The organism is Mogibacterium diversum, assembly GCF_938028775.1.
Taxonomy (GTDB): Bacteria; Bacillota; Clostridia; order Peptostreptococcales; family Anaerovoracaceae; genus Mogibacterium; species Mogibacterium diversum_A.
In genome coordinates, this window is record NZ_CALIZG010000017.1 from 1 (window position 1) to 115,343 (window position 115,343).

102 protein-coding genes, 1 tRNA gene and 2 pseudogenes (1 of these 105 running past the window's edge) are annotated in these 115,343 nt (G+C 41.4%); 82 read left to right on the top strand and 23 right to left on the bottom strand.

Annotated elements, in window-relative coordinates; genetic code table 11:
* Positions 1 to 7 precede the first annotated feature (7 nt).
* From Q7O90_RS08230 to Q7O90_RS03815, 5 genes are all read left to right on the top strand, one after another.
* Entirely contained in the window at positions 8 to 118 is a 111-nt protein-coding gene (locus Q7O90_RS08230; RefSeq protein WP_304127942.1) for an HPr family phosphocarrier protein, read from the top strand.
* Between the two features lie 137 nt (positions 119 to 255).
* The gene (locus Q7O90_RS03800) at positions 256 to 3,861 is read left to right on the top strand and encodes a DNA polymerase III subunit alpha (protein ID WP_304127708.1); all 3,606 of its coding nucleotides are present in this window, start codon (positions 256 to 258) and stop codon (positions 3,859 to 3,861) included.
* 23 nt (positions 3,862 to 3,884) lie between these two features.
* Positions 3,885 to 4,427, top strand: coding sequence for a flavodoxin domain-containing protein (locus Q7O90_RS03805; protein ID WP_304127711.1), 543 nt, complete (start codon positions 3,885 to 3,887; stop codon positions 4,425 to 4,427).
* A 126-nt stretch (positions 4,428 to 4,553) separates the two neighbouring features.
* A complete protein-coding gene (locus Q7O90_RS03810; protein WP_304127714.1) occupies positions 4,554 to 4,703 on the top strand; it encodes a hypothetical protein in 150 nt (49 codons plus the stop codon).
* A 29-nt stretch (positions 4,704 to 4,732) separates the two neighbouring features.
* Positions 4,733 to 5,179, top strand: coding sequence for a hypothetical protein (locus Q7O90_RS03815; RefSeq protein WP_304127716.1), 447 nt, complete (start codon positions 4,733 to 4,735; stop codon positions 5,177 to 5,179).
* A gap of 89 nt (positions 5,180 to 5,268) precedes the next feature.
* On the opposite strand, the gene Q7O90_RS03825 is transcribed toward Q7O90_RS03815, so the two are convergent.
* Positions 5,269 to 6,651: a chorismate synthase gene (locus Q7O90_RS03825; RefSeq protein WP_330667041.1), complete on the bottom strand. Its 1,383-nt coding sequence runs from the start codon at positions 6,649 to 6,651 to the stop codon at positions 5,269 to 5,271.
* Positions 6,652 to 6,696: 45 nt separating this feature from the next.
* Positions 6,697 to 9,033, bottom strand: coding sequence for a 3-dehydroquinate synthase (aroB, locus tag Q7O90_RS03830; protein WP_304127718.1), 2,337 nt, complete (start codon positions 9,031 to 9,033; stop codon positions 6,697 to 6,699).
* A gap of 274 nt (positions 9,034 to 9,307) precedes the next feature.
* On the opposite strand from aroB, the gene Q7O90_RS03835 reads away from it, so the two are divergent.
* The 3 genes from Q7O90_RS03835 to Q7O90_RS03845 all read left to right on the top strand — a co-directional run bounded on the left by Q7O90_RS03835 (position 9,308) and on the right by Q7O90_RS03845 (position 12,416).
* A complete protein-coding gene (locus Q7O90_RS03835) occupies positions 9,308 to 10,498 on the top strand; it encodes a pyridoxal phosphate-dependent aminotransferase (RefSeq protein WP_304127721.1) in 1,191 nt (396 codons plus the stop codon).
* A gap of 96 nt (positions 10,499 to 10,594) precedes the next feature.
* On the top strand, positions 10,595 to 11,512 hold the full coding sequence (locus Q7O90_RS03840) for a LysR family transcriptional regulator (RefSeq protein WP_304127723.1): 918 nt from the start codon (positions 10,595 to 10,597) through the stop codon (positions 11,510 to 11,512).
* Positions 11,513 to 11,552: 40 nt separating this feature from the next.
* Positions 11,553 to 12,416: a YitT family protein gene (locus Q7O90_RS03845; protein WP_304127726.1), complete on the top strand. Its 864-nt coding sequence runs from the start codon at positions 11,553 to 11,555 to the stop codon at positions 12,414 to 12,416.
* A 175-nt stretch (positions 12,417 to 12,591) separates the two neighbouring features.
* On the opposite strand, the gene rpsT is transcribed toward Q7O90_RS03845, so the two are convergent.
* Positions 12,592 to 12,864: a 30S ribosomal protein S20 gene (rpsT, locus tag Q7O90_RS03850; RefSeq protein WP_298573471.1), complete on the bottom strand. Its 273-nt coding sequence runs from the start codon at positions 12,862 to 12,864 to the stop codon at positions 12,592 to 12,594.
* Positions 12,865 to 12,975: 111 nt separating this feature from the next.
* Positions 12,976 to 13,659, bottom strand: coding sequence for an SGNH/GDSL hydrolase family protein (locus Q7O90_RS03855; RefSeq protein WP_304127730.1), 684 nt, complete (start codon positions 13,657 to 13,659; stop codon positions 12,976 to 12,978).
* Between the two features lie 219 nt (positions 13,660 to 13,878).
* On the opposite strand from Q7O90_RS03855, the gene Q7O90_RS03860 reads away from it, so the two are divergent.
* From Q7O90_RS03860 to Q7O90_RS03880, 5 genes are all read left to right on the top strand, one after another.
* The gene (locus tag Q7O90_RS03860) at positions 13,879 to 14,400 is read left to right on the top strand and encodes a DUF1836 domain-containing protein (RefSeq protein ID WP_304127732.1); all 522 of its coding nucleotides are present in this window, start codon (positions 13,879 to 13,881) and stop codon (positions 14,398 to 14,400) included.
* A gap of 30 nt (positions 14,401 to 14,430) precedes the next feature.
* The gene (gene lepA / locus Q7O90_RS03865; protein WP_304127734.1) at positions 14,431 to 16,239 is read left to right on the top strand and encodes a translation elongation factor 4; all 1,809 of its coding nucleotides are present in this window, start codon (positions 14,431 to 14,433) and stop codon (positions 16,237 to 16,239) included.
* Entirely contained in the window at positions 16,226 to 17,383 is a 1,158-nt protein-coding gene (hemW, locus tag Q7O90_RS03870; RefSeq protein ID WP_304127737.1) for a radical SAM family heme chaperone HemW, read from the top strand. Before lepA ends, hemW begins: the two co-directional genes overlap by 14 nt.
* Positions 17,384 to 17,401: 18 nt before the next feature.
* Positions 17,402 to 18,904 (top strand): glycerol kinase GlpK, encoded by a 1,503-nt coding sequence (gene glpK, locus Q7O90_RS03875; protein ID WP_304127739.1) that lies wholly within the window; start codon positions 17,402 to 17,404, stop codon positions 18,902 to 18,904.
* 94 nt (positions 18,905 to 18,998) lie between these two features.
* The gene (locus Q7O90_RS03880) at positions 18,999 to 20,942 is read left to right on the top strand and encodes a hypothetical protein (protein ID WP_304127741.1); all 1,944 of its coding nucleotides are present in this window, start codon (positions 18,999 to 19,001) and stop codon (positions 20,940 to 20,942) included.
* 184 nt (positions 20,943 to 21,126) lie between these two features.
* On the opposite strand, the gene Q7O90_RS03885 is transcribed toward Q7O90_RS03880, so the two are convergent.
* The 4 genes from Q7O90_RS03885 to Q7O90_RS03900 form a co-directional block, all read right to left on the bottom strand.
* The gene (locus Q7O90_RS03885) at positions 21,127 to 21,276 is read right to left on the bottom strand and encodes a hypothetical protein (protein WP_304127743.1); all 150 of its coding nucleotides are present in this window, start codon (positions 21,274 to 21,276) and stop codon (positions 21,127 to 21,129) included.
* A 160-nt stretch (positions 21,277 to 21,436) separates the two neighbouring features.
* Positions 21,437 to 22,741 carry a nitrogenase component 1 gene (locus Q7O90_RS03890; protein ID WP_304127746.1) on the bottom strand — a complete coding sequence of 435 codons (1,305 nt, stop codon included), beginning with the start codon at positions 22,739 to 22,741 and terminating at the stop codon, positions 21,437 to 21,439.
* On the bottom strand, positions 22,738 to 24,063 hold the full coding sequence (locus Q7O90_RS03895; RefSeq protein ID WP_304127748.1) for a nitrogenase component 1: 1,326 nt from the start codon (positions 24,061 to 24,063) through the stop codon (positions 22,738 to 22,740). The genes Q7O90_RS03890 and Q7O90_RS03895 overlap by 4 nt, the downstream gene beginning before the upstream one ends.
* A gap of 1 nt (position 24,064) precedes the next feature.
* A complete protein-coding gene (locus Q7O90_RS03900) occupies positions 24,065 to 24,814 on the bottom strand; it encodes an AAA family ATPase (RefSeq protein ID WP_304127749.1) in 750 nt (249 codons plus the stop codon).
* A gap of 274 nt (positions 24,815 to 25,088) precedes the next feature.
* Here Q7O90_RS03900 and Q7O90_RS03905 point away from each other — a divergent pair, with 274 nt between their 5' ends.
* From Q7O90_RS03905 to guaA, 25 genes are all read left to right on the top strand, one after another.
* Positions 25,089 to 25,841 carry a nitrogenase iron protein NifH gene (locus Q7O90_RS03905; protein WP_273067885.1) on the top strand — a complete coding sequence of 251 codons (753 nt, stop codon included), beginning with the start codon at positions 25,089 to 25,091 and terminating at the stop codon, positions 25,839 to 25,841.
* The gene (locus tag Q7O90_RS03910) at positions 25,841 to 27,130 is read left to right on the top strand and encodes a nitrogenase component 1 (protein WP_304127752.1); all 1,290 of its coding nucleotides are present in this window, start codon (positions 25,841 to 25,843) and stop codon (positions 27,128 to 27,130) included. The genes Q7O90_RS03905 and Q7O90_RS03910 overlap by 1 nt, the downstream gene beginning before the upstream one ends.
* Entirely contained in the window at positions 27,117 to 28,331 is a 1,215-nt protein-coding gene (locus tag Q7O90_RS03915) for a nitrogenase component 1 (protein WP_304127754.1), read from the top strand. Before Q7O90_RS03910 ends, Q7O90_RS03915 begins: the two co-directional genes overlap by 14 nt.
* Before the next feature lie 33 nt (positions 28,332 to 28,364).
* Positions 28,365 to 30,863, top strand: a complete 2,499-nt coding sequence (locus tag Q7O90_RS03920; RefSeq protein ID WP_304127756.1) for a carbamoyltransferase HypF — start codon at positions 28,365 to 28,367, stop codon at positions 30,861 to 30,863.
* A gap of 69 nt (positions 30,864 to 30,932) precedes the next feature.
* Positions 30,933 to 31,148: a HypC/HybG/HupF family hydrogenase formation chaperone gene (locus Q7O90_RS03925; RefSeq protein WP_273280320.1), complete on the top strand. Its 216-nt coding sequence runs from the start codon at positions 30,933 to 30,935 to the stop codon at positions 31,146 to 31,148.
* Complete coding sequence (hypD, locus tag Q7O90_RS03930; protein WP_330667042.1) at positions 31,138 to 32,208, top strand: hydrogenase formation protein HypD; 1,071 nt, start codon at positions 31,138 to 31,140, stop codon at positions 32,206 to 32,208. The genes Q7O90_RS03925 and hypD overlap by 11 nt, the downstream gene beginning before the upstream one ends.
* Positions 32,193 to 33,197 (top strand): hydrogenase expression/formation protein HypE, encoded by a 1,005-nt coding sequence (gene hypE / locus Q7O90_RS03935; RefSeq protein ID WP_304127761.1) that lies wholly within the window; start codon positions 32,193 to 32,195, stop codon positions 33,195 to 33,197. The genes hypD and hypE overlap by 16 nt, the downstream gene beginning before the upstream one ends.
* Positions 33,198 to 33,310: 113 nt before the next feature.
* Positions 33,311 to 33,385 (top strand) — tRNA-Glu (locus Q7O90_RS03940).
* A gap of 256 nt (positions 33,386 to 33,641) precedes the next feature.
* Entirely contained in the window at positions 33,642 to 34,052 is a 411-nt protein-coding gene (locus tag Q7O90_RS03945) for a hypothetical protein (protein ID WP_304127763.1), read from the top strand.
* A gap of 142 nt (positions 34,053 to 34,194) precedes the next feature.
* Positions 34,195 to 34,374, top strand: a complete 180-nt coding sequence (locus Q7O90_RS03950) for a helix-turn-helix domain-containing protein (RefSeq protein ID WP_273280600.1) — start codon at positions 34,195 to 34,197, stop codon at positions 34,372 to 34,374.
* Positions 34,375 to 34,460: 86 nt separating this feature from the next.
* Positions 34,461 to 36,386 (top strand): DUF2207 domain-containing protein, encoded by a 1,926-nt coding sequence (locus Q7O90_RS03955; protein ID WP_304127768.1) that lies wholly within the window; start codon positions 34,461 to 34,463, stop codon positions 36,384 to 36,386.
* Between the two features lie 111 nt (positions 36,387 to 36,497).
* Positions 36,498 to 37,244: a 16S rRNA (uracil(1498)-N(3))-methyltransferase gene (locus Q7O90_RS03960; protein ID WP_304127771.1), complete on the top strand. Its 747-nt coding sequence runs from the start codon at positions 36,498 to 36,500 to the stop codon at positions 37,242 to 37,244.
* 291 nt (positions 37,245 to 37,535) lie between these two features.
* On the top strand, positions 37,536 to 40,721 hold the full coding sequence (gene carB, locus Q7O90_RS03965) for a carbamoyl-phosphate synthase large subunit (RefSeq protein ID WP_304127773.1): 3,186 nt from the start codon (positions 37,536 to 37,538) through the stop codon (positions 40,719 to 40,721).
* Positions 40,722 to 40,759: 38 nt separating this feature from the next.
* Entirely contained in the window at positions 40,760 to 41,446 is a 687-nt protein-coding gene (locus tag Q7O90_RS03970) for a nitroreductase family protein (RefSeq protein ID WP_304127777.1), read from the top strand.
* A gap of 1 nt (position 41,447) precedes the next feature.
* Positions 41,448 to 42,152, top strand: coding sequence for a tRNA (N6-threonylcarbamoyladenosine(37)-N6)-methyltransferase TrmO (tsaA, locus tag Q7O90_RS03975; RefSeq protein ID WP_304127780.1), 705 nt, complete (start codon positions 41,448 to 41,450; stop codon positions 42,150 to 42,152).
* 64 nt (positions 42,153 to 42,216) lie between these two features.
* Positions 42,217 to 42,984 carry a YlmH family RNA-binding protein gene (locus tag Q7O90_RS03980; RefSeq protein ID WP_304127782.1) on the top strand — a complete coding sequence of 256 codons (768 nt, stop codon included), beginning with the start codon at positions 42,217 to 42,219 and terminating at the stop codon, positions 42,982 to 42,984.
* Between the two features lie 203 nt (positions 42,985 to 43,187).
* A complete protein-coding gene (locus tag Q7O90_RS03985) occupies positions 43,188 to 43,562 on the top strand; it encodes a Rid family detoxifying hydrolase (protein WP_273068341.1) in 375 nt (124 codons plus the stop codon).
* Between the two features lie 261 nt (positions 43,563 to 43,823).
* Positions 43,824 to 44,672 carry a DNA-3-methyladenine glycosylase family protein gene (locus tag Q7O90_RS03990; RefSeq protein WP_304127785.1) on the top strand — a complete coding sequence of 283 codons (849 nt, stop codon included), beginning with the start codon at positions 43,824 to 43,826 and terminating at the stop codon, positions 44,670 to 44,672.
* 142 nt (positions 44,673 to 44,814) lie between these two features.
* On the top strand, positions 44,815 to 45,087 hold the full coding sequence (locus tag Q7O90_RS03995; RefSeq protein ID WP_094234772.1) for a co-chaperone GroES: 273 nt from the start codon (positions 44,815 to 44,817) through the stop codon (positions 45,085 to 45,087).
* Between the two features lie 133 nt (positions 45,088 to 45,220).
* Positions 45,221 to 46,849, top strand: a complete 1,629-nt coding sequence (gene groL / locus Q7O90_RS04000) for a chaperonin GroEL (RefSeq protein ID WP_304127787.1) — start codon at positions 45,221 to 45,223, stop codon at positions 46,847 to 46,849.
* Between the two features lie 12 nt (positions 46,850 to 46,861).
* Entirely contained in the window at positions 46,862 to 47,572 is a 711-nt protein-coding gene (locus Q7O90_RS04005; RefSeq protein ID WP_298573444.1) for a Crp/Fnr family transcriptional regulator, read from the top strand.
* Between the two features lie 187 nt (positions 47,573 to 47,759).
* A complete protein-coding gene (gene hcp / locus Q7O90_RS04010; RefSeq protein ID WP_304127791.1) occupies positions 47,760 to 49,403 on the top strand; it encodes a hydroxylamine reductase in 1,644 nt (547 codons plus the stop codon).
* 9 nt (positions 49,404 to 49,412) lie between these two features.
* Positions 49,413 to 50,009 (top strand): hypothetical protein, encoded by a 597-nt coding sequence (locus tag Q7O90_RS04015; protein ID WP_298573442.1) that lies wholly within the window; start codon positions 49,413 to 49,415, stop codon positions 50,007 to 50,009.
* A gap of 186 nt (positions 50,010 to 50,195) precedes the next feature.
* A complete protein-coding gene (locus Q7O90_RS04020; RefSeq protein WP_304127794.1) occupies positions 50,196 to 51,707 on the top strand; it encodes an IMP dehydrogenase in 1,512 nt (503 codons plus the stop codon).
* Positions 51,708 to 51,715: 8 nt separating this feature from the next.
* Positions 51,716 to 53,257, top strand: coding sequence for a glutamine-hydrolyzing GMP synthase (gene guaA / locus Q7O90_RS04025; protein WP_304127797.1), 1,542 nt, complete (start codon positions 51,716 to 51,718; stop codon positions 53,255 to 53,257).
* Positions 53,258 to 53,344: 87 nt separating this feature from the next.
* Here the strand turns inward: guaA and Q7O90_RS04030 are convergent.
* Positions 53,345 to 54,339: pseudogene (locus Q7O90_RS04030) on the bottom strand (IS30 family transposase).
* A gap of 95 nt (positions 54,340 to 54,434) precedes the next feature.
* Between Q7O90_RS04030 and Q7O90_RS04035 the strand changes: the two are divergent.
* Genes Q7O90_RS04035 through Q7O90_RS04050 form a run of 5 tightly spaced genes read left to right on the top strand, consistent with a single transcriptional unit; the run spans position 54,435 to position 59,450 of the window.
* On the top strand, positions 54,435 to 54,701 hold the full coding sequence (locus Q7O90_RS04035; protein ID WP_304127954.1) for a DNA cytosine methyltransferase: 267 nt from the start codon (positions 54,435 to 54,437) through the stop codon (positions 54,699 to 54,701).
* Positions 54,685 to 54,783: a HaeIII family restriction endonuclease gene (locus Q7O90_RS08235; RefSeq protein ID WP_442929241.1), complete on the top strand. Its 99-nt coding sequence runs from the start codon at positions 54,685 to 54,687 to the stop codon at positions 54,781 to 54,783. Before Q7O90_RS04035 ends, Q7O90_RS08235 begins: the two co-directional genes overlap by 17 nt.
* A 54-nt stretch (positions 54,784 to 54,837) precedes the next feature.
* Entirely contained in the window at positions 54,838 to 57,024 is a 2,187-nt protein-coding gene (locus Q7O90_RS04040) for a sensor histidine kinase (protein ID WP_304127800.1), read from the top strand.
* Entirely contained in the window at positions 57,017 to 58,165 is a 1,149-nt protein-coding gene (locus Q7O90_RS04045) for a hypothetical protein (protein ID WP_304127802.1), read from the top strand. The genes Q7O90_RS04040 and Q7O90_RS04045 overlap by 8 nt, the downstream gene beginning before the upstream one ends.
* Before the next feature lie 28 nt (positions 58,166 to 58,193).
* The gene (locus Q7O90_RS04050) at positions 58,194 to 59,450 is read left to right on the top strand and encodes a DNA cytosine methyltransferase (RefSeq protein ID WP_304127805.1); all 1,257 of its coding nucleotides are present in this window, start codon (positions 58,194 to 58,196) and stop codon (positions 59,448 to 59,450) included.
* Between the two features lie 375 nt (positions 59,451 to 59,825).
* Here the strand turns inward: Q7O90_RS04050 and Q7O90_RS08240 are convergent, their stop codons facing one another.
* Both Q7O90_RS08240 and Q7O90_RS08245 read right to left on the bottom strand, forming a co-directional pair.
* A complete protein-coding gene (locus Q7O90_RS08240) occupies positions 59,826 to 60,005 on the bottom strand; it encodes a transposase (RefSeq protein WP_442929242.1) in 180 nt (59 codons plus the stop codon).
* 412 nt (positions 60,006 to 60,417) lie between these two features.
* A complete protein-coding gene (locus Q7O90_RS08245) occupies positions 60,418 to 60,669 on the bottom strand; it encodes a transposase (protein ID WP_442929243.1) in 252 nt (83 codons plus the stop codon).
* A 227-nt stretch (positions 60,670 to 60,896) separates the two neighbouring features.
* Here Q7O90_RS08245 and Q7O90_RS04060 point away from each other — a divergent pair, with 227 nt between their 5' ends.
* The 7 genes from Q7O90_RS04060 (at position 60,897) to Q7O90_RS04090 (ending at position 68,705) form a co-directional block, all read left to right on the top strand.
* A complete protein-coding gene (locus tag Q7O90_RS04060) occupies positions 60,897 to 61,268 on the top strand; it encodes an SdpI family protein (protein WP_304127808.1) in 372 nt (123 codons plus the stop codon).
* Positions 61,269 to 61,492: 224 nt separating this feature from the next.
* Complete coding sequence (locus Q7O90_RS04065) at positions 61,493 to 62,077, top strand: DUF4274 domain-containing protein (RefSeq protein ID WP_304127809.1); 585 nt, start codon at positions 61,493 to 61,495, stop codon at positions 62,075 to 62,077.
* Between the two features lie 174 nt (positions 62,078 to 62,251).
* Entirely contained in the window at positions 62,252 to 63,343 is a 1,092-nt protein-coding gene (locus Q7O90_RS04070) for an ankyrin repeat domain-containing protein (RefSeq protein ID WP_304127812.1), read from the top strand.
* Between the two features lie 85 nt (positions 63,344 to 63,428).
* A complete protein-coding gene (locus Q7O90_RS04075) occupies positions 63,429 to 65,261 on the top strand; it encodes an AAA family ATPase (RefSeq protein ID WP_304127814.1) in 1,833 nt (610 codons plus the stop codon).
* Complete coding sequence (locus Q7O90_RS04080) at positions 65,242 to 66,564, top strand: 5-methylcytosine restriction system specificity protein McrC (protein WP_304127816.1); 1,323 nt, start codon at positions 65,242 to 65,244, stop codon at positions 66,562 to 66,564. Before Q7O90_RS04075 ends, Q7O90_RS04080 begins: the two co-directional genes overlap by 20 nt.
* 79 nt (positions 66,565 to 66,643) lie before the next feature.
* Positions 66,644 to 68,176, top strand: a complete 1,533-nt coding sequence (locus tag Q7O90_RS04085; RefSeq protein ID WP_304127817.1) for a type I restriction-modification system subunit M — start codon at positions 66,644 to 66,646, stop codon at positions 68,174 to 68,176.
* A complete protein-coding gene (locus tag Q7O90_RS04090) occupies positions 68,166 to 68,705 on the top strand; it encodes a restriction endonuclease subunit S (RefSeq protein ID WP_304127818.1) in 540 nt (179 codons plus the stop codon). Before Q7O90_RS04085 ends, Q7O90_RS04090 begins: the two co-directional genes overlap by 11 nt.
* Here the strand turns inward: Q7O90_RS04090 and Q7O90_RS04095 are convergent.
* Positions 68,702 to 69,319 (bottom strand): restriction endonuclease subunit S, encoded by a 618-nt coding sequence (locus Q7O90_RS04095; RefSeq protein ID WP_304127820.1) that lies wholly within the window; start codon positions 69,317 to 69,319, stop codon positions 68,702 to 68,704. The genes Q7O90_RS04090 and Q7O90_RS04095 overlap by 4 nt on opposite strands.
* A 96-nt stretch (positions 69,320 to 69,415) precedes the next feature.
* Between Q7O90_RS04095 and xerA the strand changes: the two genes are divergently transcribed.
* From xerA to Q7O90_RS04125, 6 genes are all read left to right on the top strand, one after another.
* Entirely contained in the window at positions 69,416 to 70,399 is a 984-nt protein-coding gene (gene xerA / locus Q7O90_RS04100; protein WP_304127822.1) for a site-specific tyrosine recombinase/integron integrase, read from the top strand.
* Between the two features lie 14 nt (positions 70,400 to 70,413).
* Positions 70,414 to 71,550 carry a restriction endonuclease subunit S gene (locus tag Q7O90_RS04105; protein ID WP_304127825.1) on the top strand — a complete coding sequence of 379 codons (1,137 nt, stop codon included), beginning with the start codon at positions 70,414 to 70,416 and terminating at the stop codon, positions 71,548 to 71,550.
* 35 nt (positions 71,551 to 71,585) lie between these two features.
* Positions 71,586 to 71,789 (top strand): hypothetical protein, encoded by a 204-nt coding sequence (locus tag Q7O90_RS04110; RefSeq protein ID WP_304127827.1) that lies wholly within the window; start codon positions 71,586 to 71,588, stop codon positions 71,787 to 71,789.
* 36 nt (positions 71,790 to 71,825) lie between these two features.
* Positions 71,826 to 72,083 carry a hypothetical protein gene (locus Q7O90_RS04115; RefSeq protein WP_304127829.1) on the top strand — a complete coding sequence of 86 codons (258 nt, stop codon included), beginning with the start codon at positions 71,826 to 71,828 and terminating at the stop codon, positions 72,081 to 72,083.
* On the top strand, positions 72,084 to 75,221 hold the full coding sequence (locus tag Q7O90_RS04120; RefSeq protein WP_304127831.1) for a type I restriction endonuclease subunit R: 3,138 nt from the start codon (positions 72,084 to 72,086) through the stop codon (positions 75,219 to 75,221). It begins immediately after the preceding gene.
* Positions 75,222 to 75,324: 103 nt separating this feature from the next.
* Entirely contained in the window at positions 75,325 to 75,945 is a 621-nt protein-coding gene (locus Q7O90_RS04125) for a hypothetical protein (RefSeq protein ID WP_304127834.1), read from the top strand.
* Positions 75,946 to 76,119: 174 nt separating this feature from the next.
* Here Q7O90_RS04125 and Q7O90_RS04130 read toward each other — a convergent pair whose 3' ends face one another.
* Together Q7O90_RS04130 and Q7O90_RS04135 are read right to left on the bottom strand one after the other, a co-directional pair.
* On the bottom strand, positions 76,120 to 77,406 hold the full coding sequence (locus tag Q7O90_RS04130; protein ID WP_304127835.1) for a DUF6161 domain-containing protein: 1,287 nt from the start codon (positions 77,404 to 77,406) through the stop codon (positions 76,120 to 76,122).
* Between the two features lie 106 nt (positions 77,407 to 77,512).
* Positions 77,513 to 77,911, bottom strand: a complete 399-nt coding sequence (locus Q7O90_RS04135; RefSeq protein ID WP_304127838.1) for a hypothetical protein — start codon at positions 77,909 to 77,911, stop codon at positions 77,513 to 77,515.
* Between the two features lie 288 nt (positions 77,912 to 78,199).
* On the opposite strand from Q7O90_RS04135, the gene Q7O90_RS04140 reads away from it, so the two are divergent.
* From Q7O90_RS04140 to Q7O90_RS04160, 5 genes are all read left to right on the top strand, one after another.
* The gene (locus Q7O90_RS04140) at positions 78,200 to 79,033 is read left to right on the top strand and encodes a hypothetical protein (protein WP_304127841.1); all 834 of its coding nucleotides are present in this window, start codon (positions 78,200 to 78,202) and stop codon (positions 79,031 to 79,033) included.
* A 160-nt stretch (positions 79,034 to 79,193) separates the two neighbouring features.
* On the top strand, positions 79,194 to 80,102 hold the full coding sequence (locus Q7O90_RS04145; protein WP_304127843.1) for a DMT family transporter: 909 nt from the start codon (positions 79,194 to 79,196) through the stop codon (positions 80,100 to 80,102).
* Between the two features lie 197 nt (positions 80,103 to 80,299).
* Complete coding sequence (locus Q7O90_RS04150; RefSeq protein ID WP_304127845.1) at positions 80,300 to 81,067, top strand: hypothetical protein; 768 nt, start codon at positions 80,300 to 80,302, stop codon at positions 81,065 to 81,067.
* A gap of 255 nt (positions 81,068 to 81,322) precedes the next feature.
* Complete coding sequence (locus Q7O90_RS04155) at positions 81,323 to 84,232, top strand: FMN-binding protein (protein WP_304127847.1); 2,910 nt, start codon at positions 81,323 to 81,325, stop codon at positions 84,230 to 84,232.
* The gene (locus Q7O90_RS04160) at positions 84,229 to 84,921 is read left to right on the top strand and encodes a hypothetical protein (protein ID WP_304127850.1); all 693 of its coding nucleotides are present in this window, start codon (positions 84,229 to 84,231) and stop codon (positions 84,919 to 84,921) included. The genes Q7O90_RS04155 and Q7O90_RS04160 overlap by 4 nt, the downstream gene beginning before the upstream one ends.
* An 89-nt stretch (positions 84,922 to 85,010) precedes the next feature.
* Here the strand turns inward: Q7O90_RS04160 and Q7O90_RS04165 are convergent, their stop codons facing one another.
* Positions 85,011 to 86,036, bottom strand: a complete 1,026-nt coding sequence (locus tag Q7O90_RS04165) for a sugar-transfer associated ATP-grasp domain-containing protein (RefSeq protein WP_304127853.1) — start codon at positions 86,034 to 86,036, stop codon at positions 85,011 to 85,013.
* 304 nt (positions 86,037 to 86,340) lie between these two features.
* Here Q7O90_RS04165 and Q7O90_RS04170 point away from each other — a divergent pair, with 304 nt between their 5' ends.
* From Q7O90_RS04170 to Q7O90_RS04185, 4 genes are read left to right on the top strand one after another with little or no spacing between them, the layout of a single operon-like run.
* On the top strand, positions 86,341 to 87,036 hold the full coding sequence (locus Q7O90_RS04170; protein WP_304127855.1) for a hypothetical protein: 696 nt from the start codon (positions 86,341 to 86,343) through the stop codon (positions 87,034 to 87,036).
* Between the two features lie 12 nt (positions 87,037 to 87,048).
* Entirely contained in the window at positions 87,049 to 87,570 is a 522-nt protein-coding gene (locus tag Q7O90_RS04175; RefSeq protein ID WP_330667043.1) for a methylated-DNA--[protein]-cysteine S-methyltransferase, read from the top strand.
* Positions 87,571 to 87,621: 51 nt separating this feature from the next.
* A complete protein-coding gene (locus Q7O90_RS04180) occupies positions 87,622 to 88,227 on the top strand; it encodes a type IV toxin-antitoxin system AbiEi family antitoxin domain-containing protein (RefSeq protein ID WP_304127857.1) in 606 nt (201 codons plus the stop codon).
* Positions 88,211 to 89,080 carry a nucleotidyl transferase AbiEii/AbiGii toxin family protein gene (locus tag Q7O90_RS04185; protein WP_304127860.1) on the top strand — a complete coding sequence of 290 codons (870 nt, stop codon included), beginning with the start codon at positions 88,211 to 88,213 and terminating at the stop codon, positions 89,078 to 89,080. The genes Q7O90_RS04180 and Q7O90_RS04185 overlap by 17 nt, the downstream gene beginning before the upstream one ends.
* Positions 89,081 to 89,196: 116 nt before the next feature.
* Here the strand turns inward: Q7O90_RS04185 and Q7O90_RS04190 are convergent, their stop codons facing one another.
* The 3 genes from Q7O90_RS04190 to Q7O90_RS04200 are packed head-to-tail and all read right to left on the bottom strand — an operon-like array spanning position 89,197 to position 90,838.
* Complete coding sequence (locus Q7O90_RS04190; protein WP_304127862.1) at positions 89,197 to 90,081, bottom strand: 4Fe-4S binding protein; 885 nt, start codon at positions 90,079 to 90,081, stop codon at positions 89,197 to 89,199.
* 8 nt (positions 90,082 to 90,089) lie between these two features.
* A complete protein-coding gene (locus Q7O90_RS04195; protein WP_304127865.1) occupies positions 90,090 to 90,236 on the bottom strand; it encodes a CD1871A family CXXC motif-containing protein in 147 nt (48 codons plus the stop codon).
* Between the two features lie 23 nt (positions 90,237 to 90,259).
* A complete protein-coding gene (locus Q7O90_RS04200) occupies positions 90,260 to 90,838 on the bottom strand; it encodes a TlpA family protein disulfide reductase (RefSeq protein ID WP_304127869.1) in 579 nt (192 codons plus the stop codon).
* Positions 90,839 to 91,056: 218 nt separating this feature from the next.
* Between Q7O90_RS04200 and Q7O90_RS04205 the strand changes: the two genes are divergently transcribed.
* The 4 genes from Q7O90_RS04205 to Q7O90_RS04220 all read left to right on the top strand — a co-directional run bounded on the left by Q7O90_RS04205 (position 91,057) and on the right by Q7O90_RS04220 (position 95,124).
* The gene (locus tag Q7O90_RS04205) at positions 91,057 to 91,593 is read left to right on the top strand and encodes a TIGR00730 family Rossman fold protein (protein WP_304127872.1); all 537 of its coding nucleotides are present in this window, start codon (positions 91,057 to 91,059) and stop codon (positions 91,591 to 91,593) included.
* Between the two features lie 221 nt (positions 91,594 to 91,814).
* Positions 91,815 to 93,758 (top strand): hypothetical protein, encoded by a 1,944-nt coding sequence (locus Q7O90_RS04210; protein WP_304127875.1) that lies wholly within the window; start codon positions 91,815 to 91,817, stop codon positions 93,756 to 93,758.
* A 23-nt stretch (positions 93,759 to 93,781) separates the two neighbouring features.
* Positions 93,782 to 94,558 carry a hypothetical protein gene (locus Q7O90_RS04215; protein WP_304127878.1) on the top strand — a complete coding sequence of 259 codons (777 nt, stop codon included), beginning with the start codon at positions 93,782 to 93,784 and terminating at the stop codon, positions 94,556 to 94,558.
* Between the two features lie 110 nt (positions 94,559 to 94,668).
* Complete coding sequence (locus tag Q7O90_RS04220; RefSeq protein ID WP_304127881.1) at positions 94,669 to 95,124, top strand: rhodanese-like domain-containing protein; 456 nt, start codon at positions 94,669 to 94,671, stop codon at positions 95,122 to 95,124.
* 129 nt (positions 95,125 to 95,253) lie between these two features.
* On the opposite strand, the gene Q7O90_RS04225 is transcribed toward Q7O90_RS04220, so the two are convergent.
* Complete coding sequence (locus Q7O90_RS04225) at positions 95,254 to 95,754, bottom strand: hypothetical protein (protein WP_304127885.1); 501 nt, start codon at positions 95,752 to 95,754, stop codon at positions 95,254 to 95,256.
* 122 nt (positions 95,755 to 95,876) lie between these two features.
* Positions 95,877 to 96,953: pseudogene (locus tag Q7O90_RS04230) on the bottom strand (YeeE/YedE family protein).
* A 313-nt stretch (positions 96,954 to 97,266) separates the two neighbouring features.
* Between Q7O90_RS04230 and Q7O90_RS04235 the strand changes: the two are divergent.
* Genes Q7O90_RS04235 through Q7O90_RS04250 form a run of 4 tightly spaced genes read left to right on the top strand, consistent with a single transcriptional unit; the run spans position 97,267 to position 102,437 of the window.
* Positions 97,267 to 97,767 (top strand): MarR family winged helix-turn-helix transcriptional regulator, encoded by a 501-nt coding sequence (locus tag Q7O90_RS04235; RefSeq protein ID WP_304127888.1) that lies wholly within the window; start codon positions 97,267 to 97,269, stop codon positions 97,765 to 97,767.
* A 25-nt stretch (positions 97,768 to 97,792) separates the two neighbouring features.
* The gene (locus Q7O90_RS04240; protein WP_304127890.1) at positions 97,793 to 100,096 is read left to right on the top strand and encodes an ABC transporter ATP-binding protein; all 2,304 of its coding nucleotides are present in this window, start codon (positions 97,793 to 97,795) and stop codon (positions 100,094 to 100,096) included.
* Complete coding sequence (locus Q7O90_RS04245) at positions 100,096 to 101,952, top strand: ABC transporter ATP-binding protein (RefSeq protein WP_304127892.1); 1,857 nt, start codon at positions 100,096 to 100,098, stop codon at positions 101,950 to 101,952. The genes Q7O90_RS04240 and Q7O90_RS04245 overlap by 1 nt, the downstream gene beginning before the upstream one ends.
* Positions 101,952 to 102,437, top strand: a complete 486-nt coding sequence (locus tag Q7O90_RS04250) for an NUDIX hydrolase (protein ID WP_304127894.1) — start codon at positions 101,952 to 101,954, stop codon at positions 102,435 to 102,437. Before Q7O90_RS04245 ends, Q7O90_RS04250 begins: the two co-directional genes overlap by 1 nt.
* Positions 102,438 to 102,525: 88 nt before the next feature.
* Here Q7O90_RS04250 and Q7O90_RS04255 read toward each other — a convergent pair whose 3' ends face one another.
* Entirely contained in the window at positions 102,526 to 103,392 is an 867-nt protein-coding gene (locus Q7O90_RS04255) for a nitroreductase family protein (RefSeq protein WP_304127896.1), read from the bottom strand.
* Between the two features lie 89 nt (positions 103,393 to 103,481).
* Positions 103,482 to 104,453: an aldo/keto reductase gene (locus Q7O90_RS04260; protein ID WP_304127898.1), complete on the bottom strand. Its 972-nt coding sequence runs from the start codon at positions 104,451 to 104,453 to the stop codon at positions 103,482 to 103,484.
* 99 nt (positions 104,454 to 104,552) lie between these two features.
* Here Q7O90_RS04260 and Q7O90_RS04265 point away from each other — a divergent pair, with 99 nt between their 5' ends.
* From Q7O90_RS04265 to Q7O90_RS04275, 3 genes are all read left to right on the top strand, one after another.
* Positions 104,553 to 106,874: a SulP family inorganic anion transporter gene (locus Q7O90_RS04265; RefSeq protein ID WP_304127901.1), complete on the top strand. Its 2,322-nt coding sequence runs from the start codon at positions 104,553 to 104,555 to the stop codon at positions 106,872 to 106,874.
* A gap of 101 nt (positions 106,875 to 106,975) precedes the next feature.
* Positions 106,976 to 107,584: a histidine phosphatase family protein gene (locus tag Q7O90_RS04270; protein ID WP_304127904.1), complete on the top strand. Its 609-nt coding sequence runs from the start codon at positions 106,976 to 106,978 to the stop codon at positions 107,582 to 107,584.
* Positions 107,585 to 107,613: 29 nt separating this feature from the next.
* Complete coding sequence (locus Q7O90_RS04275; protein WP_304127907.1) at positions 107,614 to 108,444, top strand: patatin-like phospholipase family protein; 831 nt, start codon at positions 107,614 to 107,616, stop codon at positions 108,442 to 108,444.
* A 158-nt stretch (positions 108,445 to 108,602) separates the two neighbouring features.
* On the opposite strand, the gene Q7O90_RS04280 is transcribed toward Q7O90_RS04275, so the two are convergent.
* Positions 108,603 to 109,037 carry a MarR family winged helix-turn-helix transcriptional regulator gene (locus tag Q7O90_RS04280; RefSeq protein WP_330603816.1) on the bottom strand — a complete coding sequence of 145 codons (435 nt, stop codon included), beginning with the start codon at positions 109,035 to 109,037 and terminating at the stop codon, positions 108,603 to 108,605.
* Between the two features lie 197 nt (positions 109,038 to 109,234).
* Between Q7O90_RS04280 and hydE the strand changes: the two genes are divergently transcribed.
* The 6 genes from hydE to Q7O90_RS04310 form a co-directional block, all read left to right on the top strand.
* Positions 109,235 to 110,293: a [FeFe] hydrogenase H-cluster radical SAM maturase HydE gene (gene hydE, locus Q7O90_RS04285; RefSeq protein WP_304127909.1), complete on the top strand. Its 1,059-nt coding sequence runs from the start codon at positions 109,235 to 109,237 to the stop codon at positions 110,291 to 110,293.
* Positions 110,294 to 110,414: 121 nt separating this feature from the next.
* Positions 110,415 to 111,527 carry an Ldh family oxidoreductase gene (locus tag Q7O90_RS04290; RefSeq protein WP_304127912.1) on the top strand — a complete coding sequence of 371 codons (1,113 nt, stop codon included), beginning with the start codon at positions 110,415 to 110,417 and terminating at the stop codon, positions 111,525 to 111,527.
* Between the two features lie 38 nt (positions 111,528 to 111,565).
* Entirely contained in the window at positions 111,566 to 112,579 is a 1,014-nt protein-coding gene (gene gap, locus Q7O90_RS04295) for a type I glyceraldehyde-3-phosphate dehydrogenase (protein WP_304127914.1), read from the top strand.
* A 31-nt stretch (positions 112,580 to 112,610) separates the two neighbouring features.
* Positions 112,611 to 114,041 carry an acetate--CoA ligase family protein gene (locus tag Q7O90_RS04300; RefSeq protein WP_304127917.1) on the top strand — a complete coding sequence of 477 codons (1,431 nt, stop codon included), beginning with the start codon at positions 112,611 to 112,613 and terminating at the stop codon, positions 114,039 to 114,041.
* Positions 114,042 to 114,132: 91 nt separating this feature from the next.
* The gene (locus tag Q7O90_RS04305; RefSeq protein ID WP_304127920.1) at positions 114,133 to 115,227 is read left to right on the top strand and encodes a hypothetical protein; all 1,095 of its coding nucleotides are present in this window, start codon (positions 114,133 to 114,135) and stop codon (positions 115,225 to 115,227) included.
* Between the two features lie 106 nt (positions 115,228 to 115,333).
* Positions 115,334 to 115,343 carry the start of a universal stress protein gene (locus tag Q7O90_RS04310; RefSeq protein ID WP_304127922.1) on the top strand. Its footprint extends 1,406 nt past the window's final position, so the window shows 10 of its 1,416 coding nt (coding positions 1–10); it begins with the start codon at positions 115,334 to 115,336; its stop codon lies off the right edge, out of view.

Here is a 115,343-nt window from a genome sequence, read left to right on the forward strand (position 1 = left end):
GGGTATGATGGCATTGGGCTTGAACAATGGTACGGAACTTTATGTTTCTGCAGAAGGGGAAGACGAAGAAGCAGCCATTACGGCCATCAGCGACTATCTTTTGGGAGAAGCAATATAGAGAACAGGCTCTTGTGAAAGAAGGGGCTTTCGGGTAATGTATTCCGAAAGTCCTTTATTTTTGTATGTACAGCTTTTCTTTGTATATTAGGAAAGAGAATCCTGTGTTTTAAGCTAAGAAGGAGAACAGAGAGAAAAATGGCATTTACACACTTACATGTTCACTCAGAGTACAGTTTGCTAGACGGAATGTCCAAGATTAACAAAGCACCTGAATACGTGAAGAGTTTAGGAATGGACTCCTTGGCTATAACCGATCATGGTGTTATGTTCGGTATTATTGACTTTTATAAATCCTGCAAAAAATCAGGTATTAAGCCAATTATCGGCTGTGAAGTTTATGTTGCTCCGAGAACTCGCTTTGATAAGGACCCTGATCGTGACAGGAATATGAATCATCTCATACTGTTGGCGGAGAACATGATTGGATATAAAAATCTAACTAAACTCGTGTCAGCTGCATTTACAGAGGGATTTTATTTTAAGCCTAGAGTAGATAAGGAGTTGCTGCGCGAGCATAGCGAGGGAATAATTTGTCTTTCCGCTTGTCTAGCTGGTGTAATTCCAAGAAAGATATTAAATGGTGATTACTCTGGTGCGAAGGCAGAGGCACTTGAGTTACGCGATATATTTGGAAAAGATAATTTCTATTTGGAGATACAAAATCACTTTCTAGATGATGATAAGCCAGCTACTCAGGGACTCGTTAAGCTTTCAGATGAGATCGGCGCGCCTCTGGTTGCTACTAATGATGCACATTATATAAAGAGGAGCGATGCTAAGGCGCACGATGTGCTTCTTGCAATCCAGACAGGATCAACGGTTGACGATGAAAATCGAATGAGATTTGCGAACGATGAATTTTATCTTAAGAGCGAGTCCGAGATGATGAAACTTTTTCCAGATTACCCGGAAGCTATAGAAAATTCACACAAGATTGCGGAGCGCTGCAATGTAGAGTTTGAGTTCGGCGAATATCACCTGCCAGAATTCGTACCACCAGAGGGAATGACTAACAAAGATTATCTCAGGAATCTTTGTTACGATGGGCTTGAGAGAAGATATGGTAGCGAAGCTCTTCAGGATGAATCCATATATCGTACCAGGCTAGAAAGTGAGCTCGAGGTAATCGAGAAGATGGGGTATGTCGAGTACTTTCTAATCGTATGGGACTTTATTCATTATGCCAAGAGCAATGATATCCCTGTTGGACCTGGCAGAGGCTCAGCGGCGGGAAGCATAGTGGCATACAGCCTGGCAATCACCGAGATAGAACCTATTAAGTATAATCTAATCTTTGAGAGATTCTTAAATCCTGAGCGAGTAAGCATGCCCGACATAGACGTCGACTTCTGCATCGATAGAAGACAGGAGGTCATTGACTATGTTGTTCAAAAGTATGGGAAAGACAAGGTATCGCAGATTATCACTTTTGGAACGCTTAAGGCGAAGGCTGCCGTGCGTGATGTAGGTAGGGCGCTCAATGCGAGCTATGCGGAGGCTGATTCAATTGCGAAAGCGATTCCGGCAGAACTAGGTATGACTATAAGCAAGGCTCTCGATATCAATCGCGATCTCAGGGCGAGATACGAAACTGAGCCTCTTGTAAAAAATATCCTCGACATGTCGATGGCAGTTGAGGGTATGCCACGCCATTCCTCGACCCATGCCGCAGGAATTGTAATCAGCAAGATGCCTCTCGATGAATATGTTCCGCTATATATGTCGGATAAGGGTCTAGCTACTCAGTTTAACATGACTACGATTGAGGAGCTGGGGCTTCTGAAGATGGATTTCCTTGGACTTAGAAACCTTACCATGATTAATGAAGCTATTCAGCTAATCAAGGAGAATCATGGTGTAGAGATTGATTTCAGTAAGATGGATTACGATGATCCAGCTGTGTATGAGATGATTTCAAAGGGCAACACACAGGGAATATTCCAGCTTGAAAGTGCTGGTATGACCGAGTTTATGAAGAACCTAAACCCATCTTGCTTTGAAGATATAGTAGCCGGAATCTCACTATATAGACCGGGTCCGATGGACTCGATTCCAAAGTATATAGAAAATAAAAAGAATCCAGAGAAAGTCAAGTATGTTGATCCTCACTTGGAGCCAATTCTTAACGTGACTTATGGATGCATGGTTTATCAAGAACAAGTAATGCAGATTGTACGTGAACTTGGAGGATATTCATTTGGTAGATCTGACCTCGTGCGTCGTGCTATGTCCAAAAAGAAGATGAGTGTCATGCTGGAGGAGAAGAAATACTTTATCCATGGCAAGGACGATTCCGACGGAACACCGGCAATTGCTGGTTGTGTGGCAAACGGTATACCTGAGAGGGCAGCAGAGGCTATATTTGACGATATGGTTAGCTTTGCCGAATATGCTTTTAATAAATCCCATGCGGCAGCTTATGCTGTTATATCTTATGAGACCGCTTACCTCAAGGCGCACTATCCTGTAGAATTTATGGCGGCTCTTATGTCAAGTGTGATGGGAGAGCCTCGGCACATCGCGGCGTACATCAGGAACTGCAAAGAGCTTGGAATCGAAGTGCTGCCTCCTTCAGTCCTGCATAGCAGGAGAAAATTTATCGCCAAGGATGGCAAGATCAGATTTGGACTATTAGCTATTAAGAACGTTGGAAGCAGTATAGTTGATGCGATAGTTGAAGGAAGAAGAGGGCGTGATATAGATAATTTATACGATTTTATCAAGTCTATTGAACCATCAGAGCTGAATAAAAAGGCTATAGAGTGCCTTATCAAGGCTGGCGCGATGGATGAATTTACGCAAAATAGAGCCGCGCTTCTCGCTATAAGTGACGATGCCGTCGGAGCAGCCCAGAGTAGTGCTCGCAGAGTTTCTAAGGATCAGATTTCTCTGTTCCAGCTCGATTCCGATATCATGGAAGACGTCAAGACTGCACCAGAGCTTCCTAATATACAGAATTTCGATAAAGCACATCTTCTCGCCATGGAGAAGGAGATGATGGGCGTATACCTGTCTGGACATCCACTCGACAAGTATCGTGATTTGATAGATGAGAATATAACTGCGAATACCGCAGAAATATTTGATTCCAATCTTAGCGGTGATGTTGAGAATGAGTCTGAGTTCATAGAGGAGAGATCATCTGGAAGTAATCGCTTTAATGACGGGGACACAGTTATAATGGCGGGTATGGTTGGGGATTTACGCCGCATGATAACAAAGTCTAATCAGGAGATGGCTAGACTTACTATCGAAGATTATTACGGTGTAATAACTGCGATTGTATTCCCTAGAGATTATGCGAAGGCAAAATACGTGTTAGAAAACGATGCTATCGTCGCTATCAAAGGCACGCTTAGCTTCAAAGAGGATTCAGACCCAGAGATCTTAGTAAATAAAGTGACTGAAATTGAGCGCATCAGTGAGTTCAAGGAGCAAGGCGGAGCAGGCTATGAAAGAGCAAGCATGAGGGATTATTCACGAAGCAATGTGAACGCACAGAAACCACGTGAGAAGAAATACCTCAAGCTCAGAGTGAGCCAAGAACTGTCTGATATGCTCGGAAACGATGAGATTCAGCACAGAATTCTCGGGGCAGCTTCAGCGCATAGGGGAGATACGGAAATGCTCATTTATTTGCCAGGGCAGAAACCACTTAAGTCTGCAAATGGTGTTAGCATTGATGAGAATCTTATGATTGAACTTGAACAGCTTCTCGGAAAAGAGAACGTAAAGCACTAAAAAAAGATTTGTGAGGAATAGTTTTGAGTAAAAAAGCAATAGTAATATACAATTCAAAACGTGGCTCGACTAAGCAGTATGCAGAGTGGATTGCCGGAGATCTAGAGTGCATCGCAGTCCCTCTTCAGAACTTCGACTACGGATCACTTAGTCAGTTTGACGTCGTGATATTTGGTAGCTGGCTTCGTGGAAGTGGAATAGTTGGATTTGACAAGTTCAGAAAGCAGATTGCAGATTATGCTGACAAGCTTATAATTTTTGTAACGGGAATTTCCGAGTACAATCCACAGAACTATCAGCAGATATGTGAGATCAACTTCAAAGACGGAATAAACATGCAGAACACGCTCCTATATTTTTGCCCAGGCAGATATGTGCCGAGCGAAGTTAAGGGGCTCGACAAGTTTCTGATGGCGATATCGAAGAAGGTGCTTCTATCTGGAACTACAGATAGAGAATCAGCAGCAGCGGCAAATACGATGGTAAATGCCATCGTAAATGGCGTAGATAATGTGGATAGACGATATACCGAGCAGGTGCTAAGGGCAGCACGAAAAAGATTATAAGTTGGCGCTGAGAATGTAGATGGAACTTCAAGTCATGGGAAGAATCTGAATAAGGTTCCTAAAAAGGTCAGGGAAAAAGTTAGAAATTCGAAAGATTATAAAAAAGGTAAGAGCGACTTAAAGAAAATGCAAAAAGCAAAGGCTGAAATAAAAAGAGGGGGCCTTAATCTTATAAATGCAAAAGATTTAATAATAGCAGCGGGGATATTTGTTGCTATTATAGGAGTAGCTTTTTTTGCTCCCGAGGCACTCCCTGGAGCATTAGCATTGATTTAGCTAATGTTAATACTAATGCGGAGGTGGTCATGGATATAAAATTAATAGTTGATAGCAACATACCATTCAGTCTTCATGATAGTAGAATCATCAAAATAAGCGTAGAAGCAGAGCGTCTTACTCTGACGCTTGACAAAGTGTATGAGTATAAGGGTGACAAGGAGAAAAGCTACCCAGCTACTATGCTGTTTGAGGACATTGATTATGAAGAGTGCGATGTCATAGTTTTTGATTCTGAACTTGGATATGGATCATTCACTGGAACAAGATACAGAATGAGAGAGTTTGTAGATAAGTTCCCGAATGGGATTTTTGAGATTATAACAGAGACATACAGTGGGTATGATACGGTTTTTCAAGGATACATATATAAGAACGGCTATGTATATGGCTCTGGAATAATAAGCATATGGACAATGGGAGATGTCATATTGAGTACGAATTATGCAAGCAATAAGAAAGACGACAGAATTTAAAAAAACTCGTATTAATAGCACAAAAAATAAGTGAAGCTTAGCTTGCATCGTAGATAGGATGAGTCTTAAGACTCATCCTATTTTATTTTCTAATTATTAATAATTTTATCTTGATGCTTGCAACTTGCAGAGATTATCGCCCGATATATATATTCGTTAAGCTCCGCTAAATCATCGCTTGAGAGGGAACGCACCCTGTCAAGCAACGCGGACTCCCTTGTGGAATCAACTATTTCGAGTTTATTTTCAATCTTGTATGCTGCTACTGACTCGGCAATCCTAAGCCTCTTTTCTATTAACTGGAGGAGCTGACCATCTAGCTCATCGATTGATGCTCTAAGAGATGAAATATCCGCTAGTTCTTTATTATGAGAGGTTAGGGGGTCCATAGTTTCTAATTCGAGTAACTCAGCTGAATTTCTTGCCTCGCTATCACCTGTCAAAACAATATCTGCAATTACCAGCGCAGCCGCAGCTTCCACACAAGGAACAGCTCTAGGAACTATGCACGGATCATGTCTACCATGAATCTCTATTTCAGTTTCTTCAGTGCTGTCGTAGACTATAGTATGCTGTGGCCTGGCAATCGAAGGGGTTGGCTTGACTGCGACGTGAAAATCTATGTCCATGCCATCGCTGATACCACCAAGTATACCGCCGCAGTTGTTTGTGCGTGTACGAACGATGCCATGTTCATCATAGTAGAATTGGTCGTTATTCTCGCTTCCATACATATTTGCTGATTTAAAGCCTGCGCCAAATTCTACTCCCTTGACCGCAGGTATTGCATACAAAGCCTCTGCAATTCGTCCTTCAAGACCTTCAAATAAAGGACCGCCATATCCTGCAGGTAATCCGCTAATCGTGCATGAAATCGTTCCACCGACGGAATCTCGGAGCACCTGTGCTTTTTTTATCTCAGAAAGTGGCTCGTCGTTATTTCCATGGATATCATGTATAGATGCTTTTATATAGATGCCCTTATCCTCTAGGAGTTGCTTGCAAATGCCACCAGCTATACATAATGGAGCCGTCATGCGTCCTGAAAAAGCTCCGCCGCCTCTTGAATCTGCTTTTCCTCCGTATTTGACATGTGCCGTGTAATCAGCATGCCCTGGTCTAGGTGTGTTTGCCAACTTGGAATAATCAGAGGATTGGACATCTTTGTTGTAGATTATAGCTTTAATCTCTGCTCCGTCAGTCATCAAGCTTTGTGAACTAGCAGACATAGCGCTTTCAACTTCACATACTTGAATTCCGACAAATCCGCTCACGAACTCTGGCTGATCAGGCTCTTTGCGGCTAGTCGACAGGGCGCTATTTCCGGGAGCTCTCCTGGCCATGAAATCATAGAGCTTTGGAATATCAACGACTGTGCCAGTAGGAAGTCCGCTTAATGTCATTCCAACTGATGGGCCGTGAGACGTGCCAAATATTGATAATGTAAGGGTTTTACCTTTATAAATAGACATTTGTCCTCCTATAGCATGAGGTGATTAATACACGAGAAGGTGATATTACACGAGTTCGAGATTGTCATCGAACCCTAGTAGTTTAATAACTTCAAAGAAGTTTGGGTATGATTTTGCAACTGCCGAAGCCTCGTGGATTCTAATAATACCATCTGATATGAGTGAAGAGACTGCAATCATCATTATGATTCTATGGTCGCCACATCCATCTCCTTCGTAAGAACCGCGGAGTGTATCTACTCCTTCAATGATGAGTCCGTCTTCTGTTTCAGAGATGTCAGCACCCAGAGATCTGAGAACTTTACAAGTAGCGGTCAATCTATCGCTTTCCTTGTATCTGAGTCTTTCAGCATTTCTGATAACAGTCTTGCCGCTCGCAACGCATGCTATTAGTGCCAAGATTGGGACGAGGTCAGGAAATCCTGAAGCGTCGATGCTATTGATGGCACTTAACTCCTTGCAAGGGAATATATCTACACAGCCAGCATTAACGTCTAATATATCCGAATAGCGATTTACTGTTACACCAAATTCCTCAAGCAAATCGAGTATCTTGATATCACCCTGCTTCGATGGAAGCGGGAGGTTATTTATTCTAAGCGGAGCTTTTCCGAACACCCCTAGAGCTAGCAAAAAAGCCGCATTTGACCAATCACCCTCGGGACTAATATCTGTGAAGGTATAGGTTTGATTGCCAGGTATGTTAAATACCCATTCTTTATTTGTATGTGAATAATCCACTTTTATACCGTATTTCCCAAGCACATCGAGCGTTATAAGTACATATGAATAGGACTCAAGGTTGTTGTGTACGCGGATAACACTGTCACCGTTCAGCAGTGGTAGGGCAAATAGCAGTCCGCTTATGTACTGCGATGATTCAGGGTTTGTAAAATTAAACTCGCCAGGTGTTATGTGGCTAGAGCTAGCAGATATTGAAATGCTTCCTGAGTCACTTAGCGTTATGCTTGCACCATGCTCTTCTAACTGACTGATTAGCTGCTGCATAGGGCGTTCTCTTAGTCTGCCTGCAAGTCTGAATTCAGCATCTAGACCGAGTACTGCGACTACTGGGAGCAGAAATCTGAGTGTAGAGCCACTTTCTTTACATTCAAGTATGAGTTTGTCATCTGCTGAAACTATTCTAGACTCAAGGACCCTCAATGCTGAGTAATTAGCATGATTTGAAATAATCTTTACCGCTTCATATGTCGCAATTATATCCTCAGAAGCCTCTTGAGCATCTAACTCTAATTCATGACCAGACAGCATCGCCGCAATTATCTCTCTGTGAAGATACGATTTCGAAGGTGGGGCAGAGACTTCTTGTAGCGGTGCAAAAAGTGGTGCGCCACCATGAACTATCTCCGAGGTGCCGGGGAACATTTCGCTGTATGTAGCCAGAATTTTTCCTAGCTTAGTTAAGGAGATTAGCTTGATTTCAGCCTGCCCAACATCTCTATTTATAATAAATTTAATACTGTCACCAGACCTCTTCTTATCACTTGCCATCGCATTGGCAACGTCGCTAGGTGAGAATCCAATCGACAGATCATACCCAAACTTCTCGAGTAAAGCATGTATGCGGTCCCTGCAGTCGATACTGCACCAACCTAAGTCATATGAGAGACTTGCTGTAAATGCAATTCCTTTTGCAACAGCATGACCGTGACCAATCTCATAGCTGCTCAGCTTCTCGAGCGCATGTGCAAGCGTATGACCGTAGTTCAGCATATGCCTAATTCCAGAATCATTTTCATCTTTTTCGACGTAGTAGGTTTTAACTGCAACACAGTCGTCAATTATCTCTTGTATATCGAAGTTCCCCGACTCAAGTTTCTTGAACAAATCATCACTTCTAGAGATACAGGCAGTTTTGATAATTTCTGCGTAACCATCCATCAAGACGTAGTCATCTTCGGAAGCGAGTAGCGCCGTGTCTTGAAGTACGAATTTTGCCTTGTGAAAAGCGCCGACTAAGTTCTTGCCAAAACAAGTATTAATTGCCGATTTTCCTCCTACCGATGAGTCTACGGCAGCAAGAAGGGTTGTTGGAACTTGGTAGAAATTGATTCCCCGCATATACGTTGCAGCCACAAAGCCAGCTATATCTCCAACCATGCCGCCTCCGAGTGCAACTATTCCGTCTGTTCTCGTGAGTGAAATACGAGATGCATATTCGATAATTTTGATATAAGTTTCAAAAGACTTTGATTCCTCCCCAGAGGGGATAGTGTAGCTATCACAAGCTAGTCCACATGATTCGATACTCGAAATAGCCTCGTTCAAGTAGAGAGGGGCAACGTTAGTGTCCGTAATTATGAGTACGGTTCCGCGTGCTTGATATTTACATATAAGTTCTCCAAGTCTGGATAATTTCATCTCTCACTCCAAAATTTATAAAAAAATTACAATATGATATATTATTTTATGGTGAACTAAATCACATAAACCTAATAAACTAAAAGGTAATATATTGTCTTACAGTAATTGTAACAGTTACAGACGGAAGGGGCAAATATCACAATAATTAAAGTGTATGTTTATTTTTAATTATACCCGCTGAGTCTATCATGTATAATTGCATGTGATATAATACAATTATAAATACGATGTTAATCGCATATGGCTAATCGAATTAGAAAGGAGTTAATTTATGGTTAACGAAAAATATCATGGACTCGGGACTGCCCCATCCGTAATCAGAGAGCTTTTTGCGTACGGCCTGCAGCAGGCAAAGGTAGTTGGTAAGGAGAATGTGTTTGATTACTCACTTGGTAACCCAAGCATCCCAGCACCTGCTAAGGTTAACGAGACAATTAAGAAGCTCATTGATACTACTGATTCCATTCAGCTTCACGGATATTCAATGGCTCCTGGATTTGAGAACGTGCGTCAGGCAATTGCTGACAACCTCAATGCTAGATTTAACTGCAATGCAAAGGCAAGTGAGCTATTCATGACTTGTGGATGCGCTCCTGCTCTAGTATCTGTTGCTCACGCACTGACAACTTCCCCAGAAGATGAATTCATCGCTATCGCACCATTCTTCCCTGAGTACAATGTATTCTTTACATGTGCAGGTGCTAAGCTAGCGGTAGTTCCAGCTGATACTGTTCACTTCCAGATTGATATTGATGCACTCGAGAAGACAATAAATGAACACTCGGTCGCAGTAGTAATCAACTCGCCTAACAACCCTTCAGGCGTTGTTTATACAGAGGAGACTCTAAAGAAAATCGCTGAGCTTCTTGAAAGAAAGAGCAAGGAGTATGGACACCCTATTTACATCGTTGCTGACGAGCCATACAGAGAGCTCGTATACGATGGAGTTAAGGTTACATTTATCCCTAACGTATACGACAACACCATCGTGTGCTATTCCTGGTCGAAGTCACTTTCTCTACCAGGAGAGAGAATCGGATATGTATACGTTCCTGAAAAGTGTGCAGATGCTAAGGCTGTATATGACACAGTTTCAGGTGCAGCTCGTGAAATCGGTTCAGTTTGCCCTCCAACACTCACTCAGAAGGTTATCGGAGAGTGTGTTGGCGAGATGCCAGACCTTGCAGCTTACGAAGAGAACAGAAACCTTCTCTACAACTCACTAACAGAGTATGGATATGAGTGTGCTAAGCCAGATGGCGCTTTCTACCTATTTGTAAAAGCTCCAAACGGTGATGCTGTCGCATATTCTGAGAAGGCTAAGCTAGATCACAACCTACTCGTAGTTCCTGGAGACGGATTTGCTTGCCCAGGATACTTCAGACTTTCGTACTGTGTAAGCAATGATATGATTAAGAGATCGCTGCCTGCTTTCAAGGCTATGATTGAGTCTTACAAGTAAGTCAAGCGAGCTTCGGTTACAAATCAATATTTAGATTTTACGGTGATGGGTGGGACTTTTGTCTCGCCTACACCTTTTTGTAGAGGAAATATTCTCATGGAAGCTAAGACTATAGTAACTTTTATTAAAGCGGCGGAGCTTGGTAGCTTCTCGCGCACAGCAAATGTACTAGGTTATTCACAGGCTGCTGTAACGGTGCAGATTAAACAGCTTGAGGATGAACTTGGCACGAAACTGTTTGATAGAATGGGAAAGGGAATTCAGCTCACATCAAGTGGAGAGCGGTTTCTTCCTTATGCGCAGCAAATTCTTAAAGCCAATGAGCAGGCTCGCAAGTTTATGCAGCAGGACGACGAGATACGTGGAACCATAAGAATAGGTACAACCTCATCTATGGCGAATGCTTATTTTCCTACGCTCCTACGTGAGTTTAGCGAGACATATCCTCATATTAAGCTTATGCTCAAGACATCGGATTACTTTGATAACCTATATGAAAAGCTTAAGCAAAACGAGATAGACTTTGCGCTATTTATCGATAGAAAGATGGTCTATAAAGACTGCAACACTGTAGTCGATCATCCAGAAGATATGATTTTTATCGCTTCGCCAGATAATGAGCTTGCAGGACAAAAGGATATTCCAATCAGAGAGGTTGTAAAGAGTGGATTTATCACCTCTGATCAAGAGGTAAGCTATCCTAGATTCCTCGACGATTACTGCAAGGACAACGGTATAGATTATGACCCAATTATGGAGGTCAGTTCAATCATCGCGATAAGTGAAATCGTTGCAAGTAGCAACTCAGTATCGTTCATCCCTAAATCATCAATAGTTAGAGCGCTAGAGCAGGGAAGAGTGGTTGCCCTCGATGTTGAGAAAGATTTCAAATGTAGAATGTACTCTCAGATCGTATATAGGAGAGAGAAGTGGATTGAGCCGCACCTCGGACTATTCATGGAATTCGTGAGAAATAGAATTAAACGAATCTATGATGAAGATATCGATGAGTAGAGATTTAATATATTGGAGTTAGATAGTAATAGAGATGAAGATGAGTAAAACCGGTATTATAGATTTTATTTTAATCACGATTGGTACGATAATTTGCGGCATAGCGACGTATTTCTTTATGGTGCCGAGCAACCTCGCGATTGCCAGCGTCTCTGGTGTCGCTATCCTAATTGGTAAATTTGTGCCTTTATCAAAAGCTATGCTAATACTCATATTGAACTTAGTACTCCTCGTCATATCATGGTTCTTCGTAGGACGTGAGTTTACTATCAAGTCCATATATCCTTCGGTCGGACTACCTGTGGTTATGATGATTCTCGGGTACTTTACTCCGAATTATCATGGGGTGATGAATGATCAATTCTTAGACATGATTTGCTACTTGTTCCTCTGCGACCTTGGAATAGCACTCATGGTCGTGCGAAACGCATCATCTGGGGGGTTAGATGTTCTCTACAAGATGGCTAACAAGTATCTGAACATAGATTTTGGTGTTGCGACATCGGTAATCGGTTTGTTTATATCAGCGCCTGCAATATTCATCTATGACCCGAAGACTGGAGTTCTCAGTATCCTTGGTACTTACGTAACTGGAATCATTATAGATCACTATGTGTTCGGCATGACCACTAAACTGAAGGTATGCATACTGTCCAAGAAGAATGACGAGATTTGCAAATACATCATCGATGAGCTACACAGCGGAGTTACAAGGTATGAGGCATTAGGTGGTTTTACAGGAGACAAGTTTGACGAGATAAATGTAATCGTAAATAGAAACGAGTACGCAAAGCTGATGAAACACCTGCGTGAAGTAGATCCAGATGCGTTTGCGACTGTTACCAATATTCACGATGTTATGTATAGACCAAAGCGAATTGCTAAGCAGCACAATTCAAAATAGAAATAGTGTCAATATGGATGTTACCTATATGAGATGGTGGCATCCATTTTTGTTTAATCGGCTGACTCATTAAGTCTAACGAGAATAAAAAAAGAACGAAGGGAGACACTCCTTCGTTCTGGCGTATTTTTAACTTATACGCTGCACGTTTATGTGCTGTGGGGACGGGTGAGATTTACTTACTCTCCTTGAGATCGTTAAGTCTCTTTGCGAGTCTCGAAACTGTTCTCGAAACGGTATTCTTGTGGAAAGTACCCTTAGCAGCAGCCTGCATAAACTTCTTTTCAGCGTGCTTAAATGCCTTCTCTGCCTCTGCAACGTCACCAGCCTTAACAGCAGCTAGGAAAGCCTTCTCAGCTTCACTAACGTGATTCTTAACTCTGATGTTACGAGCAGTCTTCTTCTCGATAGTTCTGATTCTCTTCTTTGCGGATTTAATGTTTGCCATTTAATTTACCCCACTTTTCTTTTAAATAGTTATAATTCGCCTAGATATTATATCTCAATAGCTTTGAAATTTCAAGATATGTGTGCGGTTTATTAATGAGTACACGAACCATTACTCGAGAGTAGCCAGCTCTTCACGCAGATACTTTGCAATAAGCTTATGCCCCTCAGCATTAGGATGCATACCGTCAGTACATATATAGTCGCCATAGTCATTGAGCTCAAGGAACGGCTTTCGGATGTCGAAGATCTGGATACCATACTCATCAGCTAATTCGAGAATCATCTCGTTGTATGAGCTATGCCAATTCTCTATGAAAATAGTGCTTCCGCCCATGTACTTCATGATATTATCCTTATTAAGATCTCGCGATACCCACTCGAAGAATCTGTTCCTCTCAAGTGGCGGTAATGTGAGCAGGATAGGGCGACTACCTGCATACATAGTCTTTTCTATTATGTTCTCGTAGCTTTCTTTGAATTCGGATAGCGGAGTCTTGGCGAGATGCTCCGCATTAGGCGTAACTGAGATCTGCTCCCAGTTGAAGTTGCAATCGTTTCCGCCAAATTCAATCAAAGTGTATTTATGTGACTTAATACTTGAGTAGCGTTCTTCAAATATCCTTAGCCCTTTCGTAATAGTCGCTCCAAATGAAGCGAAGTTCTTTATCTTAGTGCCGAACTCCTTCTGTAGCAAAGAGATAAAGTTGTCGTTAAGCACTGCATATCTCTCTTTTAAATCATCAAAAACTATTCCCTTAGAGATGGAATCTCCCAATACGCATATATCTGTCACTTTGGTCACCTCCATGTGATTACAATACCAATAGCTATATCATTGTCTAGATATACTTGAGTAATATGATAAGCATTACGCCTTAATGTAGTATTTAATATTATATTAAACAATTATAAAAATTGCAATATATCAATATGAAGATTTTCTGAATGAAAGCTGTTATTTGTGTATGTGATTAAGTATAATAGAATGTATAAATTTGAGAGAGGTGTACACATGTCAGAACGAATTAACGAACTCGTCTCAAGACTTGAGAATTCCAGGCCGGAGAGCTGGGATAAGATTCCGGATATCGACCTATATATGGACCAAGTCATCGGATACATGAAGAGGCAGCACATAGGGCTTGAGTGTGAAGGTGAGGAAACTCTCACGCCAGCCATGATTAACAACTACATGAAGAGTTCGCTCCTACCGAGAGCGCATGGCAAGAAGTACGACCGTGAGCATATAGGGTATCTGACAGCCATTTGCTTGTTCAAGCAGGTCATGAGTGTCAAGGAAGCTGGTCTTTTGCTCGGTTCGGAAATGGAGCACATGGATGTAGAGCATTTCTATGATGAGTACTGCAGGACTATAGATGATGAATACTTGCGAGTAGCGGATAAAATTAAAGGCTGCAAAGACAAAGAAACTGCTACGAAGCTAGCACTTGAACTGGCTGTGACAGGGTATGCGAATATGCTCGCTTGTAAGGAGCTCATAGCCTCTATTGCAGAGACGGATGAAATTAAATAAGAATTAATATAAATTGAGATAAGGACGAATATGGATTACTTAAAGAAAATTAGAAATTTCAGCATCATCGCTCACATCGACCACGGTAAGTCGACTCTGGCTGACAGGCTGATTGAAAAAACTGGACTCGTCGCGTCAAGGGATATGAAAGAGCAGTTCCTCGACAATATGGATATCGAGAGAGAACGAGGCATTACCATAAAGCTGCAGACGACGAGGCTCTCATACAAGGCGAAGGATGGAGAGGAGTACGTACTAAACCTGATCGACACTCCTGGACACGTAGACTTCAACTATGAGGTATCGCGTTCTTTGGCTGCCTGCGATGGTGCCGTACTGGTAGTGGATGCCACTCAGGGCGTAGAGGCGCAGACGCTCGGCAACGTATATCTGGCTCTAGATGAAGACCTCGAGATACTTCCAGTTCTCAACAAGATGGATTTGGACAGTGCAAGGCCTGAGGAGGCAAAGGCTGAAATAGAGGAGATTATTGGAATTGATGCTGAAGAGGCACCACAGATTTCTGCCAAAACAGGTCTCGGCATAGACGAGATGCTCGAGAAGCTCGTTGAGGTTATTCCGCCGCCAGAGGGGAATCCTGATGAGCGACTCAAGGGGCTAATCTTCGACTCATACTATGATAGCTATAAGGGCGTAGTTATATATACGAGAATTTTTGACGGCAGAGTCAAGAAGGGTGATTTCATCCGCATGATGAACACCGGTAAGGACTACGAAGTGACTGAGGTAGGATACTGTATTCCTAGCATGGTTCCATCCAAGGAGTTAAAGGCAGGAGAGGTAGGATATATCTGCGCCAGTATCAAGCAGGTTGCCGATGCTAGAGTCGGAGATACGATTACGCTTACTAAAGCACCTACAGAACATCCGCTCAAAGGATACAAGAAGGCGCAGTCCATGGTTTACTGCGGAGTGTATCCAGCAGAGGGAGAGAAATATGAGAACGTAAAGGACGCACTTGAGAAGCTGCAGGTAAATGATGCGGCGTTCAATTTTGAGTCTGAAAATTCAGCTGCACTCGGATTCGGTTATCGCTGCGGATTCCTCGGGCTACTCCACATGGACGTAATAATCGAGAGACTCGAGAGAGAATTTGACCTTAATGTAATTACGACTTTGCCAAGCGTTATTTACAAGGTAGTGATGAAGGATGGTTCAGAAATTATGGTCCAAAATCCTTCGAATCTACCAGATCCGACTGATATTCAGCATATTGAGGAGCCAATCGTTTCGGCTGAAATCATGACACCTAAGGATTACGTCGGAACTATCATGACACTGTGCCAGAGTAGGCGTGGAAATATGGTGCACATGGAGTATCTGACTGAGACGAGAGTGCAGCTGCATTATGAGATTCCGCTCAACGAGGTAATCTATGATTTCTTTGATGCGCTCAAGTCCAAGACGAAGGGATATGCATCACTCGACTATGAATTTAAGGAGTATAGAGCTGCTAAGCTCGTTAAACTCGATATACTGCTCAACAAGGAACTAATAGACGCATTTAGCACTATAGTTCCTGAAGAGGCTGCATATGCAAAGGGCCGCACAATCTGTTCGAAGCTCAAGAAGCTCATCCCTATGCATCAGTTTGAGGTTCCAATTCAGGCTGCAATCGGACAGAAGGTAATTGCGCGTGAGACCGTAAGAGCTTACCGTAAGGACGTAATTGCGAAGTGCTACGGCGGAGACATCTCGCGTAAGAAGAAGCTGCTCGAGAAGCAGAAGGAAGGTAAGAAGCGCATGAGGCAGTTCGGAAGAGTTGAGGTGCCTCAGGAGGCATTCACAGAGGTTCTGAAGTTCGATGACGACAAATAAGAATCCTGGTATATACGTTCATATTCCGTTCTGTGTGAGGAAGTGCAACTACTGTGCGTTTCTATCTGGAGCTTCGGATGAAGCCCTGAGAGAACGCTACGTGAAGGCGCTGTGCGAAGAGATTCGCATCAGAGCAAGGCTTATGAGTGACCATGCACATGGAGTCTTCGATACCATCTTCTTTGGCGGTGGAACTCCATCGCTGCTAAGTAGCGACCAGATTGCAAGGATAATTAGTGAGCTAAAGGCGAATTTCAACATAGATGATGAAGCGGAGATCACCCTTGAATCTAATCCTGCTACACTGTCCATGGAAAGCCTGAGAGGTTACAGGCAGTCTGGCGTTAACCGCCTATCGATGGGCGTTCAGAGTATGAACGATGAGATACTAAAGAGGCTTGGCAGGATTCATACAGCTGGTGATGTAATCACAGATGTGCAAAATGCGAGAGCAGCGGGATTTGATAATATAAATCTCGACCTCATGTTCGCTGTGCCAGATAGCTCGCTAGACACTACTATCTCCGACATAGAGGCGGTAATGAGTCTAGGACCAGAGCACATATCTTTTTACAGTTTGCAGCTTGAGGAAGGAACGACTTTCTTTAAGGAATTTGAAAGAGGAGAGCTCAAGGAAGTTCCTGATGAAATCGATAGGGAGACTTACCACGCAGGTGCTAAAATCCTTAGAGATAAGGGATATGAGCACTATGAGATTTCTAACTTCGCTAAGCGTGGCTATGAATCTAGACATAATCTCAAGTACTGGGAGATGGCTCCTTATATGGGGCTTGGTCTCGGTGCATCTTCGTTCATCGATAACAGCAGGGTTATGAATGTCTGCTCGCTCGATGAATATTTTAACCTCACTGGTAAAGGTCTTGCGCTTTCCGCTGAAGTACACGAGAACTCGGAGCATGACAACGTGGCGGAGGCTGTTTTTACAGGGCTTAGGAAGGTAGAAGGAATTAGATACGAGGATGTGCTGGGTAGTTACGAGAAATTCTGGAAATATTACAGTGATGTCTTTGAAGAAGCTCGCGAATATGAGAGAGAAGGAAAAATCGCAATTGATGAAGATGGCATGAGACTTACGGACGAAGGTATAGATATAAGCAACAGTATTATGGCGCTATTTGTATAGCATAGATAGGAGGCTGTGATGGGCGAATACATCATGACACTCGACGAAGGTACGACGAGTGCGAGGTGCATAATATACGATAGAGCAGGCAAGGCGATAAGTGTTGGACAGAGGGAATTTAAACAGATTTTTCCTCATGACGGATGGGTTGAGCATGATGCGATGGAGATATATTCCACGCAGATGGCGGTTGCTCAGGAGGCGCTGCTCAAGGCGAGTCTTACCTATAGGGATATCGACTCTATCGGCATAACCAATCAGCGTGAGACCACTATTGTCTGGGACAAAGAGACCGGAAGGCCGATTTACAATGCGATTGTGTGGCAATGCAGAAGGACTGCAGACACCGCTGAATGGCTTAGAGATCAGGGATATTCCGACATGATCAGAGAGAAGACTGGTCTTATCATAGATGCGTATTTCAGTGCTACTAAGCTAAAGTGGATTCTCGACCACGTAGATGGGGCGAGGGAAAAAGCAGAGCGTGGTGAGCTGCTGTTCGGAACGGTTGAGACCTGGCTAATCTGGAAGATGACTGGTGGCGCTAAGCATCTCACTGACTATTCGAATGCAGCAAGAACCATGATGTTCAATATCAATACGCTTGACTGGGATGATGAGATCCTATCTATCCTAGATATACCACGTGTGATGCTTCCGAAGCCAGTGCCATGTGCTGGTGACTTTGGAGAGACTATTTTCGAATTATTTGGCGGTAAGCTACCTATCACTGGAGCGGCAGGAGATCAGCAGGCTGCACTCTTTGGTGAGGCTTGCTTTAACGAAGGCGAGATTAAGAGCACGTATGGAACGGGAAATTTCCTACTTCTGAACACTGGTAATAAGCCCGTATATAGCAGCAGTGGCCTCCTCACGACTATCGCTTGGGGGCTAAATGGTGAGGTTAAGTATGCACTCGAAGGCTCCGTATTCGTGTGTGGTGCTGCTATTCAGTGGCTACGCGATAACCTGCAGATGATTAAGAAATCGAGTATCTCGGAAAACTTCGCGAGCAAGGTTCCAGATAGTGATGGAGTAGTCGTTGTGCCTGCATTTACAGGACTTGGAGCACCTTACTGGGAACCAGATGCGAGGGGAGCGATTCTCGGTATAAAGAGGTCTACAAAGAAGGAGCACATAGTTAGGGCGACACTTGAGTCAATTGCTTTTCAGAGTGATGATCTGATCAAGGCTATGGAGAAGGATCTAGGCAGAAAGATCACTGATCTCAAAGTAGATGGAGGTGCTTCGCTTAACAATTTCCTAATGCAGAACCAAGCGGATATCTCAGATATCCATATAGTCCGCCATAAGTCAATTGAGTCGACATCACTTGGCGCTGCATATCTAGCAGGACTTGCTTCAGGATATTATAAGTCGATTGATGATATCATAGAGATTAAAGATATTGACAAGGAATTCTATCCAGCGATTGAAGATGAGGAGAGGCAGCGTGCTAAGGCTAAGTGGCATAGGGCTGTTGAGGCTGTGCTTGCGCTGGCAGAGGATGAGGAATTCTAGGTTAAATAAACGATAAAAAGGTATAGGACAGAGTAACGCTAAATCAATTGGAATTTATTAATTATAATTCAATTAATAAAAGGAGTTAAACTGTATGGAAAATCAAAATTCATTAATTGGCACTGCAATGTTATCTACTATATGGGAAAAAGAAAAAAAAGACACCTTAGAATTAGTTATTCCGTTTATAAAGTATTCTATAGGACAATTAATATCTATTGATGAAAGAGTAGAACTTGGTTCCGTTGTCGACTATCTTTCGACTAATTTTGGGTTTTATGATATGCCTTATTCGGTTTTACAAAAAGCGTTTAAACGACTTACTAAAAAGAAAGTGCTGAAAAAAGAAAATGGACAATATTATTTACGCATAGATTTATCTAAAGAGTGTAGAAATGTTAGTGCTCAATTAAATAATATGAGAAAAAACTCTGCAGATGTGATTGACAACTTAAATGTCTATTTAAATAAAAAGCATGATAGTATATTTAAAAAGCAGATAAGTAAAGAAGAAGTAAGTGCATACTTTGTGAAATTTCTTGAGTCAAATGGTTATTTTATATATTCAAAGATAGAAAAATTACAAGAAGTCTCACCTGTTGATAATAAAGTGTTTTATTACATAGCACAATTTATTCTTGAAGAGTATGAAGGTAAAACATTAATATTTTCGTATATAGAGAATATCGTTAAGGGGTTTCTTCTCTCTCATATTATTTATGGATATGTAGATACTGATTATAATGAAAAGTTTAAAGATGTTTATTTTTACCTAGATACAACGCTACTATTATGTATATTTGGCTTAAAAAGTGATGAACAAAACAAAGGTGCAACACAGTTGTTAGATCTTATTAGGAAGAGCAATATCCGTGCTAGATGCTTTGAACATACATATGCTGAAATAATAAGCATTATTGAGGCTTATAAACATAATATTTCAAGAGGAGCAAGTAAAAGTATACATACTATAGAGTTCTTTGATAATTTGCAGTACTCTAGATCTGATGTTGAAAGATACCTTCTAAAATTAGAAGATATTTTTAAAAAAAATAATATTGAGATAACTCAAGTTCCATATTTAAGTAGTGATGATTCTTGTATAGTAAGAACAGAAGATTATAGCAAGTCAATAGGAGAAAAGGAATTAAAAAAATTCTTATCAATTAAATTAAATTATAAAAAAGATGAAGCCTTAGATAATGATGTTAAATCTATTTCTGCGATCAGTACAATGCGCAATTCCAAATCGTTTACTAAAATAGAGGAGTGTAAGGCAATTTTTGTAACTACTAATACTCCTTTAGTGTATTGCGTTAAAGAATACACTGGTGATAATGACAATTGTGCCCCTTTACTAATTAGTGATATGGATTTGACAACACTTTTATGGCTTAAAAACTATAAAAGATTCTCTGATTATCCAAAGCTAAAATTAATTGAAAATGCAAGGATATCAATGGAACCTACAGAGAATATCAAAAATGAATTTAAGAAAAAAATTGAACAATTACAAGCTGAAGGGGTTGTTAATGAAGAACAAGCAGTAGCTTATAATCAATTAATCTTTAGAAAAAAGGAAAAAATAATGGAGTTAATTAATGCGGATCCTGATAATATCTCCAATATTGATGAGTGTGATTTAGAAAAAATTACTAGAGATTATTATAATACCGCTCTAAATGCTGAAAATACAGAGTTAAAAAAACAATCAAAACAAGATAACGAATTAATAAATAGTATGCGAAGAGCAACAAATGAGAGAATAGAGCAAAACGGAAAGATAATTTATATAGTTTTACATGTAATTTTAATAATATTGATTTCCCTAATGCTTGTAATTCCTATGTATCGCTTAAAACCACAATCTGACAGATGTGGTTTTGGTGATATTATTAGTTTTGTTCTAGGTATACTTGGACTCCTCGATTTAATTGCTCCTAGATTTAGAAAATGCAATTGTTTAATTAGAAAGATAGTGAACAAGTACGAAATGCACGCTAAAAAACAAGAGCATATGAGGATTAACAAGAATTAGAATATTATTGATAATAGGTAAGTAATAAATTTATGGTGAATAGATATGCTTGCATTAACCGAAAAGGAAAAGACTTTATTAATTAATAATATACAATATGTTTACTTATCGAATTAAATAGGTAATGGCGATAAATTATAAAACGTAGCATTCAATTTCGATTGCTACGTTTTTTAACATATAACTAATGATTCCGTTCATACACGAACACGCCCCTAGGTTCAAATTCGCGGGTGATACGCATATTCTTCTTATCAATCTTGAACTGTATTGTAGAGCCAGCTGGCAGTAAATCATTAGCACCTTCAACTACAGATTTTGAGTATGAATCCATTGATTCAAGCGCTGCGGTACATTGCCATATGCCGATTATATCTTTATTTGCAAGTCCTACTTTTTTTCTCAGACTTACCGCACCCAGCAATTGACAGTGATAATACCACAGCAAGTGCAATCAAAAGTCTTTTTTTCATATTACTTTGTTTCCCTAATATTTATCCCTTTTTGTATGGCACATTTATCCGCATTATGTCGTTGATACCGATTGAATCCTCATCAGCATTGAGCTTGGAAGCTAGCCACTCCGTGAAGCCTGCTCCGATGAAGGTCGGGATATGACTCCTGTACATCCTGCCCGAATAGGCTTCGTGAGGAATATTTATGAAGTGCGGTAAATTACCATTTTCATCTCTCGTCAGAATTCGTCTATAGATAGGGTCTGCGATTACGCATTTTGCATCCTTTAGCACCTTCTCTATGTCAGCTTCGTCTCGCACCATAACATCGCCCTCTCTAAGCATATGAGCATCTACCTGAGTAGGGCATAGTATGTGAACTTCAGTAATTTCAAGGTCGTGCTCCAGCACATAGCGTATGCCTGCTGCATTAATCGCCTCACCGATAATCCAGGTGCCACCCTTGGCTCTATCTCTAAGTGTGAAGTTAGACTTTGCGTGTTCAAGTGGGGGGATGCAGGTTATCTCATCGGCTGAGCCGAGCAGACGTGATTTACCGTCAGATGCCGACTGCTTAATAAGCTGTTCGAGCTCACAGCAAGCAGTCTTTCCCATAGGTAGTCCCAGAACTGCAGGTGTTCCGTACTTATCATTGAGTATTCTCGCACCGTCAAGTGCCAGAGATGAGCAGACGACATTGACATCAGCTTTATAAGCCTCTGCCATTTCAGAAATAGTGCAGCCCATCGTCATGCAGCAATTGACCTCGATACCGCAATCTTTAAAATACTCCTTTAGAGCCTCAACGTTTCCGACTATCGAGAAATCAAGCGGAGTTACGCCGAGGAGATTTACGGATATGAAAGGTGAATCAGTTATAGCTTGACTACCATCAAGGGCAGGGCAGAATCTATCTAGAAATTCACGGTATACCATGTTACCGCCTAGCACATAAGTATCCATCGCATTAGTCGTAAATCCAAATGTCGGTATTCCCGTACGCTTCTCGATGATGCGGGCGATTCCCTTCATATCCGTGCTCATAAAGAGTGGAATAAGCGCAGCGGAGATAGCGATGAATTTAGGATTAGTTTCCTGTGCAGCCTCAATTACATCGCCTATGAGCTTCTCGTCGTTACCGAGAATTACGTCATTTTCAATGAGCCCAGATATGTAAATCATGCTCTCTATATCATACCAACGCGGCTCATCGTGCGTGTTGTATGTTGAATTGCAGCCGGATGCATCGTGCATTACAACGAGACCGCCCAGCTCATAGAGGACGGAGCAGATGCCGAATAGGTCAGCTGAATAGGTGGATAAAACTCTTGCTACTTGTTTCATGCCGAGCACCCCCAAGCCTTGACCTGAATTATGGACTTAGTGTCTTTTTCGTTGTTAAACGCATCGATCATTTCTGCGGCGAGCTTTTTAATGGCGTCATATCCATACCAGCCGTTGTTGGCGATTAGATTTACAAAGTGGTTAGAGCCAGTAAAATACGCAGCTTTCTGACCTATTGCGAGTAGCTTGCCGCCTGAAGCTTCGTCTCGTGGATAGAAGCGTGCACGAAAATCCTGAGTTGCAATCAGCGGAATGTCTGGATGATTTTGCTGCAGCCACTCGAGATCAGGTTTGCTATCTGGCGTTAGAGCATCTCCATAAATCTCAGTTACGTTGAAGCCGCGTGAGAGCAGGAGTTTTGCAAGGCTCAAAAAGCGCGGCGTGCTCATGAAGTCTATAGCAATCTGTGCATCTCCGATTACAGAAAGTGTATCTCTTAGGGCTTCATCAGCTTCTGCCCGAAGTGATGCAAAATCAGGAGTAGGAGCTCCGATAATCTGAGAAAGCGCACTCATATCACGGTCAATCTCATCGTAGTCGTAAGTGTACGGCATGTGCAGGCTCTTCTGACCGAGCCTCTCCTCAAGGCATTCAGTGGACCACTTCGCGATAGGAAGGGAGTAGATATTGAGAAAACTCTCGCCCATAGCCTTGTACTCATTGTAATCAACGATTGAAGCGAGATCATGAGTATGGAAACCGTTATCATGCAGCAGCTTCATATGATCGCCAGACCTGTCAATCGGAAAACTATCGCCGATGAAATTAACGACTTTATCATTAAGCGGTTGTTCCTCGATGCACAGATACATCGAGCGGCACATGTCCTCTTCAGGCGTGTGATCGTTTATCTTCATAGTCGGTGTCATCTGCGAAGAGATGAAGTCGATGTCTGGAAAGCGAGCCGAAAGCTCGTCATATATATATTCTATATCCGTGGCGAGGAAGTAGTGAATGCAGCCTGTAAAAGGGAGCACGCACGTAGGTTTCTGATCAAGTTTATTCAGTATATCAGTAACGCCCTCGATAAAAAGCTCTTCCATGTTGCCGCTCAGAATATCCTTCTCTTCAATGAGCACCATCGAAAATCTATCAAGTCCCTCATACTCGGCAGCAGAGAGAACTACGCCACGTAGACAGGCTGACGCTCCGATGTATATCATGTGCGAGCCAGGAATAATCATCGGTGTATGCGCGATAGTCCAGCCACCGCGCGAAGGACATGAGTATTCAAGTTTGCGCGGAAAAGGAGCCAGGGTATTGAGGTCCCCAAGCTTCACCTTCGCTTTATTAATATCGGGTTTGTGTAAATCAATCAGCATATTAGTCCCTATTTATAATCTCCATCGCTATCTTAGTATATATGTCAACCATCGGGTCATCGGGAAAAGCTTCGGCGACAGTGAAGGCATCGTCAGATGCTCTTTTCACCACCATGCTGTGCTCGATAGTTCCGACTATCGGGCACTCGAGGTCTTCACTGAGTGTCTGAAGCTTCTCGTCTTCACCGTTGACATTGCGCTTGTTGGCAATTATTCCAGATAGCCCATTGTGACCCCGGCGTTTAAAATTTTCCATCGCTAGACCGAGATTCATCGCTGCGTATATCGCCATCTGCTCCCCGGAAGAGATGACATATACGTTGTCCGCATAATTCTTGCGAAGCGGCATCGAGAAACCGCCACATACTACGTCTCCAAGCACATCGTAGAAGACGACATCGGGATGGAGCACTTCTTCGAAATTCTTTTGCTTGAGCAGATCTAGCGCCTTAGCAACGCCTCGTCCAGCGCAGCCAATGCCTGGAGTTGGACCACCAGCTTCCACGCAGATAACACCGTTATAGCCGATGGTATACATATCTTCAAGCTGAATGTCTTTGATCTTATCCCTGTAAGTATCGAGAACTGGAGTGAGATTCCTTCCTTGACGAAGACTAATCGTGGAATCAGCTTTCGGATCGCACCCAATCTGCATGACTGTATATCCTTTTCCAGCGAGTGCCGCAGACATATTAGAGACGGTAGTGGATTTTCCAATTCCGCCTTTTCCGTATATTGCAATTCTTTTCATTGAGAAATACTTCCTAAAAAACAAATTTCACCTCATCAATTCACACCTTTTTAATAGGTATAAAGAGATAAAATGTATTTAAAATATTTTATCAGTCACTCAAAAAAATGTAAACGATTGTGATTAAAATACCTTTTATTGCGTACAATCTGTTACGATAGTATAATTTTAATTAATTAAATGAAGACCAACCACAAGGTGTCCCGAGTGGTATGAATTTGTTTTCGGAGACTTCTACCTGTGTGGTTTGAAGTCTTTTTGTGTAGGGGGATAAATGATTAAGGTAGCAATATATGGTAAGGGTGGTATCGGGAAATCGACAGTAACTGCGAATCTCGCAGCAGCCTTTGCAGTTAAGGGATATAAGGTGGTTCAGATTGGATGTGATCCAAAGGCTGACTCGACAATCAACCTTCTCGGTGGCAATCCGCTAATTCCGGTTATGAACTTCATGAGAGATAACGACGATGAACCGACTATCGACGAGATGGTTAAAACTGGATTTGGAGGAGTTGAATGTATCGAGACTGGTGGCCCAACACCTGGCATCGGATGCGCAGGTAGAGGTATTATCTCGACTTTTAATCTAATAGATGATCTAGATGTTTTTGGCAGATTCAATCCCGATGTAGTCCTTTATGACGTGCTCGGTGACGTAGTCTGTGGAGGATTTGCTGCGCCTATCAGAGAGGGCTTTGCAGAGGATATACTCATCGTAACTTCGGGTGAAAAGATGGCTCTCTATGCGGCAAATAATATCAAGACAGCGGTAGATAATTTTGCGGACCGTGGCTATGCTAAGGTGAAGGGCGTGGTGCTCAATCACCGCAATGTCGAGAATGAGACGGAGAAGGTGCAGGCTTTTGCAGATGAAGCAGGAATTCCAATCGTAGGAGAGATTCCGCGCAGTCAGGAAATCATAGACTGGGAGGATCAGGGTAAGACCGTGATTGAGGGCAATCCTGAGTCGGATATCGCAAAGAGGTTCTTTGCACTGGCAGACTACCTGATTAAGGAGAATTCGTAATGGCGAGAGACACTTATTTCACGACAATAGGGGCGCTCGCTGAGGCTGGCAGTATTCCGACCGAGCTAGTGAGCAACGAGCATCTTGTGTATAGCTCACCAGCGACCTTGATGTACAATTCACCAGGTGCGCAGGGATTTGGCGTTAAGAGAGCAGGAGTAGTAATACCAGAATCGGTAATGCTTGTGGTTGCACCAGCTTGCTGTGGCCGTAATACCACGATTTTGGCGGACGAAGGCGGATATAGTGAGAGGATGTTTTTCCTTCAGATGAGTGAAAATGACCTCGTTACAGGTAGACATCTATCCGATATACCGCAGGCTATCGAGGAGATCTATGAAGTCTGTGAAGTGAAACCTAAGGTTGTGGTTATCTGCATCACATGCGTCGATGCGCTTCTCGGAACTGATCTAGAGCGTGTCTGTAGAAAGGCTGAGGAACGCACGGGAATTCATGTCGTTCCTACATATATGTATGCGCTTATGCGCGAGGGCAAGAACCCACCGATGGTAGCTGTAAGAGAAGCGATTTACTCGCTGCTTGAGAAGAGAAAACCGACAGGTGGGACCGTTAATTTGCTCGGTAATTTTACACATCTCGAGGACGATTCTGACCTGTATGACATCCTCGGTCAGATGGGAATCAAGACCATACACGAGGTAGGGAGAAAAGAAACCCTCGAAGAGTACATGGAGATGGGCGGAGCAGATTTCAATATCATACTTCATCCAGAGGCTAGAAAAGCAGCATTCACACTTGAGTTAAAGCTCGGAATCCCTTATGTGGAGCTGACTAGAGTATATGAAATAGATAGAATCCAGCGTCAATATGCGCTGTTCGCCTCGGCGCTCGGAGTAGAAATCGATGATTCGGAATACTTCCGTGAGGCTAGCGATGCATGCCTAAGACTTCAGCAACTGTGTGAAGGAAAGACATTTGCAATAGGACAGGTTGTAAACGGAAACTCAATAGAGATGGCGCTAGCGCTCGAGAAGCTGGGACTACGCGTTAAGTCGGTGTTTGCGAATATAAGCGAAGATGACTTCCCTTTTATCAGAGAACTCGCTAGCTATAACCGGGGCCTTAAGGTGTACTCGACTATGTCGCCGACAATGATGAACTATGATGGTTCGGAAAAGGTTGATATTTCAATCGGTATAGATGCACAGTTCTACTATCCAGAGTCGATAAATGTGCACTGGAATAACGAGATTCAGCCGTTTGGATACAAGGGACTAGTGCACTTTGTAGAGGCAATAGAGAGGAGGCTCGCTGATGAAAGGGCTTAGAAAATATCTATCGCCGTTTACGCCAGACCAGTCTGGAGCGGTCTCTGTGCTGTTTCACTACGGCGGTATGCTGATAATCATGGATGCTGGCGGATGCGTTGGAAATATCTGCGGATACGATGAGCCGCGTTGGGATAAGAAAAAGAGTGCGATATTTAGTGCAGCTCTTCGTGACCTAGATGCGATTCTCGGCCGTGATGAGCTTCTCATCCAGAAGACTAAGGAAGCACTCGGAGATATAGATGCTAAATTTGTCGGTCTAATCGGGACACCAGTACCAGCAGTTATCGCCACTGACTATAGAGCGTTAAAGCGCCTCATGGAGACTGATTACGAGGTGCCAGTTGTGCCTGTCGAGACTAATGGAATTGACATGTATGATGAAGGTGTTAGTAGGGCGTTTCTGCAGATACTTAAGAACTACTTGTATGAAGAAGATGGATCAGGAGCAAGGTTCATCGCAAATGGCAGTCTTGAGCAAAAAGCCATTAGCTTGGAAGAACTAGGAAAACTGGGCAAGTTAGGTAAGATTGATAAGAGCAACGCTTCCGAGAGAGTTGGAGTAATAGGCTTTACGCCGCTCGACACTCCAGGAAGTGGTGACTACGACGATATGGTGACTGCACTTGGCGAGCAGGGCGTGGATAACCCAGTTATCTATGGCATGAATGATACGCTAGAAGATGTGGCTGCTGCTGCACATGTGGATAGAAATATCGTCGTATCTCCTGGCGGTGTAAAGCCCGCGAGATGGCTATCAGATAAGTACGGCGTACCATATGAGATATGTTATCCTCTGCCGCAGGATCGTGCGGATGAGTTCTCTCGCAAGCTCATAGTGCACGAGCCTCGAAAGGTGCTGATAGTGCATCAGCAGGTTTTTGCAAATTCGCTTAGAGACGTGCTTATAGGGACTTCCGAGGATAAGCCACTAGAGCGCGTAGATGTTGCGAGCTGGTTCATGATGAGCAAAGAGGTTCGTCAGGAGCATGATACTAAGTTAAATGAAGAGGATGAGCTCATGAAGCTCGTAGATGCTGAGGGATACGATGTGGTGATCGGTGATCCCCTTATCAAGAGAGCGCTTCCAGGGTGGAAGGGTACTTTCCTCAGTCTTCCTCACTTCGCAATCTCGGCTTCTCTTTACTCTTCTGAATCAGATGAAGAGTACTGGGAGAAGGCAGGAGTTGTGGTTAGATAGAGATAAAATAGCGATAGATATTGGTGATTGTAATTGGTATGTAGAGTAATCAGAATTTATGGAATAGTGCAGGGCGTTGGCTTTAGACCCTTTGTGAGCAGACTTGCGGATAGATATGGCATATCTGGAAGTGTCTGTAACAAGGGCTCTTACGTTGAGATATTTGCCAAGGCATCAGAATCTGCATTAGATAAATTCGTGCTTGCGATTGAAGCTGAAGCACCTGCCAGATCTGCAATCGTCAAAGTTAAGGTAATGGATAGCCCTGTAGATATATCGATAGACTCTGGATTCAAGATTGCACTGAGCAAGCACGAAGAAGGGCAGATATTCGTGTCACCAGATATCGCTACCTGCCCTGACTGTGTAAAAGAGCTATTTGATGAAAATGATAGGAGATACCTCCATCCGTTTATAAACTGCACTCAGTGTGGTCCTCGTTTAACTATATTAGATTCGATGCCTTACGATAGGGTGAAAACCAGCATGGCTGGTTTTCCAATGTGCGAGGCCTGCAGTGACGAATATTCCGATATAAATTCGAGGCGCTATCATGCCCAGCCTGTATGCTGTAATGACTGCGGGCCGGAGCTCTACACCCTCGTGGGCAGGGCAGATGGTTCTGCTACGCAATATGCTGGAGCTGGATCGGGACGCCGCGACTCTGGATATAGCACGGCGATCTCAGATGAGATTCCTGATACTGGGCGCCACGAGGGTGCATATGGCGCGGCGGCGCTTCTAGAAACCAGGACTGTAATCAGGAATGGCGGCATCGCCGCCATCAAGGGGATAGGCGGTTTCCACCTCTGCTGCGACGCCGGAAGCGAAGCAGCGGTCCAGCGCCTCAGACAGCTGAAGGCGCGCCCGATGAAGCCGTTTGCTGTGATGATGCGGGACCTCGAAGTGGTCGGGCGCGAGTGCAGACTGGAGCCAGAGATGGAGCCGCTGCTTACCGGCCCGCAAAAGCCGATAATACTGATTCCTAGACGTCACGATTCAGCTGACTCGGCAGAGCCTGATTCCAATATAAAGGGAGAACTTAAGACCAACATCCAGGTAGGGCACAATTCCAGAATCGCAGCATCTGTAACACCTGACAATCCTAATTTGGGCGTGATGCTGCCATATACACCAGTTCATATGCTTCTCTTCGATTATCCAGACGATGAGCCAATATCTGATGTGCTGGTGATGACTAGCGGAAATCCATCTGGAGCTCCGATATGCATGAACGATGAGGAAGCGCTTAAGTATCTATCGCCTATGTGCGATATCATACTTTCCAACTCTAGGGACATACGGATAAGAGCTGATGATACGGTAATGGCATTTTACAGAAGCAAGCCTTATATGATCAGAAGGTCGAGAGGATATTCTCCGCTTCCAATAGTAGCGAAGAGAGAAAACTCCCATGCGGTGCTCGGAATAGGTGGAGAGTTAAAGAATGTATTTTGCCTAGGCGATAAGGGGCTTTTTTATCCATCGCCATACATAGGCGATATGGCGGATATGAGAAGTGTGAGAGCACTTGAAGCAGCGACAACTCGTATGGAAAGGCTTCTAGAGATTCATCCAGATATAATAGTGGGAGATATGCACCCAGGCTATAACACAAGCGAGATGGCTAGGGTGATTGCAGAGAGAGAAGGTGTTCCAGTTATGGAAGTGCAGCATCATCATGCACACATGGTATCGTGCATGGCAGAGAATGAATACGAGGGAACAGCTCTGGGAGTGACTTTTGACGGAACTGGATATGGACCTGATGGAACTATCTGGGGCGGTGAATTCCTGCTTGGAGATGAGAGCGGATACGAGCGTGTTGGCAGTATTGCACCGTTTATACATGCTGGCGGAGATATTGCCTCTAAGGAGGGCTGGCGGATTGCCTACTCCATGATTAGCACAGCGCTTGGACGCGAGGCGGCAAACCGTATAGGAGAGACACTCGGGCTTGGAGACGAAAAGGGTAGGCAGAGCATCGACTTCATGCTAGGCAATAATATAAATACAGTGAAGTCTACAAGCGCAGGACGCCTTTTCGATGCAGTAAGCGCAGTGCTCGGCATAAAGTCAGCCAGCACCTTCGAAGGCGAGGCCTCGATGGCGCTCCAGTTTGCAGCTGAACGCGCCGAAGCACAAGGAATAAGCCTAGCGCCTTACGAGGGCAGGCTGATGAATATCGACGAAGAGCAGTTCGAACTGTGCACAGACACCTTGCTCATGGAACTAGCTGCAAGGAGTCTGGCGGATCAAGATGCTGACCAGCTGGCATACTTCTTTCATAAAGCGCTGGCAGACATGATAGTAATTGCGTGCTGCTATCAGCGCACCAGATGCGGAGTAAATGTAGTCGCACTGTCTGGCGGTGTATTCCAAAATCTACTGCTACTTAAGCTCGTAGACAGAGGGCTCGAGAACGAAGGCTTCAAAGTGCTGAAACATTCAGTTGTACCGACAAATGACGGTGGCATAGCACTTGGACAAGCGGCAGTCGGAATAGCTGCGCTTGACAATGAAGAACAATAAATAGTACAGCCACAAGGCTGCACATGGGTATAAAATATATAGAGATTAGAAAATGACGGAGGTGCACAAATGTGCGTGGGATTGAGAGCAAAGGTTGCTAATATAGAGAATAATATGGCTGTCATCGATGCTGGCGGCGTAAAGAGAAAGGTGTCTGCGGAGCTGATTTCAGACCTCGCTCCTGGAGATTACGTTATGGTACACGCAGGTCTTGCGATTGCTAGAGTTGCGGCAGATGAAGCAGTAGAGGCAGATAAGGTCATGGAGGAACTAAATGACAATTAACGAGAGTACAAAAAAAGCTCGCGACATTATCACCTCCTACAACGGCCCGAAGCTACGCATCATGGAAGTCTGTGGAACTCATACTCATGAGATTTTTAGGCTTGGAATCAGAAGGCTTTTACCTGATAACATCGAGCTTATCTCAGGACCAGGATGTCCTGTCTGCGTTACTCCAGTTTCGTATATCGATGAAGCTGTTATGCTCGCACTTGATAAGAAGGTCACTATCACAACTTTTGGTGACTTAATCAGAGTCCCAGGAACGAAGATGAGTCTAGCAGGTGCTCGCAGCCAAGGTGCAAAGGTAAATGTAGTATATTCACCGCTCGACTCGCTCGAGTATGCGAAGGAGCATCCAGATGAGCAGGTCGTATTTCTGGCGGTTGGATTTGAGACGACAACGCCTGGGAGCGTGATGGCGGTTCGTGAAGCGAAGGCACAGGGCATCGAAAATTTCTCGATACTGACAGCCAACAAGACGATGTATAACGCATATCTAGCGCTCAAGGGCAGTGCGGATGCATTTCTATATCCAGGTCATGTGAGCACGATGACTGGTATGGAGGAATACTATAAACTCCGTGATGAACACGGAATATCTGGAGTGGTCGCTGGTTTCTCGGGATCCGAGGTGCTGACGGCACTTGCGGTGATCATCAAGAAAATAGAAGAGAACAAACCTTTCGCAGTAAACTGCTATCCAGCAGTGGTAACTGAAGAGGGAAGTCCTGCGGCTAGAAAACTCGTCGAGACGGTCATGGAGCCTTGCGATTCAGAATGGAGAGGACTCGGCGTTATAGAGAAATCAGGTGTTGAGCTTAGGCCAGAGTATCGCGATTACGATGCTAGGTACAAATTCAATCTTCCAGAGATAGAAGGTAAGCCAAATCCAGCATGTAGATGCGGAGAGGTGCTACTCGGCAAATGCAAGCCTTACGACTGCAAGGTATTCGGTAAGGGCTGTACGCCAGAGCATCCGATAGGAGCGTGTATGGTTTCTAGCGAAGGCGCATGTTCGGCGTTTTATAAATACGGAGGCGACATATGGAACAAACAATAACCCTAGCGCACGGTGCAGGTGGAAAGCAGACGAATGACCTGATCGGTGGGATTTTCAAGAAATATTTCGACAACAAATACTTAACAGCGGACGATGCGGCAGTGCTGCCACCTCCAAATGGAAGTATGGCGATGTCCACGGACGGATTTATCGTATCTCCTGCAGAATTCCCTGGCGGCAACATCGGAAAGCTCTCGATATGCGGTACGGTAAATGACCTCGCGTGCATGGGCGCAAAGCCACTCTACATATCTTGTGCATTTGTAATAGAAGAAGGCTTCACAGTTGAGAAACTGGACCGCATCGCTAAGGCGATGGCTGAGACGGCTCATGAGGTAGGCGTTTCAATCGTATCTGGCGATACCAAGGTTGCTGGCAAAGGTCAGGTGGATGGCGTATTTATCACGACTACTGGCGTAGGCGAGATACTGGAAGGCGTTAACCCAGCTGGTGCAAATGCTGAACCTGGCGACAAGATCATCGTGACTGGAGACGTTGGACGTCACGGCTGCACGATTCTACTTGAGAGGGACAGATTTGGCATGGAGGCGAATGTGACGAGCGATTGTGCGCCACTCTGGAATGCTGTGAATGCTGCATTTGAAGCCGCACCAGACATCCACGTTATAAGGGATGCGACGCGCGGCGGAGTAGGGACTGTACTCTATGAGATTGCTGACCAGAGCAATGTCGGAATCAAGCTCGATACTGAGTCCATTCCTGTAAATCCTGAAGTCGCTGGTGTCACGGGTATGCTCGGGCTAGAGCCACTTTATCTCGCTTGCGAGGGTAGACTGGTTATGTTCGTCCCTGCAAAATCCGCTGACGCTGTACTCGCGGCACTGCACAGCTCCGAACATACAGAGGGTGCGGTGGTAATAGGCGAGGTGACTGGTGAGATGCCCGGTCACGTTGTGATGACAACAGAAATAGGCACTGAAACGCTACTGCCACCACCAAGCGGAGAACTGCTGCCGAGGATTTGTTAGTGAAGTCTGGAAACTAGTGAAACTAAATAATCCTAGTTAAACGAAAAAAGTACTGGACAAGTTCTGATATATTATGTATACTAATTCGTGTCGCACTCGTGATACGAATATATGCCGCATTGGTCAAGAGGTTAAGACGCAGCCCTCTCACGGCTGAATCTCGGGTTCGATTCCCGGATGCGGTACCAATATAAACAGAGAAAAGCCTTGTAACTATTGAAGTTACAAGGTTTTTCTTTTTTAGCTATATTATAGGTGTTATAAATTGACCTGTTTTGTCGTGCTCTGTTTGGTCATATCACATTAGGAGAGTGATATTTTATATAATTTTATGTATAATCTGTGTATATTGTATAATATAACATAAAATGTACTCAGGAATCTTCGGCCCTGGGTCTTTTATTAAACCTAAATAAGTTAATGGATAAGGAGGTCTAAGAAATTATGAGTTACGATTTAATGGTTTTCGAAAAAGCACAGGCTCCAAATAATAAGACAGAATTTATAAAATGGTACGAAAATCAAGTGGAGTGGAAGGAAGATCATAATTATGATTCGATAGAAGTAAGCTCAGTTAATCTAAAGAACTGGTTTATGGATATGATACAAGTATTTCCACCGATGGGGGGAGAATTTGCTCTTAGTGATGATGAAATAGAAAATGATGAAGATCTTGCAAATCGCATTACAGACTATTGTATTGGTAAAGATGTGATATATGCATGTTTTGCATGGTCACTAGCAGAGGACGCATATAATACTATGCTTAAAATTGCGTTAAAACACGATGTCGGATTTTTTGATGTGAGTGGTAATGGAGAGGTTATATTATCTGAATGTGATGAACAAAATTAGGGTGTGCAATTTAGCTAAAAAGATTGTTTAACGCCAAACCTTGAGTGATAGCTCAAGGTTTTTTATACCCTTACACATCCAACCCACATGTTGTATCATTAAGTTATTCTATAAGAGTTACATAAAAGAGGAGATACTGATAATGGAACTAAAGGAGATGCGTAAGCTCCTCGGCTTATCGCAAGCGGCATTTGGAGAGAAATATAACATCCCAGTAAGAACAATTCAAGATTGGGAGAGTGGGCGCAGGCAAGCTCCCGTATACGTTCTTGAGCTACTAGAGCGAGCTGTGATTGAAGATTCCAAAGCTGAAGTGAATTAATAGCATACTCGCATTTCATAGGCAGTTTAACCTCATGATTTCATGTTGGTTATTAATCCTTTAAACAATAACAGCAGGAATAACTTATGGACAAAAAACGAAACGACCGCATAGCAACTATTGTATCTATCGGCTTGTTAGCTACAATATGGCTTATTTCAGGACTGACAAGATATTTCAGTTCAGGAGATGTTGACACTGGCACTGGATATTCTACTCTTAGTTACAATGTGACTGTGGATGTTAGGAAAGACTATTCATATGTAGTCGTAGAGAAGATTAAGGTGAAATTCAACGATCCTAAACACGGTATAGTTAGAAACATTCCTTTCGGCAAGGGTTACAAGATCAAAGATGTATCCGTAGATGGGGACAAATACAAGATTAAGAATCTGTATAAAGCTAACCAAATGCAGATTAAAATCGGTGATAAAAAGAAGACGGTTACCGGTGTTAAAGATTACACCATCATCTATACCCTTGCTAATTACGAGCGCAAGAATAATCCTAACGACATATATGTGGATGTGCTTCCGTCGGAATGGGCAACAGAGATCAAGTCGGCAACAGTTTCTGTGTACTTGCCACAGCATTTTCCGTACAGCGGTATGAAAGGGTATAGTGGCCCGCACAAGAGTACGTATAATATGTACGGTAAATGGACCTACGACAAGAAGCAAAATATAATCGAATATAGCGTTAAGAACTTGCCTGCAAATAATGGTGCGACATTGCTCGTAGATACTCCAAAAGGCTACTGGTACAAAGCGCCTAGCAAGTACTGGGTGAACTATGCGACCGTAATAGTAGCAATTCTCGGTGTCATTGTACTTATCGTGCTTAGGGTTTTGAACGAAAAAGAACACCCGATTGTTGCGCCCGTTACTTTCAAGCCACCAAAAGGTGTTCCGCCTGGAGAAATCGGATATCTGGTCGACGAAGAAGTAAATAAGAGGGATATTACATCGATGTTCTTTTATTTGGCATCTAAAGGGTATATATCGATTGAGGAATACAAGAAGGGAAAATATCAATTCGAGAGCCTCCGGATTCCCGACGTATATGACGAGCCCCCAATTACCGTTACTTTTTACAAAACTATATTTGGAAGCACGAAGAATGGCACACTTGGTAAAGTTGTGAGCCTAGAGGAAGCGAGCAAACGCATAGGCAAAGAATGTGAACTTATTAGAAAGGTAATAGTTGAAGAGTATACAGACAACAAATCGATATTCTCTAAGAAATCGCAGAAAAATGAGAAGATTGCAACTATCATCAGCTGCATTATAGGAGGTATGCTAATCGCACTTTCTATGTATAGAGAGTTCTACCTACCCGGCTGGCGAATTTTGATATTCGTATATGGTGGCTCGGTAATCCTTGATGCATTTTGGAGATTGCCTGTTAAGAGGATATGTAGAGAGTATCATTTTCACAGGACGAGAAGCGGTCTAAGGAGCGTTACATCTTTTGCGTTCTGGGGAATTATCTATCTGGCGATATCATCGTTTATGTTATTATTTTTGTACAAGATTGCAGGCGGTGAGATGACGAAGTATGCTCTAGCTGCAATAGCTGTATATGCCTTGGCTGTACCATTGATTCTACTAGGATTCCTCAAGAGAACTAAGGATAGCGCCAAGCTTTATGGTGAGATTATCGGCTTCAAAGAATTTATCGCTACAGCAGAGGTGGATAGGATAAATGCCCTTGTTCAAGAAGACCCAGCGTATTTCTACGATGTGCTTCCGTATGCTTATGTATTTGGGCTTACCGATACTTGGGCGAAGAAGTTTGAACCTAAGACTCTAGCTGGACATATTGGATACAGTGCGTTAGGCGGAGACATGTACGACCTTATAAATATGGATATTATGATTCATCATATTCAATCTAGTGCGTTTTCTAGAGTATCATCGGCATTGTACGCAGATGTCAGCGGCGGTCTTAGCTCTGGCGGCGGCGGATCTGTCGGTGGTGGATCTGGTGGCGGAGGAGGCGGTGGCTGGTAAACCTCGCCTTCCAATATATACGCACTACACCTAAATCAATTATTCCTAAGTTACAGAATGACGATTCGAAACGGCTTGAACTAATAACACTAATATACTAAAGGAGCAGCAATGCAGCAGTACTTTATTTACGGTAGCCCTAGCGCTGAAACTATTGAGATAACGGACAAGGATACCATCAAGCACATGTTCCAGGTCATGAGACTTAGGGCTGGCGATGAGGTAGTTCTCGTGTTCCAAGATGGCATTAAGAGACTTGCAGAAGTTGTAGATGCAGAGAGCAGAACTATGCGGATCATAGAAGAGCTAGATGAAAATGTCGAGCTACCAGTTCAAATTACTATCGCATGCGGTTTTCCTAAAGGCGATAAATTTTCGACCATAGCGCAGAAGACGACGGAGCTCGGGGCAGCTGAAATATGCGGTTTTCCGGCAGATAGGTCGATTGTCAAGTGGGATGGCAAGAAGCTCGCCAAGCTAGCAGAAAAGCTTGAAAAGGTAGTGCAGGGGGCTGCCGAGCAGAGCAAGCGCAATATCGTTCCTAGTATAAATCTCATTGCTAACAAGAAGGACTTTGTAGATAGCTTTGCTGAGTACGATAAGGTCTTCGTCGCATACGAGGAAGCGGCAAAGGAAGGTGAGAAATCTGCTCTTGTAAAGGCGCTGTTGGAAGTTTCAGCAGGAGAGAAGTTGCTCTTTGTATTCGGGCCAGAGGGCGGAATTACTGACAAGGAAATAGAAGAGTTTACAGGGGCTGGAGCGGTATGCATAGGTCTTGGACCACGCATCATGAGAGCCGAAACGGCACCAATGTATGTGCTATCTGCTGTGAGCTATGCGCTAGAACTCAGTAAATAGGAGTGATTTGCGATTTGCGTGTAGCTTTCGATGATGCGTTAAAAAAATTTTTTGCAAAAAATTTTAATTTACCTCTAGACAAACTGGATAAGTGTGCTAGAATACTTAAGGTTTTAAATATTGAAGCACATATAACAGAAAGAGGAGAGAGAGATGAAGAAGCGAATGTTTCGCGACTCGTATCTTGAATATAGCAACGTAGATTAGGACTTCGACATTGGAATTGTTATTCCAGTGATCGAAGTCTTTTTTTAAAATTAACGTAGATGTGGAACAGGAAAGGTGGAAAAAATGGCAAAAAGAAGTGACATCAAGAAGATTCTAGTTATCGGGTCAGGACCTATCGTAATCGGTCAGGCAGCTGAGTTCGACTACGCGGGCACACAGGCATGTATCGCTCTAAGGGAAGAAGGGTATGAGGTAGTGCTCTGTAACTCCAACCCTGCGACCATCATGACGGACACATCTATGGCGGACAAGGTATACATGGAGCCACTAACTCTCGAGTATCTAGCTAGGATAATCAGATACGAGAGGCCAGATGCAATTCTGCCAGGCATCGGCGGACAGACTGGTCTTAATCTCGCTATGCAGCTCGAGAAGAAGGGCGTACTCAAGGAGTGCCGAGTTGAGCTTCTCGGAACTAGGAGTAGCAGCATCGAGCGTGCTGAGGATAGAGAGCTTTTCAAGGAGCTTTGCGAAGATCTAGGCGAGCCGGTAATCCAGTCGGACATTGCAAATAGCGAAGAGCACGGACTAGAGATTGCAAAAGAGATAGGCTTTCCAGTAGTTCTCAGGCCAGCGTTTACTCTCGGTGGTACAGGCGGTGGATTTGCATATGATGAAGAGGAATTTAAAGAGCTTATAAAGCGTGCGTTATCCATCTCACCAACTCATCAGGTACTAATCGAGAAGAGTATCAAGGGCTTCAAGGAGATAGAGTACGAGGTAATGAGAGATGGCACTGATAAAGCAATCGCAGTCTGCGATATGGAAAACCTCGACCCAGTTGGAGTACACACAGGCGACTCGATAGTAATCTGCCCAACCCAGACCGTAAGTAAAGAAGATAACGAGATGCTTAAGACTAGTGCACTTAAAATCATCCGCGCACTTCAGATTGAAGGTGGCTGCAATGTGCAGTTTGCACTAAATCCAGAATCATCGGAGTACTACCTAATCGAGGTAAACCCACGAGTTTCTCGTTCATCTGCGCTTGCATCTAAGGCGAGTGGATACCCAATCGCTAGAATCACAGCCAAGATTGCAGTTGGCATGACACTAGATGAAATCGAGATTATAGACCAGCCCGCTTCGGTAGAGCCTGCCGTTGACTATGTTGTGAGCAAGGTGTCTAGGTTCCCGTTCGACAAGTTTGCAGATGCAGATAACAAGCTAGGAACGCAGATGAAGGCTACTGGAGAAGTTATGAGTATCGGTATGAATCTCGAAGAGAGCATACTTAAAGCCGTTCGCTCCCTTGAAATAGGTGTTTCCCACATATACATGGAGAAGTTCGATACTTGGGATACTGATGAGATGAAGGAGTACATAACTGAGGGTCGTGACGATAGAATATTTGCCATTGCAGAGCTCCTGAGAAGAGGAGTGAGCAAGGAGGAGATATGTGAACTGACAGCAATAAATGAGTACTTCATAGGGATGTTTGAGAATATCATATCTATCGAGAATGAGCTAAAGGCTAACAAAAACGATGTCGCAAGACTGAGGATAGCAAAGCAGCACGGATTTTCAGACGTTGAAATTGCAAGGCTTTGGAACGTAACAGAAGAGCAGGTGTGGAAGCTTCGTGAGGCAGTTTCCCTCTTCCCAGAGTACAAGATGATAGATTCTTGTGCAGGATCTAAGGATACATATGTGCCGTATTTCTATTCGACATTTGACGGAAGTGAGACCAAGAAGACTAAGGATTCAGGCAAGAGAAAAGTCGTAGTTCTTGGTTCAGGACCAATTAGAATCGGACAGGGTGTTGAGTTCGATTACTCGACAGTTCAGGCGGTGAGGACTCTCCGTAGTCAAGGCTGCGAAGCTATAATCATAAATAATAACCCTGAGACAGTTTCTACAGATTATACTACGGCAGATAAGCTATACTTCGAGCCACTCTGCATCGAGGATGTTATGAACATCCTTAGACTAGAGAAACCGGATGGAGTAATTGTTTCACTCGGAGGACAGACCGCTGTAAACCTTGCAAATGCACTCGACGAGAGAGGTGTAAAGATCATCGGAACCGACTGCGCGGCAATTAACGCTGCCGAGGATAGAAACGAGTTCGACAAATTGCTCCAGAAGCTAGGTATCGATAAGCCAGAAGGAAAAGCGGTAACAGATATAGATGAGGGATGCACTGTTGCCAATGAGATCGGCTATCCAGTGCTCGTTAGACCAAGCTTCGTGCTCGGTGGTAGAGCGATGAGAATTGTTGCGGACGAGACTCAGCTCAGACAGTACCTGAGGACAGCTGTAGAAATTGACGAAGATAAACCAGTGCTCGTTGACCACTATATCCGCGGTAAGGAAATCGAGGTTGATGCAATCTGCGATGGTACAGATGTATTTATCCCAGGCATCATGGAACTAGTTGAGCGTACAGGCGTGCACTCTGGAGACTCGATTAGCATCTATCCTCCTTGCTCCATCTCAGACAAGGTTAAGGAGACTATAAGAGAATATACAGAGAAGCTAGGTCTCGGGATAGGCATTTGCGGACTATTCAACATACAGTTTATCGTAGATGCTTCTGAAAATGTATATATAATCGAGGTAAATCCAAGATCCTCGAGAACCGTGCCTTTCCTATCCAAAGCTACTGGATACAATCTCGCAGACATCGCATCCAAGGTAATGCTCGGCATCAGCCTAGAGGAACAGGGATTCAAGGGATTAAAGCCGCTCGAGAAGAAGAGATGGTACGTAAAGGTGCCGGCATTCTCATTTGCAAAGCTATCAGGAATGGATATAAGGCTATCGCCTGAGATGAAATCTACTGGCGAAGCCATCGGGTATGACGATGATATGATGCGAGCTTTTTACAAGGCCATGCAGGCAGCAGGTATGAGAATGCAGAATTACGGAACTGTATTTGCATCGATCAATGACGAATCTAAGGAGGATGCACTGCCACTAATCAGAGGATTCTACGACCTAGGATTCAACATTGAGGCGACAGAGGGTACGGCGCAGTTCCTTAAGAATAATGGCGTAAAGACCAGAAGTTTCAAGCACACTGATAACAGCCTGGATGCAGTAATGGATGAGTTCAGACAGGGATACGTGACATACGTGATCAATATCGGAGACATCAGATCCGTAGATGCGAATTCCATGGGCAGCCGCATCAGGAAGTGTGCAGCTGAAAATAACGTGACTACGCTCACCTCACTCGATACCGTGAGAGTCCTTATAAAAGCGCTTGATGATATAACATTTAAGGTGTCCACAATCGACGCTTAGTGTTATAATTAGGTATTATTCAACTAGAGGAGGGGGCTATGAACATCAGAGAGTGTGTAAAGGTGAGACACTCCGTGCGCGCTTACGAGGACAGGCCTATCGATGCGAAGGTAGCAGAGGACCTCAGGGTCATGATTCAGCAGTGTAACCGCGAGGGAGATATGCATTTTCAGCTTATACAGGATGAGCCAAAGGCATTCTCGAGTCTACTTGCAAAATACGGCAAATTCTCAAATGTTAAAAATTACATTGCCGTAGTCGGTAGGAAGCGTGAAGACCTCGATGAAAAGGCGGGATACTACGGTGAGAAGCTAGTGATCCGCTGTGTGCAGCACGGGCTCAGCACTTGCTGGGTAGGTGGAACCTACAAGAAGGTTAAGGACGCTATAGATGTTGGTCACGATGAGAAGATCGTTGCCGTAATTGCCCTAGGATATGGACGCACGACGGGAGATAGCAGGAAGTCTAAGAAGCCAGAAGATGTCTTCGATGGTAAATCTTCGAGGATTTCAAGCTACGAGGACACTCCGGAGTGGTTCAAGAAGGGCGTAGAGATGGCGCTCCTCGCACCGACAGCTATGAATCAGCAGAAGTTTACCTTTGCGATAAGCGGAGATAGAATCAAAATAAAGCCTGGCTTCGGACCATTTACTAAGCTAGATGCTGGCATCGTCAAGTACCACTTTGAAATAGGTTCTTCGCCAAAGGAGTTCGTGTGGGCATAATATGATGAACGAAATACATGAGATTCGCCAGATTGCCGTCATGAGATCTGCCTTCAAGCAGAAGTACGGTATACCGAGGCAGCCGAGGCTCGTACAGGGCCTTAAGTCGGAGATAGTCTTCGGCGACGAATTTAATAATCCTGACGCTGTGAGAGGACTCGAAGAGTTCTCTCACATTTGGCTAATTTGGGGATTTTCGGACACCAAGATAGATATGACCGAGGAGCATCCAGCGTGGAAGCCTACCGTGAGACCACCTCGCCTCGGCGGGGATATACGAAAGGGCGTATTTGCTACGAGGTCGCCATATAGGCCGAACTCACTTGGCATGTCTGCAGTCAAGCTCCTAGAGATACGAGATGATAATGGCCAGCTCAGACTCATCGTCGAAGGAGCAGATCTACTCGATGGCACGCCGATATACGACATCAAGCCGTATATCCCATACAGTGATATCATCACAGATGCAGATGAAGGGTTTGCAAAGAGCATTGATACTTCGATTGATGTTGAATTTTCAGATGACCTACTTGCAAAAGTTGATGAAGAGTTTCGCGCGCCACTCATAAGGATTCTTGAGCTTAATCCAAGGGATGCCTATGATAGGGATTCTGCAAAGCCATGCAAGATGGCGTTTGCGAACGTCGATATAGAGTTCGTGCTTAGGGACGGAAGATTGGTTGTCACAGCGGTGAACGAGCTTTAAGGCTGATAACAGAATTAGGTAAGGCTTGATTTAAAAAACAGCATAATATTTGAACAGGAAAGAAATGGATAACGACAAGATTATTACAGCGAGAATTGAGGATAAGCTCGAGCAGTGCGAGCGTGGTAGCTACATTACTGCGACAGGCTTTCTTAACATGCACGAGCAGTCGCTAGCCATGCGCATCGTGAGAGGGAGAAGTGACGTCAAATCATTTTTCTATGGCGGATATGAAGATGCAGAGAGACGGATTATCATGTTCGTTCCAGACGGATACGCAGATACTCTCGAGGAAGCGCTAGAGATGATTTCACCACTTTCGGTGCTTCACATCAAGGCGGCTACAGGCGGCAGAAAGCTCACGCATAGGGACTATCTCGGTTCGGTGCTCTCGCTTGGACTTGATAGGTCTGTAATAGGGGATATCCTGGTCAATGAAAAGGGAGCCGACATGATTGTGAATTCTGAAATTGTAGATTTCCTTCTAGCCGAATTTCACAGTGCAGGCCATACCAATCTCCAGATTACGACATCTGAAATCGAGGAACTGGAAGTACCCGAGCAGAGGGTGAAAGCGGTTAGAGACACACTTTCTTCGCCAAGACTAGATAATGTGGTGTCAACGGCGTTCCATGTCTCGCGAAGTGAAGCGGTGAGAGCCATAAAAGGAGGCATCGTTTTTATAAATCACGAGGAAGTTACCAAGATAGACAAGCGTATCAATGAAGGTGATACGATAGTGCTCCGCGGCAGAGGTAAGGCGATACTTTCCGAGCTCTCGTGGCTCTCCAAGAAGGGAAGAATATGGGCGGAGTTTAAGGTGTTTATTTAACAGAGTTCAAGGTGTTCATTTCATATAAGATAAGGGAATCATCTCTGCACCATAGCTCCAGCTTCGCTAGCTACACTTCTCAGTGGAAAATCAGCAGAATTGGTGCCGCAACAGCTCCGTAACCGTTTGAACTGGCTGCGCCCCGGTGTTACAATCAAAGCGTAATAAATATTTCTCTATATTGTTATTTTGGAGGTAGACAAATGTTTGAATATACTGATATTAAGACTGCACCTGCAGCTCTAGGACCATACTCACAGGCAGTGATGGCGGGAAATACACTTTACGCTTCTGGCGCTATCGGAATCGACCCTGAGACAGGGAAGTTCGCTGGCGAGGATGTGCAGAGCCAGTGCGAGCAGGCTTGCAAAAATGTAGGCGAGATCCTCAAGGCTAACGGCATGACTTACGATAACGTAGTTAAGACCACTTGCTACATCCTAGATATGGCAGAGTTCAAGGATTTCAACGAAGTGTATGCTAAGTATTTCACTTCAAAGCCAGCTAGATCATGCGTTGCAATCACAGCGCTTCCAGCAGGAGCACTCTGCGAAGTGGAAATTATTGCAGTGAAGTAAAACTCACAATCAATAAAACTGTGAAGCAAAACTGCATATTAAATCAGTTAATAAAACACTGTGACGAAAACCTGTATTGAAATTTTCAATAGCGAAAAATGCACTAATTTCGGAGCAGTAACCATGATAATCGACTGATTTTGCATAGCTGTAACATAAGTGACCGCCTGTAGAAGCCTTCTGGCGGTCTTTTTATTTTGAACTCCAATAAATCATTACGGAAAATTCATGTATAATAGCCATTATGAAAGGTAGGGGGTTATGAACGACATTAAGGTTATTAGATTTGATAATTTACATGATATAGAGCTACCTCACGTGTTCGAGTGTGGTCAGTGCTTTCGCTGGAATGAATGTGAGGATGGCTCATACATAGGTGTTGCAGGAGGTCATGCGGCACACGTTTCGCTCGAGCATGATGGCGATTCGTGCTCGCTTATCATCGAGTGCACGGGCGGTAGTGAGAAGTATTGGCATAGCTACTTTGATCTGGATACGGACTATGGAGCGATGAAGAAAGCACTTCTCGTTGGTGATCCTAAGCTAGCAAAGTCGATAGATGTGTGTCACGGCATCAGGATACTTAATCAGGACTACTGGGAGGTTCTCATCTCCTTCATCGTCTCGCAGAACAACAACATACCTAGGATTAAGAAGTGCATCGAGTCGTTAGCGAAGAACTACGGTACCGAAATCGGTGAATTTATGGGCGAGGTGCGATATGCATTTCCGACGCCCGAGCAGCTATCGAGGGCTACACTCGAAGAACTGGCGGACTTAAAGTTCGGATATAGAAACGCATACTTAGTATCAGCTCCTAAGCATTTCGCTGAGCACGGAGTGCCTACGGGAACAACGGAAGAGAAACAAAAGGCTCTATTATCTTATCTTGGTGTTGGACCTAAAGTCGCAAACTGCATATTGCTATTCGGTCTCAGAGACTTTACGGCATTTCCTATAGATATCTGGATGAAGAAGATAATGGTTGATCTATATGGCTTCGACATCAAGGATATAAAAGGGATGCAGAAGTTTGCGGATGAGCACTTCGGCGAACTAGGCGGCATAGCACAGCAGTATCTGTTCTATTATTATCGAAGCATGCAGTGAAGATATTTTCACATTTAATTCATAGTGCCGTGTTGACAACATATGGGGGTCTGAGTAAAATTATGTTATAGAGTTTAGCACTCTTGATAATTGAGTGCTAACAATACGAATAAAACGTATAATCAGGAGGTTACAAATGAGCATAGGAATAAAGCCACTAGGCGCAAGAGTTGTTATTAAGCGTAGCGAAGCACTTGAGAAGACTGAAGGCGGTCTGATACTTTCGGCAAGTGCTAAGGAGAAGCCACAAGAGGCTGAAGTTCTCGCAGTAGGCCCAGGAACTGAAGACGAGAAGATGGAAGTAAAGGTAGGAGATAAGGTTATATTCTCGAAGTACGGCGGCACAGAGCTCAAGTATGGTGGCGAGGATTATATCATCATGAGCCAGAGGGATATTTTGGCAGTAATCGAGTAATTGATTGGCCTCTATACTCTATAGAGGTATAGCGGCATTACTAAGAGAGGCATATATATACATGGCTGTAAAGTCAGTAGTTTGAAATTAATCACGTACCATGATTGGTGCATATATATAGGAGGAAGCTAAGATGGCAAAAGATTTACATTACGGAGAGGAGTCTAGAAGAAAGCTCCTCGCAGGCGTAGATAAGCTTGCAGATACAGTTAAGATTACACTTGGACCTAAGGGTAGAAACGTTCTTATTGAGAGAGCGTATGGATCTCCGCTAATTACTAATGACGGAGTTTCAATCGCTAAGGAGATCGAGCTCGAAGACCAGGTAGAGAACATGGGAGCTCAGCTAGTTAAGGAAGTTGCTACGAAGACTAACGATGTAGCAGGTGACGGAACTACTACAGCTACACTTCTCACACAGGCAATCGTTCGCGAAGGATTCAAGAACGTAACTGCTGGAGCTAATCCAATGGTTCTCAAGAAGGGAATCAGCGGTGCTGTAGAGGTCGCAGTTGAGTACCTCAAGAATAGCGCAGTTAAAGTAGATGACAAGGAGAGCGTAGCTCAGGTTGCATCTGTATCTGCTGGAGATAGAGAGATTGGAGAACTCATCTCCGAGGCTATGGAGAAGGTAGGAACTGACGGCGTAATCACAGTTGAGGAGTCGAGATCACTCGGAACTACACTAGACGTGGTTGAGGGTATGCAGTTCGACAGAGGATATCTATCACCATACATGGCAGCTAATTCTGAGAAGATGGAAGCGGTTCTTGATAACCCATACATCCTTCTTACAGATAAGAAGATTTCCAACATTCAGGACCTAGTACCACTTCTTGAGGATATCATGAAGTCAGGCAAGAAGCTGCTCATCGTTGCAGATGACGTAGATGGTGAGGCACTCGCAACACTCGTAGTTAACAAGCTAAGAGGAACACTTGACGTAGTAGCAGTAAAGGCACCTGGATTTGGCGACAGAAGAAAGGCTATGATGGAGGACATTGCAATCCTCACAGGCGGTACTGTAATCAGCGAGGAGCTAGGATATGAGCTCAAGGAAGCTACAGTAGATATGCTCGGTAAGGCTGGAACTGTTAAGGTTAATAAGGATCACACAGTAATCGTAAACGGCGCTGGAGATAAGTCTGAAATCGAAGAGAGAGTAGAGAAAATCAAAGGCGAGATTGAAGATTCGACTTCTGACTTCGATAGAGAGAAGCTGCAGGAGAGACTTGCTAAGCTAGTCGGCGGAGTTGCAGTTATCAATGCTGGAGCTGCTACAGAGACAGAGCTCAAGGATAAGAAGCTCAGACTCGAGGACGCTCTAAATGCTACTAGAGCTGCAGTTGAGGAAGGCATCGTTGCAGGTGGTGGTACATCGCTTATCTGCGCAATCGATAAGGTATCTGAATATGCTGAGAGCCTTGACGGAGATATGAAGACTGGTGCGAGAATCGTAGTTAGAGCACTAGAGGAGCCAGTTAGACAGATTGCCGAGAATGCAGGCTATGAAGGCAGCGTAATCGTTGCTAAGGTTAAGGAGTCCAAGAAGGGCGTCGGATTTAACGCAGCAACAGAGGAGTACGTAGACATGATTGAAGCTGGAATCGTTGACCCAGTTAAGGTTACAAGATCTGCACTTCAGAACGCTTCAAGTGTAGCAGGTATGCTTCTCACTACAGAGGCAGGGATTTCAGAGATTAAGGAAGATATGCCAGCTGCACCTGCTATGCCTGCAGGCGGCGGAATGGGCATGATGTAATAGGCGAGGAACATGGCAGCAAGAGCATCATCAAAGACTGATAGAGTAATAGCTGAACGCCTCATGGTGAGCCCGCTTTTTGAGAATATGACGGTAGATGACGTGCACAACTGCTTTACATGCAGTGGTGCACTCTGCCTATCATTCAAGAAAGGGGACATGATATTCACTGAAGAGGATGAACCAACTAAGCTCCACATCCTCCTAGAGGGTGGAGTGAGGATCGGTTACGATTCCTTCGACGGCAACAGGAGAGTCATCGGAAACTTTACTGATACGGGAGAGGTGTTTGGTGATATCCTGCTGTTTCTCGGCAAAGAGAAGTATGGGGTATTCGCACAGGCAACCTGCGATTCGAAGGTCGTATCGCTTCCGCGCGACTTCATGTCCGGAACGTGCGGCAATGACTGTGGCTACCACAATCAGATGATTAATAACATGCTGATGAGCTTTGCGAGAAATGCTTACGCTCTAAATATGAGGCTCAGGATACTTTCTTGTCCGACGCTCCGTCAGAAAATCGCCAAGATGCTACTCGTATATAACGACAGGGATATGAGCAAGCCCATCAATATGACGAGGGAAGGATTAGCTGAGTTCCTGGGAGTGACGAGACCGTCAGTTTCCAGAGAGCTGATGAAGATGCAGGACGATGGTTTAATCGAGATAAAGGGGCGCAAGATTTACGTCCTTGATCCTGCAGAAATCGAGGCTCTTAACTGATAATCCAAATATAATTGACGCAATTTAAATGTATCAATTGAAAAACAATGCAAAAAGGATAGAACTGTAACATTAGTTACAGATTCTGTCCTTTTTTAATGATATGCTTGTGGCACAAACTTAAAGCAAACATTAATTAAAGCAAAAAACAAATGGACGTTATATAAGAGTTGAAAGGAGAAAACAGATGGAAAACCGTATGTTTTGTTATCAGTGCCAGGAGACAGCAAAGGGCACAGGTTGTACTATGAGAGGTGTCTGTGGCAAGCTTCCAGAGACAGCAGGATTACAGGATCTGCTCGTATACGTAACTAAGGGGCTTTCTGCAGTAACCACACAGCTAAGAGCTGAGGGCAAGGAAGTAAGCGAGCAGGTTAACCACCTAGTATCGCTTAACCTATTCACAACTATCACTAATGCTAACTTCGATGACGAAGCAATCACAGCAAAGATTGTTGAGACACTTACATGTAAGGAGCAGTTACTAAAGCAGCTTGACGATACAAGCAAGCTTCCAGAGGCTGCTAAGTGGAACGGATGCGTTGGTGAGTTCGCTGCAAAGGCTGCTAGCCCAGAGGTTGGAGTACTCGCAACAGAGAACGAGGACGTAAGATCTCTAAGAGAGCTTATCACTTACGGACTAAAGGGACTTTCCGCATACAGCAAGCACGCAAATGCTCTACTTAAGGATAACGTAGATGTTGATGCTTTCATGCAGAAGGCTCTAGCGCTTACACTAGACGATTCTCTATCCGTAGATGACCTAGTTGCACTTACACTAGAGACAGGTAAGTATGGTGTAGATGGTATGGCTCTACTAGATGAGGCAAACACATCCGCTTACGGAAACCCAGAGATCACAAAGGTAGATATCGGTGTTAGAAAGAATCCAGGAATCCTGATTTCTGGTCACGACCTAAAGGACCTCGAAATGCTTCTAGAACAGACAGAGGGAACAGGAGTAGACGTATATACACACTCCGAGATGCTTGCAGGACAGTACTACCCAGCATTCAAGAAGTACGATCACTTCGCTGGTAACTACGGAAATGCATGGTGGAAGCAGAAGGAAGAGTTCGAGAGCTTCAACGGACCAATCCTGATGACAACAAACTGTATCGTGCCACCAGCAGATAGCTACAAGGACAGAATATTTACAACAGGTGCAGCAGGATACCCAGGATGCAAGCACATCGACGGCAAGTACGGTGAGACTAAGGACTTCTCCGAGATCATCGAGCTAGCTAAGAAGTGCCCTGCACCAACAGAGATCGAGACAGGTGAAATCGTGGGTGGATTTGCACACGAGCAGGTATTTGCACTAGCAGATACAGTAGTTGAGGCAGTTAAGTCTGGAGCTATCAAGAAGTTCTTCGTAATGGCTGGCTGCGACGGCAGAATGAAGTCAAGAGACTACTACACAGAGTTTGCAAAGGCTCTACCTAAGGATACAGTAATCCTCACAGCAGGATGCGCTAAGTACAAGTACAACAAGCTAGACCTAGGAGACATCGGCGGAATTCCACGTGTACTCGACGCAGGACAGTGTAACGATTCATACTCACTAGCACTTATCGCGCTCAAGCTCAAGGAAGTATTTGGACTAGACGACGTTAACGAGCTACCAATCGCTTACAACATCGCTTGGTATGAGCAGAAGGCTGTAATCGTTCTTCTCGCACTTCTATACCTCGGTGTTAAGAACATCCACCTAGGACCAACACTACCAGGATTCCTCTCACCAAACGTTGCAAACGTACTCGTTGAGAACTTCGGAATCGCAGGAATCGGATCAGTAGATGACGATATAGAGCTATTCCTTGGTAAATAGGAGGTAACGATGAGTTTATTTCTAGGACCTATACATCAGTGGCTATATGACAAAATCATATTTCAGGAAGACCTCACAGACGCACTGATCGATGCTGGAAAGGCAGAGGGATGGAGCGAGCTGACAGAGGAGCTTGCAAATGAGTGTCACAGCTACGATAGACGTCCGCTTGAAGAGGCGGTTGACCCTGACAACATTCACGGCAGCCTTCAGGCAAGAATTGCAGATGCAGAGAGCAGATATGCGAAGCTAGTTCAGACTATCACAGCTGCAAACCCTGCAAGAGTAGAGGACCTAAAGCAGGCGGCTAGACGCTTCGGCGAGCTAAATGCGGTGCCAACTGGTACTAAGGCAGATGTAGCTTTCGGATACCTCAATAACACACTGCTCGACGGTATGCCATGCGACAATGTAAATGAAATGATTGGTCAGACAGACGACTCCATCACATGGAGACGTAACATGGACATTCACGCTCAGCACTGGGCTAATGAAGAGGATGAACTCTACTACGTGCTCAGAACAGAAATCGTAAAGGGAATGTTCGAGCCTGCAGGTCTATCATACGATGAGCCACAGGAAGGAACATACGAGATTAGAGCGTAACCGCAGCTAGTGATTACATAAAAATTAAATCATAGAGTTGTGGCTGGGCGATTCGCTCGGCCACAGCTTTTTTTATTATATTTTCCGCTCCAACCACTACCGAAAACCACCCTATTGTGCTATAATTTTCAATTAATATCTTAACTTACAATTTGATTTTCATATATAGAAAGAGAGAGGTGCAAAATGGCAATCGTTCTAACAGAACCATCAAGAACATTTAGCGAGTACCTTCTAGTGCCTGGATATTCTAGCGCAGATGCTAGGCCTGAGAATGTGTCGCTCGCGACTCCGATTACTAAATTCAAGAAAGGCGAGGAGCCTAAGATCAAGGCAAATATTCCACTTGTTTCCGCAGTAATGCAGGCTGTTTCTGATGACGGGATGGCGGTTGCATTAGCGAAGGAGGGTGGAATTTCTTTCATCTTCGGTTCTCAGTCAATCGAGAGCCAAGCGGCAATGGTCAAGAAGGTTAAGTCCTACAAGGCAGGCTTCGTACCAAGTGATACCAACGTAAAGCCTGACAGCACACTTGCTGACGTTCTCGCAATCAAAAAGAATTCTGGACACTCGACAGTAGCGGTTACAGATGACGGTACAGGACACGGCAAGCTAGTCGGCCTCGTTACAAGCAAGGACTACAGAGTGAGCAGACTTAGCACAGACACTAAAGTTTCTGAGTTCATGACACCTCTCGAGAGCATCGTGTATGGCAATGCAGGAATCACTCTATCCGAGGCTAACGACATCATCTGGGAGAACAAGGTAAACCAGCTGCCAATCGTGGACAAGGACGGATGCCTAGTAGCATTTGTATTTAGAAAAGACTACGACTCTCACAAGCAGAATCCAAACGAGCTTCTCGACGACAACAAGAGCTTCATCGTAGGTGCAGGAATCAACACTCGTGATTACGAGAAGAGAATCCCAGCGCTCGTAGAGGCAGGCGTAGACGTGCTCACAATAGACTCCTCCGAGGGATATTCAGAGTGGCAGGCTAGAACTCTCAAGTGGGTTAAGGAAAAGTACGGCGACACAGTTAAAATCGGTGCTGGTAACGTCGTAGATAAGGAAGGCTTCGACTTCCTAGCTAAGAGCGGCGCAGACTTCATCAAGGTCGGAATCGGTGGCGGATCCATCTGTATCACTAGAGAGCAGAAGGGAATCGGACGCGGACAAGCATCTGCTGTGCTCGAAGTTGCAGCAGCAAGAGACGAGTGGTTCGAGAAGACAGGTGAGTACATTCCAATCTGCTCCGACGGCGGAATCGTGTACGACTACCACATGACACTAGCACTCGCTATGGGCGCGGACTTCATCATGCTAGGCAGATATTTTGCAAGATTTGACGAGTCGCCATCCGCTAAGGTTATGGTAAATGGCAACTACATGAAGGAGTACTGGGGCGAAGGTTCTGCGAGAGCTCGTAACTGGCAGAGATACGACCTCGGCGGCGATAGTAAACTCAAGTTCGAGGAAGGTGTTGACTCCTACGTTCCATATGCAGGATCGCTGCACGACAACGTAAACCTCTCTCTAGACAAGGTTAAGTCGACAATGTGCAACTGCGGAGTTCTATCTATTCCAGAGCTACAGCAGAATGCAAAGCTTACACTCGTATCGGCAACAAGCATCATCGAGGGTGGAGCGCACGACGTTGTACTCAAGGACAATAGCGTAGCAACAGTAAGACGTTAGGAGCGATAATGGCTAACAAGATATTAATTATTGATTTTGGCGGACAGTACAACCAACTCATCGCCCGTAGGGTTCGTGAGCTCGGCGTGTACTCGGAAGTTCATAATTTCGAAAATGTAACAGTAGATAAGGTCAAGGAATTTGACCCATGTGGCATCATATTCACTGGCGGACCACAGTCCGCATACGGAGAGGGTGCACCAGCAATCGATAGAGGAGTGTTCGAGCTAGGACTCCCGATACTCGGCATCTGTTACGGCGCACAGCTGATGGCACACGAGCTAGGCGGCAAGATCGGAACAGCCCCAACGAGCGAGTACGGCCGCACCGACACAGTGGTTGACTGCAAGGAAGGCCTCTTTGCAGGACTCAGCGACGAAACAGTAACATGGATGAGCCACACTGACTATATCAGCGAGGTACCAGAAGGCTTCAAGATTACCGCGCATACAGAAAACTGCCCAGTTGCAGGTATGGAAGACAGGGAGAGGGGCTACTACGCAGTGCAGTTCCACCCAGAGGTAAATCATACGGCAGAGGGCACAGAGCTGCTTAGCAACTTCATACTGGGCGTGTGTAAGTGCGAGCAGGACTGGAAGATGGATTCCTTTGCTGAAAAGGAAATCGCAGAGATCCGCGAGAAGGTGGGAGACGGCAAGGTGCTACTTGCGCTCTCTGGCGGCGTTGATTCCAGCGTAGTTGCGGCACTTCTGGCAAAGGCAATCGGAAAGCAGCTGACCTGCGTGTTCGTAGACCACGGACTACTCCGTAAGGACGAGGGCGACCAGGTCGAAGAGATATTTGGCAGCAAGGGTGAGTACGACCTCAACTTCGTGCGTGTAAATGCTCAGGAGAGATACTACGCAAAGCTCGCTGGCGTGACAGACCCTGAGACGAAGCGTAAGATCATCGGTGAGGAGTTTATCCGCGTATTTGAAGAAGAAGCCAAGAAGATAGGCGCAGTTGATTTCCTAGCTCAGGGAACAATCTACGCAGATATCATCGAGAGCGGTCTCGGCAAGTCGGCAGTTATCAAGTCGCACCACAATGTGGGCGGACTGCCAGACCACGTTGATTTTAAGGAAATCATCGAGCCACTCCGCATGCTGTTCAAGGACGAAGTGCGAGCACTAGGAAGAGAGCTAGGCCTCCCAGACTATCTGGTTGACCGTCAGCCATTCCCAGGACCAGGCCTCGGCATAAGAATCATCGGTGAAGTTACAGCTGAGAAGGTCAAGATAGTGCAGGAAGCGGATGCAATCTACCGCGAGGAGATAGCAAAGGCGGGCTTCGAAGGCTCAATTAGCCAGTACTTCGCAGCCCTAACTAATATGAGATCAGTCGGCGTAATGGGCGACTTCCGTACTTACGATTATGCGGTTGCAATCCGTGCGGTCGAGACAGTTGACTTCATGACAGCAGAGGCGGTGGAAATCCCGTGGTCAGTGCTGCAGAAGGTGATGAATAGAATAATAAATGAGGTGGATCACGTGAATAGGGTGTTCTACGATCTGACCTCTAAGCCACCGGGAACGGTTGAGTTTGAGTAGCCTAAGTACTAATTGAAACCATTGATATTACTGATTATTCTAAGGTTTCAAGTGGTTAGCTGAAGTATTTTTTTCATACTTGAATTGTCAAGCTAAGTGCAACACAGTTGAATAACAAACTTCATATGGTGTTTTGAACCCAAGGCATTTCCGTAGTCGTTTGTTCATTTCATCCACTTTGCTTTGTATGTACACTTCTGGCACATCATCAAGGTCATAACTTTTAGGAAAATACTCTCTGAACAGTCCATTTGTATTTTCTTTTGCCCCCCGTTGCCAAGGATGATGTGGCAGTGGAAAATAAAACTTACCCTTTTCGAGTGCAGCAGAAAATTCATCATGTTTGGCAAATTCCATGCATCTATCCGGCGTAATTGAATGACATGGTTGTCCCTTGAGACACGAAATCATAGTGTATTTTACAGATAAATAATCTTTCTTCGTGGCTTTAGACCTTAGAAGAAACCGACTCTTCCTATCGATAAGAGTAACAAGGCAGGCTCCGCTCCTCTTGCCAATAACTGTATCAGTTTCCCAGTACCATATATGGGTTCGGTTATTAGCTTCCTGAGGTCTGTCTGAAATATTGTTGCTGATTGGAATTTTACCGCGTCTTTCAATGTAAGTCTTGGTATGTCGGGATTTTCCACGATGATGAAGTTTGCGGATAGCACCACGATTGCTATTCAAAGAATGCTCTTTGTCAGTGCCAAATATTCCTGAATATATAGCACGATATATTGTTGTATAACTAACATACAGCTCTGATTGCTCCAGCTTTAGCCGACCGCATATTTGCTCAGGTGACCATTTTAATATCAGAAACTTATCTCTAACATATTTGAATATTTCAGGATTAGAGAGCTTAAGTTTGGGTTTGCGATTGATACGAGTTCTAAATATTTAGTATGAGCTGCACTAGGTGAATAAGTCCCATTACAGCAATTGCATGCTATTTCTCTTGAAACTGTAGATTTATCACGATGAATAGTTTCTGCTATATAGCTTAATGTTTTGTTTTGAGAGTGACGAAGAAATATCTTTTCTCTCTCAATTGGTGTAAGATGTTTGTAATGACTCATAGTTCCTCCTTGGATATTGGATGTCTTAGCAAACACCATTATACCAAGGATATGGGTCATTATTTAATTGTTGCATTTGAATGTAAATTCAAGAGATAAAAAAACCTAAGTTCTTATTAGCAGAAAATGTTAAAGGAACGATGGCGAAAAGGCATAATAGTGCTGTTGAAAATATTGTTTCTCAATTTGAAGAAGATGGCTACGATGTTTTTATTCATTTGTTAAATGCTAGTGATTATGGTGTTCCTCAGGACAGAAAAAGAGTTTTCTATATTGGATTTAGGAAGTATTTAAACATCAAATTTGAACCACCTAAACCATACGAGTCAAAGTTGACTTTTAAAGATGCGATATTTGATTAAAAAGATTTGGCAATTCAGCTTTGGAATTCACAGTGCGTCTACAAAAGTTGAACCGAGTCTGAAGCTTGATATACAAATATAGGTATGACAACAACTATAATTTCGATAGATTGCAGATGGTCAGGAGATATGTAATATGGAAAGTTATTTTGAACCCACAGGCAGACTTATAATGTCAATTGGTAAAGATTTAATTAAAGATCTTCCAGCAGCTATAGTTGAACTTGTGAAAAATTCATATGATGCAGATGCTACTTATGTAAAAATCACATATAGGAAAGATAATAATATATTAAAAATTATTGTTGAGGATGATGGACATGGTATGAGTCAAAAAACTGTCTTAGGGGCATGGATGGTACCATCAACTGATTATAAATTGAAAAAGAAAAAGAGTCCTAAAGGAAGAGTATATCAAGGTAGAAAAGGAATTGGGCGGTATGCGGTATCATTGCTTGGTAATAAACTGGAATTAATTACCATAAAAGATTCTATCAAAACATCGGCATTTTTTGATTGGAATGAATTTAATTCAGAAAAGAAACTTAGTGAAATACCAATTACGATTACTACTTGTAAAACGGTTGATCATAGTGGAACTAAGCTCATTATTACAAATGAATATAACAATGGGCTTGTTGATAAGATTAATGAGTCTGATGTGAAAAAAATTGAAAAGGAACTATCTAAACTTCTATCAAATATAGATGATTTTAGGATAGAAGTTTGTTATGAGGATTTTTACATTGATAGCACTAAAAATATGTGCAAAATAATTTCACAATTAGAGTTTGATAATGCTTGGCATTATAGATTAACTGGTAAGGTAAATGCTGATTTTAGTTATGAATTAACATATTATAATTTTTATACAAAAGAAGAAAAATCATTCAATAGTAGCTTTGCAGATGACAAGATTTTAATGAAAAATTCAGCATCTTGTGGAGGTGTATACATTGATTATAGGGTTTATGATAAAGATCCTCATGGAATAGAAGTAATAATGAATTTCATCAATGGGAATCAAAATACAAAACTATCAAAAACTGATGTAAGGAATATGTTAATAGACCAATCAGGTATAAGTATATTCAGAAGCGACTTTAGAATAAGACCATATGGAGATAAGGGATTTGACTGGTTAAATTTAGATTCTAAACGTGTTCAGAATCCGAGTATGTCAATTGGTTCTGAACAAATTAATGGTAGGATTAGTATAGAATCTGAGGAAAATTCAGGATTGAAAGAAAAAAGTGCGAGAGACGGATTGTATGAAAATACTAACTACCATGCTTTGCAGAGAGTTGCAAATTTGAGTCTTAATATATTACAGAGAGAAAGATTTAATTATAGACAAAAGACTTCTAAGAAGAAGCCTGAAGCAATCGATAGACTCTTTGATTTCAGTCATACTAATGAAAAGATGGAAAAAGCAGTTGAAAAAGCTTATAAAAATTTAAAAAAGTATCCTGATAAAACTGATGAACACATCAGTATATTGAATCAAGAAATAAGCAAAGAGATACAAGCATTAGAAAAGGAGAAGGAGGTAGAGTTTTTAGAGGTAAAGAAAACTATAGCTATATATCAAAAGCAAACAACATTAGGTAATGTTATCAGTGTAGTGTTACATGAAGGAAGAAAACCTCTCACATGGTACACCAACAAATTACCACAAATGAATCGTAAACTAAAAAAATTAGAAGACAAGAAAGAAATCAGTGCTATTGTTTATGAAGATTTGTCAAGTGACATTAATAAATTAGACTGTGAAGCAAGACAAATGAGCGGTTTTTTCGATCGATTAGATCCATTAGCATCTAACAAAAGAAAGAAAAAGAGAAAAGTTAATGTTGATGAAAAAATAAAAGCGGTGGTTGGTATATTTGAATCGAAAATAGAGGAAGAAAACATAACTATTGAATATGACCTAGATAAAAATATTATGTTGGATGTAATTGAAGAAGATTTATATATGGCGTTAACAAATATTATAGATAATGCTGTATTTTGGGTTCAACATACTAAGTGTAATAATAAAGTGATAAAAATAAAATTGTACGGTAGTTCGGATGATGTAACTATAGAAATTGGTGATAATGGACCGGGTATTCCTACAGAAGATATAATAGATAATTTATTATTTTTGCCAGGATATTCAAGGAAATACACTGTATTAGAAGAAAACGGTACTGGATTAGGTCTTTCTATTGCGGGAGAAGCTGTCCAACGAAATCAGGGTAGTTTAGAAGCTATAGATTCCACAAATGGTGCATTATTTAGAATAAGCTTCAGAAAGGAGACTAATAATACTGATGAGTAATATTAACTTTTTATTAATTGATGATGAATCAGAACAGGAAGAGATATTTAAAAGTGCTATTGACGAAATAAATGCAGAGAATACTTCAAATAACTTAACATATAAAGCAGTAAAAACGCCTGAAGAAGCTATGGTAGAGTTATATAAGAATTATTTTCAAGCAATAATAATGGATTTGAAATTAACAAATGATGATAATACAAGCAATGATGACGAACAAATATCAGGAAATATTTTGTTAAATCAAATAATACAAAAAGAGATAATCCCGATTGTGGTCAGAACTGGATTTCCAAGTAAAGTAAGCGATAATATTAACCAAAGAATAGTTAAAGTTTTATCTAAAGATGTACCTTTATATGATGTAATCAAGGAATTGATAGAAAAGTATAGTGACTCAGTTTTTAAAATTTTTGGTTCAAGAGGAGAAATTAACAATAATATAAAGGAGTTGTTTTGGGAAGTAATGCCTATTTACTTTGCCAATGAAGATAATGATATATCACCATTACCGCAGGATAAACAAGAAACTGTAATAATAAGATATATCTCAAGCTGGTTTTCTAATAAATATATGTTTGATGAGAAGTATATTGATGTTGAACCTATAGAAATGTATATGTTTCCAAATCCCATTTTGCAAGTGTGTACATGCGACATTTATAAGAAGAATATCAGTGAAGATAATTATGAGTATTTTATTGTGTTAACACCGTCATGCGATCTTGCTAATAAAAAGGTGGATGAGGTGATATTGTGTAAAATAAAAAAGCATGATGAAATACAGTCGTTTGTAGACCAATTGAATTGTTATAATAATGAGTCAAACAAAAATTCTAAAAAAGCAAAAAATGCAAAGTTATCCTTAGCTAAGTGGTTTAGGAATTCCCACCCTGAATCAATGCGGTATCATTTTTTACCTAAAGTTAATAATTTTACTGGAGGGTTTGTGGATTTTCGATCTATAATATCTCTAAAATATGATAAAGATAGTGGAGAGATTAATAACGAAGAATATTCAAAAGTTGGTGTAATAACTGAAAGTTTTAAGAGAGATATAGTATCAAGATTTAGCGCATATTATCAAAGACAAGGGCAACCTACATTTAATACTGATAGTATATTGGAAAAATATTTTTAATTTGAATTTTTAGAAAGGAGGTGTGGTTATGCTAAATATAGTAGATGTGTTTTCGGGAGCAGGTGGATTAACCGAAGGGTTTAGGTATAAAGACTATTATAATTTTATTTGTCATATAGAAATGGACAAAGATGCTTGCTCTTCTTTAGAATTAAGAAACATATATTACTGTTTAAAAAAAGAAAATAACCTATCTCCATATTTTGAATATATTCAAGGTAAAATCTCAAGATCTGATTTGTATTCAATTATACCAAGAGATCTAACTAAAGATATATTGAATAAGGAAATCAGTAAAGATACCATCCCCTCGATTTTTGAATTTATTGACCAAAAATTAGGCAATAATGATTTAGATGGTATTATTGGTGGACCGCCATGTCAGGCATATTCTACAATTGGTAGAGCCAATAACAAGTCGAAGAAATCTACTGATAAAAGAATTTATCTATATAAACATTATTTAGATTTTCTGGATAAATATAAACCAAAGTTCTTTGTTTTTGAAAATGTTAAAGGGTTACTTTCTTTTAAAGATTTATCAGGAGAGTTACTCCTGCCAAAAATAATTTACGAATTCGATAAGTGCGGATATGAGGTAGAATATCAAATAATAGATGCAAGTAACTATGGTGTAGTACAAAAAAGAGAACGTTTAATTCTTGTAGGATATCGAAAAGATTTAGTATTCGATAACTCGTTCTTTGACTGCTTGGCTGAATATGTTGAGCCTACCCCAACTATAAAAGAATTATTTGAGGACTTGCCAAGTATAAAGTCTGGAGAAAGTTCTCATAAGTATCGTTGTGATGTTTCAAGCCAGTTTGTTGAAAAATATATTCGTAAAAAAGATGATGTTTTAACACAACATGCCGCAAGACCTCATAATGAAAATGATTTGAAGATATATAAATTGGTATTAAAGGTTAAGAAAAAAGGCACTAATTTAAGATATACCGATATTCCAGAAGAATTGCAAACACATTCTAATACGACATCTTTTTTAGATAGATATAAAGCTTTGGATTATAATTCCGTCAGTCATACGGTTGTTGCTCATATTGCAAAGGATGGACATTATTATATTCATCCAAATTCAAGACAGAATCGTTCAATTACAGTAAGAGAAGCAGCTAGAATACAAGGCTTTCCAGATGATTTTTATTTTGAAAATTCACGAACAGCTGCATTTAAACAAATAGGAAATGCCGTTCCGCCAATTCTATCTAAAAAAATTGCAATGGCCATAGTAGATTTTTTGAGAGGGATAAAAGAGAATATTTGAATTATCCCTCATCTCGTTGCCCATATATTTATCATAATTTTTCTGATTTGATACAGTTGTTTCTGATTAGATTTTGCAGAAGAATACTCTTGTATTAGGGTATTATTTTTGGTCTATAATTTTATCACTTGTCAAGCAGAAATGACGGTTTGCTAATATCGGTGGTAAGAAAAGACGATATCATCAAAGTTTATTAGGTTCTTACGAAAAATAGTTACAGAAGCCTTCCATCATTTTGGTGGGAGGCTTTTGGTGGGTCATCAAAGTTTTTTAGGGGCAAATTTTAGAGTCTGGTTTTAGGGTCTTACGAAATGTAAATGGATTGGGCAGTTTGCCCAATCCATTTTGCATGGGAAAGCATTAGTGGTTTGATTACTAGCCTTTGTAAATTGGATTCTTGCGAGTAGCAAAAAGGAACCGATTTCTCATGTGTTCGAAGTTTCGAAATCCTCCTCCTAGTCGCTTTAGGTCTTTTGTTTTGCGATTTAAAGATTCAATTGGACCATTAGAAAGACTGCTGTTATATATGCCATCTGGTCCGAGCCTATCCACCATTATGAATGAGTTAATAATGGGATTCTTGTATTTACGTAGTAAATTTCAAAATTCAACGAATATCTGGTATTTACTACTGCAGTATTTGTGTATTAGGGAATCTATTTCTTCAGCAGCTTTTAAGGGGTTACCAGCATTTCTAGAATTAAATCTTACGTATTCTTCTTTTAAATCTCTGAAGACCTTGATATATGGGTGAAGAGCTAGAAATTTTTCCTCTTATCCAAAAGTGTATATGAAATACCTAAAGTGTCTGTCATATCTAGGTTCTAAGTGATATTTTAAATGCTATTGATTCTTAAGAAGCAACCACCGATACTTCTTAAGAAGATATACTTCATCTGAAATAGGAGTTCTTTGCTGATGCCCGTATTTTGAAAAATTTGCACATCGTTTAGATTCATCTCGTACTTTATATTCCATTTTGTAGGTTACGAAGAAACATGTCAAGAGAATGAATGATCCATTGCATTACATGGAAAGAATCCACTACAGATACAGCATTAGGGAAGTATTTTTTTACATAACTTAAATAAGGGTTATACATATCTGAAATTAGATACTTAACATTAGCACGTTCTTTTAAAGAAATATTTGAGAAATATGGTTCAGTAACTCTATCTAATCTGCTGTGAATAATATTAGAAATGTCGCCAGCTTTGATTTATTATAAGATCTACATGTATTGGAATAAGTGCACATATGTGATAAATTACTTATATATCGTGAGTTTAAGGTTATTTGGATTGATAACCATTCTATATTTTATAACCAAGGAAATTAAACATAGTTGATTATATATACACTTAACAAACGAAAAGCCTTTCATCATTTTGGATTTTGTGGAAAATAGCTAATCGTATAGTTGAAGCTGGGGAGGAGTTGTAAAATATGGGATTTTGGATATTTATGTTCATCATCACATTATTCATACCTGCTGCGTTATTATTAACTTGGTATTTATGCCCGAAGCTCAAAACGATTAATAATGCAAGTGGGTATAGAACGAAGCAGTCTATGAAAAATCAAGATACATGGGATTTTGCACAAAAACATTGTGCAAAAATATCGCTATATATGTTTTTTCCTTCGTTAATATTGGCAATTGCAATTATGCCTAGAGTTATTAATATGTCAATAGATAGGATAGGCTGGATAGGGCTTGGTATTACAATAATTCAAATGATAAGTTTTGTTGTAATTATTATATCTACTGAAAAATCATTAAAGAATACCTTTGATGAAAGTGGAAACAGAGTGTAAAGAACAGCCTACTTAAAGGTAGAGATAAATTCCAGTTTCGTTTAAATTATCGAACAGTATAAAAGACAAAGCACATGACTTTAAGATAATAAAATAGGACATCAAAGTTTTTAGGGTCTGGTTTTATAGTCTTACGAAAAATGTTCGCAGAAGCCTTCCAGCATTTTGGGTGGTCTTTTGTAGAAAAGTAGCGATATAGAAAAAAGACTTTTAGGAGGTACAGCATGCTAACAATAAATGATATTCTAAATGAGAACTTTGAGTGGGATGAAGTTATAATTGATGAAGATGAATTTGAGGAATTAAGCACAGAGCTTATTATTGATTTTCTTAAGAAAAATACTCCGAAAGAAAGGCAGCTATTAGCAATAAGTTGGAACTTTGATAATTCTAAAAAAGTAATCCAGTGGATTGTTGAGCAGCCGGATACTGACAGAGGCACAATCCTTTATTTGTACTGGTACATGGCACCTAGTTTTTACAAAGAGAACTGTGCAGACAGAAAAGAGTGCGAAGAAAAATATTCATGGGGTTTAGAAGATTATGACATCATAAGTACCATTGAGACAAACTATCTTTCGGATTTCTATAATGCACAAATTTATGCATTCAATCCTACTAACGATTTATATTCTGATGGATATGATTGGACAAAAGAATATGACGAAAGTAAAGCAAAAGTAAAGATACCTGATGTAATGTTTAAGGCATTAGAAGGTGAAATTCTTGAAAATCCAGGTTGGGATGAAGGAATTCCAACTGATCTTTCTGAAATTATGGACAAACTTTACAGCGCTTTGGATGAATAGAAAATTTCCAATTTATCTAGCTCATTCGAAATATGCTTACATAAGCCTTCCATCATTTTGGTGGGAGGCTTTTAGGTAATAGCGGATGACAAATACGAAGTTGTAGAGGAATAAAATGAAACCTTGGAGTAAACTTCAAATACAAATATTATATTAAAGCTCAAGCGAGGGATTATGGAAACATATAAAATTGCACATTTTGGAACTTTTGATGCATCTCAGTTGGACTTGGAAATAATAGCAATTTATAACAACGATTTAGAAGCATTGAAAAAACTGCTCGGGAAAAGGATTAATAAGATTATTAAAATAAATGGAGCATATCCCGAGCCTTTTACGCCGCTTGAAGTAGCACTGTACTTAAACAAAAAAGGTATTATCAAATATTTATTTGATAACAATGCATCCCACAAAGGAAAATTCCATCCGAAGCCGATTGAAATTGCGGTAAGGTGTTGTGATGCCGAAACAGTGCGGATGTTTCAAAATGATTTGGAAAGTTTGGACGAAGAGAAAAAAGCTGAGCTTTTAAAAACGGCTTTTTGGGGAGATCATACGGCTGAAAACATAGACGCTTTAGAGAGTCTCGGTATCACCATCGCCAAATACGGCGGACTTATGCTAAGATATTCAGCTTTTAATAATGATATTGAAACGGTGAGACTTTTCTTAGAAAAGGGCGCCGATGTAAATTATCACAAAGCGGACTCGGTATTTAACGATACAAGTACACCAATATTGGAAGCTGTGAGATGCAGTAACCTTGAAATTGTTCGTTTGCTTGTCGAGCATGGAGCGGACACAAGTATCAAAAATAAGCGCGGAGAAAGACCATATTCTCTTGCCGTTAAGAATGGTAACAGAGAAATAATAGAGTTTTTAGCAAAATACGAATCAAAAGATTCGCATAATATAGATAGCAAGAATACAGAACTACATAAGTATAACTTACCGAATAGTCTGGTCGATTTTCTAAAAGGTGACAAACTCACGATAAAATTTACCAATGACAAGTATTGCAAGTTTATACGTTTTTACTCATATCTCGATACTGTAGAAAAGAAATGGAAAAGAAAAAAAGTGCTGTCATTGGTTGCGGAAGTAGACAATTACAGCGCTGTGGATATCGTTTGGCAACCTAATAAACAAATGATTTGTGCTATTGACGAGGAACAATGTATCTTTACTCCACTTACCTCTTGGGAGGAGTTTTATATGAATATGGAAAGATATGTTTTGGCATACTTGAATGGAGAATATGAATAAAAACTCAATTAATTTAAATACACATAAAGAAATGATAAATAAATTGTCCTAATATTTTATAATCTAAAACACACGGAGACCAACAATGACCACCACAACCCAAGAAAAATACGAACTAACCATCACTGCCGACAATCTAATTTCAACGGATACAAGGTTTGATGAAGACAATCTAAACCTAGGTGACAACTACGAACCAATAGATGCATATTTCGTTTCCGCTAATAACGAAAAGATATACAGGCAGAGAAATAAAGGCGAGATGCGAATTTCTAACCAAACTCTTCCACGACTAGCTTGTCAGATTTTTGAAAGACAGATTTTTGATTTATCAGACTTAGATAAAAAAGAATTTCCTGTATGCAAATATAGTCCTAAACAAACCCTGATTCGTGGTATTTTTCCAGACAAAGAAGCATATAGAGATTACAAGAAATCTATGGAGTTCTTAATCTATAGGAGAGAAGGTGGTCCGCAGTTTGTCATTTATTCATGGAATATTTTTTCAACACTTGTATTCGTGCAGGAATGTTTAAAGCGGTTTGGAAAACCTGATGATAAGTTTATTCTTATATACAGGGAGAAATCCAAAGGTGATGGACCTACAGATGACGACGGTGGTGGTAACCCTGTATCGGATTGTAAGATTCATTACTCAAAATTGCTACTCGAATCGAAAAATCTAATTTTCAGAGGTGCCCCAGGCACTGGTAAATCGTATCTTGCCAAGCAGATTGCCGCCGACATAATAAGTAATGGATATACAGACAAATGGGCTGATCTAACAGAAGAGCAGAGAAGACAAGTAGAGTTTGTACAGTTCCATCCAAGCTACGATTATTCAGATTTCGTTGAAGGTCTAAGACCTAAAATGAATGAAGATGGAAGCATGGGATTCGAATTAAAAGACGGTATATTTAAAAGCTTTGTAGATAGAGCAAGACGAAACTTCGAGGATTCTCAGAAGCCTATAGATGTAAGAGAGAAAGAGATGTCTTCTAACACCGCTCTCGAGGAATTCTTTGCAGATATTGAGTTCGGAGAAGAAGAATTTAAAACTATAAAGGGAAATAAATTTACTATCACCAATATGGATGATAAGCACATTTACCTTGCAATACCAGGCAATGAAACAGTAAATAAACTAAGCCTAAATATAGATGAATTACGAAAGATGCTCGAGTCTGGACTCGAATTCAATAAAGTAAGCGATATTACTAAGTTCTTCGGTAAGCAATTCGGCACGCAGAACTACTCATACGATTTTGCATTATTTAAAGCCATCAAAGAAGCAGGGAAGACTAACCAAAAGGCAAAAGTCGAAGCAGAGCCTTTAAAGAAATTCATCTTCATCATCGATGAGATAAACCGTGGAGAGATTTCAAAAATCCTCGGTGAGCTATTCTTTGCGATAGATCCAGGATACCGTGGACAGGCTGGTGAAGTGGCAACACAGTACTCAAATATGCATGTTAACCCAGATGAGAAGTTCTACATCCCTGAGAATGTATATATCATAGGCACTATGAACGATATAGACAGGTCTGTAGATAGCTTTGATTTTGCTATGCGTAGAAGGTTTAGGTTCGTTGAGGTGAGAGCTGAATCTACACAGGATATGCTCGATACAATAGCAGATGAAGATATTAAGAATGAGGCAATTGCAAGGATGGATAGACTGAATGCTGAGATTCTCAAAGTAGAGGGCCTAAACGATAACTATCAGATTGGTGCTTCGTATTTCCTTAAGCTAAAGTATCTGGATTTCGATGACTTTTGGACTGACTACCTTGAGCCACTACTACAAGAGTATGTGCGTGGCCTATATGATGAAAAGGGCATCATGAAGAGGTTTGCTAGAGCATATGGATATTCTGCCCTAGATGAAGGTGCTACAGATGAAGCAGCTCAAAATTAAGGATAATCAATACCTGCCAAAGGAGGATTTTTATCAAGTAAAATCCATAGTATCGCACGTTTCCGACAAAACGTTAGAGCAGCTAGAGCGAGAGGGTGTATTCGTATTTCCTGAGATTATCAAGGATGCGGAAGACATAACCAAGGATCAGATGATTCTACAAAGCTGTAACGATATGTATTGCTCTGGAAACGTCATGGGATTCCTCGGATCGGGCGATGAACGCCTGGTAATCGAATCTAGATTTGGCCTTGGCGATAATGACTATTTCTTCCAGTACCTATTAGAAAAGGTGCTGGATTTTCCTAATTTTATAAGTCTGGATACCAATGCTAACCAGGAGGAGCGGATGTTTAATCTGCTTCTATTTCTATTCCCTCACTATCTCAAAGTCGCTGCTAGAAAAGGTGCTTTCAAGACATACATACACAATAAATACAATGATGGCAACGTAAGAGGAACGATAGATATTGCAAGGTATATCAAGAGTAATATTCCCTTTGTAGGTAATATTGCATACAACCAGAGGGAATACTCATTTGATAACTATCTCATGGAGCTAATAAGGCACACTATCGAGCACATCAAGAGTAAATCATACGGATACAACCTTCTTAATAAAGTAAAGGATGAGGTAAAGCTCGTTATAGACGCCACTCCTAAATACAGGGCGACAGATAGAAGGCGAGTTCTCGAAGCAAACAGGAAGAACACAATTCGCCATGCGTACTATCACGAATATAGGGATCTGCAGAGGCTTTGTATATTAATCCTTCAAAATCAGAAGCACAAGTTCGGCGACGGTCACCGAAAAGTATACGGCATACTGTTCGATGGTGCGTGGCTATGGGAGGAATACATTAATTCCCTTATCGGCGATATGTTCTATCATCCAATGAATAAGTCTGGCACCGGCGCACAGAGGCTATTTGACGGCGGTGTAGGCTTGATATATCCAGACTTCATAGGTAAGAATCCAGCTGATAGAGTCATTGCCGATGCTAAATACAAGCCAATTGATAATATCGGGAACAAAGACTATCTGCAGGTGCTTGCCTATATGTTCAGGTTCGATTCTAAACGCGGATATTATATCTATCCAGATTCAATTGAGTCGGGCAGTAAATGCCTAATGATGAATGAGGGTTCAACGTACGAAGGAAATGTGTCAGCTAGAAAAGATGTGCGCATAACCAAGCTTGGGCTGAGGATTCCGGGGGAATCAATGGATTATAAGGATTTTACTAAACAGATTAATCATAGCGAAAAAGAATTTATAAATGCGATAAAAAAAGCATATTAAAAACAATATATTTTTATAAATATGATAGAATACTAAATAATATAGAAATTCTTAGCATAATTAAAGAAAGGCAACTCTAATGGCAAAGAAGAACAATACTAATATCGGCTTTGAAAAACAGATTTGGGATGCAGCTTGTGTTCTTTGGGGACATATTCCTGCTGCTGAATATAGGAAGGTAATTGTAGGTCTTATTTTTCTTCGTTACATTTCTAGTGCATTCGAAAAACGTTATGAGGAACTTTTAAATGAAGGTGATGGATTTGAGAATGACAGAGATGCGTATGTAGAAGAAAATATTTTCTTTGTACCAGAAGAAGCTCGATGGAGTAAGATTTCATCTGCCGCACACACACCTGAAATCGGTACAGTAATTGATGATGCTATGAGGGCAATTGAAAAAGAAAATACAAGCTTGAAGAATGTATTGCCTAAAAATTATGCTAGCCCAGATTTGGATAAAAGAGTACTGGGTGAAGTTGTAGACCTATTTACAAATGAAGTAAAAATGGATGGAACCGAGGCAAATAAAGATTTACTTGGTAGGACATATGAGTATTGTATTGCGCAGTTTGCTGCTTATGAAGGAACTAAGGGTGGTGAATTTTATACACCTTCAAGCATTGTAAAAACAATTGTTTCTATACTAAAACCGTTTAATAACTGCCGTGTATATGATCCCTGTTGTGGAAGTGGTGGCATGTTTGTGCAAAGTGAAAAATTTGTACAGGCTCATAGCGATAATCGGGGTAATATTTCTGTATATGGGCAGGAATCAAATGCAGATACATGGAAGATGGCGAAAATGAATATGGCAATAAGAGGAATTGATGCTAATTTTGGGTCTTATCATGCGGATACCTTTTTTAATGATATTCATAAGACACTTAAGTCAGATTTCATAATGGCAAATCCACCATTTAACCTTTCTAATTGGGGTGCAGATAAATTAAAGGACGATGTTAGATGGAAATATGGAATGCCTCCATCAGGCAATGCAAACTATGCATGGATACAGCATATGATTCATCACTTAGCACCGAACGGAAAAATAGGGTTGGTTCTTGCTAATGGAGCATTATCATCACAGTCTTCTGGTGAAGGAGAAATAAGAAAAAAGATTATAGAAGATGATCTTGTGGAAGGAATTGTAGCCTTGCCAACTCAGTTGTTTTATAGTGTTACAATTCCTGTAACATTGTGGTTTATTACTAAAAATAAAAAGCAAAAAGGAAAGACACTGTTTATAGATGCCAGAAAAATGGGTTTCATGGTCGATAGAAAGCACCGAGATTTTACTGAAGGCATCCAAGAGGATGGAAGTCTTGGAGATATCGATTTACTAGCAAAAACATTCGAAGATTTTCAGAATGGAGAATTAGAGGAGAAAAAAGGATTTTCTGCTATAGCAACAATAGACGATATAGCAAAACAAGACTATATCTTAACTCCCGGTCGATATGTGGGTATTGAAGAGCAAGAAGATGATGGAGAACCGTTTGAAGAGAAGATGAAGAGACTAACATCGGAGCTTTCTGATATGTTCAAAAAATCTCACGAATTGGAAGATGAAATCAGAAAGAAACTGGAGGCGATTGGATATGAAGTGTAATTGGCGTGTAAAAAAACTATCCGGAATTGCTCATATCAATCCCAAAGAAAGTATTGGTAAAGGCATTATGGCAAAAAAAGTACCAATGGATAAATTGCAACCGTTTTGTAGGGATATTCCAGAATTCATTTTGGAGGAGTATAAGGGTGGAACTAAATTTAGAAATAATGACACGATAATGGCAAGAATAACACCTTGTCTGGAGAATGGTAAAATTTCAAAAGTTTCTATTTTGGATGATGATGAAGTTGGTTTTGGATCAACTGAATATATTGTGTTTCGTGCTATCGAAGGTGTTAGTGATGCTGATTTTCTGTATTATTTGATTTGTAGCCCATTGGTTCGTAATCCAGCAATTAAATCTATGGTGGGGTCATCGGGTCGCCAAAGAGTACAAACTGATGTAGTTGCTGATTTGGATATAGAGTTGCCTAATATTGAAGAGCAAAGGAAAATCGGAAGCATACTAAAGGCTCTTGATGACAAAATAGCGTCGAATAATACGATAAACAATAATTTAGTAGCTTAAAGGTCGATTTTTGAGACATCCAGTTCGCCGGACATAAGCTGTGGTAGCAGACTATCTCTGGTATTTGCAAGAGTCTCGTTTTCAAACTCATTAGCTTGTATTGTTTCGGTAAGTGTCTTGAAAATTGGCATGTATTGAGCAAAAGTTTCGTTGTTATATATGAATTCGAACTTTGCAAGATCATTCATTACGATATAAGGAATTGCAGATCCTCGTGTTCCGCCCATAATTTTCTTACTTAATTCTAACTTGACGAACCAATAAAGCGGGAAGATATAGTCTGGATTGATATTATCAAGCAATGTACAAGCATATGTTCGCTGGTAGAGATCAAACCTTCCGTTATAAAAACGCGTGCGACCTGTGTATGCTCCATTACCTGAAACTATTATGGCATTGCCGTCATATATGTAACTATCAATCTGCAGAGCATCAGGAGCGCAAGTAAAAAATTTATACTGGCCGCAGTCAACAGATGCATTGGCATTCTTCTTTCCGGTAAAGATTGAGCAATACTCATCAAGGGTAGCTATTTTTCCTTGTGTCCCTGATTTAGGAGAAAAGAATTCCTGATAAAGAGCATCCGCATGCTGCTCTAAATTATTGTTTAGCATATAACATACCCATAACTTCTGTGGGTGGCAGAAGTTAATATCAGGGGACTTCCGCCCCATAGTCGTTCTCTAAGCTTAAATAAAGGAGGATTGACTGTGAAACAAGATTTAATCAAAGATATTGTTCAGGAAATGTTGCCATACTTGAACAATGCACAATGCGAAAAGCTACAAGAGATTTTGAAAAACACTCTTATAAGTTATGATGTAACAGAAAACAAGCAATATGAGAATAACTCAAAACAGAACTTTGTAGAATTGTTCTTATCAGCCAAACGTATAGAGGGTTGTTCCGAAAGATCTCTTAAATATTACAAAGCTACTATTGAAGCTATGCTTGATGAACTTAAAATAGATGTCAAGCACATAGTTACAGATGATATAAGAGGATATTTAACAGAATATCAGAAAAAGAAAAAATCAAGTAAGGTTACAATAGACAATATACGACGCATTCTTTCAAGTTTCTTCTCTTGGCTGGAAGATGAGGACTACATACTGAAAAGTCCAGTAAGACGCATACATAAAATTAAAACCGGCATAAGCATAAAGGAAACTTATTCCGATGAAGCATTGGAACTTATGAGGGATAATTGTACGGAACTGAGAGATTTGGCAATTATAGATATGCTTTCTTCAACGGGTATGCGCGTTGGAGAATTGGTACTGATTAACCGAAATGATATTGATTTCAATGAAAGAGAATGTATTGTTTTCGGAAAGGGTAGTAAAGAAAGAGTTGTTTATTTTGATGCAAGAACAAAGATTCATTTACAGAACTATCTTAACAGTAGAAAAGATGATAATCCTGCTCTGTTCGTATCATTAAAATCACCGCACGAAAGACTGAAAATTGGCGGTATAGAAACAAGACTTCGAGATTTTGGAAAACAATTAGGACTGCATAAGGTACACCCACATAAATTCAGGCGTACTCTTGCAACTATGGCAATAGATAAAGGTATGCCTATAGAGCAATTGCAGAAGCTTTTAGGACACAGTAAGATAGATACAACCTTGCAATATGCAATGGTAAAACAAAGCAACGTGAAAATTGCTCATCGAAAGTATATCGGATAGAGAGGAAAGTGAATATGGCTGAATGGATTGAATGTAAAATATCTGACATTGGTACGGTTATTGGTGGAGCTACTCCATCGACAAAGAAACCTGAGAATTATGAAAACGGAACTATTTCTTGGATAACACCGAAAGATTTATCCACATTCACTAGACGCTATATTCAGCGTGGCGAAAGAAATATTACTGAAATAGGATTGAAAAGCTGTTCTACGCAGTTGTTACCAAAGCATGCTGTATTGTTTTCCTCAAGAGCGCCTATTGGATATGTGGCTATTGCCGCAAATGAAGTTTGTACCAATCAGGGTTTTAAGAGTGTTGTTCCGAATGAAAATATCGACCCACTTTTCTTATATTATCTACTTAAATACAACAAAGATAAAATCGAGGGTATGGGAAGTGGAACAACATTCAAAGAAGTATCAGGAAACACAATGAAAAATATTGTTGTTTCTGTTCCAACAGCTAAGAAAGTGCAAGAGAGGATATCATCTATACTTGGTTCTATTGATGATAAAATCGAAGTAAATGAGAGCATAAACAATAATTTAGAGCAGCAAGCATCAGCACTTTATGAATCTTGGTTTGAAAATTTTGACCATACAAATGGTGTTTGTCCTGGTAATTGGAGCAATCAGATGCTTTCAACGATTGCTGATATTTCAAGTGGTAAGCGCCCACCTATAAAATCGGAAGTTTATAGTCAAGAAACACCTATTTCTATTGTTGGTGCTGCTTCTGTGATGGGTTTTACTTCTGAAGCAAACCATACAGATAAAATCCTTGTCACTGGTCGAGTTGGAACACACGGTGTCATTCAAAGATTTACTACTCCTTGCTGGACTTCAGATAACACTCTTGTGATAAAAAGTCCTTTTTACGAATTTACTAATCAAATTCTGCACAGAATTGATTATTCATCAATGAATCGAGGTTCAACACAGCCTCTTATCACACAGGGAGATATGAAAAATGTAGTTGTGTTAGTTCCAGACGAAGAAATACTTGCAAAATTTGAGGCACTTGCAGGTTCGCTGATGGCTCAATGGGAGGCAAATAACAACGAAAATGTTAAACTTACTTATTTAAGAGATATGCTTTTACCTAAATTAATCTCCGGCGAGCTTGATGTCTCCGAAATTGACCTCTAAGCCGTTAAATTATTGTTTATTATAGGAGGTAATGAATGAAATTTAGTGAAATAAAAAAGAATGCCTGCCCTCCTTTTGAAGAAGAAGATAGAGAATTACTACTGCTGTTTAGTTTCTTTCTCCATAAAGCACCTACAATTGACAGCAACCTTGCCCTAAAGAGTTATAAGGACAGTATAAAATGGAATAATTATATCCGAAATTGGAAAGAAAGCACATACAAGTTTTATGCTTCATAATTTCCTAAAGATAATGTTTTAAAGGATTACAAACTAGTGGAAACTGCTAAAATAAGCAATAAATATAGAACTTTTATTTGTGTAAAAAAAGATAAGGGAGAAAGCGATTATGAGTGTTTTGTAAGGCACGTAAGAAATTCAATTGCTCATGGATATGTCTACATTAATAAGCAAAAGAATAGAGTATATATATTACTAGAGGATTATAATTCAAATAAAAATAAACAAGCTATTATATTAGTTTCAAAAACGGACTTAATTAAATTAAAAAAAGAAATTGAAAAGGAAATATAAATGTTTACAGAAGCAGATTATGAAAATTCAATAATTGAGCTATTTCAAAATGAATTGGAATATGATTATGTTTATGGTCCTGATATTGAAAGAGACTTTAGCAGTCCACTATATGACGATGTTTTGATGGAATCTCTATATCGTTTGAATAGAGGACTACCTGATGATGCTATCCAGGATGCTATATTCAAACTAAAAAACTTTGAAAATGGGGAACTTGTTCAGAAGAACACTGTCTTTATGGATTATCTGCAAAACGGTATTCCTGTAAGATATTTTTCAGACGGAAAAGAATTTTTCTCTATCGTTTATCTTGCTGATTACAAAAATCCATATAATAACTCATTCATAGTAGCTAACCAATGGACATTTATTGAAAATAGTAACAAGCGTCCAGATATAATTTTATTCTTAAATGGTTTGCCAATTGTGTTAGTTGAGCTCAAATCTCCTTCGCGTGAAGAGACGGATGCTTCAGAAGCGTATAGACAGATTCGCAACTACATGAAGGAAATTCCATCTATGTTTGTTTACAATGCTATTTGCGTCATGAGTGATCAAGTGACATCAAAAGCGGGTACGATTACATCTGGTGAAGATCGTTTTATGGAGTGGAAGACAAAGAATGGAGACTACGAGGAGACTAAGTATGCGCAGTTCGATACTTTCTTTGAAGGTATGTTTCAAAAAGAAAGATTGCTTGATTTAATTAAAAACTTCATCTGCTTCTCTAACGAGGGAATTAAAACATTTAAAATTCTTGCAGGATATCATCAATATTTTGCTGTAAGAAAAGCAATTGAATCAACAAAACGAGCAACCATTACCGACGGTAAAGGTGGTGTATTTTGGCATACACAGGGGAGTGGCAAATCGCTTTCAATGGTTTTTTATGCTCGCTTATTGCAGGATGCATTGGATAGCCCAACATTAGTGGTATTAACTGATAGAAATGATCTTGATGATCAGCTTTATAGTCAGTTTTCTAAATGCAAGGATTTCTTAAGACAAGTGCCGGTGCAAGCAGAAAGCAGGGAGAACCTCAAAAGCTTACTTGCAGGGAGACAGGCAAATGGTATTATCTTTACCACAATGCAGAAATTTGAAGAATCATATGAACCTCTATCTGAACGTCATAATATCATAGTTATGGCTGATGAGGCGCATAGAAGTCAATATGGACTCACTGAGAAAATTAAGATTACAAAAAATAAAGATGGCGAAGAAGTTGCTAAATGTATTGTTGGCACTGCAAGAACTATACGAAATACACTTCCTAATGCTACATATATTGGATTTACGGGTACTCCTATTTCGTCTAAAGATCGAAATACACGTGAAGTGTTTGGAGATTATATAGATATATACGATATGACACAGGCAGTTGAGGATGGTGCAACTCGCCCTGTTTATTATGAGAGTCGTGTAATAAAATTAAACCTCGATCAAGCTACATTAGATTTAATTGATGCAGAATATGATCTTATGGCACTTCACTCGGATGAGAGAGTGATTTCTAAGAGCAAACGTGATTTAGGTAAAATGGAAGTGCTTCTGGGAAATGACAATACAATCAACTCTCTTGTTTGTGATATTCTAAATCACTATGAAAATAATCGTGAGAACTTGCTTACTGGCAAGGCGATGATTGTTGCATATTCGCGTCCAATAGCAATGAAAATATATAAGCGGATACTAGAACTTAGACCCGGCTGGTCAGAAAAAGTTGGGCTTATTATGACGTCTGCAAACAAGGACCCTGAAGAATGGAGACAAATTATTGGAAATAAGCGCCACAAAGAAGAGCTTGCAAAAGAGTTTAAAGATAATAATGGAAAAATGAAGATCGCCGTAGTTGTCGATATGTGGCTTACGGGTTTCGATGTACCATCTCTTGCTACCATGTATGTATATAAGCCAATGGTCGGACATAATCTTATGCAAGCAATTGCACGGGTTAATCGTGTTTTTCGTGATAAAGAAGGTGGGCTAATTGTTGATTACGTTGGAATTGCTACTGCTTTGAAACAAGCGATGAATGAGTATACTGCTCGTGATCAAAAGAACTACGGCGATACTGACATTGCAAAGGTCGCATATCCTAAATTTTTGGAGAAGCTGTCTATTTGTCGTGATAAGTTTCATGGATATGATTACTCAAAATTTATAAATGGAACAGATCTTGAGCGCGCAAAAGCCATAACGGGTGCAGTTAACTTTATTATGGGCAGAGAAAAAGTTGATGATAAAGATTCTTTTGTAAAAGAAGCACTTATGCTTCATCAAGCACTCTCACTGTGTTCATCGATAGTGGATGAAGGTGGTAGGTTTGAAGCGGCATTTTTTGAGGCAGTACGTGTAGTAGTTCTCAGATTGAGTAATAGTGGCACAGACCAGAAGCTCCCATTACATGAAATAAACAAAAGAATAAGTGAACTTTTGCAGCAGAGTATTAAAAGCGATGGGGTGATAAACTTATTTTCAGATATCAAAGAGGAGTTCTCTCTATTTGATCCAAAATTTCTACAAGAAGTAGCAAATATGAAAGAAAAAAATCTAGCAATTGAACTGCTGAAGAAGTTGATTGCGGAACAAATATCTGTGTATCTCAGAACAAATATTGTAAAAGCTGAAAAGTTTAGTGAAATTCTAAAGAAATCACTAAATGCTTATCTTAATGGAATGATTACAAACGAATCTGTAATTGAAGAGCTTCTTAATTTAGCTAAACAGATTGCAAAATCACAAAATGAAGGAGAAGAGCTAGGTCTTACAGCTGATGAACTTGCTTTCTATGATGCATTGACAAAACCTCAGGCAATTAAAGACTTTTATGAAAACGAGGAACTTATAGCAATTACAAAAGAGCTTGCAGATGCATTACGAAAGAATAATACAATTGACTGGCAAAAGAGAGAATCTGCAAGGGCAACAATGCGTATGCAGATAAAGAGGCTGCTAAAAAAACATAGATATCCTCCTGAAGGAATGGAAGATGCGGTACAGACGGTTATGACACAGTGTGAACTGTGGACAGATAATTTTGATTATGGAGAGGATTTAAATCACTATGTAATAAGTGATAGCAAAGAAAAAGTGTTATCGTTAGTAGCAGAAAATACGGAAATATATAATTAATAAATACAATTGAACTAATCAAGGACAAGGGAAAAAGAACAGTGATTTTGTTTTCGTTTGACTTTGATTATAATGATTAGACGTTTAAAAAAAGGAGAATACATTGGACAAAAAACAGTTAAAATCTATTGGCAATACAATTCTAGGTCTTTCAGTAGTTTTGATAGGTGGATATTTTATTTTTCGTATCTTCATAGCATCAATAAGTAGTATTAGAAACTTTATTACTACGTTAAGCAACATGGATGCAGTTGTCATTGTAGCGCTAATAACCGGTAGTCTATCGTTTCTAAGCGTTTTCATAAGTTCTATCGTTTCTAAAATCTTAGAATACAAACAAAATACGAAAAGATATTTATATGAGAAAAAAGAAGCACCATATTCAGAATTTATTGATATGGTTTATAGAATTCAGGCTAATATTGATAATGAAGAATATAATAACGAAGGGTTAGTGGACGATGTATATAGTTTTTCTAAAAAATTAACATTATGGGGATCGAATGAAGTAATAAAAAAGTGGCTTGAATTTCGCGAACTAAGCTTAAATCAGGAAGATGATAGTGATAATGAAAATAATAATCTTATTAAACTTGAAGAGATAATATTTGAAATCAGAAAAGATATGGGCCAAAAACAGCGTGGCCTAAAGCAAGGTGATATATTAAAATTTTTTATAACAGATGTCGATTATTATATTGGTGAGAATAAAAAAGACAAATAGAGACTGTATCCTTACCCAAATGTAAACTTTCTGAAATACTAACCACACAAGAAAATTCTTATTTCAAAAACAACTGATTTTTTGAAATAAGAATGAGATATTCTCAAGTAAAAATAGAATCCAATATTAAAGGATTGGATTCTATAAAATATTGTGAATTTAAATTAGTAGGTTTTACTTTATATTTTTAGAAAGCAGGGCTAATAATGCATCGTTATCATTTGAGCCATCAACTTTGACTAACCCCGTGTCAACTCTGCTAAATAGTGCATTCATTATTATTAATCTCTCATCTTTGTCTATATCTGTTCCTGCATACGTCAACGACTGATAGAATCTGGTCAAAGCTGCTTTCTGACGGTACTCAGTAGCTAAATGATGATTTGATAGTACAATTTTTATCAACACTCTTACTACATAAATGAAGAATGATATTACTGAAACAAGTATAAATGATCTAGATATAAAAGGTGCTTCCTTGAGATTTCCTAGTGAATAATCGTGTAGTACGATAATGAACCGCGATGAAGCAATAATTAAAGCTACTGAAGTTAAAATCAGGCCCACTGACCAATAAGTTGCACTTTTTTTATGCTCTTCTGCACGATCTCTCCAAAGCTGCTCTGGTGCCTCTAACTTTAACTTGTTTTTATATGTTTCTTCCAAATCGTTGATTTTTTTCTCTTTGTCATCATTCCAAGTTTCAATAGCGTTTTGAAATTCATTTAGTTCATGAACCTTATCATCAAACAGTTTCTGAATTTCATTATGTTTTTTTTCTGCAAGTATTGTAATGTCTTCATATTGCTTATTAGCATCGCATTCAATTTCATGTAATCTATTAGATAATGGAGTTATTTTATTTGATTCAAAATCCGAAAAATCATCAGCTATATTTGAAAAAATTTGCCACATATAATACAAGGCAGGGAAGTACGAATAAGGTGTAGAATTTGGAAGATGGGTTCCAACTTTATAAGGATTGTTACAAATATCTATATATGTACTTACTGCTAATACTAAATTTTCTTTATATTGACTTACATAAAAAGAAACGAAATCTTTAATTTTACAAAATTCTTTATCTTCGTCTATAGGGGATTCAAGCGAAATTATGTAAACTGTTTTTCCTGGTTCTCGTTCTTCTCTCGAAGATGTTAGTGTGCTACATAGATGTGAATTTACTTCATTTATCTCTAAAGTCTCAGCATTAGAAAAGTAATCCCTAACTGAATTAATTTTATCATTCAAATCTTTCCATAATATGAAAAATGTATTTGAGTCATCTTCAGATATTGATTTCCAATAATTGAAATTTCGCTTAACTATTCTTTCTAACTCGTCAAATTTATATACCGATGTATATGTATCAAAAGAAATCGTGTAGTTATCACTTATTAAAAATCTGAAGGAGATACTTGGATTTATTCGAATAGATATCTGTTTATGTGATAAACTCATTATCCACCTCACTTTTAAAAAATTAAAATTTAATTGTTTTATACATTAACTGTGCTTATGAAAATATAAAACTAATTATGAGCTCTATTGTATATAACTACACCCCCTACTCACACATCGCCATCTCAACACTATCGAGATACTGACATAGTGACTTATTAAACTTCTCATAATCAGCATACGCAAATTCCTCAGTAGCCTGCGCGATATTGACATACACAGTCTTAGACTGGTTATAAAAAGTAATCATCAGTGGCAGCTTGAATACCGTCGAAAATCCTCTAACAGTTAGATAGCTAGCTTCCTCTATATTCATGATGTCATCCTTCGAATGAGCACCTGTCAGATGATCATCCGTTAATATCTGAGCTGGCATCTCCTTGCTATCATAGTAATCGTACATCTTGGCAGCAGCCTTGCAGATTCCCTCCCAGCCGGTAGCATACGTAAGATTCCACTGCGACAATAGCCAGTTCCCATCCGCTCTTACTCCGATTAATAGCATCTTAACCTCCTGACCCATACCACTAGGTATGTATCCAATATTTGCTGACTATAGAGTAAACCCATTATCATTCATTTTCAACCATCTAGTGCAAATAACTCTTCGCATGCATATATACACGACAATCCGCATAGTTTCACTTTGCCCTGTAATTTTAGTATAATACTATGTAATAGACATAGAGATTACAGAACATAGGATATTACCTACTTAAAGATACTAGTGATATTCGCTAGAAATTGCATACCGTTTGTACATAACAGAGCGAGCACCAAAAGGAGGAAAACTATGAATACCAAGATGAAGCTAAGATCAGCGATTGCGATTTTACTATCCGCATTGCTCATCTTATCTATCGCAGGCTGCAGCAAGAAGTCGCCTAAGAAAGAGGAGAAGAAGACGTCGAAGCCGAAAGTCACTGAGAAGCAAGAGAAGAATAGGAAAGCTGCGTATAGCGCATATAAGAACGTCATCGAGCAAAACGCTACGGCGATAAAAGCCTACTCGTGGCAGACCGTTCCAGGGAAGGAGACGTATAATACTAGAGGCATAGATAGGCCCATATCGCTTTGCGACATAGATGGTGACAAGATACCAGAGCTTTTCTTCTTTGCATCACAGAATCAGGGAATCGCGAGGTTGCACATATACACCTTTAATGGCAAAGAAGCAGTAGAACTCAGTTACGCCGGATTTGATGACGGTGTTAATGGCAGCAAGCTGTCTGACATAATGGCTGGTGCTGGTACTTCTTATGTCGTGTATAAGGGCAAAGAGTCAAATACTCTATACATATATGATTCAAACGGCGATGATTACATGCAGTATAATATCCATAGATACGTGATGAAGAATTCAAAGCTTGAGCTTGTTGAAATTCTATCTAACCGCGTTGGACAAGATGATTCGGGAAATACTTCGGATATATATAAGAGAAACGGTAAAACCGTGCCAGGTGCACAAGGAGCCAAATCTTTTACAACTTCGTTCGCACAGTTTGATAAGGCCATTATATTTAGCACCTATAGAGAAGAGAACAACGTATCTCTATGGAAGAAGTTCAGCTTCGATGGGGCACTCTGCATCTCGTATGATCAGGCGATAGCTAAGCTGAGTAAATAAGCCTTTGCAAGCTTAAATATTATCTAAGAGAGGCAGTGCCTCTCTTTTTCATTTCTTCATTCTATGAAATTCTGTTAAATTATCTACTATATATGCTACAATAATCATTACCGCGCTGGTATACGTCTCTGTGATATGAAATTATAGGAAAAGAGAATTTATGATTAAGAACGGAGCTATTTTCATCATGCTTTCCGGCACCCTCTGGGGCACGACCGGAATTTATTCACATCTATATAGAGCGTACGGCATCCCACCAGTGACGATGTCAATCCTGAGAGTGTTATGTGCAATGCTCGTCATCCTGCCGTTCATGATCATGAAAGGGCGAAAGAGTTTTAAACTCAGTAGGCGTGGTTTCAAGATAGCCTGCGTGCAGGGCGTAATCACACAGGCTGTGTTCAACGTGGCGTACTTCACAGCTATTGGTAAACTCGGCATGGCTAGCGCAGTCGTGCTCGTCTACACATCCCCGATAATCGTGGCGATTATGTCGTACTTTATATTTAAGGAAAAGCCTACCCTGAGAAAAGCCATCGCCATGTGCGTGACCATCATGGGAGTTGCATTCACGGCGACAGGGGGAGTGTTCGACCCAGGGAAGCTGTCTCTTTATGGCATATTCATGGGACTTATATGCGGATTCTGCTTTGCAAGTCTAGCGATTACTAGTAGACTTGGCGGAAAGTCGGAAGATACGACAGCGATGACATTCTATACGATGGTATTTGGGCTCATCGCTCTTTTGATATACGGATCCATAGTTGGGATTGGTGAATTTCATGCGGACGGAAAGATGGCGCTGATAAGTATAATCAATGGCTCGACATCTGTTGCCCTCCCATACTTCATGTACGGCTTCGCGATAACGAGGCTTAAGCACGTATCGTACGCACCGATATTATCCTCGGTGGAAAATGTCGCAGCGACGCTATTTGGCACACTGCTATTCGGGGAAGAGCTCGGCCCATGGAGGGTTGTTGGTATCGTGCTGGTTATTACATCGATAGCGATGATTAACATGCCAGAAAGCTCAAAATGCACCCTAAAATCACCTGGATGCGAATAACGCAAGGCTAAAAAGTACCCCAAAACGGAAAAAATTTGCACAATTTTTGATTTAATATTCACTATTTCCGAAAACATGCAGACAAAGTATAAAAATAAGGTTATACTACCTACATGAGAACTATAAAACTTATCACGCAGTAAACCTCTCGCACCTGCAAGCATGGTAGTGAGATGAGAATAAGTGAGGAGACCCTTATGATCAGCATCTTTGATACCGATATTGTGACTTTCGAAAAGCCTAAGTACACATTAGAGATTCGTAGTGACGGCTTCACCTACACGCATAAGAAGAAGGGTGTGCTGAACGTTAGTTTTGACGATATACTGACCATTATCACGACGAACTACTTCAATTCCAATGGCAGCTATATTATTAATCTGGTTAGTGTAGATCCTAAGCAGAAGATGATAGATATAACCTTGGATGAGGATTATGGCTATGAGACTCATAATATCAAGGAGACTAAGACTCTTCTTACTGCCTTTGCTGCACATAAGCTCACCAAGGACTTTCCTAATAACATCGGTGAGTTAGACCTCACACTTGGCACATCTCTCAAGGAGAAGCAGATAAAGCTCCGCGGTAACAAGATTATAGGTGCCAAGCACGAGATAGATATCAATGATATTAAGCGAGTAGTATGCGTAGTAGGTGCAGTTGGTAGTTTCGGAGTATACACTAGCGAGACCAAGAAGGGCTTGTTCGATAAGCCGGACATTTCAGTTCCGATTAACTCTGTAACAGCTCCACTCCTAGAGTCGATAGTTACTAAGAATACAGGCAAAGGAATAGATTTCAGCAGGGGTAATAACTGGGATCAGAAGAACTCTGAATTCATAATTATTCGCTTTATGGAACCAGGCTTCTTCCTTACTGATAGGGATTCTATCAAGGAAGAGTGGCAGAAGATTGCCTTTGATAGAGTAGTCAAGTATGGATATTTCATCAATGGCGATATGTAATTAATTTGCTATTATCATTCTTTCAGATACACACTGTTAAAGGGACGAGCCACAGGCTCGTCCCTTTAATTGCTCTACTATTTTGTTCTAAAACCCTATAAATATCCTTAAATAAGTAAAATTATTGGTTCAAAAAAATATTGCATGTTTGTGCAATTTGCATTAAAATACAATATACATTAGTTCAATTTAACTAACTTTTGTAAAATATATCTAACTTATTTAAAATTTTCATACTCATTCATAGGAGGAAAGATGAAGACAAATGGTTTCAAGGGAGTGTTGTCCTTTGTCGTAGCTGTGGCTGTTACCGCCGCTATGGCTTATTCGGCTGTTACGGTCGTAGAGAAGAACAATGCTGCCAAAGAGAAGGCTGCCAAGGAAGCTCAGGCAATTGGGTCAGAGGTTTCCACTGAAGGTCTTAAGGATGGAGAATACGAGGGTACTGCAACCGGTTACGGTGGACCCCTTACTGTTCGCATCACCGTTAAGGGTGGAAAGCTGACAGATATCAAGGTTGTATCCCAGACAGAAACGCCAGAGTATTTTAACAGGGCGAAAGCTGTCATAGGCAAGATACTGAGCAGTGGCAATGTAAATGTTGACTCTGTTTCAGGAGCGACTATCTCTTCGAATGCGATTAAGAAGGCAGTTGCTGATGCTCTAAGCAAGGCTGGATCGAAGCAACAGGCGAAGGTAACGCCAGTCAAGAAAGATGCTAGATCTGCGAAGGGAAGAAAGGGTAATGCAGCAGGAACTTTTTCAATCGGAAGTGCTAACCTGAACGACGGTGTGTACACTGGTTCGGGTCAGGGCTACAATGGTCCGATAAGAGTTCGCGTAACCGTTTCTGGCGGTAATATTACTAATGTTGAAATACTTTCAAATAGTGATGATGCCCCATTCTTTAATCGTGCAAAGGCGGTAATCGGTAGATTGCTCGGAAGTCCAGGCAAGAGCGTGGATACTGTTTCTGGTGCTACATACTCTAGCCGCGGTATTATCGATGCCGTGAGAAATGCACTTTCAGGTGCAGGCAAGACTAGTGTTGCTAACACCAGCAGTAGCACAAACACACCTGCTGCGCCGGATAATAAGCCAAGCGAGGACAATGTATCTCCAGCGGTTAACCCTGAGACAGGAGATCCTGCATATGTAGATGCAGCGCTTCGTAAGCATTATCCAGGAGATAAGCTAAAGGATGGAGACTATACTGGAATCGGTATCGGATATCTCAATCCAGGTGGAATCAAGACTTATATTACGGTAAAGGATGGCGAGATATCGTCTCTAAGGGTCGGCGTAGGTGACGATTACCGCGATGACATGGGACCATTTAGAAGCCAGGCGGAGAACGTGATACCGTTCCTGCAGGGTAAGGACGGTCGCTGGAATATCGCGAAGCTGGGATTATACCGTGAGTACTTTGAAGCTATAAGGAAGAGCGCTGATCCTAAAGCTAAGGTCAAGGAGCTCCTTGGCGATAAGTATGTCGGCATGCTAAATGGTCTATCTGGAAATAACACAGTGTCTGACCTAACGCTCATGTCGCGCGCTGTAAAGGCTTACATGAACGACCGCTATGAGGGCAAAAAGATGTTCGATAGCGTGAGTGGTGCAACGATTAGTGCGAGTGGAATTTCGGCTGCTACCAAGGAAGCTAGCAACAAATCAGCAAACGATTACATGACTAACTCTGGGATTAAGGAGATTTCAATTGTATCTCCTAAGTCGAAAGCGGTAGAAGTAAATACAGGTAGCCCAGTCGACTTCTCGAATCTTAAGGTTAAGGTCGTTAAGCGAGACGGAACAGAATCGGAAGTAGCATGGAATGATTTTGAAGCAAACGGATTCAGCATCACAGATGAGGACGGAAATGCAATCGAGAACGGTAGCGACCTCAAGGCTTACGGTGATAAGAAGGTCATCAAGGCAAAGGTTATTCATAAGCAGTCGCTCTCATACGATAACTTCAGAATCCTCGTTGGTCGCTATAGCAAGGACTACATCATTGGACTCGAGTACAGCAAGGACGGATCAAAGTGGTATAAGGCTGATACCTTAAATAAGGACTCTATAGATAGCAACAAGATCGATGATCAGCAGGTTATCGATGCACCTACTTCGTTTGAGTTTGAGAATGTAAAGGTGCGCCTAGTATCCAAGGAAGGTCACCGCTACGAGTACACAGCGGATCAGACACCTGTCAGCAAAAAGGTAAGATATGCAGTGGTTAAGGATGAGAATCCTAATGCACCGCAGGCGCTGTTCGTAACGTTCAAGCTATCTGGTACAGAAGCAGATAAGCAGCTCGTAGAGAATAATAGTGGAAATACTGAAAACCCAGAACCTACTGAGAATCTCCCAGAGGTTAAGGTAGACAGCAAGGTAATCGAGACAGTACTCGATGAGCCAGGCAGGCCTAAGTGGACACAGGGTGTTCCAATTAAGCCAGCTACAGTTACAAGCCTCGACAAGGATGCAGAGATGGTAGCTTCGATCGAGGGGCTGCCTAAGGGTCTATCCTTTGACGGAACAACAATCACTGGCACACCAGTCGTGGATGACGACAACTGGGATGGCGATGACGGAATGTTTAAGACAGTAACTATGAAGTTTAAAGCTAAGAAGAACGGCAAACTTCTAGTTAGAGAATACAAGTACTGGATTTATAGAGATAAAGACCACGACGGAATCGCGGATGATGACGAGGATGGCGGAACATCATTTACACCGCAGAGAGTAAATGCAAAACCTATCGACGTAGATGGAAAAGCACCTACACTCGAAGATTACAAGGCTAAGTTCAGCAACATCCCAGCGGACGGTTCTGTGAAGGTTAAACTATTACAGAAGCCTGACCTGTCAAAGAAGGGCATGACCAAGGCGGTGCTCGAGTTCTCAGTTGATGGAATCGACAAGAAGAGCAAGGCATTCGTTATGGTGAATGTTAAAACACCGGTTTCTAGTGCGACAACATCAGCCGTTACGAGTGGAACAACTAGCACGAGAAGTGCAGTAACTGCTGCGATCTCTGGAAATTCTAGCGTAGAGACTAGAGATAGCGGAAAGGCTAACAAGAGAGAAGATATACAGAAGCCAGCAGAGAGCAAGGTAGTAGCAGAAAACTCTGCTGCGGCTGAGACGGAAAGGACGGTATCGTGAACTTAATATTTGGAATCGCAGTGACTGTCATATTCTATATTCTGACAGCAGATGCAATTAAGAAGCACCCAGGGGCTTTTTATCTAGGCATATACGTATGGTGCGGAGCGGTAGTTCTATATTACAACTACGGTTATGTTCAAAAGTTCCCAGAGTGGTTTAACGTGTACTTTATGGACATGTTCGTTAGAGGTATATTCACTACGGCTACATTTATGGTAGTTATGTACCTTGGTGTAATCACTAAGCACAACAAGCTCTCTCGTAAGCTGATGAGTGTGCGCGGAGAGATTTCTATCATCGGAAGCTTGCTAACATTAAGCCACAACGTGGTTTTCGGAGTTCATTACTTCCCGATGCTGTTTACAAATCCAAAGGCTATGCCTACTAGAGAGCTAATCGCATCATCAATCACTCTGTGCCTGCTAGCTATGCTTATTCCTCTCTTCATCACCTCATTTAAGGTGGTTCGTCGCAAGATGAGTGGTAAGACTTGGAAAAAGATTCAGCGCATGGCATATCCGTTTTTCATCGGAATCTATGTACATATAATGGTGCTGTACTCGGCAGATGTGAAGTCTCATATAACCGGAATAGTTGTTTATACATTGATTTACGGTAGTTACGTAGTACTAAGGCTCAGAAAGGCAGCGCTAAAGAGCAGAAAGCTCAAGGCGGCTACAGCATAAATACGATAGCTTTCATAGTCTATACATAAAATAAAGTATCAAACAGGGGCTGGTCTCATTTGAGACCAGCCCTGTGATGTTTCATATTATTAATACTTGTAACTAGGCACAAGTTCCTTAAGCGTAGGCATGATGCCTATATTGCCAGGAGTCTGCCCTGGTAGCTGCCAGAAATCGTGAGCGCAGTACACGTTGCCCTCGATGATAGCAGGCCCAGTAGGAGTAACAGCGACGTCCCATCCAACGTATCTGATCTGTGGAACCTCCATAGCTGCTTTAAGAATCATTTCCTTGGCCTCCTTGAAAAGAGGTGTCTTAAAACCTACTAGCTTCTCATGTGTGTTAGGATGCTCAGTGTATAGTCCCTCAGCCTTAGTATCCCCAGAGTGTGCAGGGAATAGGAACTCACCAGTCTCTAGGTCAACTGGTCCATGAACTCCGTAGTTATCTACAACTCTGCCATTGATACCGAACTTCTGTACTGCGTAAATAAGGTGTGGCTTGCCGTCATCACCGATAATCGTGATCATACGCATCGTATTGGCACTGCCGGAATATACCTTGTCGAGATCAGGATGATTCTCAATTACACCCTCGAGAGTACCAAATCCCTTTTCCTTGATATATGAATAGAATGCGTCGAAATTCTCAAAGTCAGAAGTAACAAGTCTCTCGCAGCCTATGCCGCATTCGAGATCCTTCATCTTGCAGAAAACCTTGTCTTTTCTGTTGAAATACGCCTCTACCTCGTCCTTAGTCGCAGTCTCGAGTTCGATGAAGTCACGACCGATGTATTCCTTGAACTTCTCATTAAATTCATCCTTGTTATCAAAGAAATGTGCGTAAGCAGGGTCATTCATCTGAGATACAAGCTTCTTGCTTCTGAATCTCGTGAGATAAGTGTCTCTCTCTGCATCGGTTTTGTCCCAGAACTGGAAAATCACATAATCATAATAACCAGCATCGAATTTTCTCATGCAGTGTACGATGTCCATTGCGCACGCAAGCTTGTTCTTCCCAGAGATTCTGTGTGCTTCGTTGACACAGTCTGTGAACTTCTTGAAGCTCGCATTCTTTAGTACTCTTAGTCCGTACTTTAGTTTGCTTTCGCCCATATAAATTCCTCGTTTCATAAATCGTAAATTTTTAGTTTATCTTTAATATTTTATATCAGGTAATAGTTATAAATCAAATGTTTATTGGGCAAATTCATGAACCGCAAAATGTCCAATGCCTATCGGTCTATGGTATCATAAGCATATTGAATTTAAGATAAAGAAGTTAATAAGATTATGCAGTTAATAAGATTATGCAGTTAAAAGAAATTGATAACGGCACTGCAATCGATAGCAGCACTGCGAGAGTCGTGGGCATCATGACTTTACAACATAATAGATAGATGAAAAGGGCTTAGGAGATATGACTAGACAGAGATACCCGGGACAAGGATACAGGGGATATAGTAGAGTGAATAAGAAGATGGAGAAAATGGTTGCGACATTAGTGATCGCTGCGGCTGTTTTCGTCCTTAATCAGATGGGGATAGATATAGGGGGGTCAGGTAGCTCAGGCAGCAAAGTAAAGCCGCTAAAGGAAAAGAGTGTAGAGCAGCTACTCGATGAAGTGAGGGTGGCTTCGCCAGATGAATACGCTGATTATGACAGGGACTCCTATACAGAGCCATATAAGAAAATCGAGTATAAAGGCAGAAAGTATTCGCTGAGAAAGTTCGCATTTGTGACGAGTAAGCACTACAAGGATGGCGATTATATAGACCCATATACGGGCGATGAACTCTCTCTTGATGACAGCAATTTCGACCATATCATTCCGCTTAACTATGTGAATAAGCATGGGGGCGCCAAATGGAGTCATTCTAAGAAGCATCAGTACGCGACAGATGTGCGTGTTGGAGTAGATGTAGATGGGGCGGTAAATCGCGATAAGTCAGATAAGGGATCGAGCGATTGGCTGCCAGAGACGAATGTTGATGACTACTGCTATACTTGGCTGGTCATCGCTGTGAGCTACGATATACCGCTTTCGCCAGAAGACGTCAAAGTTATTAGGGATCATATCGGAAATAATCCAAAGCTGATAAATCCATATAATTAAAGGAGTGCTACTATGTACGTGTATTATTACGACTCACCGATGGGTGTTATGAAGCTTTGCGCTGATGAAGAGAGCCTTCTCGGTGTATGGTTCGATGAAGAGCGGATAGCAGAGGCCTCTTTAGATATCGAAGCAATCGAGAATCTCCATGATAATAAACATATAAGCGATGCAGTTTGCTGGCTTGACGAATACTTTGCAGGAAATGTTCCAAGCTTTACTCCGAAGCTAAAGCTGCAGGGGTCAGAATTCAGAAAGACCGTATCAGAGATAATGCTCAAGATTCCTTATGGCGAGCTTAGCACATATGGTGAAATCGCAAGGGAAGTCATGATAAGACTTGGCAAAGAGCGCATGTCAGCTCAGGCTGTGGGAGGCGCAGTCGGTAGCAATGAGTTTTCAATCATTGTACCTTGTCACCGGGTGGTTGGAAAGGACGGAAAACTCACGGGCTACGCAGGAGGCATGGATAAGAAGGTTTATCTGCTTCACCATGAGGGGGTTGATTTCGAAGGGCATAATTTAAGGATATAATACTTGTATTTCACCTCATAGTATCATATTATGATACTATGAGGTGTAGATATGATAAAAACATACAATATGATTATTCATGAGTTACATGATTACAGAAACCCTAAGACAAAACTTGGAAGATTAGTTAAGGAAGGCGTGTACACGCCTGTTATCAGGGGGCTTTACGAAACAGATCCTAATACGGCAGGGTATCTTTTGGCTGGAAGCATCTATGGTCCATCCTATTTGTCGTTTGATTTTGCTCTTTCATATTACGGAATGATTCCAGAAATTGTTCATACAGTGACATGTGCAACATATAATAAAAAGAAAAAGCGTATATATGAAACTGAATTTGGCAACTTTATATACAGAGATGTTCCAGTTAAAGCATATCCAATAGGAATAATTATTAAGAATGAAGGTGATTACTCATTCCAAATTGCAACGAAAGAAAAAGCTTTGAGCGATAAGCTTTATTCAATGAAACCTATTTCTAATCAAAAAGAACTAGAGACCGTACTTGTTGATGATCTTAGAATTGATATGGATGAAGTAATTAGGTTGGATGAGAATGATCTTCGTGAAATTTCAGAAGCATATCATTCAACGAATGTGAGTCTTTTGTATAGGCTGGTTAAGAGAAGGACGATGAAAAATGAAAAACGTGATTGAACAGATGCTTGCAAAATATGAATTGAACTCCGATTATGATAGGGTTAACGCTCTTAAAGAGATTATTCAGGAGATTACTTTAAGTGGACTTAGCCGTGGCGGTTTTTTTAAGAAAGCTGCATTTTATGGTGGTACCGCTCTGAGAGTTTTTTATGGGTTAGATAGGTTCTCAGAAGATTTAGATTTTTCGCTCATAGAAAAAGATGAGAAGTTTGACTTATCAAAATGGTTTGCAGCAATTGAAAATGAAGCCGCTGCTTATGGGCTTAAATTATCCGTAGAACAGAAAGTTAAGACGACTGATTCGGCAATAAAGTCAGCATTTTTAAAAGGTAATACTAGGGAGCATCTTCTCATTTTTTATGATGATTCTGGTATGTTAAATCATTTTCATGGAAATGAATTAATTAAGATAAAGTTTGAAATTGATACAGATCCACCTAAAGGAGCGTTTTTCGAAAAGAAGTATCGATTACTTCCTGCACCATATGAAGTCAATATATATGATGAAGCTTCGTTGTTTGCTGGGAAAATACATGCAGTTATATGTAGAAAGTGGAAAAACAGAATTAAAGGAAGAGATCTTTACGATTATGTGTTTTATTTAGGCAGAGAAACCAAAGTCAATATGACACATTTAAGAGCTAGACTTATAGAGTCAGGAGTTATTAGAGAGAATGAAGTTTGCGAAATAAATGATATTAAAAAATTGTTGAATGATAGGTTTGAGAATATAGATTATAAACAAGCCAAAGAAGATGTTATTCCATTTATAAAAGAACCTTCAAAAATGGATATGTGGAGTACAGAGTTTTTTAAGCAAATCACAGAAGGCTTAACGGACTTAAAATAGCGATTTAATCTGAAAATACAAATTAGCACAAAGGAGCTATAATCAATATTGATATTTTGGTTAATACTAATCAATAGGATTATCCCCTGATAGATTAACAATAATAGCAGGCAGAGCTACGCTCTTTGCCTGCTGTTTTCGTTTGATTTTAGAATTACTTTTCCACCTACCGTCCAGTTGATAGCGCTTGTAGGACATATGCTCCTGCACTTGCCACAGCGAATACATTCAGCGCTGTTGATGTTATCTAGAACCTTGACCTGCATATCGCAATGGATTTCGCATTTCATGCAGTTAATACATGTACCTCTATCCACTTCCATCTGAAGTACGCTAAAGCGGTTAAAAAACGAATATATCGCGCCTAGAGGGCATATGTATTTACAGAAAGGTCTGTAGATCATCGTCGAAAGTATGACAGTGATAATCAGAAGAATCATCTTCCAGTCGAACAAGATGCCCATCATGGTTCGCAGAGATTCGTTCTTAATGAGGAGAGGTATGCCGGCCTCGATAGTGCCAGCTGGACAGATGTACTTGCAGAAGAACGGCTCTCCGATCCCAAAATCATTTGATATTGCAATCGGAAGTGCAAATACGAATACCGCAAGTATAACATATTTGAGATATCTGAGCGCTTTATCCATCTTCGCAGGTATCCTTCGCTTCTTCACTCTGATCTTGTAGAGCAAGTCCTGAAAGAATCCAAACGGGCACAAAAATCCGCAGACGAACCTACCGAGAAATGCTCCAGTAATAAGCAAAAAACCCATCACGTAGTATGAGATGTGGTATTTGTTACCGTTTTCGACCGACTGCAGTGCTCCGATAGGGCACGCTGCGCCGGCTGCCGGGCAAGAATAACAGTTTAGGCCAGGTGAGCAGAAACTTTTACTCTTTCCTTTGTATATTGTACCGTCGGTGAAATTCGAGACGTGAGGATTGGTCATGAACGTCGCTATGAGCTGCACTAGATGACGCCTCGGGTTGTTAGTCTTCATGGCGCCTCCTATCCGATGCCTATGCATTCGAGACAGACGGTGGCAGCCTTGCTGAAGACCGTCATTATCTCACCTCTACCGACACCTATTATTAACATAACGATACCAGCCGCGATGAGCGCAGCCGGTATCAACCTTTTATACTTCTTAGACATAATCTATTCCTGATAATCCCTGCCTATGACAATTTCTTAAGACGAGAATTTACTTCGTTCATATAGAGTTCTGTAATCGCATCAGTATCATGTGTTGAGAACGCTCCAACCTTTGGATCACCGATTTGCTTTCCATTCTTATCAAAGAACACGGTGGTAGGAGTGCCGCTTACGTACTGAAGAAGTCCTTCGTTCAAAGAATCGCTTGGAACTAGCGTCTTTGCCGTTAATCCTTGCTTAGAGAGAATCTCTTTTGCTGTATCTGGTGAAGCTTCTCCGTCGAGACAAATAGATACAAACTGTACGTTTGAAGGAAGCTGATTCTTGAGCTTCTCAAGTGCAGGCATCTCATCGATGCAGTAGCCACAAGTCGTCGACCACACGTTAACCACGGTGAGGTCGTAATCCTTCAGATTATCCTGTGTGAATTTTTCACCGTCAAGTGTAGTGGTTTCAAAGCTTTTAAGGCTTGCCTTTGGACCATGAGAGCCTTTTGATTCTGAATTTGAACTATCCTTACCGCAGCCTGTGAATGATATTGCGAGTGCTAGCAAAAATGCCGCAAGCAGTGTAAACCGTTTAATGTGTAGTTTTTTCTTCATAATATTCCCCAATATTCCTTATTTATCGCAATTAAACAAAAACATAATGTATTATAATCTTACGATATGGGTTTAGTATAACATCTAAGTGACGAAATTAATCATTATAAAAATCTTAATTTAAATTGTGCACTATCAAAAATATTGATGAATGCGATATATTGACCGAAGAGGTAGCGATACTAAAATGTTACGATATGGAAAAGGAGAATAAGGATATGAATATTACAGTTTACTGCGGATCTCGATTCGGTGAGAAGTCCGTGTTTAAGGATAAAGCAATTGAGCTCGGAAACTGGATTGTAGAAGGTGGACACAGCCTCGTGTACGGCGGCGGAAATGTAGGACTCATGGGAACCGTTGCAAATACAGTTTTAGAAGGCGGCGCCAAGGTCTACGGTATCATCCCAGAGTTTCTGCTCGACCAGGAGAAGGGACACGAGGGCCTCTACACACTTGAGATCGTAAAGTCTATGCCAGAGCGCAAGACTCGTATGATCAATCTTGGTGATGCTTTTATTGCACTCCCAGGTGGGCCTGGCACACTCGAAGAGATTTCAGAGATAATCTCGCTAAGAAGACTAAACAGAACTGAGAAGCCTTGCATTTTATACAATATCGAAGGCTTTTATGAGCCTCTAAGAAAGCTGCTTGAGGAGATGGTAGTTGCCGACTTCCTGCCAGCTGAAGATCTAGATAAGGTTGTCTTTGCGAGCAATCTGGATGAGATTAAGGCTGCGCTAGGCGAGGAATAAAAGTAATAAGGGAAGATAATATTGCTTATGAGAAAACCCTGCAAGTGATGGAATTCATGCTTGCAGGGTTTTTGGTGCACAAATTTACATGTAATTCATTATAAGGATTATCTATACAAATGGCAGAAGTATAGATATAAGCAATTGTTAGAATTTTGATAGACTAGCTAGAATAATAAGGAATGTTATTCCCCAAAACATAAAATATAAAAGGAGGAACTATGAAGTTCAAGAGCAAGAGCTCAAGAAGTCTAGTAAAGGTCCTAGCGCTATCGATGATACTATCGACAGCACCATTACTTGCCTTTGCAGACGATTCTGCAGCTACTGAAAAAACAGAAACTGCAAGTGTTTCAACCGAGGCCAAAGCTGAAAAGGGTGATGCTACACCGGCTACAAGTAGCGTATCACAGCCAGCTAACCCAAGACACGGATCAGGATTCCGTGCAGCAGAGCCTTCCAAGACTGGTCCTTATAAGGAGTCGGATTTTGCACTTCTATATAAGACGGAGAAGGCAACACTTAGGAACATGCCTGTAATTGACAAGGCAACAGGTAAAGCGCTAACTAAACCAATTAAGTTCAAGGTTTGGAATGCAACACTTCAGAGATTTGAAAAGGAAGTTACTTCATCTAACGGTGTGTTTCCAGATGTTGAATTAATCAAGGAGCATCATTACATCATTTTTGCACAGGATAAAGAGTATAACTTCAAAAATAACGCATACATAATTATCAAGGAAACTGGAAGTGTCGTATATAATGACAGAACTCCAATTACAACGAGCCATCCAGGACAAGATGAAAAAATCACATCATTCGTCCTAGAGAAGAGGGCTACACCGATTACGGATGCTACAAAGGCAAATCGCGTAAAGATTGATCTACAGCTCTTCTATATGGAGAAAGTTGGCAGAAACTATCTACCGAGTGACGATAGTTTTGACTGGGAGGGAACTAATTCAACCCTAGTTCTGACAAGCCCGTTCGAGACAATTAGAGTTCCAATCAAGGACAGCACAGTTGAAGTTGAACTCATGGAAGATGATGTATACACAGTAAGTGTTGAGAGTGAGCAGCTCGGCATGTATACGTTTCCGCTAACTGTTAAAGACCACTCAGAGCGTGGTGCTGACAAGCTTGCGTATAACCATCTCAGCTGCACAAACAAGGATACTATCATACTTTTTGACAAAGATGGTCAGATTGAGAAGAAGTATCTTGATGCACTAACAAGCGTAAGTGGAAAGACTAAAGTAGAAGGACTAAACTTCAACAGCAGAATTTTACCAAGATGGTTCGAACAGTATAACGATAGCGTAAGATACACTATGAATGAAAAGCTTCTCGATAAGGCTGTTGCAAAAGGTCTAAAGGGAGATTTTGACGTAATAGATATTCACTCTATCAATATGGCTAGAACTGAGCGTTCACGTCTCATGCTTGCTGAAGGTCAGTTCTTTAATTACACTACTGAAGTTCAGTCTGGTAAAAATGTGGGAAAGGTTTCATACATAGACAGCAATGGCAAGCTAAAGCCACTATCGTTCACTCAGACTGGTAATAAAATCAAGTTCAATATGAATTCCCTGTCCGTATATCCGATAGTGGTTCAGTACGTATCAGATAGCAGCGTTCAGTATGTAGCAACTGAAGGTGACGGATTATCATTTGAGAAGGGTGATGACGTTGATGTAAAGGCTGTATTTAAGTCTACCTCTTCAGTGGACAAGAGCTTTGAAAACTTCAGCGGAGTGGAAGTTGATAACGAAAGGCTCGAGGATTCTGACTACACTGTCACTAAGGGAAGTACAGTTATTAGACTTAATAAGAGTTTTGTGGACAGACTATCTGCTGGTAGACACACACTTACTGCATACTTCGATGCCGACACAAAGTCATCTTCGATTACGTTTACAATTAAGCCTGCAGCAGTGCATAGCAACAATAGTGCTGTAAATAATGCAAGTTCAAATAGTAGCGCACCGAGAGTTTCTAACTCTACAGCTCGTAGGAGCGATGTTACATATGGCAAGACTGCTAAGGTAAGAGCAGGTAGAGTTGTAAAGACTGGTGACACAGGAAATTACGCTCTGTATGCTGTGCTATTAATTTCATCAATATCCTCACTATCTATTTTACTTAAGAGACGTAAGGAGAATTAGAGGGGAAGATACTGGAAAGGAATATGAGAGAGATTAATAAGCTATTTATGTTAAAAAAGCTTTCTTTGGTGATAATAATAGCTGTTTCTCTATCAGTGATTTTATCAGGCTGCACTGAACAGACAAGAAAACAAGCGCTTGAAACAGTCAATGGCATTAAGATAGAATCATACATGGTAGAGGAGCAACCAATAGTCAAAGACCTTAAGAAGGAATTCTCGAAAGAAATTGATAAGGCTAAAGATGATAAATCTATCAAAAAACTACTAAAGGATTTTAAGTCTCAGATTAAGTCTATCTCAACTAGAGAGGATAAAATAAAGGCTTGTAAAAGGCTTCTGAAAGAGCAGATTGATGCAATGGATGGGAGCAAAGCTGAAGAAGCACGTAAAATTCTGAAGTCATATGAGAGGAAGTTCAATAAGGTAAAGAGTGACAGTGATCTTACTCTGCTAACCAATGAAATCGGTCAGAAGATTGCAGAGAAAAGTGGTACGTCGTTTGACGTAAGTGCGACGACAAATCTAATCGAAAAGGAAAATGAGACTAGCGAAAAGCTGTCTAAGCAAAAGAGTTTATCTAGCAGTGGTTCTACAAAAAGCAGCTCATCGAGTACAAGCACAACTAGCCAGAGCAGTAGCGATGGTGGCAAGAAAAAACGCTGGGTACCTGCAGTTACTAAGACTATAACGCATCCAGAAACTACTAAAGAGAAACGATATATTGTTAGCTATGTATGTCAATGCGGAAGATCATTCCCAAATCTTTCAGCATGGCAAGCTCATAAACCAAATCCTTGAGATGGGAACCATGTGTACTACAATCCGGTCTGGGGGACTAAGACTGTAAAAGTACCTGCATGGACTGAAACCGTGGTTGTTTCAGAAGGTCACTGGGAATAGGTGAAAAGATGAAGAGAAAGATATTACCGATTATTATGATTCTGGCTATAAGTACTGCACTACTAGCCGGCTGCACTAAGAAGGGTGCAGATGACAAGAAGAATAAGGACGGATATACGCATATCTCTGGTAAGGAGGCAGCTAAATTCGTTGAAAATGCTGAAACGGATGACGCTAAAATCATCGATGTACGAGGCAAGGTTGCCTGGGGAATGGGTCATATTCCGAAGTCCATTCCTGTATGGTATGAAGACTTCGATAAGGGGGAAGTAAAGGAACTCCCTGATAAGAATCAGAAAATCCTACTTTACTGCGATTACGGTGGTCTGAGCAAGAGGGTTGCAAAGCGTCTTGTGAAGCAGGGATATACCAACGTATATGAGTTTAATGGACTCAAGGTATGGAAGGGCAAGGTTATAGTAGAGGAGGAGTACAAAGACCTCCAAGAAGGTGAGAGCAACTAAGCCTATGCCGTACAGGCAATATTCTATAAAACAATAACAGCGAGGGTTTACGCCCTTGCTGTTCTATTGCAGTAATACTATTGTCTAATATTCTTCCTGTTCAACACCTACGATGTTGTAACGACCATCTCATGTGTTACCCTGTGATAACCATGCCTGCCTTGCAGCTGCAATCTGCCCAGTTGAGTAGTAGCGACCTGCTCTAGTTATATACACAGTTCTCGTTCTCTTGGCAGCAGGTTGCTGCGGCTGAGAGTGCGATGCTGAACCAGAAGAACTGCTCGAGCCTGAAGACGAATGAGATGAGGATGAGCTTGATCCTGATGAAGAGGAAGAACTCTTGCTACTTGACGCATCTTTCTTGGTCTTGTCATCCTTCTTATCCTTCTTGTCATCGCTTCCCTTGCTCGTTTCGGATGAAGCCGCTGCAGAATCGTCTGATCCAGTGCTACAGCTGTCTGATGATGCCTCTATCTGTTTTTCATTTTTCGTTTTTGCTTTCTTATCCTTACTAGACTTTGAACTTCCGCTCATGTTTAAACTCACAGCAACTATTAGTGCAGCAACGGCTATTACAAGCAGTAGCCCGAGCGCCTTTTGCATGAGACTCATTTGTTTTATTCTGTTCATCGATAAATTAATCCTATTTCCCTATTCCCATTTTTTTAAAAATTTTACTTTTCGTTTCTAATTCCACGTATGTTACTTTTTGACGGTGAGCTTCCACGATTTGTTATCCTGCTTGTCGAAGTCTAGAACTTCATGATTGAGCTCTTGGATCCACGTACGTACATAAACCACGCGCCAAACCAGATTCCAAGTGCGATGAATAGCAGTGCCAGCCAGGCTCTTGTCGCAAGCTGGGAAGTTGCGACCAAACCGTTACCGATAAGGCAGCCCTTTGCCCATATAGCACCTATTCCCATGAGCATGCTTCCAATTACAGTTCTTATTACGATTCTCTTATCTGTCTTGACTATTGAAAATTCTTTGCTAGTGAAAGCGGTGAAGAATGAACCTAGGATTATTCCTAAGATCACTAAGTTATCCCAACCGACACCGTCGGTTCTGTTATAGACAACTCATCCGATGGGTTCTGAATGAGTGCCTGTTATCATGTTGAACCACGATAATACCGGGTCTGAAATTGAGATTCCGCCATTTCTACCAGTGAGGTTGCTGAAGTAGAATGCAGCAGCCATCAGCACTCCGATCAGTATTACAGTTATCTCGCGACTCCAAATCTTCTCGCAGAAGACGTGGCGCAGACCTGTGTAGGTTTGCGGCAGCTTGTATTTGGGCTTGTGCGCTCTGTAATGACGAAACATTAGGATATATAGTAGCACTGCCACTGGCGCAAATATTAGTATCGGAGAGAAGGGCATATCGAACAAATCTATGTCGTATACCTCCTGTAGCCCCATAACCTTCTGCGTAAATGGCTTAAAAATCCACTTGTTAGTAAAAAATTCAGTCGTTGCAAAAACTATAAGCGATAATATTCCGATGATTCGCCCGTCTCCGACCTTGACGAGAGTACTCGTAACGCAGCCATTGGTGAGCACCGCTCCGATTCCGAAGATGAATCCACCTATAGGAACTGCAACCATAGAGTAACAGCCAAAGAATGGTGACGGTATAGTCATGCTGCCTACTAGCATGTGATATAGCAAACCTTCGGTGGCGATTATTGCTAGGATAAGAACTGCGTTATAGTAATTCTTCTCAAGATAAATATCTCGTATCGTTCCAGTAGGACAGAATCGTCCGCGCTTGAGTAGAAAGCCGAACAGCAAGCCTATAAACAAACCGGATATATTAAGTAGCAAAACAGCCTCCTTTTATATGAATTCCAATTAATAATTATATTTCTTTATGCAAAGCCTTAAAATATGTATACGGATAATCAATACATAATTATTCTAAATAGAGATTATCAATGCATTAAAATACGTGTAACCATTGTGATACGCGGATGATGAGGAAATAAGAGGACAGTATTAACTAAAAAATATTGACTAGCGCGGAGGATAAGAATATAATCATTAACATTAGAAATAGTTAACAATGTTAATTATTAACACAGATAAATAATATGCTGAATTTAAACTATTTTGATAATAAATTGAAATGGAGAATTAGATGAAAGAATACCAATTGAATTTTCTTCACAAGGTGCATAGCTTTCACAAGGTTAATTTCTTGAAGCTTGTACCAGAGCTTAATCCAAGTGAGCACATGCTTATAAATGCGCTGCTAGATTGTGAGTTCGGGAAGTGCGCTAACTTTACAGAAGGATTTGATATTAATACTAATGAAACTAAAGGTGTAAAGGTATCTGAATTAGCCAAATCTATTCATATGACTATGCCTGGAGTATCAAGGATGCTATCAAGTCTTGAAGATAAGGGAATCATTGAGAGACGAATTGACCCTAGTGATAGAAGGAATACGCTGGTTTTTATTACAAAAGATGGGGCAGATAAGATAAAGGGTTATAAACAAAGGCTTGATGCATATTTAGATATAGTCTTTGAAAGATTTGGCGAGGAAAATGTCGTAAAGCTTATAGAATTGATAACACTGATAACAGAAATCTCTGAAGAGGAACTTAATGTGGCACTATCGAAAGTAGACATATAATAGTGGAAGAAAGGAAAGGTAGCAGATGACAAAGCTTTTTAAAAATTTAAAGCCGTATAAGCTATCTATAGTGATACTCCTTGCTGTGCTTGTAGTTCAGGCGTTTGGAGACATTTCGATACCTAGCTATATGCAGAAGCTGATTGACACGGGAATTCAGAATAAGGGTATCGAGCATATATTGCCTAGCAAGGTTACTGCAGATGAATATAGCGAGGCCCAGATATTCATGACCGATGATGAGAAAGAAATCTGGGCATCTTCGTACAAGAAGATGGGAGATACGTATACTCTTAAGGTTAAAGATGAGAAAAAACTTGAGAAGCTTGATAATAAACTGCTTAAGCCAATCGTATTGAGCTATCAGCTCGGACACATGACTGTTAAACAGTTTAAGAATACTGTCAAGGAGCAGTTAACTTCGAGAGCAGAGACAGAAGCGCTTGCTGACCGCATAGATGATATGTCGGTTTCCGAGATTGCAGCTCTCATGAATGCTGATATCAAGTCATTTAGAGCGAAGGATCAGAATGGCAAGATGCATACTTATGTGGATATGCGCCCAATGATTCAGGCAAGAATAGCCAGCGGTCACATGGATAAATCGACAATCAGCAAGCCTAAGGAAGAGATGGATAAGACGCTCTCTTCAGTGGGTGATAGGACTCTCAAGTCGATGGGTATTGCTTATGCGACGAACGCGGCTAAATCGGCTGGGGTAAATATAGACAAAGTGCAGAAATCGTATCTATGGAATACCGCATTCAAGATGATGTTCGTTACACTGCTGATGATTGCCGCTGCAGTAATCGCATCCTACATATCTTCCAAGGTGGGAGCGAAGATAGGTATGACGCTTAGGAAGGAAGTATTCGAGAAGGTTATGAGCTTCTCGAATGCTGAGATGGATAGTTTCCAGACATCTTCTCTGATTACTAGGGCGACTAATGATGTACAGCAGGTTCAGATGACTCTGACCATAATGCTTCGAATGGTTCTCTATGCGCCTGTGCTCGCAGTATGGGGAATCTTTAAAGTGGTTCAGACGGGTGCTCATATGAGCTATGTCATTGCATTGGGAGTATTAGCAGTAGTGATTCTTGTCGTAATTCTGATGATTATCGCATTGCCAAAATTTCGCATCATGCAGGAACTCGTGGACTCTCTAAATAGCGTTTCTCGATCGATACTAACCGGCATTTCAGTAATTCGTGCATTTGGCAGAGAGAGTTTTGCTGAGAAGCGTTTTGACAAGGCGAACAATGAACTTAAGAGTACACAGCTATTTACGAATAGAGTCATGACATTTATGCAGCCTCTGCTGATGCTACTTATGAATTTCCTTGGGGTAGCCATAGTGTGGGTTGCTTCGCACAGAATTGATACTGGGGACATGCAGGTAGGCTCTATGACGGCATTTCTAACGTACTCTATGATGATTGTAATGTCATTTATGATTCTGACAGTAATGTCAATCCTAATACCAAGAGCTGGTGTAGCTGCTAGCCGAATTGATGAGGTTATCATGTCGGAATCATCAGTGCTAGACAGTGCGAATGCAATCGAGATTAACGAAAGTACTGGTAGACTCGAATTTGATAACGTCTCATTTAGATATGCAAATGCTGAAGAGGATGTAATATCAGATATATCGTTCACTGCGGAGCCTGGTGAAACTACGGCGATTATCGGAAGTACAGGCGCGGGTAAGAGTACGATAGTCAATCTGATTCCTAGATTCTTTGATGTAACTGCTGGAAGCATCAAGCTTGATGGAGTCGATATAAGAGATATAAGTATGAAATCACTTAGAAAACAGATAGGCTTCGTGCCTCAGAAGGGCGTACTGTTCTCAGGAACGATTGATTCAAATATAAGATTTGGAAATGAAGATGCTACACCTGAAGAGGTGCATGAAGCTGCGGAAATCGCGCAGGCACTCGAGTTTATCGAGGAGAAAGAAGATAAATTTGAAAGCAATATCGCTCAGGGCGGTTCTAATGTATCGGGTGGACAGAAACAGAGACTTTCGATAGCGAGAGCGATTGCCAAGAATCCTAAGATTATGGTATTTGACGATAGCTTCTCAGCTCTAGATATGAAGACTGATGCAAAACTCCGGAGAGTGCTAACAAAATACGAAAAAGATGCGACTAAAATAATCGTTGCCCAACGCGTTGGAACGATTATGGATGCTGAGCAGATTATAGTGCTTGATGACGGTAAAATCGTCGGAAAGGGTAGGCATAGAGAGCTTCTCAAGAATTGCGAAGTATATAGACAGATTGCTGAGTCGCAGTTATCTAAGAGCGAATTGGAGGTGGAATAATGACAGACGATAAGAATAAGAAACCAGCTCCAGAAAAGCAGAAAGGCCATGGACCAGGAGTAGGGGCAGCAACCGAGAAACCAAAAAATTTTGGTAAGTCGATGAAGCAGATATTGAAGTATAGTGGAAATTACAAATATGCATTTATAGTGGTGATATTCTTTGCGATTGCAGGTACTGTATTTCAGGTAGCTGGACCGAAAGTAATGGGTCGTGCGACTACTGTGCTCGCAGAAGGATTAATGTACAAGATTAAAGGTACAGGAACTATTGATTTTGCTGCTATTGGTAAGATTCTAGCTCTTACAGCTTTCCTCTACGCGCTTAGTGCCATATTCAGTTTCATTGAGGGCTGGATTATGACTGGTATAACACAGAAAATAGTGTACAAGATGCGTCGTGACATCTCGGAGAAGATAAATCGCATGCCGATGAAGTATTTTGAGAGTCATCAATATGGCGACATACTGTCCAGAATTACGAATGACGTTGACACTCTCGGAACGGGACTCAATCAGAGCATAACCACGATTATTACATCTATAGCCACTATTATCGGTGTAATAGTTATGATGCTAACCATATCGCCAATTATGACTTTAATTGCTGCTACTACAATTCCAATTTCTATCGTGTTACTCGGTTTCATCATCAAGATGTCGCAGAAATATTTTAAAACGCAGCAGGAGTACCTCGGAAATATCAACGGGCAGATAGAAGAAAACTTTGCAGGGCAGCTGGTAATCAAGGCGTTTAACAAAGAAGCATCGATGGAGAAGACCTTCAACGAAACGAATGAAGTTCTCTATGAATCCGCTTGGAAGTCGCAGTTTATATCAGGCGTCATGCTGCCAGTTATGATGTTCGTAGGAAACCTCGGATACGCTGGTGTAGCGATATCTGGTGCAATGCTGGCTATTAAGAATGTGATTGGAATAGGAGATATCCAGGCGTTCATCCAGTATGTTCGCACGCTCACTCAGCCACTATCGCAAGTCGCTCAGGTTATGAATCAGGTACAGTCTATGGGTGCTGCAGGAGAGCGAGTATTTGAGTTTCTGGCAGAAGAGGAGGAGTCTCCTGACCTAGAGAATAGTGCATCTCAAATCGATGTTCAAGGATTTGTTGAGTTTGAACATGTGAAATTCGGATATGATCCAGAGAAGGTTATAATCAAGGATTTTAGTGCGAACGTTAAGCCAGGTCAGAAGATAGCTATAGTTGGACCAACTGGTGCAGGCAAGACGACTATCGTCAAGCTGCTTATGCGCTTCTACGATGTAAATGCAGGTGCGATTAAAATTGACGGTGTAGATATCCGCAGTATGAGCCGTCACGGGCTTAGGAACAACATCGCCATGGTACTTCAGGACACGTGGTTATATTCCGACACGATTATGGAAAACATAAGATACGGAAATCAGAATGCTACAGATGAAGAGGTTATTGCGGCGGCCAAAGCGGCAAGAGCAGATCGATTTATAAAGACTCTGCCTGGTGGATATGACATGGTTCTAAACGAAGATGCGACCAATATCTCCGAAGGGCAGAAGCAGCTCCTTACAATTGCGAGAGCGATTTTGGCAGATCGCAAGCTGTTAATTCTCGACGAGGCGACTTCATCGGTAGACACGAGAACAGAGGTCAGAATTCAAGAGGCTATGGATAATCTGATGAAGGGACGCACGACATTTGTAATCGCTCACAGATTATCGACTATCAGAGATGCTGATCTTATACTCGTGATGAACCACGGTGATATAATAGAGCAAGGAACTCACGATGAACTGCTCGCACAGGGCGGTACATATGCTGATCTCTATAACTCTCAGTTTGACGAAGTGGAGGCATCGTAATGGGTAGGGCAAGACTTAGCACACTGTGTTATATAGAAAATAATGATAAGTATCTTATGCTACATCGCATCATCAAAGCAAATGATATCAACCATAATAAATGGATTGGTGTAGGAGGCCATTTCGAAAATAGAGAGAGTCCCGATGACTGCCTACTTCGTGAAGTACGTGAAGAGACGGGTTACACGCTTACAGACTACAAGTTTCGAGGCATAGTTACCTTTATCTACGGAAGCGGTGAAAAAGAGATGATCGAGTACATGCACCTCTTTACGGCGACTGGATTTAAAGGGGAACCGATTCCTTGCGATGAAGGTGTACTTGAGTGGGTGTCTAAAGATAAGTTACTAGACCTCGAGCTGTGGGAAGGAGATAAGATATTTCTCAGACTCCTAAGTGAGCGAGATGATTTCTTTTCGCTTAAGCTAGTTTATAACGATAAAGATGAACTGATAGAAGTGGTCCTTGATGGGAAAGTACTATAAAAGTTAATAGAAATACCAAAGACCTAGGAAGTGGAATTTTCCAAATCCTAGGTCTTTTATTATCTATTCATGATTGTGCTAAGATAAATTAGATTCTGATCTTTGCGATGTAATGTGCGTTTTCAGGAAGCTTTAGATCTCTACCTGCCTCGTCGAAACTCCACATCTTTACACCAGCTCTGGTCGAGTCAAGAACAGCATAGAAATTAAACATCGCAATTCCGTAGTTGAGAAGCTGGTCTTCAGCAGTTGTGAGCTCGTCATCTAGACCAATTAGCGATACGATATCGTCATCAACGATTACTCTGTATGGCTGACGATTGAAGAATGACTGTGCAACAGCAATTGATAGCAGTGCATCTTCAAGCTCAGTGTACAGAAGCTCCATGTTAACTGGCTCTCCGTATACCTTGTAAGATAGAAGGTCCTGCATGCTAATCTTAGGTGCAACCTTCTTCTCGCAAGATACCATCGTAACGTTGGATGGGCTCTTGATATCGAGACGAACGTCCTTTTTAGCCTTGTTGCCGTGTCCAAATGCGATAAATACTGCAAGAGTCTTATCTGTATCAACGCCGAGTGCGCCCTTAGCTGCTTCTGCATCGTTTACAGTTAGCCAGCAAGCATCGAATCCAAGCTGTGTGAGCTTAAGTGTTAGACCCTGTGCGATAAATCCTGCATTCTCTAGATAATGAGGTGCTTCCTCTGAGTAAAGCGCTAAGTAGTTAGGTGCCTTTACAGTAAAGCCGTTATATCCTACGCTGCTTCCTAGGAAATCCACCACATCGCCACCGAAGAAATGAATCTCGGTAGAAATCTCAGGAAGTAGCTTTGGCACTACTTCTTTATAAGCTTTAATTTCCTCAACTGAAGCAGCATCAACTACTGTATCTGCGAAATCGCGGCACGACTGGCGGCGAGAAACAATCTCATCATAATATCTTAGGTATTCCATAAAGTTCTCCTTTCAAGTCCATACATAAGAACATAATATCAATTTTGCACAATTAGTACAAGACGGATAATCAATATATTTCTTAAAAACTATAAAAAAACGATAGCTCTGACAGGGCAAACGGGTGCGCAATAGCCACATCGCACGCACTTTTCAACGCTGATTTCGGCTAGACCACTATCATTCCAGGATATAGCTTGACTGACGCAGCGGGCCTTACATGCTCCGCAGCCCTCGCAGTCACTCTGGTCTACCATCATGCGTTTCTTGCTGATATCGGGTCTGTAATCGCTGCCGAGATTTCCTTCAAAGTAACTGACTGCAGTGTCGACTTCATCCAGACTTCCCATGCCAATCATCACAGCATCTACACCCTCGAGTGAAGTTACGTAATCCAGACATTCTACATAATCCTCAATGATATTTCCTCCACCGAAAGCCTTCATGGTGAATACTCCAACGCCATGATTTGAACAGAGCTTTATCGCTTCCGCCATATCATATCGTGTACCAGGACCCTCCCCGTCTCTGATCCCCATGCCAGCTTTGTTTATCAGTGGGAATACCACATCACACGAGTCTAAGTTCGCCGCTTCAAGGCATGCATCAACATGATGCGTCGATATTCCAATCGCCCTAATTAAGCCGGAGGTTTTTTTGTCCCTAAGCGCCCTCCAAGCCTCACTTCTCTCATGAAGGTCGACAACTCCTCGAACTTCGTGAAGTAGGAAAATATCTATCTTCTCGAGATTAAGTTCAGAAAGGCATTCGTCGACTGCAGCTGATGCACTCTCGTAGTCAATTTCGAGAGTCTTGCTACAGACAACCGGAATATCTAAGTTTTCATCTGATTTAATTGTATCTAGCGCAGGTCTAAGATATCTATAGGTGTCATAATACTGCGCAGTATCAAGAAAGTTAATACCGCTCTTTACCGCATGCACGATGATGCGAGCACCTTCGTCGGTGGAAAGATTCTTTTGCGAGAAACCCATCGTAAGCGTTCCCATACCTACAGCTGAAACCTCTATACCCGATAATCCTAATCTATTTCTATTCATATCATAATTTTAACACGCAACTGATGTATAATACACACTAAAGTTTATGATGAGGGTGTACGTTTTGCTACAAAGTGACGTACGAAATAGGGGAGATAGATGTCGCTAAAAGGGTATGATTTACATTTTTTAAAAAAAGATATTCCTGCCGGAATCATCGTTGCGCTAGTATCCATTCCGATTTCCATCGGGTATGCATTAGTTGCAGGGCTTCCGCCAATTTATGGTCTATATGGATCACTGCTCCCTATATTGGTGTACGGATTGATAACGAGTTCTCCGAGATTCGTTTTCGGGGTTGATGCTGCGCCAGCTGCACTTGTTGGTGGCATGCTATATTCGATGGGCATTGCATATCAATCGCAAGATGCAGTGAGGATAATCCCTGTAATAACACTTTTTACTGCTGCCTGGATACTGATAGCACGCTTAGTCGGACTCGGTAGGCTGGTGAAATTCATCTCATCACCGGTAATGGGAGGCTTCATAACGGGTATCTGCTGCACGATTATATTGATGCAGATCCCTAAGCTGTATGGCGGTGATTCAGGCAGAGGAGAACTCCACGAACTCCTAATACACATTTACAAAACAGCGAGTGCTGGAGTCCAAATTCCGTCACTTGTGCTTGGGCTCGGTACGATCATCATAATCTTGGGATCTAAGAAATTTATCCCAGCGGTACCAATGAGTGCAGTTATGATGTTCGTTGGGGCGGGGCTGAACTATGCTATGGACCTTGGACAATACGGAGTTAAAATGCTTCCGGAGGTGAAGGCAGGGCTGCCGCCTCTGGCTATCCCTGACATTTCGCTGGTTCATGGAAATGTTAGAACTATGATGCTTCAAACGCTTATCATAGCAATCGTAATCATCGCTGAGACTCTTCTTGCAACCAATAACTTCGCACTTAAGTACGATGATAAAATCGATAATAACAGGGAGATTCTCGCCTACGCGATGAGTAATCTAGCTGGTGGTCTCGTTGGCTGCTGCCCTGTAAATGGAAGTGTTTCGAGGAGCAACATAGCTGATCAGTTCGGCGTGAAGTCACAGGTGATGTCGATATCTGCGGCAGCTACGATGATGATAATTCTAATCTTCGGTACAAGTTTTATACATATGCTTCCAGTACCGGTTCTCACTGCAATAGTAATTTCTGCACTCATCAGCAGCACTGAATTTGACCTCGCCGCTAAGTTGCGCAAGGTTGATAGAACCGAGTGGAAGATATTCTATGTGGTTATGTTCACAGTCTTAATATTTGGAACGATATATGGCGTGCTTATCGGAATTATCCTCTCCTTTGTGACAGTAATCATCAGAGCATCCAATCCCCCTAGAAGTAGACTCGGGTATATTCCTGAGAAAGATCAGTTCTATCCCGTCGACAGGACTACAGGTACTCGCGAGATTAAAGGAGTTCTCATATACAGATTCGGAGGAGCGTTGTTCTTTGCTAATGCGAATACGATTAAAGATGAAATTGATGATTTAGTAACCGACGACATGAAAGCCGTAATCATTGATGCCAGTGGCATCACGAGCATCGATGTCACAGCTGTAGATCGGTTGATGATTTTATATAAAAAATATAAAGAGCGTGGCATAAAGCTCTTTCTTACCGAGCACTCTGGAAATTTAAATGATCAACTGCGTGCTTTCGGAGCGGAGCAGATGTTCAAAGACTACGCTATAGTTCCGCATATTTATCAAGCTCTAAAGTCGGTGGGAATAAACAAGCCATATGAACTAGGTGATTGCGAGGGCGATGTCTGTTATATATCCATCAATGGCTCGGCTGGAAGCTCTCAGATTGCTGAGTTTGAATGGGCATATGGTGATCAAGCAGAAGCTAGGATGGAAGAGGTTGCTAATTCGCTCGCAGATAAACTTATTAGTCTTGAAAGAGTAGATGAGGATATGATTCGCGAGGCTGAGCGTAATGCGCTTGGCAGTAACTGGAGTGAGATTGACGAGGAGAAATTCTTAGATTTCCTTGAATTCCAACTTGCGCATCTTCTCGAACTCGGCAAGATAAATCTCGAAAAATTTCAACGAGTACGCGAGAAGATTCTGTTATATCACGCAAAGCTTGACATGCAGATTAACGATAGAAATTCCGAGGAACTCGATGAAATCATCAGGACGAGAATTGTCCGTGAAGAACAATTTAGAAGTAGATTCCCTGATGCATATAATGCTTTTGCAGAAGAGAGAGCTAGGCACAGAGAAATCCTGAAGACTGATTATCCTGAAATCTGGGAGAGAATCATGAAGATTCGCCGAGAGGGAGAAGATAAGGACAAACTCCGAGATAAGGTTCGGGTTCAGATTCATGATAAGCATTTGTTTCCGGGGCTTGATGAGATTGAACATATAGTTGATGGTGTAAAAGATTATTTTCATAGAAAGAAATGATGATAGCTTGTCCATCAAGGTAAGTGCGTCGAGACGATGTACATAAAGAAGCAATTAGGCTGCATATTACTAATATATTAAAATAGAAAGGTTAATTCGTTATGAGGCTGTATATTCTTAGACATGGGCAGACCGACCTAAATAGCGAGAAGCGTTTTCAGGGTCATATGCAAACAGAACTGAATAATGTTGGGATTGCTCAGTCAGAGAAGGTTGGAGAGCTGCTACGCGAGCGTGGCATTAAGTTCGACAAGATTTATTGTAGCCCTCTAGAGAGAGCGATCAAAACAGCAGAAATTGCTACCTCGGAGACTAGAGATAAGTTTATAATAGACGATGATCTCACAGAAATTGACTTCGGGATAAATGAAGGACGAAAGTATGAAGAACTTCAGGGTGGTAAGAACAATATATTTTTGTCTCCGGGCAATTACATGCCTCCAGAAGGTGGCGAGTCACTAGAGACTCTTAAATTCAGGGTAAAGAGGTTCCTTGAGAGGGTGCGAGATGAGAACGATGAAGGAAATATACTGGCGGTATCTCACGGAACGGCAATTCACATGATGCTTCTATATATGAGAGGCATGGAATTCGGTGATTTATGGACGGAACACGTCGGAAACTGCAATGTAACAGTAGTCGATATTGAAGGATGGGAACTTAAAATCAGGGATGACCTTCAGATCGAAACTGATAAATATGTAAAATAGAGAACTTTTTATATAAAAGGGGGTAAGACATGAGAGGTGTTATAGATGTTGGTGGCGGTACACGCGATATATTTGGAGCAGGAGTGTTCGATTATTTTTTAGAGCACGGAATAACTTTTGATAAGTGTTACGGTGTATCGGCAGGCTGTGCGAATATATCGTCCTTTCTTGCTGGACAGCAGCATAGGAATTATGAGTTTTATACGGAGTATTCGATGCGTAAGCAATATATGAGCTTTGATAATTTCTTTAAGACGGGCTCATATGTGGATCTCGATTACGTTTCAGGTGAACTTTCAAACAGTAGCGGTGAGTATCCGCTTGACTACGAGAAGCTGAAGGCTAATCCTGCAGACTTTACATTAGTGGCTGCAGAAGCAAACACAGGTAAGACGAAGTACTTTACGAAAGATGATCTGAGTTTGAATAACTATGATCCGATAAATGCTTCTAGCTCGGTGCCTGTTGTCAATAAACCGTATGAAATAGATGGAGTTGAATATTTTGATGGAGGGCTTGCGGACCCTATTCCTTACCAGAAGGCATTAGACGATGGATGCGATGAGCTTGTGATAATACTCACTAGACCTAAGGATGGATATCGAGTGGATACTAATGACAAGCGGATGGCGCAGATACTTGCCAGGCAATATCCTAAGGCGGCGGAGCTTCTTGAGCATAGAGCTGAAACCTACAATGCTCAGCTAGATGCTATTAAAAAGCTTGAGGAAGAAGGCGTCGCAAAAATCATTGCACCTGAGAGCATTGGGAAACTCAAGACTCTGACTAGAGATGTGAATATGCTTAAGTCACTATATAGAAAGGGCCTTGTTGCGGCAAAAAATGCTGACATAAAGTAGCAAAATTATATTAATTGATATTAGATTAAGTGGATCAAAGTCAAGGCATCACGATTATAGATATATACTCGAAAATTAGCTGATTATGAAAATAGGCAGGAGCATTCGCTCCTGCCTATTTCTTTGATGTTGTTCAATGTAAGCGCCTGAACTCGCTCTTACTGCTCGATTGTATTCATGAAATTATGAAGTAGTTTGAACAGTGCTGCAGCTTCGTCGTCAGTAAGACTAACACATGAACGAATCTCCTGTGGTACGGCAAGCGCTTCCTCACGGAGAGCCATACCCTTGTCCGTAATCTTGATGATTAGATTGCGTTCATCCTTTACCGAACGATTTCTAGTTAGATAACCCTTAGATTCAAGCTTCTTGAGAAGTGGAGTTAGAGTGCCGGAATCAAGGAAAAGTTTATCTCCGAGTTCCTTAACACTCAGCTCGCGAGTCTCCCATAGTACCATCATAGTGATGTACTGTGTATATGTGAGATCCAGCTTGCTCAGAAATGGCTTATATCTGCGAGTTATCTCCTTAGAGCATGCGTACAGCGGAAAGCATAGTTGATTTTCTAGCTTTAGGCTATCGTACTTGTCCATCAGTTTTCCTCCCAGTTGTGCATATACTGTATGCAATTCTCTAAATATACATATTGTTGCATACAATTTAATTTGATTTTAGCCTAATGCAATATATGTGTCAACAATTGTTTGTACAAACGTTCAAAAAATCAAGTATTTTCTTTTGTTGTTATAATATTTCATTGTGTTAAAATATCTAGTGGGGGATTAGAAAAATGACTGAAGTTATGCGACTAGCACGCAAGCTTGTTGAAGACGGGCTTTTGGAACATAACGAATATGTGGAGCTACTTGCAGATAGAGATGATGAGGTTCGTGAGTATCTACGCAGTACAGCACAGGGCATCGCAGTTAGTAACTATGGTCACGATATATTTTTGCGAGGACTCATAGAGTATTCCAACACGTGCAAAAATGACTGCTATTACTGCGGTATTAGACGGAGCAATGATAACGTTGAGAGATATAGGCTTAGTCTTGAAGAAATCCTAAGCTGCTGTGAGATAGGATATCAGATAGGGCTTAGAACATTCGTGCTACAAGGTGGAGAGGATCCATATTTTACGGATGATATGATGTGTGAAATTATCTCTTCGATTAAGTCGCACTATCCCGACTGTGCGTTAACTCTTTCGATTGGAGAAAAGGGGCGCGAGAGCTACGAGCGATATTTCGCGGCCGGTGCAGATAGATACCTGCTGAGGCATGAAACTGCTGATACTGATCATTATAGGCGCCTTCATCCAGAGTCACTTTCGCTAGAGAATCGCATGAGATGTCTCGAAGTACTGAAGGATATTGGGTTTCAAATCGGAGCTGGCTTCATGGTTGGTTCACCGGGGCAGACCTATGATACGATGGCAAGCGATTTTGAGTATTTAAAGAAGCTGAATCCCCATATGATAGGAATCGGACCATTTATACACCATAAGGATACACCGTTTAGGAACGAGGCCGACGGAACACTTGAGCTCACACTTTATTGCCTTAGTATAATGAGGATAATGTTCCCTAAAGCGCTGCTACCAGCGACAACAGCACTAGGTACCATCGATAAGACGGGGCGTGAAAAGGGTGTGCTTGCAGGCGCGAATGTAATAATGCCGAGTCTCTCCCCGGAAAATGCCAGAAGTAAATACCTTCTGTATGAGGGCAAGGTAGGGGTTAAAGACAAGGCAGCGGAAGGTCGCCAGTTGCTCGATGAGAGATTAGCGGAGATCGGGTATAGGACGGTGACAGCGCGTGGAGACTACAAGGGTTGGGATAGAACGTGATTTTCGTATCAACTCAGCTGGTTTGTGTTGATTTATAAAGAATGAAATCAGGCGTTATCATTTGATTATCGACTGATTCACAATATATTGCAGTATGTTTTATTCATTGTGGAGGTGCTTAATGGATAAAGAAACTCGTCCGTATATAGCTTGGGATATTGTGCAGGATTTTATGGTAAAAGCATTTACAGAACTCGGAGTTCCTGAGGCTGATGCCGAGATCTGTGCTGAAGTTCTAATGGAGAGTGATAGGAGAGGTATCGAAAGTCATGGAGTAAATAGATTCAAGCCTATTTACGTTGACCGCATCAACAAAGGTATCCTTAATCCAGTTACAGAGGTTGATATTATCAGAGAATCTCCTACGACCGCAGTGCTTGATGCTAACGATGGCATGGGAATGGTTGCTAGTAAGATGGCTATGGATATGGCTATCGAGAAGGCAAAGAAGTACGGAACTGCCTGCGTTGCCGTTCGTAACTCATCGCACTACGGTATCGCTGGATACTGGACTTCTATGGCGACTGATGAAGGCATGATAGGGATCACGGGAACTAATGCAAGACCTTCAATAGCACCGACATTCGGTGTGGAAAATATGCTTGGAACAAATCCGCTTACGATTGGAATTCCTACGGATGAAGGATATCCATTCTTGATTGACTGTGCGACATCTATAACACAGAGAGGAAAGCTAGAGTTTTACGAGCGCATCGGCAAGGATACTCCGGCAGGAATGGTTATCGGAAGAGACGGTTCAGCTCTGACTGATACATCTTACATCTTGAAAGCACTGAATAATAGGGAAGCTGCGCTGGCTCCACTCGGCGGAATAGGCGAGGAGCTTGGCGGATATAAAGGTTACAGTTATGCGACAGCCGTTGAACTGCTATCGGCAGCGCTTTCTGGAGGTATGTTCCTCAAGAACTTGACGTGTGTAGGCGAAAACGGAGAACTAAGACCTTATCACCTCGGACATTTCTTCATCGTAATTGATCCTGAAGCGATGATTGGCAGAGAGGTGTGTGAGAAGACTGCAGGCGATATACTCAGAGCTCTTAGAGCGTCTCAGAAAGCGCCTGGTCATGACAGAATATACACTGCTGGAGAGAAGGAGTGGGATATAAAAGAATTCCGCAAAGACAAAGGCGTTCCAATGGGAGAGGATGTACAGCGTGAGTTTATCGAGGTGCGTGACTCGCTAGGCATGGATTTCAAATTCCCGTTTGAATAGATAAATTACAACTAAATACGTGTTAAAGGGGGCTATATATGATTAGATTAGCTATCAATGGATTTGGTCGTATAGGTAGACTAGCATTCAGACGTGTCATGGAGATGGAAGAATTCGAAGTTGTTGCAATCAACGATCTAACATCTCCCGATATGCTGGCATACCTGCTAAAATACGATAGTGTACAGGGAACTTATATGGGACATACTGTGGAAAATGACGATGAGTCGATCACAGTTGATGGTAAGAATATCACTATTTACAAGGAATCAGATGCTAGGAAGCTACCTTGGGGAGAATTAGAAATAGATGTCGTGCTTGAATGCACAGGGTTCTACACATCTAAGGAGAAGTCGAAGGCACATCTGGATGCAGGTGCCAAGAAGGTCCTGATTTCAGCACCTGCTGGAAATGATCTAAAGACCATCGTATATGGCGTTAATCACGAGATCCTGACTTCTGAAGACAGAATAGTTTCAGGGGCGTCTTGTACGACGAACTGCCTCGCTCCAATGGCAAAAGCGCTCGCTGATTATAGAGAATTGCGTACAGGATTTATGACGACCATACATGCTTATACTGGCAATCAGAAGATACTCGATGCACCGGATAAGGGGTCTAAATTCAGGAGGTCGAGAGCAGCGGCAATCAATATCGTTCCTACTACCACAGGGGCAGCGCAAGCGATTGGAAATGTAATTCCGGAGCTTGCAGGAAAGCTCATTGGATCTGCGCAACGAGTTCCAGTAGCTACTGGATCCATTACTATCCTAGATGCTACCCTCAAGGACGAGACTGATTCAGTATCAGTAGAAGGCATCAATGCAGCAATGAAAGCCACGCAGGATGCATCGTTTGGTTACAACGAGGATGAAATAGTATCGACAGATGTTATCGGGATGAGCTATGGCTCATTGTTTGATGCAACTCAGACGCTAGCTCAGAAGTGCGGAACGCATATCTACGAAGTCAGAGTAGTTGCATGGTATGACAATGAGATGAGCTATGTAAGCCAGCTGATAAGAACTCTAAGCTACATGGCGAAGCTATAAGGTTATTTCAAAGCAGGAGGGGATTATTAAAATGGAAGTAAAAGAAGCAAGACAATACGTCGTAGACAAACTAGAGTACGCATTTAAGCCAAACTCAATCGCTGTAATAGGGGCTAGCCGTAATGAGACTAAGGTTGGGTTTAAGGTAATCCAGGGACTGAGAAAGTGTGGATATGAGGGAGAGCTTTACCCTATCAATGTTAAGGCTACAGAAGTTGCTGGAATTCCAGCATATCAGAATATAAAGGATGTTCCTGGTGATGTTGACCTAGCATTCGTATCGCTACCAGCAACTGGTGTTTTCGATGCTCTAAAAGACTGCGTTGAGAAAAACGTTAAGATAGCGGTAGTTTCATCATCTGGTTTTAAGGAAGTTGGAAACGGTGACCTGCAAAATGAGATAACCGAGTTCTGTCGCGGACACGAACTTCCGCTGATTGGACCAAACCTAGTAGGTATTGGAACTCCGTACCACGATTTCAACTGCGGATTCATTCCATATCTACCTAACAAGGGACCAGTTGCATTAATCTCACAGTCAGGATCTAACCTACTAGCTGCGCTAGGCTCATCTCAGATTGACCACTTTGGAATCAGCATGTTCGTAGGACTTGGTAACAAGGCTGATGTTGATTTCTGCGAGATGATTAAGTATGCAGACAAAGAGCCTAATACGAAGTGCATCGCAGTTTACATCGAAGCTCTCGATAGCCCTGAAGCATTTAAAAAAGCTTGCCTTGAGTGCGAGAAGCCGATTACTGCAATAAAGGTTGGTTCTTCTGAAATAGGTGTTAAAGCTGCATTTGCTCATACTGCATCTGAGAATCAGGGCCATTCAAATGCTGAGTACGATAAGTTATTCGAGGAATCAGGTGTTCTCCGCGAGAAGACATGGCAGGAGTTCTTAGATACTTCACTCGCTTTAGGTAACTGCCCTCCGCTGAGAGGTGACAATGTAGTTATCATCACAAATGGAGGTGGTGCAGGACTTCTAGCAGCTGACCATTTTGAGAGACTGGGCATGCCTTTAAAGGAGCTAAAGGATATCTCATCAGACCTTAGAGAGAATATCAGAAATTACATGCCTGCATTCGGTTCGCCTCTCAACCCTGTTGATATCAGCGGAACAGCAACCTCTGATATGTATGGTGGTGCACTTAAAACGGCATATAGAGATGAGCACGTTGATGGAATTTTGATTTCCGTTTGCCCAACTGCAGTAACTGATGTTGAGGCTATTACTGAGACTGTAATTAATATTCACAGACAGTACAAGAATCTCGGAAAGCCATTCATAATGGAGTGCCAGGGTGGAAATGAGTGCAGAGAAGCTATCATGAAACTAAGAGACAAAGGAATCCCTGCTTACTCTACACCTGAGCAGGCGGTGAATGCTATGGTTGCACTAAGAAAATATAGCCATATCATGAACAAGAAAGAGAAGCTAATAAAAAATATTTAATGACTCTAATACAGTCTAATTTTAAAAGTGAGATAATGCGTTGTGTTTGAGTGATGCAGGTGTTCCTGCATCACTCTTATAAGGAATGAGTATGAACGGAGACAAACTTTTCAGAATTCTTATGGCCCTATGCCTGGCTATGGGCATTATGGGAATCACCGTCGGGAAATTTATTTTAGGTGGTATTTTCGTCGGACTTGCAGTGGCAATATGGCTGACGACAGGCGGAAAGCACTACAATGATCGTAACCTATATGACAAAATCGTTGAGGGCTGTGAAGATATCACTATAGAGCATATCTATGAATGTCTAAGCTCTGTTGACACATGTTTAGGATGTCCGTGGATGGGGAGCAACACTTTTACGAGTGGAGATGCTATCATGTTTGGACCAAGTCCATTCAAAGACTATATTACGATTTATAAGGATAAAAAAAATAATATTATCGTTAAAAGTGGCACGGAACTCAGTCATATCGTGAGAAATGCGGATAATGAAATCCATTTTAAAGATGTCCTGGACACGAAGAGCATGACGGTTAATCCTAAAACTTATTCGCATTTTGCTAGCTGGAAGCTGATGAGTGCTGTTTTGGTTGACGATTTAACGGAAATAATAAAAAAAATCAAAGCTGGCGACAATTCAGCTGTTAAGTCACTGGGCAAATTTAAATTTTTCTATGCAAATAGCACGGACTGTTTGTATAGAGATGGTGATGATAATGAGTATACCTATGTGAGAACGATAAATGAGCCTCTCGATGTGAGAATCTACGAGATACCTGAAGGTGATGAATCAATTGAAGAAACTGGTGAAATGCTCGCTCAGGTTACAGGATCTGCAAAAGCCGAAAAGAACGGATTTAAGTTCTATATGTCAGGTGAAGAATATGGAACTCTGTACAGAGACACTGAAAGCGATAGTGATTCATACTTTCTTGAGACGAGCGATGGACGTGTTTATATAGAGGGATTTAGAGCTGTGCGAAAGGCAAATCTTAGCTGTAATTACATCATCACGATAGATAGTGTGAGGAAGGCCGTGATTGCAGGAAATGCGAGAATTGCTTTCGAAGAAGATGTGCTCACTGAAAATAGCCTAATCTGCAGTCTGGATGACGAATACCTGCTGTTATATATGGCTATTCAGGAGATGATAATGACCAAAAACAAGTGGCTGAAATAGTTTAGCCACCCTTTAGTTTGATTTTAATATCGCTAAAATGTATAATTAATTTGTATATTTAAATGGGATATTAATGCACTTATTAGAAAGTAGTAAGGGTGATTTGATGAAGAGAA

What these genes read in the sequence shown, in the direction of transcription:
- Q7O90_RS08230 (WP_304127942.1), top strand. Translation starts at nt 8, where the DNA reads ATGGCATTGGGCTTGAACAATGGTACGGAACTTTATGTTTCTGCAGAA.
- Q7O90_RS03800 (WP_304127708.1), top strand. Translation starts at nt 256, where the DNA reads ATGGCATTTACACACTTACATGTTCACTCAGAGTACAGTTTGCTAGAC.
- Q7O90_RS03810 (WP_304127714.1), top strand. Translation starts at nt 4,554, where the DNA reads ATGCAAAAAGCAAAGGCTGAAATAAAAAGAGGGGGCCTTAATCTTATA.
- Q7O90_RS03815 (WP_304127716.1), top strand. Translation starts at nt 4,733, where the DNA reads ATGGATATAAAATTAATAGTTGATAGCAACATACCATTCAGTCTTCAT.
- Q7O90_RS03825 (WP_330667041.1), bottom strand. Translation starts at nt 6,651, where the DNA reads ATGTCTATTTATAAAGGTAAAACCCTTACATTATCAATATTTGGCACG.
- aroB (WP_304127718.1), bottom strand. Translation starts at nt 9,033, where the DNA reads ATGAAATTATCCAGACTTGGAGAACTTATATGTAAATATCAAGCACGC.
- Q7O90_RS03835 (WP_304127721.1), top strand. Translation starts at nt 9,308, where the DNA reads ATGGTTAACGAAAAATATCATGGACTCGGGACTGCCCCATCCGTAATC.
- Q7O90_RS03840 (WP_304127723.1), top strand. Translation starts at nt 10,595, where the DNA reads ATGGAAGCTAAGACTATAGTAACTTTTATTAAAGCGGCGGAGCTTGGT.
- Q7O90_RS03845 (WP_304127726.1), top strand. Translation starts at nt 11,553, where the DNA reads ATGAGTAAAACCGGTATTATAGATTTTATTTTAATCACGATTGGTACG.
- rpsT (WP_298573471.1), bottom strand. Translation starts at nt 12,864, where the DNA reads ATGGCAAACATTAAATCCGCAAAGAAGAGAATCAGAACTATCGAGAAG.
- Q7O90_RS03860 (WP_304127732.1), top strand. Translation starts at nt 13,879, where the DNA reads ATGTCAGAACGAATTAACGAACTCGTCTCAAGACTTGAGAATTCCAGG.
- lepA (WP_304127734.1), top strand. Translation starts at nt 14,431, where the DNA reads ATGGATTACTTAAAGAAAATTAGAAATTTCAGCATCATCGCTCACATC.
- hemW (WP_304127737.1), top strand. Translation starts at nt 16,226, where the DNA reads ATGACGACAAATAAGAATCCTGGTATATACGTTCATATTCCGTTCTGT.
- glpK (WP_304127739.1), top strand. Translation starts at nt 17,402, where the DNA reads ATGGGCGAATACATCATGACACTCGACGAAGGTACGACGAGTGCGAGG.
- Q7O90_RS03880 (WP_304127741.1), top strand. Translation starts at nt 18,999, where the DNA reads ATGGAAAATCAAAATTCATTAATTGGCACTGCAATGTTATCTACTATA.
- Q7O90_RS03885 (WP_304127743.1), bottom strand. Translation starts at nt 21,276, where the DNA reads ATGGATTCATACTCAAAATCTGTAGTTGAAGGTGCTAATGATTTACTG.
- Q7O90_RS03890 (WP_304127746.1), bottom strand. Translation starts at nt 22,741, where the DNA reads ATGAAACAAGTAGCAAGAGTTTTATCCACCTATTCAGCTGACCTATTC.
- Q7O90_RS03895 (WP_304127748.1), bottom strand. Translation starts at nt 24,063, where the DNA reads ATGCTGATTGATTTACACAAACCCGATATTAATAAAGCGAAGGTGAAG.
- Q7O90_RS03900 (WP_304127749.1), bottom strand. Translation starts at nt 24,814, where the DNA reads ATGAAAAGAATTGCAATATACGGAAAAGGCGGAATTGGAAAATCCACT.
- Q7O90_RS03905 (WP_273067885.1), top strand. Translation starts at nt 25,089, where the DNA reads ATGATTAAGGTAGCAATATATGGTAAGGGTGGTATCGGGAAATCGACA.
- Q7O90_RS03910 (WP_304127752.1), top strand. Translation starts at nt 25,841, where the DNA reads ATGGCGAGAGACACTTATTTCACGACAATAGGGGCGCTCGCTGAGGCT.
- Q7O90_RS03915 (WP_304127754.1), top strand. Translation starts at nt 27,117, where the DNA reads ATGAAAGGGCTTAGAAAATATCTATCGCCGTTTACGCCAGACCAGTCT.
- Q7O90_RS03925 (WP_273280320.1), top strand. Translation starts at nt 30,933, where the DNA reads ATGTGCGTGGGATTGAGAGCAAAGGTTGCTAATATAGAGAATAATATG.
- hypD (WP_330667042.1), top strand. Translation starts at nt 31,138, where the DNA reads ATGACAATTAACGAGAGTACAAAAAAAGCTCGCGACATTATCACCTCC.
- hypE (WP_304127761.1), top strand. Translation starts at nt 32,193, where the DNA reads ATGGAACAAACAATAACCCTAGCGCACGGTGCAGGTGGAAAGCAGACG.
- Q7O90_RS03945 (WP_304127763.1), top strand. Translation starts at nt 33,642, where the DNA reads ATGAGTTACGATTTAATGGTTTTCGAAAAAGCACAGGCTCCAAATAAT.
- Q7O90_RS03950 (WP_273280600.1), top strand. Translation starts at nt 34,195, where the DNA reads ATGGAACTAAAGGAGATGCGTAAGCTCCTCGGCTTATCGCAAGCGGCA.
- Q7O90_RS03955 (WP_304127768.1), top strand. Translation starts at nt 34,461, where the DNA reads ATGGACAAAAAACGAAACGACCGCATAGCAACTATTGTATCTATCGGC.
- Q7O90_RS03960 (WP_304127771.1), top strand. Translation starts at nt 36,498, where the DNA reads ATGCAGCAGTACTTTATTTACGGTAGCCCTAGCGCTGAAACTATTGAG.
- carB (WP_304127773.1), top strand. Translation starts at nt 37,536, where the DNA reads ATGGCAAAAAGAAGTGACATCAAGAAGATTCTAGTTATCGGGTCAGGA.
- Q7O90_RS03970 (WP_304127777.1), top strand. Translation starts at nt 40,760, where the DNA reads ATGAACATCAGAGAGTGTGTAAAGGTGAGACACTCCGTGCGCGCTTAC.
- tsaA (WP_304127780.1), top strand. Translation starts at nt 41,448, where the DNA reads ATGATGAACGAAATACATGAGATTCGCCAGATTGCCGTCATGAGATCT.
- Q7O90_RS03980 (WP_304127782.1), top strand. Translation starts at nt 42,217, where the DNA reads ATGGATAACGACAAGATTATTACAGCGAGAATTGAGGATAAGCTCGAG.
- Q7O90_RS03985 (WP_273068341.1), top strand. Translation starts at nt 43,188, where the DNA reads ATGTTTGAATATACTGATATTAAGACTGCACCTGCAGCTCTAGGACCA.
- Q7O90_RS03990 (WP_304127785.1), top strand. Translation starts at nt 43,824, where the DNA reads ATGAACGACATTAAGGTTATTAGATTTGATAATTTACATGATATAGAG.
- groL (WP_304127787.1), top strand. Translation starts at nt 45,221, where the DNA reads ATGGCAAAAGATTTACATTACGGAGAGGAGTCTAGAAGAAAGCTCCTC.
- Q7O90_RS04005 (WP_298573444.1), top strand. Translation starts at nt 46,862, where the DNA reads ATGGCAGCAAGAGCATCATCAAAGACTGATAGAGTAATAGCTGAACGC.
- hcp (WP_304127791.1), top strand. Translation starts at nt 47,760, where the DNA reads ATGGAAAACCGTATGTTTTGTTATCAGTGCCAGGAGACAGCAAAGGGC.
- Q7O90_RS04015 (WP_298573442.1), top strand. Translation starts at nt 49,413, where the DNA reads ATGAGTTTATTTCTAGGACCTATACATCAGTGGCTATATGACAAAATC.
- Q7O90_RS04020 (WP_304127794.1), top strand. Translation starts at nt 50,196, where the DNA reads ATGGCAATCGTTCTAACAGAACCATCAAGAACATTTAGCGAGTACCTT.
- guaA (WP_304127797.1), top strand. Translation starts at nt 51,716, where the DNA reads ATGGCTAACAAGATATTAATTATTGATTTTGGCGGACAGTACAACCAA.
- Q7O90_RS08235 (WP_442929241.1), top strand. Translation starts at nt 54,685, where the DNA reads ATGCGATATTTGATTAAAAAGATTTGGCAATTCAGCTTTGGAATTCAC.
- Q7O90_RS04040 (WP_304127800.1), top strand. Translation starts at nt 54,838, where the DNA reads ATGGAAAGTTATTTTGAACCCACAGGCAGACTTATAATGTCAATTGGT.
- Q7O90_RS04045 (WP_304127802.1), top strand. Translation starts at nt 57,017, where the DNA reads ATGAGTAATATTAACTTTTTATTAATTGATGATGAATCAGAACAGGAA.
- Q7O90_RS04050 (WP_304127805.1), top strand. Translation starts at nt 58,194, where the DNA reads ATGCTAAATATAGTAGATGTGTTTTCGGGAGCAGGTGGATTAACCGAA.
- Q7O90_RS08240 (WP_442929242.1), bottom strand. Translation starts at nt 60,005, where the DNA reads ATGGTGGATAGGCTCGGACCAGATGGCATATATAACAGCAGTCTTTCT.
- Q7O90_RS04060 (WP_304127808.1), top strand. Translation starts at nt 60,897, where the DNA reads ATGGGATTTTGGATATTTATGTTCATCATCACATTATTCATACCTGCT.
- Q7O90_RS04065 (WP_304127809.1), top strand. Translation starts at nt 61,493, where the DNA reads ATGCTAACAATAAATGATATTCTAAATGAGAACTTTGAGTGGGATGAA.
- Q7O90_RS04070 (WP_304127812.1), top strand. Translation starts at nt 62,252, where the DNA reads ATGGAAACATATAAAATTGCACATTTTGGAACTTTTGATGCATCTCAG.
- Q7O90_RS04075 (WP_304127814.1), top strand. Translation starts at nt 63,429, where the DNA reads ATGACCACCACAACCCAAGAAAAATACGAACTAACCATCACTGCCGAC.
- Q7O90_RS04080 (WP_304127816.1), top strand. Translation starts at nt 65,242, where the DNA reads ATGAAGCAGCTCAAAATTAAGGATAATCAATACCTGCCAAAGGAGGAT.
- Q7O90_RS04085 (WP_304127817.1), top strand. Translation starts at nt 66,644, where the DNA reads ATGGCAAAGAAGAACAATACTAATATCGGCTTTGAAAAACAGATTTGG.
- Q7O90_RS04090 (WP_304127818.1), top strand. Translation starts at nt 68,166, where the DNA reads ATGAAGTGTAATTGGCGTGTAAAAAAACTATCCGGAATTGCTCATATC.
- Q7O90_RS04095 (WP_304127820.1), bottom strand. Translation starts at nt 69,319, where the DNA reads ATGCTAAACAATAATTTAGAGCAGCATGCGGATGCTCTTTATCAGGAA.
- Q7O90_RS04105 (WP_304127825.1), top strand. Translation starts at nt 70,414, where the DNA reads ATGGCTGAATGGATTGAATGTAAAATATCTGACATTGGTACGGTTATT.
- Q7O90_RS04110 (WP_304127827.1), top strand. Translation starts at nt 71,586, where the DNA reads ATGAAATTTAGTGAAATAAAAAAGAATGCCTGCCCTCCTTTTGAAGAA.
- Q7O90_RS04120 (WP_304127831.1), top strand. Translation starts at nt 72,084, where the DNA reads ATGTTTACAGAAGCAGATTATGAAAATTCAATAATTGAGCTATTTCAA.
- Q7O90_RS04130 (WP_304127835.1), bottom strand. Translation starts at nt 77,406, where the DNA reads ATGAGTTTATCACATAAACAGATATCTATTCGAATAAATCCAAGTATC.
- Q7O90_RS04135 (WP_304127838.1), bottom strand. Translation starts at nt 77,911, where the DNA reads ATGCTATTAATCGGAGTAAGAGCGGATGGGAACTGGCTATTGTCGCAG.
- Q7O90_RS04140 (WP_304127841.1), top strand. Translation starts at nt 78,200, where the DNA reads ATGAATACCAAGATGAAGCTAAGATCAGCGATTGCGATTTTACTATCC.
- Q7O90_RS04145 (WP_304127843.1), top strand. Translation starts at nt 79,194, where the DNA reads ATGATTAAGAACGGAGCTATTTTCATCATGCTTTCCGGCACCCTCTGG.
- Q7O90_RS04150 (WP_304127845.1), top strand. Translation starts at nt 80,300, where the DNA reads ATGATCAGCATCTTTGATACCGATATTGTGACTTTCGAAAAGCCTAAG.
- Q7O90_RS04155 (WP_304127847.1), top strand. Translation starts at nt 81,323, where the DNA reads ATGAAGACAAATGGTTTCAAGGGAGTGTTGTCCTTTGTCGTAGCTGTG.
- Q7O90_RS04165 (WP_304127853.1), bottom strand. Translation starts at nt 86,036, where the DNA reads ATGGGCGAAAGCAAACTAAAGTACGGACTAAGAGTACTAAAGAATGCG.
- Q7O90_RS04170 (WP_304127855.1), top strand. Translation starts at nt 86,341, where the DNA reads ATGACTAGACAGAGATACCCGGGACAAGGATACAGGGGATATAGTAGA.
- Q7O90_RS04175 (WP_330667043.1), top strand. Translation starts at nt 87,049, where the DNA reads ATGTACGTGTATTATTACGACTCACCGATGGGTGTTATGAAGCTTTGC.
- Q7O90_RS04180 (WP_304127857.1), top strand. Translation starts at nt 87,622, where the DNA reads ATGATAAAAACATACAATATGATTATTCATGAGTTACATGATTACAGA.
- Q7O90_RS04185 (WP_304127860.1), top strand. Translation starts at nt 88,211, where the DNA reads ATGAAAAACGTGATTGAACAGATGCTTGCAAAATATGAATTGAACTCC.
- Q7O90_RS04190 (WP_304127862.1), bottom strand. Translation starts at nt 90,081, where the DNA reads ATGAAGACTAACAACCCGAGGCGTCATCTAGTGCAGCTCATAGCGACG.
- Q7O90_RS04195 (WP_304127865.1), bottom strand. Translation starts at nt 90,236, where the DNA reads ATGTCTAAGAAGTATAAAAGGTTGATACCGGCTGCGCTCATCGCGGCT.
- Q7O90_RS04200 (WP_304127869.1), bottom strand. Translation starts at nt 90,838, where the DNA reads ATGAAGAAAAAACTACACATTAAACGGTTTACACTGCTTGCGGCATTT.
- Q7O90_RS04205 (WP_304127872.1), top strand. Translation starts at nt 91,057, where the DNA reads ATGAATATTACAGTTTACTGCGGATCTCGATTCGGTGAGAAGTCCGTG.
- Q7O90_RS04210 (WP_304127875.1), top strand. Translation starts at nt 91,815, where the DNA reads ATGAAGTTCAAGAGCAAGAGCTCAAGAAGTCTAGTAAAGGTCCTAGCG.
- Q7O90_RS04215 (WP_304127878.1), top strand. Translation starts at nt 93,782, where the DNA reads ATGAGAGAGATTAATAAGCTATTTATGTTAAAAAAGCTTTCTTTGGTG.
- Q7O90_RS04220 (WP_304127881.1), top strand. Translation starts at nt 94,669, where the DNA reads ATGAAGAGAAAGATATTACCGATTATTATGATTCTGGCTATAAGTACT.
- Q7O90_RS04225 (WP_304127885.1), bottom strand. Translation starts at nt 95,754, where the DNA reads ATGAACAGAATAAAACAAATGAGTCTCATGCAAAAGGCGCTCGGGCTA.
- Q7O90_RS04235 (WP_304127888.1), top strand. Translation starts at nt 97,267, where the DNA reads ATGAAAGAATACCAATTGAATTTTCTTCACAAGGTGCATAGCTTTCAC.
- Q7O90_RS04240 (WP_304127890.1), top strand. Translation starts at nt 97,793, where the DNA reads ATGACAAAGCTTTTTAAAAATTTAAAGCCGTATAAGCTATCTATAGTG.
- Q7O90_RS04245 (WP_304127892.1), top strand. Translation starts at nt 100,096, where the DNA reads ATGACAGACGATAAGAATAAGAAACCAGCTCCAGAAAAGCAGAAAGGC.
- Q7O90_RS04250 (WP_304127894.1), top strand. Translation starts at nt 101,952, where the DNA reads ATGGGTAGGGCAAGACTTAGCACACTGTGTTATATAGAAAATAATGAT.
- Q7O90_RS04255 (WP_304127896.1), bottom strand. Translation starts at nt 103,392, where the DNA reads ATGGAATACCTAAGATATTATGATGAGATTGTTTCTCGCCGCCAGTCG.
- Q7O90_RS04260 (WP_304127898.1), bottom strand. Translation starts at nt 104,453, where the DNA reads ATGAATAGAAATAGATTAGGATTATCGGGTATAGAGGTTTCAGCTGTA.
- Q7O90_RS04265 (WP_304127901.1), top strand. Translation starts at nt 104,553, where the DNA reads ATGTCGCTAAAAGGGTATGATTTACATTTTTTAAAAAAAGATATTCCT.
- Q7O90_RS04270 (WP_304127904.1), top strand. Translation starts at nt 106,976, where the DNA reads ATGAGGCTGTATATTCTTAGACATGGGCAGACCGACCTAAATAGCGAG.
- Q7O90_RS04275 (WP_304127907.1), top strand. Translation starts at nt 107,614, where the DNA reads ATGAGAGGTGTTATAGATGTTGGTGGCGGTACACGCGATATATTTGGA.
- Q7O90_RS04280 (WP_330603816.1), bottom strand. Translation starts at nt 109,037, where the DNA reads ATGGACAAGTACGATAGCCTAAAGCTAGAAAATCAACTATGCTTTCCG.
- hydE (WP_304127909.1), top strand. Translation starts at nt 109,235, where the DNA reads ATGACTGAAGTTATGCGACTAGCACGCAAGCTTGTTGAAGACGGGCTT.
- Q7O90_RS04290 (WP_304127912.1), top strand. Translation starts at nt 110,415, where the DNA reads ATGGATAAAGAAACTCGTCCGTATATAGCTTGGGATATTGTGCAGGAT.
- gap (WP_304127914.1), top strand. Translation starts at nt 111,566, where the DNA reads ATGATTAGATTAGCTATCAATGGATTTGGTCGTATAGGTAGACTAGCA.
- Q7O90_RS04300 (WP_304127917.1), top strand. Translation starts at nt 112,611, where the DNA reads ATGGAAGTAAAAGAAGCAAGACAATACGTCGTAGACAAACTAGAGTAC.
- Q7O90_RS04305 (WP_304127920.1), top strand. Translation starts at nt 114,133, where the DNA reads ATGAACGGAGACAAACTTTTCAGAATTCTTATGGCCCTATGCCTGGCT.